This window comes from Paenibacillus sp. FSL L8-0435, assembly GCF_037965655.1.
Taxonomy (GTDB): Bacteria; Bacillota; Bacilli; order Paenibacillales; family Paenibacillaceae; genus Paenibacillus.
The window spans coordinates 6,112,675-6,228,017 of record NZ_CP150185.1; the positions used below are offsets into that span (position 1 = coordinate 6,112,675).

General features: G+C 48.7%; 86 protein-coding genes, 13 tRNA genes, 4 rRNA genes and 1 other annotated feature (2 of these 104 only partly in view). Of the genes, 4 read left to right on the forward strand and 99 right to left on the reverse strand.

Features of this window, described 5'->3' with window-relative positions:
- The 13 genes from NST33_RS27215 to ppc all read right to left on the reverse strand — a co-directional run.
- Positions 1-15,732, reverse strand: partial view of a non-ribosomal peptide synthase/polyketide synthase gene (locus tag NST33_RS27215; protein ID WP_339305756.1) — the 5' portion only. 3,243 nt of this gene lie to the left of the window's left edge; the window shows 15,732 of its 18,975 coding nt (coding positions 1-15,732); it begins with the start codon at positions 15,730-15,732; its stop codon lies off the left edge, out of view.
- A gap of 85 nt (positions 15,733-15,817) precedes the next feature.
- A complete protein-coding gene (locus NST33_RS27220; protein ID WP_221820585.1) occupies positions 15,818-17,551 on the reverse strand; it encodes an ABC transporter ATP-binding protein in 1,734 nt (577 codons plus the stop codon).
- Entirely contained in the window at positions 17,548-19,374 is a 1,827-nt protein-coding gene (locus NST33_RS27225; RefSeq protein ID WP_221820583.1) for an ABC transporter ATP-binding protein, read from the reverse strand. The genes NST33_RS27220 and NST33_RS27225 overlap by 4 nt, the downstream gene beginning before the upstream one ends.
- Positions 19,364-22,672, reverse strand: a complete 3,309-nt coding sequence (locus NST33_RS27230) for an amino acid adenylation domain-containing protein (protein WP_339305758.1) — start codon at positions 22,670-22,672, stop codon at positions 19,364-19,366. The genes NST33_RS27225 and NST33_RS27230 overlap by 11 nt, the downstream gene beginning before the upstream one ends.
- A 166-nt stretch (positions 22,673-22,838) precedes the next feature.
- On the reverse strand, positions 22,839-37,892 hold the full coding sequence (locus NST33_RS27235) for an amino acid adenylation domain-containing protein (RefSeq protein WP_339305760.1): 15,054 nt from the start codon (positions 37,890-37,892) through the stop codon (positions 22,839-22,841).
- 676 nt (positions 37,893-38,568) lie between these two features.
- A complete protein-coding gene (gene ectB / locus NST33_RS27240) occupies positions 38,569-39,852 on the reverse strand; it encodes a diaminobutyrate--2-oxoglutarate transaminase (RefSeq protein WP_339305762.1) in 1,284 nt (427 codons plus the stop codon).
- A gap of 1,208 nt (positions 39,853-41,060) precedes the next feature.
- Positions 41,061-42,893 carry a glutamine--fructose-6-phosphate transaminase (isomerizing) gene (gene glmS, locus NST33_RS27245; protein WP_036668148.1) on the reverse strand — a complete coding sequence of 611 codons (1,833 nt, stop codon included), beginning with the start codon at positions 42,891-42,893 and terminating at the stop codon, positions 41,061-41,063.
- 930 nt (positions 42,894-43,823) lie between these two features.
- Positions 43,824-45,164 (reverse strand): phosphoglucosamine mutase, encoded by a 1,341-nt coding sequence (gene glmM / locus NST33_RS27250; protein ID WP_339305764.1) that lies wholly within the window; start codon positions 45,162-45,164, stop codon positions 43,824-43,826.
- A 72-nt stretch (positions 45,165-45,236) separates the two neighbouring features.
- Complete coding sequence (locus NST33_RS27255) at positions 45,237-46,730, reverse strand: CdaR family protein (RefSeq protein ID WP_339305766.1); 1,494 nt, start codon at positions 46,728-46,730, stop codon at positions 45,237-45,239.
- Positions 46,723-47,559 carry a diadenylate cyclase CdaA gene (gene cdaA / locus NST33_RS27260; RefSeq protein ID WP_047841664.1) on the reverse strand — a complete coding sequence of 279 codons (837 nt, stop codon included), beginning with the start codon at positions 47,557-47,559 and terminating at the stop codon, positions 46,723-46,725. Before cdaA ends, NST33_RS27255 begins: the two co-directional genes overlap by 8 nt.
- Positions 47,560-47,872: 313 nt before the next feature.
- Complete coding sequence (locus tag NST33_RS27265) at positions 47,873-48,487, reverse strand: zf-HC2 domain-containing protein (RefSeq protein ID WP_036614042.1); 615 nt, start codon at positions 48,485-48,487, stop codon at positions 47,873-47,875.
- A 136-nt stretch (positions 48,488-48,623) separates the two neighbouring features.
- The gene (gene sigW / locus NST33_RS27270; protein WP_017692117.1) at positions 48,624-49,190 is read right to left on the reverse strand and encodes an RNA polymerase sigma factor SigW; all 567 of its coding nucleotides are present in this window, start codon (positions 49,188-49,190) and stop codon (positions 48,624-48,626) included.
- A 260-nt stretch (positions 49,191-49,450) separates the two neighbouring features.
- Complete coding sequence (ppc, locus tag NST33_RS27275) at positions 49,451-52,243, reverse strand: phosphoenolpyruvate carboxylase (RefSeq protein WP_076217238.1); 2,793 nt, start codon at positions 52,241-52,243, stop codon at positions 49,451-49,453.
- Positions 52,244-52,821: 578 nt separating this feature from the next.
- On the opposite strand from ppc, the gene NST33_RS27280 reads away from it, so the two are divergent.
- Entirely contained in the window at positions 52,822-53,175 is a 354-nt protein-coding gene (locus NST33_RS27280; protein ID WP_260632706.1) for a WGxxGxxG family protein, read from the forward strand.
- Between the two features lie 221 nt (positions 53,176-53,396).
- On the opposite strand, the gene NST33_RS27285 is transcribed toward NST33_RS27280, so the two are convergent.
- The 19 genes from NST33_RS27285 to NST33_RS27375 form a co-directional block, all read right to left on the reverse strand.
- Positions 53,397-53,467, reverse strand: a tRNA-Gly gene (locus NST33_RS27285).
- Positions 53,468-53,478: 11 nt separating this feature from the next.
- Positions 53,479-53,552, reverse strand: a tRNA-Pro gene (locus NST33_RS27290).
- Between the two features lie 15 nt (positions 53,553-53,567).
- Positions 53,568-53,644, reverse strand: a tRNA-Arg gene (locus tag NST33_RS27295).
- Positions 53,645-53,651: 7 nt separating this feature from the next.
- Positions 53,652-53,726, reverse strand: a tRNA-Gly gene (locus NST33_RS27300).
- A gap of 10 nt (positions 53,727-53,736) precedes the next feature.
- Positions 53,737-53,817: transfer RNA gene (locus NST33_RS27305), tRNA-Leu, on the reverse strand.
- 6 nt (positions 53,818-53,823) lie between these two features.
- A tRNA-Lys gene (locus NST33_RS27310) sits at positions 53,824-53,899 on the reverse strand.
- Positions 53,900-53,908: 9 nt separating this feature from the next.
- Positions 53,909-53,983, reverse strand: a tRNA-Gln gene (locus NST33_RS27315).
- A 10-nt stretch (positions 53,984-53,993) separates the two neighbouring features.
- Positions 53,994-54,069 (reverse strand) — tRNA-Val (locus NST33_RS27320).
- Between the two features lie 7 nt (positions 54,070-54,076).
- A tRNA-Glu gene (locus NST33_RS27325) sits at positions 54,077-54,148 on the reverse strand.
- Between the two features lie 10 nt (positions 54,149-54,158).
- Positions 54,159-54,231: transfer RNA gene (locus NST33_RS27330), tRNA-Thr, on the reverse strand.
- Positions 54,232-54,234: 3 nt separating this feature from the next.
- Positions 54,235-54,310 (reverse strand) — tRNA-Asn (locus tag NST33_RS27335).
- A gap of 84 nt (positions 54,311-54,394) precedes the next feature.
- Positions 54,395-54,511 (reverse strand): 5S ribosomal RNA (rrf, locus tag NST33_RS27340).
- Between the two features lie 143 nt (positions 54,512-54,654).
- Positions 54,655-57,581, reverse strand: a 23S ribosomal RNA gene (locus NST33_RS27345).
- A gap of 206 nt (positions 57,582-57,787) precedes the next feature.
- Positions 57,788-57,863 (reverse strand) — tRNA-Ala (locus NST33_RS27350).
- A 22-nt stretch (positions 57,864-57,885) separates the two neighbouring features.
- A tRNA-Ile gene (locus tag NST33_RS27355) sits at positions 57,886-57,962 on the reverse strand.
- 36 nt (positions 57,963-57,998) lie between these two features.
- A 5S ribosomal RNA gene (rrf, locus tag NST33_RS27360) occupies positions 57,999-58,115 on the reverse strand.
- A gap of 156 nt (positions 58,116-58,271) precedes the next feature.
- A 16S ribosomal RNA gene (locus tag NST33_RS27365) occupies positions 58,272-59,827 on the reverse strand.
- The 16S, 23S and 5S rRNA genes sit together here with 13 tRNA genes alongside, the layout of an rRNA operon.
- Before the next feature lie 481 nt (positions 59,828-60,308).
- Complete coding sequence (locus NST33_RS27370; protein ID WP_056697767.1) at positions 60,309-60,539, reverse strand: hypothetical protein; 231 nt, start codon at positions 60,537-60,539, stop codon at positions 60,309-60,311.
- A 153-nt stretch (positions 60,540-60,692) separates the two neighbouring features.
- Entirely contained in the window at positions 60,693-61,310 is a 618-nt protein-coding gene (locus tag NST33_RS27375) for a stage II sporulation protein M (RefSeq protein ID WP_221825229.1), read from the reverse strand.
- A gap of 123 nt (positions 61,311-61,433) precedes the next feature.
- On the opposite strand from NST33_RS27375, the gene pdaB reads away from it, so the two are divergent.
- Positions 61,434-62,210 carry a polysaccharide deacetylase family sporulation protein PdaB gene (pdaB, locus tag NST33_RS27380; RefSeq protein WP_076216866.1) on the forward strand — a complete coding sequence of 259 codons (777 nt, stop codon included), beginning with the start codon at positions 61,434-61,436 and terminating at the stop codon, positions 62,208-62,210.
- A 99-nt stretch (positions 62,211-62,309) separates the two neighbouring features.
- Here the strand turns inward: pdaB and NST33_RS27385 are convergent, their stop codons facing one another.
- Positions 62,310-62,942 carry a KinB-signaling pathway activation protein gene (locus NST33_RS27385; RefSeq protein WP_047841115.1) on the reverse strand — a complete coding sequence of 211 codons (633 nt, stop codon included), beginning with the start codon at positions 62,940-62,942 and terminating at the stop codon, positions 62,310-62,312.
- Between the two features lie 125 nt (positions 62,943-63,067).
- On the opposite strand from NST33_RS27385, the gene gerD reads away from it, so the two are divergent.
- Positions 63,068-63,823, forward strand: coding sequence for a spore germination lipoprotein GerD (gene gerD / locus NST33_RS27390; RefSeq protein ID WP_221825239.1), 756 nt, complete (start codon positions 63,068-63,070; stop codon positions 63,821-63,823).
- Positions 63,824-63,909: 86 nt separating this feature from the next.
- Here gerD and NST33_RS27395 read toward each other — a convergent pair whose 3' ends face one another.
- From NST33_RS27395 to NST33_RS27705, 63 genes are all read right to left on the reverse strand, one after another.
- Positions 63,910-65,010, reverse strand: a complete 1,101-nt coding sequence (locus NST33_RS27395) for an Mrp/NBP35 family ATP-binding protein (protein WP_339305770.1) — start codon at positions 65,008-65,010, stop codon at positions 63,910-63,912.
- A gap of 79 nt (positions 65,011-65,089) precedes the next feature.
- A complete protein-coding gene (gene cwlD / locus NST33_RS27400) occupies positions 65,090-65,845 on the reverse strand; it encodes an N-acetylmuramoyl-L-alanine amidase CwlD (RefSeq protein WP_339179697.1) in 756 nt (251 codons plus the stop codon).
- A gap of 68 nt (positions 65,846-65,913) precedes the next feature.
- Positions 65,914-67,083: a sulfate adenylyltransferase gene (gene sat, locus NST33_RS27405; protein WP_339305772.1), complete on the reverse strand. Its 1,170-nt coding sequence runs from the start codon at positions 67,081-67,083 to the stop codon at positions 65,914-65,916.
- A gap of 23 nt (positions 67,084-67,106) precedes the next feature.
- Positions 67,107-67,799 (reverse strand): phosphoadenylyl-sulfate reductase, encoded by a 693-nt coding sequence (locus NST33_RS27410; RefSeq protein WP_339179703.1) that lies wholly within the window; start codon positions 67,797-67,799, stop codon positions 67,107-67,109.
- Positions 67,800-68,602: 803 nt separating this feature from the next.
- Positions 68,603-68,995 carry a 30S ribosomal protein S9 gene (gene rpsI, locus NST33_RS27415; protein ID WP_017692105.1) on the reverse strand — a complete coding sequence of 131 codons (393 nt, stop codon included), beginning with the start codon at positions 68,993-68,995 and terminating at the stop codon, positions 68,603-68,605.
- A 19-nt stretch (positions 68,996-69,014) separates the two neighbouring features.
- Positions 69,015-69,452: a 50S ribosomal protein L13 gene (gene rplM, locus NST33_RS27420; protein ID WP_024633564.1), complete on the reverse strand. Its 438-nt coding sequence runs from the start codon at positions 69,450-69,452 to the stop codon at positions 69,015-69,017.
- 205 nt (positions 69,453-69,657) lie between these two features.
- The gene (gene truA, locus NST33_RS27425) at positions 69,658-70,431 is read right to left on the reverse strand and encodes a tRNA pseudouridine(38-40) synthase TruA (protein ID WP_339179705.1); all 774 of its coding nucleotides are present in this window, start codon (positions 70,429-70,431) and stop codon (positions 69,658-69,660) included.
- Between the two features lie 159 nt (positions 70,432-70,590).
- Positions 70,591-70,956 (reverse strand): 50S ribosomal protein L17, encoded by a 366-nt coding sequence (rplQ, locus tag NST33_RS27430; RefSeq protein ID WP_017692102.1) that lies wholly within the window; start codon positions 70,954-70,956, stop codon positions 70,591-70,593.
- A gap of 34 nt (positions 70,957-70,990) precedes the next feature.
- The gene (locus NST33_RS27435; RefSeq protein ID WP_017692101.1) at positions 70,991-71,935 is read right to left on the reverse strand and encodes a DNA-directed RNA polymerase subunit alpha; all 945 of its coding nucleotides are present in this window, start codon (positions 71,933-71,935) and stop codon (positions 70,991-70,993) included.
- Positions 71,936-72,071: 136 nt separating this feature from the next.
- Positions 72,072-72,467, reverse strand: a complete 396-nt coding sequence (gene rpsK, locus NST33_RS27440; RefSeq protein WP_017692100.1) for a 30S ribosomal protein S11 — start codon at positions 72,465-72,467, stop codon at positions 72,072-72,074.
- A 19-nt stretch (positions 72,468-72,486) separates the two neighbouring features.
- Positions 72,487-72,855 carry a 30S ribosomal protein S13 gene (gene rpsM, locus NST33_RS27445; protein WP_062329455.1) on the reverse strand — a complete coding sequence of 123 codons (369 nt, stop codon included), beginning with the start codon at positions 72,853-72,855 and terminating at the stop codon, positions 72,487-72,489.
- A 20-nt stretch (positions 72,856-72,875) separates the two neighbouring features.
- Entirely contained in the window at positions 72,876-72,989 is a 114-nt protein-coding gene (gene rpmJ / locus NST33_RS27450) for a 50S ribosomal protein L36 (protein WP_003333770.1), read from the reverse strand.
- Positions 72,990-73,141: 152 nt separating this feature from the next.
- Positions 73,142-73,357 carry a translation initiation factor IF-1 gene (gene infA / locus NST33_RS27455; protein ID WP_017692098.1) on the reverse strand — a complete coding sequence of 72 codons (216 nt, stop codon included), beginning with the start codon at positions 73,355-73,357 and terminating at the stop codon, positions 73,142-73,144.
- A 3-nt stretch (positions 73,358-73,360) separates the two neighbouring features.
- Positions 73,361-73,669: a KOW domain-containing RNA-binding protein gene (locus NST33_RS27460; protein WP_036607194.1), complete on the reverse strand. Its 309-nt coding sequence runs from the start codon at positions 73,667-73,669 to the stop codon at positions 73,361-73,363.
- Positions 73,670-73,679: 10 nt separating this feature from the next.
- Positions 73,680-74,432, reverse strand: coding sequence for a type I methionyl aminopeptidase (map, locus tag NST33_RS27465; protein ID WP_036607191.1), 753 nt, complete (start codon positions 74,430-74,432; stop codon positions 73,680-73,682).
- 3 nt (positions 74,433-74,435) lie between these two features.
- Entirely contained in the window at positions 74,436-75,080 is a 645-nt protein-coding gene (locus tag NST33_RS27470; protein ID WP_036607188.1) for an adenylate kinase, read from the reverse strand.
- Between the two features lie 90 nt (positions 75,081-75,170).
- Positions 75,171-76,469 (reverse strand): preprotein translocase subunit SecY, encoded by a 1,299-nt coding sequence (gene secY / locus NST33_RS27475; protein WP_076216860.1) that lies wholly within the window; start codon positions 76,467-76,469, stop codon positions 75,171-75,173.
- Positions 76,469-76,909 (reverse strand): 50S ribosomal protein L15, encoded by a 441-nt coding sequence (rplO, locus tag NST33_RS27480; protein WP_339305775.1) that lies wholly within the window; start codon positions 76,907-76,909, stop codon positions 76,469-76,471. Before rplO ends, secY begins: the two co-directional genes overlap by 1 nt.
- 43 nt (positions 76,910-76,952) lie before the next feature.
- Positions 76,953-77,138, reverse strand: a complete 186-nt coding sequence (gene rpmD, locus NST33_RS27485; protein ID WP_017692092.1) for a 50S ribosomal protein L30 — start codon at positions 77,136-77,138, stop codon at positions 76,953-76,955.
- Between the two features lie 13 nt (positions 77,139-77,151).
- Positions 77,152-77,649: a 30S ribosomal protein S5 gene (gene rpsE / locus NST33_RS27490; RefSeq protein ID WP_017692091.1), complete on the reverse strand. Its 498-nt coding sequence runs from the start codon at positions 77,647-77,649 to the stop codon at positions 77,152-77,154.
- A 27-nt stretch (positions 77,650-77,676) separates the two neighbouring features.
- The gene (rplR, locus tag NST33_RS27495) at positions 77,677-78,045 is read right to left on the reverse strand and encodes a 50S ribosomal protein L18 (protein WP_017692090.1); all 369 of its coding nucleotides are present in this window, start codon (positions 78,043-78,045) and stop codon (positions 77,677-77,679) included.
- 117 nt (positions 78,046-78,162) lie between these two features.
- A complete protein-coding gene (gene rplF, locus NST33_RS27500) occupies positions 78,163-78,705 on the reverse strand; it encodes a 50S ribosomal protein L6 (protein ID WP_017692089.1) in 543 nt (180 codons plus the stop codon).
- 30 nt (positions 78,706-78,735) lie between these two features.
- Complete coding sequence (gene rpsH / locus NST33_RS27505) at positions 78,736-79,134, reverse strand: 30S ribosomal protein S8 (protein WP_017692088.1); 399 nt, start codon at positions 79,132-79,134, stop codon at positions 78,736-78,738.
- Between the two features lie 32 nt (positions 79,135-79,166).
- Positions 79,167-79,352, reverse strand: coding sequence for a type Z 30S ribosomal protein S14 (locus NST33_RS27510; RefSeq protein ID WP_013312154.1), 186 nt, complete (start codon positions 79,350-79,352; stop codon positions 79,167-79,169).
- Between the two features lie 73 nt (positions 79,353-79,425).
- Positions 79,426-79,968, reverse strand: a complete 543-nt coding sequence (gene rplE / locus NST33_RS27515) for a 50S ribosomal protein L5 (RefSeq protein ID WP_221825249.1) — start codon at positions 79,966-79,968, stop codon at positions 79,426-79,428.
- Between the two features lie 32 nt (positions 79,969-80,000).
- The gene (gene rplX, locus NST33_RS27520; RefSeq protein WP_017692086.1) at positions 80,001-80,354 is read right to left on the reverse strand and encodes a 50S ribosomal protein L24; all 354 of its coding nucleotides are present in this window, start codon (positions 80,352-80,354) and stop codon (positions 80,001-80,003) included.
- Between the two features lie 39 nt (positions 80,355-80,393).
- Positions 80,394-80,762 carry a 50S ribosomal protein L14 gene (gene rplN / locus NST33_RS27525; protein WP_017692085.1) on the reverse strand — a complete coding sequence of 123 codons (369 nt, stop codon included), beginning with the start codon at positions 80,760-80,762 and terminating at the stop codon, positions 80,394-80,396.
- 34 nt (positions 80,763-80,796) lie between these two features.
- Positions 80,797-81,063 carry a 30S ribosomal protein S17 gene (rpsQ, locus tag NST33_RS27530; protein WP_017692084.1) on the reverse strand — a complete coding sequence of 89 codons (267 nt, stop codon included), beginning with the start codon at positions 81,061-81,063 and terminating at the stop codon, positions 80,797-80,799.
- 48 nt (positions 81,064-81,111) lie between these two features.
- Positions 81,112-81,309 (reverse strand): 50S ribosomal protein L29, encoded by a 198-nt coding sequence (rpmC, locus tag NST33_RS27535; RefSeq protein WP_017692083.1) that lies wholly within the window; start codon positions 81,307-81,309, stop codon positions 81,112-81,114.
- Positions 81,299-81,733, reverse strand: coding sequence for a 50S ribosomal protein L16 (gene rplP, locus NST33_RS27540; RefSeq protein WP_017692082.1), 435 nt, complete (start codon positions 81,731-81,733; stop codon positions 81,299-81,301). Before rplP ends, rpmC begins: the two co-directional genes overlap by 11 nt.
- 2 nt (positions 81,734-81,735) lie before the next feature.
- On the reverse strand, positions 81,736-82,401 hold the full coding sequence (rpsC, locus tag NST33_RS27545) for a 30S ribosomal protein S3 (RefSeq protein ID WP_076216858.1): 666 nt from the start codon (positions 82,399-82,401) through the stop codon (positions 81,736-81,738).
- 15 nt (positions 82,402-82,416) lie between these two features.
- Positions 82,417-82,749: a 50S ribosomal protein L22 gene (gene rplV, locus NST33_RS27550; protein ID WP_024633583.1), complete on the reverse strand. Its 333-nt coding sequence runs from the start codon at positions 82,747-82,749 to the stop codon at positions 82,417-82,419.
- Positions 82,750-82,784: 35 nt separating this feature from the next.
- Entirely contained in the window at positions 82,785-83,063 is a 279-nt protein-coding gene (gene rpsS, locus NST33_RS27555) for a 30S ribosomal protein S19 (protein ID WP_062836183.1), read from the reverse strand.
- A gap of 71 nt (positions 83,064-83,134) precedes the next feature.
- Positions 83,135-83,965, reverse strand: coding sequence for a 50S ribosomal protein L2 (gene rplB, locus NST33_RS27560; protein ID WP_017692078.1), 831 nt, complete (start codon positions 83,963-83,965; stop codon positions 83,135-83,137).
- Between the two features lie 30 nt (positions 83,966-83,995).
- The gene (rplW, locus tag NST33_RS27565; protein ID WP_017692077.1) at positions 83,996-84,286 is read right to left on the reverse strand and encodes a 50S ribosomal protein L23; all 291 of its coding nucleotides are present in this window, start codon (positions 84,284-84,286) and stop codon (positions 83,996-83,998) included.
- Positions 84,286-84,909 (reverse strand): 50S ribosomal protein L4, encoded by a 624-nt coding sequence (gene rplD / locus NST33_RS27570; RefSeq protein WP_017692076.1) that lies wholly within the window; start codon positions 84,907-84,909, stop codon positions 84,286-84,288. The genes rplW and rplD overlap by 1 nt, the downstream gene beginning before the upstream one ends.
- Before the next feature lie 25 nt (positions 84,910-84,934).
- The gene (gene rplC / locus NST33_RS27575) at positions 84,935-85,558 is read right to left on the reverse strand and encodes a 50S ribosomal protein L3 (protein ID WP_017692075.1); all 624 of its coding nucleotides are present in this window, start codon (positions 85,556-85,558) and stop codon (positions 84,935-84,937) included.
- A gap of 46 nt (positions 85,559-85,604) precedes the next feature.
- Positions 85,605-85,913 carry a 30S ribosomal protein S10 gene (gene rpsJ, locus NST33_RS27580; protein WP_017692074.1) on the reverse strand — a complete coding sequence of 103 codons (309 nt, stop codon included), beginning with the start codon at positions 85,911-85,913 and terminating at the stop codon, positions 85,605-85,607.
- 436 nt (positions 85,914-86,349) lie between these two features.
- Positions 86,350-87,540, reverse strand: a complete 1,191-nt coding sequence (gene tuf / locus NST33_RS27585) for an elongation factor Tu (protein WP_017692073.1) — start codon at positions 87,538-87,540, stop codon at positions 86,350-86,352.
- A gap of 95 nt (positions 87,541-87,635) precedes the next feature.
- The gene (gene fusA / locus NST33_RS27590) at positions 87,636-89,714 is read right to left on the reverse strand and encodes an elongation factor G (protein ID WP_076216857.1); all 2,079 of its coding nucleotides are present in this window, start codon (positions 89,712-89,714) and stop codon (positions 87,636-87,638) included.
- A gap of 50 nt (positions 89,715-89,764) precedes the next feature.
- Positions 89,765-90,235 (reverse strand): 30S ribosomal protein S7, encoded by a 471-nt coding sequence (rpsG, locus tag NST33_RS27595; RefSeq protein WP_017692071.1) that lies wholly within the window; start codon positions 90,233-90,235, stop codon positions 89,765-89,767.
- An 87-nt stretch (positions 90,236-90,322) separates the two neighbouring features.
- Positions 90,323-90,745, reverse strand: a complete 423-nt coding sequence (gene rpsL, locus NST33_RS27600) for a 30S ribosomal protein S12 (protein ID WP_017692070.1) — start codon at positions 90,743-90,745, stop codon at positions 90,323-90,325.
- 153 nt (positions 90,746-90,898) lie between these two features.
- Complete coding sequence (locus tag NST33_RS27605) at positions 90,899-91,147, reverse strand: ribosomal L7Ae/L30e/S12e/Gadd45 family protein (RefSeq protein WP_221825251.1); 249 nt, start codon at positions 91,145-91,147, stop codon at positions 90,899-90,901.
- Positions 91,148-91,353: 206 nt separating this feature from the next.
- Positions 91,354-94,968, reverse strand: coding sequence for a DNA-directed RNA polymerase subunit beta' (rpoC, locus tag NST33_RS27610; RefSeq protein WP_221825252.1), 3,615 nt, complete (start codon positions 94,966-94,968; stop codon positions 91,354-91,356).
- Between the two features lie 113 nt (positions 94,969-95,081).
- Entirely contained in the window at positions 95,082-98,627 is a 3,546-nt protein-coding gene (gene rpoB / locus NST33_RS27615) for a DNA-directed RNA polymerase subunit beta (RefSeq protein ID WP_091020534.1), read from the reverse strand.
- 412 nt (positions 98,628-99,039) lie between these two features.
- Positions 99,040-99,642, reverse strand: coding sequence for a class I SAM-dependent methyltransferase (locus tag NST33_RS27620; RefSeq protein ID WP_339305779.1), 603 nt, complete (start codon positions 99,640-99,642; stop codon positions 99,040-99,042).
- Between the two features lie 96 nt (positions 99,643-99,738).
- Positions 99,739-100,098 (reverse strand): 50S ribosomal protein L7/L12, encoded by a 360-nt coding sequence (gene rplL / locus NST33_RS27625; protein ID WP_017692065.1) that lies wholly within the window; start codon positions 100,096-100,098, stop codon positions 99,739-99,741.
- Positions 100,099-100,170: 72 nt separating this feature from the next.
- Positions 100,171-100,674 carry a 50S ribosomal protein L10 gene (rplJ, locus tag NST33_RS27630; RefSeq protein WP_017692064.1) on the reverse strand — a complete coding sequence of 168 codons (504 nt, stop codon included), beginning with the start codon at positions 100,672-100,674 and terminating at the stop codon, positions 100,171-100,173.
- Between the two features lie 23 nt (positions 100,675-100,697).
- Positions 100,698-100,845, reverse strand: a sequence feature (ribosomal protein L10 leader region).
- A gap of 68 nt (positions 100,846-100,913) precedes the next feature.
- Positions 100,914-101,606 carry a 50S ribosomal protein L1 gene (gene rplA, locus NST33_RS27635; RefSeq protein WP_017692063.1) on the reverse strand — a complete coding sequence of 231 codons (693 nt, stop codon included), beginning with the start codon at positions 101,604-101,606 and terminating at the stop codon, positions 100,914-100,916.
- Between the two features lie 94 nt (positions 101,607-101,700).
- Positions 101,701-102,126, reverse strand: a complete 426-nt coding sequence (rplK, locus tag NST33_RS27640) for a 50S ribosomal protein L11 (protein ID WP_017692062.1) — start codon at positions 102,124-102,126, stop codon at positions 101,701-101,703.
- 68 nt (positions 102,127-102,194) lie between these two features.
- Positions 102,195-102,728 carry a transcription termination/antitermination protein NusG gene (gene nusG, locus NST33_RS27645; protein ID WP_145336484.1) on the reverse strand — a complete coding sequence of 178 codons (534 nt, stop codon included), beginning with the start codon at positions 102,726-102,728 and terminating at the stop codon, positions 102,195-102,197.
- 21 nt (positions 102,729-102,749) lie between these two features.
- Positions 102,750-102,941, reverse strand: a complete 192-nt coding sequence (gene secE / locus NST33_RS27650) for a preprotein translocase subunit SecE (protein WP_017692060.1) — start codon at positions 102,939-102,941, stop codon at positions 102,750-102,752.
- Positions 102,942-102,958: 17 nt separating this feature from the next.
- The gene (rpmG, locus tag NST33_RS27655; protein ID WP_072735843.1) at positions 102,959-103,108 is read right to left on the reverse strand and encodes a 50S ribosomal protein L33; all 150 of its coding nucleotides are present in this window, start codon (positions 103,106-103,108) and stop codon (positions 102,959-102,961) included.
- Between the two features lie 305 nt (positions 103,109-103,413).
- Positions 103,414-104,058 (reverse strand): RNA polymerase sporulation sigma factor SigH, encoded by a 645-nt coding sequence (sigH, locus tag NST33_RS27660; protein ID WP_017692059.1) that lies wholly within the window; start codon positions 104,056-104,058, stop codon positions 103,414-103,416.
- A gap of 171 nt (positions 104,059-104,229) precedes the next feature.
- On the reverse strand, positions 104,230-104,751 hold the full coding sequence (locus tag NST33_RS27665; RefSeq protein WP_036607162.1) for an NYN domain-containing protein: 522 nt from the start codon (positions 104,749-104,751) through the stop codon (positions 104,230-104,232).
- 5 nt (positions 104,752-104,756) lie between these two features.
- Complete coding sequence (gene rlmB / locus NST33_RS27670) at positions 104,757-105,503, reverse strand: 23S rRNA (guanosine(2251)-2'-O)-methyltransferase RlmB (RefSeq protein WP_017692057.1); 747 nt, start codon at positions 105,501-105,503, stop codon at positions 104,757-104,759.
- A 43-nt stretch (positions 105,504-105,546) separates the two neighbouring features.
- Positions 105,547-106,026: a ribonuclease III domain-containing protein gene (locus NST33_RS27675; protein ID WP_076334124.1), complete on the reverse strand. Its 480-nt coding sequence runs from the start codon at positions 106,024-106,026 to the stop codon at positions 105,547-105,549.
- Positions 106,023-107,423: a cysteine--tRNA ligase gene (gene cysS, locus NST33_RS27680; protein WP_091020524.1), complete on the reverse strand. Its 1,401-nt coding sequence runs from the start codon at positions 107,421-107,423 to the stop codon at positions 106,023-106,025. Before cysS ends, NST33_RS27675 begins: the two co-directional genes overlap by 4 nt.
- A 42-nt stretch (positions 107,424-107,465) precedes the next feature.
- Positions 107,466-108,125, reverse strand: a complete 660-nt coding sequence (gene cysE / locus NST33_RS27685; RefSeq protein WP_221825254.1) for a serine O-acetyltransferase — start codon at positions 108,123-108,125, stop codon at positions 107,466-107,468.
- Between the two features lie 538 nt (positions 108,126-108,663).
- Positions 108,664-110,121 carry a glutamate--tRNA ligase gene (gltX, locus tag NST33_RS27690; RefSeq protein WP_076334125.1) on the reverse strand — a complete coding sequence of 486 codons (1,458 nt, stop codon included), beginning with the start codon at positions 110,119-110,121 and terminating at the stop codon, positions 108,664-108,666.
- A gap of 33 nt (positions 110,122-110,154) precedes the next feature.
- Positions 110,155-110,631: a 2-C-methyl-D-erythritol 2,4-cyclodiphosphate synthase gene (ispF, locus tag NST33_RS27695; RefSeq protein ID WP_017692052.1), complete on the reverse strand. Its 477-nt coding sequence runs from the start codon at positions 110,629-110,631 to the stop codon at positions 110,155-110,157.
- Positions 110,628-111,323, reverse strand: a complete 696-nt coding sequence (gene ispD, locus NST33_RS27700; RefSeq protein ID WP_339305784.1) for a 2-C-methyl-D-erythritol 4-phosphate cytidylyltransferase — start codon at positions 111,321-111,323, stop codon at positions 110,628-110,630. The genes ispF and ispD overlap by 4 nt, the downstream gene beginning before the upstream one ends.
- An 82-nt stretch (positions 111,324-111,405) precedes the next feature.
- Positions 111,406-112,491: a PIN/TRAM domain-containing protein gene (locus NST33_RS27705; RefSeq protein WP_047841132.1), complete on the reverse strand. Its 1,086-nt coding sequence runs from the start codon at positions 112,489-112,491 to the stop codon at positions 111,406-111,408.
- A 172-nt stretch (positions 112,492-112,663) separates the two neighbouring features.
- Between NST33_RS27705 and NST33_RS27710 the strand changes: the two genes are divergently transcribed.
- The gene (locus tag NST33_RS27710) at positions 112,664-113,059 is read left to right on the forward strand and encodes a hypothetical protein (RefSeq protein WP_017692049.1); all 396 of its coding nucleotides are present in this window, start codon (positions 112,664-112,666) and stop codon (positions 113,057-113,059) included.
- 126 nt (positions 113,060-113,185) lie between these two features.
- On the opposite strand, the gene pssA is transcribed toward NST33_RS27710, so the two are convergent.
- The 3 genes in view from pssA to radA are tightly spaced (at most 45 nt apart) and all read right to left on the reverse strand, a layout consistent with a single transcriptional unit that may run on beyond the window.
- Positions 113,186-113,917, reverse strand: coding sequence for a CDP-diacylglycerol--serine O-phosphatidyltransferase (pssA, locus tag NST33_RS27715; RefSeq protein WP_017692048.1), 732 nt, complete (start codon positions 113,915-113,917; stop codon positions 113,186-113,188).
- 45 nt (positions 113,918-113,962) lie between these two features.
- On the reverse strand, positions 113,963-115,039 hold the full coding sequence (disA, locus tag NST33_RS27720) for a DNA integrity scanning diadenylate cyclase DisA (RefSeq protein WP_047841130.1): 1,077 nt from the start codon (positions 115,037-115,039) through the stop codon (positions 113,963-113,965).
- 13 nt (positions 115,040-115,052) lie between these two features.
- Positions 115,053-115,343 carry the 3' portion of a DNA repair protein RadA gene (gene radA / locus NST33_RS27725; RefSeq protein WP_036671578.1) on the reverse strand. 1,077 nt of this gene lie beyond the right edge of the window, so the window shows 291 of its 1,368 coding nt (coding positions 1,078-1,368); its start codon lies off the right edge, out of view — the gene reads right to left on this strand; its stop codon occupies positions 115,053-115,055.

Here is a 115,343-nt window from a genome sequence, read left to right on the forward strand (position 1 = left end):
CAGTCGATGGAACGCTGCCACAGGAGCCACTTCCGGCTGCGCCGGGTTAAACGCGCGTACAAGTTCTTCTTTTTCCGTCGCCGTCAAAATATCCAACTCGGAAATCGTCGCTGACGGGTTGCAGAGAATGGATTCAAGCAACTGCAAGTAGTGGGCAGCCAACTTCTCCACCGTTTCGGTTTTATATAGAGCCGTGGCGTATTCAAACAGATATTCCAAGCCGTCCTCAATCTCCGTAACGTCCAAGCTGAGATCGAATTTGGACACAATTTCTTCGCTGGCATACGTCGACAAATGCAGTCCCGGAAGCTGGATTTCCACATTTTCTGTATTCTGCAAAGCAAACATCGTATCAAACAGCGGATTACGGCTTAAATCACGAGTCACGTTTACCTTATCCACCAGTTCCTCAAACGGATAATTCTGATGTTCAAAAGCACCCAGCGTTGTCTCCTTGATTTCCTTCAAGTAGTCAAGGAACGTCTTACCAGCAGCCGGGTAACTGCGGATGGCCAATGTATTAACGAACATCCCGATCAGCGGTTGAACGTCGCTGTGATTTCTGCCCGCAATCGGCGTACCAACCACCACATCTTCCTGACCTGAATATTTATGCAGAAGCACGTTATACGCCGCAAGCAGAACCATGTAAAGCGTTGCGCCGTTTTCAGCTGCAAGCCGTTTCAGACCTTCGCTTTTCTCAATATTCATAAACAATTGCAGCGTACGGCCCTCGTAGCTCTGCATAGCCGGGCGCGGATAGTCCGTTGGCATTTCCAGAACTGGCAGTTCTCCGCTGAACATGTCAATCCAGTAGGCTTCCTGCTTGGCAAGCTGCGTTTTCTGCTCGTCCGATTGCTGCCATACTGCATAATCTTTGTACTGAATGCGGAGTGGCTTGAGCGGCTCCCCGCTGTACAAGTGCACGAACTCTTCGATCAGTACGTCCATTGAAACGCCGTCCGATACGATATGATGTGTATCGAACATCAGAATGCGCCGGTCTGGCGCCAGTTCGGCAATGCCCACCCGCAGAAGTGGCGGCTTCGCCAGATCAAACGCACGAACGAATTGGCGCACCGTTTCTTCCGCCTGTTCCCCGCTGATCTGCACATATTCCACCTGGAAGGTGACTTCTTCGTAAATCCGCTGAACCGCTTCGCCTTCAACCATCTCAAAGCCGGTACGCAGCGTTTCATGACGAGCTACTAGCCCGCGGAACGCTTCTTCAAACCGCTGCCGGTTGAGCTGCCCTTCGAGCAGCATAGCTCCCGGTATATTGTAGCTCAGCTCGCCTCCTTCCAGCTGGTTCAAGATATAGAGACGTTTCTGCGCAGAAGAGAGCGGATAGTACTCGCTAGGTTCCGCAGCCGGAATAGCCATAAACGAGCCGATCTCCAAATGCTCCATAGCCACAGCCATTTCCTCAACTGTCGAGTAGCGGAATACGTCGCGAAGCGGGAATTGGGCGCCCAGCTCCTTATGCATTTTGCTGACAAGTGTTGTCGCCCGCAGGGAGTGTCCTCCGAGGTCGAAGAAGTTGTCCATTACGCCTACCGCCTTATCCCGAACAAGTACCTCCTGCCAAATGGCGGCCAGCTTCGCCTCCATTTCGGTGCGCGGCGCCACGTATTCGCGGCCTCCCCCTTCCGGCGCTGGCAGCGCCTTCCGGTCAATTTTCCCATTCGGAGTTAGAGGCAATTGCTTCAATTCGACGAAATACGACGGAATCATGTATCCTGGTAGCTCACTGGAGATCGCCCGTTTCAAATCTGCCGCCGTCAAGCCTTCTTCCACTGTATAATAAGCGCACAACGCTTTCTGCCCCTCTTGATCTTCCCTGACAACAACGACCGCTTCCTTCACGCCACCTACACTCAGCAGCTCTGCTTCGACTTCGCCCGTCTCGATCCGGTACCCCCGGATTTTAGCCTGATTGTCGATCCGGCCGATGAAGTCCACGTTGCCGTCCTCCGTCCACCGCGCCAAATCTCCCGTGCGATACAACCGCTCACCAGCGGTGAAAGGACTGTCTACGAACTTCTCTTCCGTCAGCTCTGGACGGTTCAAGTAACCGCGCGCCACACCGACTCCGCCGATAACCAGCTCGCCCAGCACCCCGACTGGTACGGGATTCAGATGTGCATCCACGATGTAAAATTTCGCATTAAGCCAAGCTTTGCCAATCGGCACATGACCTGTCTGCGGCAGTTTCTCCAACTCCTCGTCATAGAAACTGGAGTCAATTGCCGCTTCCGTCACACCGTAGGCGTTAATGATGCGGAACGACGGGCCGAACCGTTCCTGTAAGGTTCGGTAATCTGCCACGCTGCAGCTGTCCGAGCTTGTGATCAACAGCTCCATACCACTTAACTCCAACCCCTGCTCATGCACGTACTCCATAAACGGCACGATCAGCGCGGGCGTCGATTCAAAAGTCGTCACTTGCTCCCGCTCTATCCAGTAGTGCAGACGAGACGGATCAATCCGATCGTCCTTCGGTACAATGACCATGGTCCCTCCGTTGTACAGCGTTCGCGCAATGTCGCCCACGAACACGTCAAACGAGAAGCTTGCGAGTTGCAGCAGTCGCACCGGGAACTGATCCAACCGGTATTCCCGTCGGTAGCCTGCTGCCGTGTTCACCAGGCTGCGGTGCTCGATCATCACACCCTTGGGCTTGCCCGTCGTTCCGGACGTGTAGATGACATACGCTAAATCCTCCGGACGAGCTTCATGGAAGCTGTCCATGCCCACAACATTTGGATGACTCTCGTCACCACCGTTCACAGCCCCCGTTAGCTTGCCGGGGTCTATACCGGAAACCGTACCAGTGCCCATCGGGGCATTTGCCCGAACTTCGCTGTATGACGTTTCGTCGTCGAGGTACAGCACCTTCGCCAGTACCAGCTCCTCTTCGCCAAGCCAGGCTTCGGCACGCTCTCGCAGCGGCGTTTGCGTCAGCAGCACCTTCGCTCCGCTGTCTTCCAGCATGAACCGCACACGGTCCGCCGGATAATCCGGGTCAAGCGGTACATAAGCCCCTCCCGCTTTCCAGATGGCCAGCACAGCCACCAGCAGGTCCACCGAACGCTCGGCGAGAATGCCAACGATTGTCTCCCGACCGATGCCGCTTGCACGCAGCGTTGCTGACAGGCGGTTCGCCCGCTCATTCAACTCCGCATACGTCAGCCGATCGTTCTCGTAGACAACGGCTTCCTCTTCCGGTGTGCGTTCCGCCTGTTGCTCGAACAGGCGATGGAAGGCGGCTACAGGAGCCACTTCCTGCTGCACCGGATTAAACACGCCGACAATTTCTTCTTTTTCCGCCGCCGTCAGAAGCTCTAACTCATTTACACGAACATTCGGGTTAGCCGCAACCTGCTCCAATGCACGGGCAAAATGACCGTGGATCTGCCTGATGTCTTGCTCTCTGAACGTCAGTGCATTGTACGTAAACCGCAGCAAAATATGCTCTTCCGGAATGACGGTAATGTCCAGATCATAGTTCGTTTGTTCCGGCGATTGGATATTAGCGATTTTCAGCGCATCTTGGCCTCCGCCGACAACTTGCTCAATCTGTTCTTCCATCGGATAATTTTCAAAGACCATAATATGGTTGATCAAGTCACGCTTTTGCTCGCTCAGCGACTGAATTTCGAACAGCGGGAACGTTTCGTAAGCTCCCGATGCCAGCGCTTGATCCTGGGTTTTTCTCAAAATATCGGCTACCGTCTCCTCGGCTTTACCTTGAATACGGACCGGAATCGTATTAATAAACAGGCCAATCATGCTTTCGATGCCCGGAATCTCCGCCGGACGCCCGGATACAACGGAGCCGAACACAACATCCTCGCTGTTGTTGTATATCTGTAAGACCAGTCCCCATACAGTCTGCATAAACGTGTTGAGTGTCACCTGTTGCTGGCGCGCCACACGCTCAATTTGCTCAGTCAGTCCCTTTTTGAGTTCCACATCGATTTCAGCCATTTCAAAAGCATGCTGTTTCAGCTGCGTTCTCTCCTGCGGCAGCCTGGTCTGCTGATCGTAACCCGCCAAATACTCCGACCAGTAACCCGAAGCTTTTGCTACATCTTGAGCTTCCAGCCATTCGATATACCGGGAGTATGAGGTAACCGGAGGAAGCTCTAGCGCTCGCTTCTCCTGAAAGGCAAAGTAAGTGTCGAACACTTCCTTGATCATGAAGGACATACACCAGCCATCCATCAAAATGTGATGATGACTCCAGATCACATGGTAGGCCTCGTCGCCTGTGCGCAAAACGGTCACACGCATAAGAGAGTCTTGAGCCAAATCGAACTTGTTCGCTTTATCCGCGCTGACAAAATCGGCTATCGTTTTCTCCGGGTGTTCATCTCTTGCCGAGCGAATATCTTCAAAGTACACTTCACATTTCCGCTCGCGGAATACCACTTGAATCGGCTCGTCTCTCCAGCCGGTAATAAAGTTGGTCCGCAGCGCCTCATTCCGCTGCACCAGCGTATCCAATCCTCGGGTGAAGGCTTCCACATTCAGGCTTCCGTACATATCGAAGGTCACCTGTTCAAAGTAAGCTTCCGAATCGGCATCCAGCAAGCTGTGGAACAACATCCCTTTTTGCAGCGGAGTCAGGGTGTATACATTCTCCAGTTCGCCGAGTGCCGCCGTATGTTCGGACAGCTGCTCCAGTTCCTCCACCGTCACATCTTGAAGCAGTACGTCACTAGGCGTAAGCTCTGTCCGCTCTTTCGATACGCAATGGCTGATGACCTCACGCAAACTCGATTGAAGCAGGGAGCCCAAGCGCTCAACCGTCTCCCGTTGATACTGGGTTTCTCCATAACGGATCGTGAGTTCCAACACGCCTTCCGACACCATACCGTTGATATCGAGGACATAATCCATCACAGCATTCGGGCTTGAATCGGAGCCCGGACTGAACCGAGACGGCTGCGAGCCACTGCTTTCGTAATCCTGGTCGAACTGGCCCAGATAGTTAAAACTGATCTCCGGCTCCAAAACAAAGCTCTCTCCGGCACGCGGCGCCGACAAATAACGCAGGATGCCATAGCCGATCCCTTTGTTCGGAATGCGACGCAAGTTTTCTTTCACCTGTTTCACCTGATGACCGAGTGCCTGAACGTTACCTGGCTCCAGAACAACAGGGAATTGGCTTGTAAACCAGCCTATCGTGCGCGTAATGTCCACATCTGGCAAAAGTTCTTCCCGGCCGTGGCCTTCGAGATTCACCAGCACGCGTTCCTGACCGCTCCAAGCTTGTACTGAGAGGCCCAGCGCGGCAAGCAGCAAATCGTTCATTTCCGTATGGTAAGCACGGTGAGCCTGCTTAAGCAATTGTTCGGTTTCGTCCACTGTCCATCGAACGGTTACGAGCCCGCTGTCCTTCAGCTTGGATCTACCTTGTCCATAATCTTTTGGAAGCGGCTCATAGGCCAATTGCTCGATACACTGCCAATACGCTCTCTCGCTTTCCATCGCGGACCCGTTCGCATAATCAGCGAGCTGTTTCGCCCACGTTTGGAATGAATCCGTTTTGAGCGGCAGACGGATCAGCTGCCCTTGCAGCGCCTGCTCATAGGCGGCAGCAAAATCCTCAAGCAGAATCCGCCAGGATACGCCGTCTACAACCAAGTGATGGATCGCGATGAGCAGATGGTCGCCATCATCACAGCGGAACAAACCAAGCTTCACCAGCGGACCGTTTTCCAGATCGATGCTTGCTTGAATGTCATTTGCCTTAACCTCTACCGCTTCTTTCACGTCACGGACTGCCTTGAAATCGACAACTTCCAGATCGAACAGCACTTCATTCTCCCCAGCGCCTCGATTCCAAGCGTTATAACCATTCTCGGTTTGACGATAAACCGTACGAAGAGCATCGTGATGCACGATAAGCTGACGCACTGCTTGACGTAAAGCTTTTTCATCAAAGCCTTGCTTGGAGAACTGCATGAACGCCTGATTACTGTGATGTACATCAGCCGAATTTTGTTCAAAGAACCAGAGCTGAATCGGGGTCAGGATAACCTCTCCCGTCACTTCGGCCTGGCTTGCCGTTCTCTCCGCTGTTTGCAACCGCAAACTAAGGGCGGAAATCGTCGGGTAATGGAACAAATCTTTCATGACCAGCTTGTACCCCGTTTGCAAAAGACGAGAAGATACCTGTAAAGCTTTAATTGAATCTCCACCAAGCGCAAAGAAATTATCCATGGTGCCAACCTGATCCACGCCTAACACTGACTGCCAGACCAACGCGAGTGCTTTCTCGGCAGGAGTACGCGGCGCCGTGTATGCAGCCTCGGCACGAATGCTTCCTTCCGGCACAGGCAACGCTTTACGGTCGATCTTGCCGTTCGGTGTAAGCGGTAGTTGATCCAGACGCATGATTCGTGAAGGCACCATATGAGAAGGCAGTACGGCGTCCAGATGGGCCACAAGCCCTTCCAGATCGAAGCTGGAATCCACTACGACATACCCGCACAAATATTTCTGCCCCCGCTCGTCCGTCCGGTCGATGACAAGCGCTTGACGCACCTCGGCAACATTTTTCATGGCCGCTTCAATTTCACCAAGCTCGATCCGATAACCGCGAATTTTTACCTGATTGTCGATTCGGCCGATGAAATCTACGTTGCCGTCAGGCATCCAGCGTGCCAGATCACCGGTCCGGTACAACCGCTCCCCAGCGATGAACGGGCTATCTACGAATTTCTCCACCGTTAAATCCGGGCGGTTCAAGTAACCGCGGGCCACACCCGCTCCGCCGATAACCAGCTCGCCTTGCACTCCGATCGGCACCGGCTTCAGATTTGCATCCACGATGTAGAATCTGGCGTTAAGCCACGCTTTCCCGATTGGCACGCTGCCAGTCTTCGGCAGCTTCTCCAGAGGCTCATCATAGAAGCTGGAGTCAATCGCCGCTTCTGTTACGCCGTAGCTGTTAATAATACGGAACTGTGAGCCAAAGCGCTCCTGCAAGGTGCGGTAATCCGCTACGCTGCAAGCGTCCGAGCTTGTGATTAGCAGCTGCATCGAGCTGAGGTCCAGACCCTCGGCATACACATGCTCCATGAACGGCACGACCAGCGCAGGAGTTGATTCGAACACCGTCACGGCGTAATCACGAATCCAGCCATAGAGGCGGGTTGGATCAATCCGGTCTTCCTTCGGCACGATGACCATAGTTCCACCGTTGTACAGCGTCCGTGCAATGTCACCGACGAACACATCAAACGAGAAACTGGCAAGTTGCAGCAGCCGGATCGGGAACTGATCCAGACGGTAGTCCCGCCGGTAGCCCGCCGCCGTGTTCACCAAGCTGCGGTGTTCCACTGCCACGCCCTTCGGACGGCCCGTTGTACCGGAGGTGTAGATGACGTATGCCAGATCGCTCGGCTTGTTCACATTGGCCGGATTGGATGCGAGATCCGCCGCTTGTGTGCTCTGCTCAGCTTCTGCCGTGGCAGATGTTTCGGCAGAAGCCGTTGCCACTTGCGCCAAAACCTCCGCCTCTGCGTCCGCTTCGCCCAAAGCTTGTACGCCTACAGCCGTTTCCACCGTGCCTAGGCTGTACGCCGAGGCGTCATCAAGTGCAAGCACCGTTTGCAGCGTTAAAGCTACGTCGCTGCGCCAAGCTTCCGCCTGCTCCAACAGGCAGGTCTGCGTAAGCAATACCGATGCCCCGCTGTCCGCGAGCATATATTCGATCCGCTCCGCTGGATAGTCGGGGTCAAGCGGTACATAAGCACCTCCAGCTTTCCATACGGCGAGCACCCCGATCAGCAGCTCGGCCGAACGGCCGGCCAGAATGCCAACCACCTGTTCCGGCTTCACTCCGCGTGCCCGCAGTACATACGCCAGACGATTCGCTTTGGCGTTCAGCTCCGCATACGTCAGCTTGCTGTCTTCATATACAACCGCCAGCGCTCCCGGAGTGCGTTCCGCCTGCTCCTCGAACAGCTCGTGGAACGTTCTCTCTCTCCACGACTCATCTGCTTCCAAACCTGTACCTTCTGCGGCGTATTGCTTCGCAAGAGCCGAAGAAGACACGTCAAACCCGACCAATAAATTATCCTTTTCGCTGTCCGTCAATATATCCAAATCCGAAATCCGCCCACCCGGCTGAGCCAGGATCGACGCCAAAAGCTGCTCGTAATGACCCGCCAGCCGCACCATCGTGTCCTGTCTAAACAACGAGGTAGCGTACTCGATCTTGCAAACCAACTCGTTACCCTCTTCCACGATATCCAAGCTAAGATCAAACTTTGCCGTCTTTTCCTCGATGTCAAACAGTGACCATTGCAAGCCTTCAAGAGTTAAATCCAGGCTTTCGTGCTTTTGCAATGAAAACATGGTGTCAAACAGCGGATTTCGGCTTAAATCCCGGCTCACCTGAAGAGCTTCTACCAGCTCCTCAAACGGATAGTCCTGGTGCTCGTAGGCTCCAAGCGTCCTTTCCTTCACTTCCTGCAAGTAATCCATGAACGTCCGCTCTGCCGTCGGACCCAAGCGAAGGGCCAGCGTATTGACAAACATACCGATAATCGGCTGCACGTCGGCGTGAGAACGAGCGGCAATCGGAGTACCAACTACTATATCTTCCTGTCCCGCGTATTTATGAAGCAATACGGAGTACGCAGCCAGCAGAAGCATGTACAACGTTGCCCCCGAATCGCTGGCAAGCTGTTTGAGAGCTTCGCCTTTCTCCGCATCAAGCGTAAACGTGAGCGTTTGACCGTCAAACTGCTGAACGGCTGGACGGGAGTAGTCAAGAGGCAGCTCAAGAACCGGAAGCTCGGAGCTGAACACCCCGTGCCAGTATTCCTCCTGTCGTTTGATGCGTTGACGCTGTTCCTCGGATTGCTGCCAAACGGCGTAATCCTTGTATTGAATCCGCAGCTCCGGCAATTCTTCACCATTGTACAGGCGCACGAATTCGCGCAGCAGCACATCCATGGAAAGGCCGTCGGAAGCAATGTGATGCATATCCAGCGCGAGCAGGAATTTTTCTTTCTCCAATTCGATCAGCAGGGCGCGCAGTAAAGGCGGCTGGGTCAAGTCAAAAGGCTGGATGAAGCCTTCAAGAATGGCTGCAACCTGATCTTCGCTTGCTTGAATCTTCTCGACCTTGAAAGCGACGAGCGGATGAATACGCTGAACCGGCTCCCCATTCATGATTTCAAAACCGGTGCGCAGCATATCGTGCCGGGCCATCAAAGTAGTCAGCACATCTTCTACTTTGGCCTCGTTCAAAGCCCCTTCCAATTGCAAGGCGCTTGGGAGGTTATAATTCAGCTCCAAGCTATCCAGCTGGTGCAGGACATACAGCCTTTTTTGTGCAGAGGAAACCGGATAGTACGCTTTCTCTTCCGCTTTTGGAATTGAGCTGTGCTCTGATTCATCCAAGCTGGCAATAGCACCGGCCATCGACTCTACCGTCATATAGCGGAACACATCGCGCAGCGGAAGTTCAACGTTCATTTCCTTCCGAATCTTGCTGACAAGGTTTGTCGCCCGCAAGGAATGCCCTCCCAGTTCGAAGAAATTGTCCAAGACTCCAATGCCGGAGTAACCCAGCACTTCCTCCCAGATTTCCACAAGCCGGGACTCCGTAAGGTTACGCGGCGCTACGTATTCGACGCCCGTTTGCAAACCGCCTTGCGGCTCCGGCAATGCTTTGCGGTCCACTTTGCCGTTGGACGTCAGCGGCATGCGTTCCAGCTGCACGAAGTACGACGGGATCATGTATCCCGGCATTCCCTGGGCCAGCGAGGTTCTCATTTCGCTAACCGTCAGCGTCCGGTCCGCCACAAAGTAGGCAACAAGCGCCTTCTCGCCCCCGCTGTCCTGACGGGCGAGCACCACCGCTTCTTCCACACCCTCCACGTTCAGAAGCTGCGTTTCAATTTCGTCCAGCTCGATCCGGTACCCGCGGATTTTGACCTGATGGTCGATCCGGCCGAGGTATTCAATGTTGCCGTCCGGCAGCCAGGCCGCCAAGTCGCCTGAGCGATACAGTTTCTCCCCCTCCGCAAACGGAGAATCAACGAACTTTTCCGCCGTCAAATCCGGTCGATTCAGGTATCCTCTTGCCAGGCCTTCCCCGGCTACGTACATTTCGCCTGCTACGCCCATCGGAACAGGACGACGGTTTTCATCCAGAACATACACGCTCAGCGTTGGGATCGGCCTGCCGATATTACTTTTCGCCGCCTCCATCTCCATCCATGTGATTTCCTTATACGTCACGTGAACCGTCGTTTCGGTAATACCGTACATATTGATCAGCTTTGTCTCCGGGTACTTCGTCTTAAAACCCTTGAGCAACAGCGGGCTGAGCGCTTCGCCGCCGAAGATGATGTTGCGAATCCGCAGATCGTACGGATGGTCCGCTAAAACCTCACGCAGCAGTTGGTAGAAATATGTTGGCGTCTGGTTCAAAATCGTGACCCGTTCGCGGCTCAGCAGTGCCAGGAACTCAGCCGGATTTTTCGCTGTAAGCGGCGGTACGATAACCAGCTTGCCTCCGTACAGCAGCGCTCCGTACATCTCCCAGACGGAGAAGTCGAAGCAGAACGAGTGGAACAACGTCCACGTATCAGACGGCCCAAAGTCGAACAGGTTCTTGTCGTTGAACAAAAGGCGCACGACGTTTTTATGCTCGATCAACGTGCCTTTTGGTTTGCCGGTCGTTCCCGATGTGTAGATGACATAAGCCAAGTTACCCGGCCCGGAAATCGGCTCCAGATTCGAAGCGTCCAGCTCACCAGCTGATTCCGCCCCGTTGTCGCCCCAAACGAAATCGTCCAATTCAAGGCGCGTTCCTACGAAGTCGGTCTTCTCATGCAAGTGCTTTTGAATCAGCAATAACGGTGCGCCCGAATCCTCAATCATGAAGCGGATGCGTTCCTCCGGGTAGTCGGGATCAACAGGCACGTAGGCTCCGCCCGCTTTGAGAATCGCCAGAATGCCGACGACCATATCAAGCGAACGTTCGGCCAGAATCGCTACCAGCTGGTCCGCTTCGACTCCCGTCTCCCGCAGCTTGCGCGCAAGCCGGTTGGACCGCTCGTTCAATTCGTGGTAGGACAACTGCCGCTCATTCATGACAGCGGCCACGTTATCCGGGTATAGCTTCGCCTGCTCTTCGAACAAGCCATGAATCGTCTGCTGCCGCGGGTAGTCTGCCTCCGAATCATTAAAACCGTGCACCAGTTCACGGATTTCCTGCTCCGTTAGCATTTCCAGCGAAGCAATATCCCCTTCCGGCGCTGTTGCGATAGTTTCGAGTAGCTTGTCATAATGTCTGGCGAACCGCTCCGCGGTCTCCTGTTTATACAAAGCCGTAGCGTACTCCAATCGGCATTCGAGCTGACCATCCAGCTCCGAAATGTCCAGAAGCAACTCGAACTTGGACGTTCGGTTTTCCAACGGATAAAACGATTGCTCCAGCCCCTCGATGACAATTTGCTCATTCTCCGTATTTTGCAGGGAGAAGAACGTATCAAAGAGCGGATTCCGGCCGGTCGCGCGTGGAATGTGAAGACTTTCCACCAAATCTTCGAACAAATAGTTTTGGTGTTCAAAAGCCCCGAGTGTGATTTCCTTCATTTCTTCCAGGTATTTAAGGTACGACTTGGAACGCTCCGGATGGCTGCGAATGGCAAGCGTGTTGATAAACATACCTACGATTGGCTGTATTTCTTCCTGCGTTCTTCCGGCAATCGGCGTTCCCACAATCAGATCTTCCTGACCCGAATATTTATGCATAAGGATCGAGTAAGCAGACAACAGCACCATGTACAGGGTTGTGCCCGTCCGTGCGGCCAGTTCTTTCAGCTTCTCCGTCCGTTCTTTCCCAATATCAAACTTCACGGTCCGGCCGTCAAAACTTTGCACCGCAGGCCGCGGAAAGTCCGTCGGCAGTTCCAATACAGGCAGCTCGCCCGACAGCTGTTCCAGCCAGTACTCCTTCTGTGGCTGGATCAACTGCCCGTAGGCTTCGGAATGCTGCCAAACAGCATAATCTTTGTATTGAATACGCAACGGAGCCAGCTCCTCACCCCGATACAGGCGGCTGAACTCGTCGAAAAGCAACGCTGTCGAGATGCCATCCGAGACGATATGGTGCATATCGAACAGCAGAATGTGGCGATCCTCGCCGACTTCGATCAGGCCGATGCGCAGAAGTGGCGGCTTGGTCAGATCAAACGGGTGATAATATGCTTCCACCACTTGGTCCACTTCTCGCTCGCTCACCTGGAAATAATCTACAGAAAACTCCACCTCGTCATAGATGCGCTGCACAAGCTCGCCTTGAACCTGCTCGATCCCGGTACGCAGCGTCTCATGGCGCTGAATAAGTGCCCGGAACGCGTACTCTACGCGCGTGCGGTCCAGCTTGCCTTCGAGAAGAAGCGCCGCCGACATATTGTAGCTACGCTCGGCCGCGTCAAGCTGGCGCAGGACGTACAGACGCTTTTGCTCGGATGAAACCGGATAGTACTCGGCCTCTGCCGCCTTTGTAATCTCATACGTCTCCTGCTGCTTTAAACCGCTAATTCTTTGAGCAAGTTGTTCGATCGTGGTGTAGCGGAAAACGTCCCGCAGCGGAACCTCGACTTGCAGCTCTTTTCGAATCTTGGAAACAAGCGCGGAGGCTCGCAAGGAATGACCACCAAGGTCAAAGAAATCGTCATGGACTCCAACTCGCGCAATACCCAGCACCTGCTGCCAAATAAGTGCAAGTCTTGTTTCCAGCGTTGTACGAGGAGCCACATACTCACGGCCCACTTCTACCTCTTCGGTCGGTTCAGGCAGCGCTTTACGGTCAACTTTTCCATTCGGTGTGAGCGGAAGCTGATCAAGAGACACCAGCCGTGCCGGAACCATATGCGCAGGTAGCTCTTGTTTCAATTGGGACAACAGATCGCTCAGCTGCACGGAAGCATCCCCCGCCACGTAACCGCACAAATACTTTTGCCCCTGCTCATCCGTACGGTCAGTCACCACAGCCTGCTTGACACCCGGGAAACTGAGCAGGGCCGATTCAATTTCGCCGAGTTCGATCCGGAACCCGCGAATTTTCACCTGATAGTCGATTCGGCCGATGAAGTCAACGTTACCGTCTTCCAGCCAGCGGGCCAAATCTCCTGTCCGATACAGACGTTCGCCAGGCACAAACGGGCTGTCTGCAAACTTCTCGGTGGTTAGGTCCGGACGGTTCCAATACCCGCGCGCCACCCCGGCGCCGCCGATGACAAGTTCACCCGGAATCCCTACAGGAACCGGCTTTAACCCGGCATCAACAATGTAAAACCGGGCGTTCAACCAGGCTTTGCCAATCGGCACATGACCCAACGATGGCAGCTTGTCCAGCGGCTCATCGTAAAAGCTGCTGTCAATGGCCGCTTCGGTAACGCCGTAGCTGTTGATGATGCGGAATTGTCCGCCGAATCTTTCCTGCAGCAATCGATAATCGGTGACACTGCAAGCATCCGAGCTGGTAATCAGCAACTGCATGGAGCTGACGTCCAGCCCTTCTTCATAAATATGCTGCATGAACGGCAGGATGAGCGCAGGTGTCGATTCAAATACCGTAATGTTTTGCTCCCGAATCCAGCCGTATAAACGGTTCGGATCAATCCGGTCATCCTTTGGCACAATTACCATTGTTCCTCCGTTATACAGCGTCCGCGCGATGTCTCCAACGAACACGTCAAACGAAAAGCTTGCCAGTTGCAGCAACCGCACCGGGAACTGATCCAACCGGTACTCGCGGCGGTACGCATCTGCCGTATTCATGAGACTACCATGCTCGATCATGACGCCTTTTGGGCGTCCCGTCGTACCCGAGGTGTAAATCACATAAGCCAAGTCTTGCGGGGCAATGTCAGCAGATTCATATTCCACGGCTGAGGTATCCCCGTTATACATCTGTTCATCATCCATGGCATAGACAGCTTGAAGCTTCAGCCGGTCATCGTCCAACCAACCTCCGGCCCCCTCCAACAGATGACGCTGCGTAAGCAGCACCGATGCTTCGCTATCGCTGAGCATGAACTCAATCCGCTCCGCCGGATAATCGGGGTCCAGCGGTACATAAGCTCCGCCGGCTTTCCATACGGCGAGCACACCGACCAGCAGTTCCACCGAGCGCTCCGCCCAGATCCCCGTAATTGTCTCCCTTCCCACGCCCTGTTCACGAAGGAGCGAAGCCAGCCGCTCGGCGCGTTCGTTCAATTCGCCGTAGGTCAACTTTTTGTCCATGTAAACAACTGCCGGGTGATCCGGAATGTCTCGGGCAAACTTTTCAACATACCGATGAAACGCTATTCCCTCGCTCAGTGCTGCCACCGGCGGGTTAAACACGTCCAGAATACGGTGTCTCTCCTCATCGCTCAGTAGAGAAATCTCGCGTACCCGCAGTTCGGGAGTCTCAAGAAACTGGTCCAAAACAGTTACATACTGTTCCATAATGCGATCAATTTCGGCCGTCTCGAACAGGCCCGTACGATAGGAAGCATGGAGAATGACATGGCCTTCATTCAGCATATGGTCAAAGCGAAGCAGTAGATCGTCCATCTCGTGCCTGGCAAAGTGAGCCTCCAGACGTACCTTGATTTCTTCGTACTCCACGATTTTCAAAGGCAGATATTCCAGAGACGTGCGGAACAACTCCGAAAGATCGTTGCGACCGTGTTGTTCACGTAAATCCTGGATCAATTGGTTATAAGGATATTTCTGATGCCGCAGATCCGCCGTATTTTCCTTGGAAACCGTTTGGATCAAGGAGAGCACGGACCCATCTGGATTCAGACTAATCCGCGTAGCCACGGTGCTGACGAACATACCGATCGTTTCTTTTTCCTTCTTGCTGGTGCGATTGGCAAATACCGTGCCGACCGGCACATCGGTGCTGTCGGTCAGCTTATACAATAAGGCGTACATGGCGGACAAAAATAACGTATATAAACTGACCTGATATTGTTCGCTAAAAGCCAAAATGCGGTCATACCGGGAACCATCCAACGTGATGGAACGTTTATTCGATTCGCTGCCAATCGAGAATGGCGGAGCCGATTTAATGCCGCTCGTTTCAGGCAAAGTATTGTACTTGGTCAGCCAATATTCCTTGCCTTTTTGATAACGCTGCGATTGCTCATATTCGTGCTCAGTTGAAATATAATCCAGATAGGAAGGAGCTTGGTAACTGCTGAGGATGCCTTTGCGCAGTTCCAGGTATTTTTCCATCACCGCATGCAGCAAAGCAGTGACGGACAAGCCATCGGCAATGATATGATTTACAGTCAAATTAAGCCATACTTGGCCGTTCGCAAAATGGATCATCGTAAATTGATAGAGGTGTTCGTCGAACACACTGGCCGGTTTTTCGGTTACTTCTTTCACCCAGGCATAGAATTGTTCGGTTGTACCTATTTCAAGGTGGCTTATCTGGGCTTGGACATTCTCCGGCTCTTCGAACCACTGCGTTGGATTTTGCAAATCCCCGCTAATACGGATTTGGAAAGCGTCATAGGTTTTGACAATCTCTGCGGCCGCTTGCTCCAGCAGCTTGGTGTCGATCTCGCCCGTAATTTGGTAGGTCGCGGAAAGCATCGTGATGGATGTGCCCGGATTCATAATTTCCATGAACCATATCCGGCGCTGGGCTTGCGTTAATCCATATTGCTTGTTCGTATTCTCTCTCACATCGACACACTCCCGTATTAGAGATTGTTTGTAGATAGGCTTTGTATTTAGATATCAGCAGGAAGCCGCCCGCCGTAAAACGGGTCTAGCCGTACAGCCGCGCGTAATACCCTCCGAGCGCCAGCAGGTCCTGATGACGGCCCCGTTCCACGACCGTTCCTTGGTTCATGACCGTAATCAAATCCGCATGTTCCACCGTGCTGAGACGATGCGCAATCAGAATGGTGGTGCGCCCCTTCATCAGTACGTTCAGAGCTTGCTGTACCCAATGCTGGGATTCGTTATCCAATGCAGAAGTCGCTTCGTCCAGCAGCAGAATCGGGGCGTTTTTGAGAATCGCCCGGGCGATCGCAATTCGCTGCCTTTGTCCGCCTGACAACGACGCTCCTCTCTCCCCCACCGGCGTTTTATACTGTTCAGGAAGTTCCTGAATGAAATGGTGAGCGTATGCCGCTTTGGCCGCTTCAACCACTTCTTCATCCGTTGCATCCGGATTTCCATAGCGGATGTTTTCCTCAATCGTGCCGGTAAACAAAAACGGCTCCTGCGGAACGTATGCAATCTGCCTGCGGATTTCGTCCAGTGTGTAATGGCCAAACGGTTTGCCTTGGAGCAGGATATCTCCGCTGTCCACAGGATAAAAGCCGAGCAGCAGCTTGATCAACGTACTTTTACCGCTGCCGCTAGCTCCCACGATCGCAGCGACCTGACCAGGAAACACCTGCATCGACATGTCGACAAGTACCTTTTTATCCGCCTGATAGGAAAATTCCACATCGCGAAACTCCACCGCAGCCTCCGATACAAGCTCGCTGTGAGAAGATCCCAGACGCTCCGGTTCCTCTTCCTCACTTAGTACCTCTTGAATCCGGTGAGCGCCCGCGAGCGAATTCTGGGTCATCGACAGAACCATCCCCAAGTTCAACAAGGCGTGCGTCAGATTCACTTGCAAAACAGCCAGAGCGGCGACACTTCCCATTCCCATCAATCCGTAGGCATAAAGAAGACTGCCGATGACGATGATTCCGCAAAACGTGACGTAACTGATAAAATGGTTTACCGCAGCCTGCATACCGTTCTTCTTCGCCGTTTGCCGAAGCGTTTGCGTCATTTGTTCGTTCAACGCCTCGTACTGGCCGTAAATCGTGCGGATGCGGAACAGCTTCACAATTTGAATGCCGCCCATAAAATCTTTGAATTTTTCGGTCATTTTACCGAGCGTTTGCAAGCCTTGTTCGGACAAGCCACGGATATCCCGTGCAAATTTCAGGCTGACCAGAGAGGACAGCAGCAGAATGACGAAAGAAACGCCGGCAAACCGCCAATCGATCACCACCATGGAGACAATGGAGCCGATGCAAAAGACAACTTGAAGCAGCAGAACGAAGTAAACCTGCGAGAATGTAAACTCAACGGTCGTTACGTCGTTGTTCACCCGCGACAGCAAGTCCCCATGGTGCGTCTGCTCCAGGAATTTCGGCCGCACCCGGCACAGCTTGTCATAAAGACGTTTGCGGATATTCAGCACAGTCAGCTCGACACTGCGCTGGTATAAGTAAATGAACCAGGGAGAGATTATATTTTCCAGGAACAGGGCCGCGCCCAAAATAATAAAGGCTTCCACCATCAGGGACGTATCTCGGGACACGGCGAAATCAACCAAGTTATGTACGACCAAGCTGAAGGCGATCAGAAACAATGTCTGGGTGAGCGCCGTTACAGCAAGGCCAATCGCGTACTGGGTTTTGCGCTTGCGGTTCATAAACGTCAGCAAGTAGCCGAGTTCTTTCACTTGCGAGAGCCTTCCGCCCTTTTTCATGTGTACGACACCTCCCTGCGTTCGGCAGACTCGGTAAATTCCTGGTAGTACGACTGGGCGTACAGTCCCTTCCTCTCGAGCAATTGTTCATGAGTGCCTTTTTCGACAATATTTCCTTCTTCCATAACCCAGATTTCATCGGCGTTTTGCACCGTAGAAAGCCGGTGGGCAATAACCATGGTCGTTCTCTGCTTCATTAATACGTCCAGCGCTTCCTGAACCGCGCTTTCCGACTCCGGATCAAGAGCCGATGTGGGCTCATCCAGCAACAGAACGGGAGCATCTTTCAGAAAAGCCCGGGCCATTGCAATGCGCTGGCGTTGCCCACCGGACAAAAAGCCGCCGCGCTCTCCGATATACGTCTGGTAGCCGCCCTCAAGCTCCATAATGAAAGAATGAGCCTGAGCGGCTTTGGCGGCTTCGATAATGTCGTCCATCGACGCTTCTTCCCGCCCATAGCCGATATTTTCGGCGATCGTACCGCTAAACAAATATGAATCTTGGGTTACCACGGAAAAATGAGACCGAAGCTGCTCTGGATCAGCGCCGCGGATCAGGCTTCCGAACACACGGATCTCGCCCTGATCCTCCGGAAGCGGATAAAAGCCGCATACCAGCTTAAACACCGTACTCTTCCCTCCGCCGCTCGCTCCAACAAGTGCAATCGTCTTGCCTTCCGGCACCGAGAAGTTAATATTCCGCAGAATCAGGGAATTCTCTTCATACCCGAAGGTTACGTTCTGAAACTGGATGGGGGCGGCGCTCGCTTTTGGAAGCAAACGGCCATTTTCCGTTTCAGTCGGTTGCTCGACGATTTCGGAGACCCTTCTCAGAGCACCGCTCATTTCGAACGTGCGCGTGATGAGCTCAGGAATATGCTCCAGCGGCTCCAGACACAGATTAAGCAAGTACAGGAAGGCGATCAGTTCTCCCGCGCCTAGCTGCCCGTTGTAGATCAAATAACTTCCGTAACTGACGGCGAAAATGATCGGGCTGATCATCAACGTAGAAAGCAGCGGATTGACCCAGGCTTCCCGCTTTTTCACGGCCAGCTTTTTTTGAGCGGTCAATTGCAGCAGCACTTGGTAGGATCGAGATAACATACCAGATAGCAGATAGCTTTTCACAATAGGTATCCCTCCAAGCGTATCCTGGAGGTTGACGTTCATACGGCCCATGTTCGCCTGGGCTTCCTCCGTCAACTGTTCCAACTGCTTGCCGATCCATTGGGAAACCAGCAGTGCTACGGGAAATAACAGCAGGCTGTACAGCATCAGCTCCCATTGGAGATACATCAAATAAGCGAAACAGCCGATAAATAATAGCGGATGATAAAACCACTGGGCGAGGTCCCGAATCATAAATTGCTGGATGAGCTGCAGATCGTTGTTGATCCGCGACAACACGTCGCCGGAGTGCTGTTTTTCCAAATAGGGGACCGGGAGTTTGCCGATATGACGCATGACATGGTTGCGGATATCCTGCACCGCAGAGGCACTGCTTCGCTCCACACCAAAGCTCATGAAAAACTTCGCCGGCACACCGATCAAGATGACCGCAAAGACCGTGTACACGATCTGCAGAACGACGGGCCCCGCCCCATTCTCGGCCTGTGTGGTCAGCTGCTCGACCAAACGTCCCGTCCATATCTCAATAACCGCGGCGGCTATTGCAGATAAGATACCGACGATCATCCAGCCTTTGTGAGGGCTCACATAGGACATCAGCCAGCGGAACGCTTTCCAGGTATCATAAGCGGTTCGGCGCTTGGAAGGCTCCGCTATGCGTTGTTCTTGAACAGACGTCTGCCGATCAGCTCCCATGCAGAACCCCGACCTCTGTTTCGATCTGCCGCTGGATCTGCACTAAGATGTCACAGATGACAACGGCCGTTTCGTCCACGCGCGCGAGTTCCAGTAATTCCTCGTGTGCACCCTCCAGCCGGTAATCGGCGTAAGCTTGCATCGTTGCCCTCTGCCAGGACGGCAACTGGTGCTTCAGGCGGAATGCTTCGCTGTCCTTCGCAATCAGTTCGTAAATCCGGGCAGTTATCGTGCCTGAATTAATAAGCTGCGCTTCGTACGTCAAGGTGGCTTTGATCTTCCGATGAACACGCTCCCGCACGAGCGGATTGCTCATTAATTCCTTCTCTTCTTCGTCGAAATCCGCAAGCATTTCTTCAAGCTCTTTCTCAGACGTTTCATAAGGCGTGAGTGTGTCCTTAATCCACGAGTCCACCATGAGCACGTCCGTTACGACATACCCTCTTCTTTCCATCGTTTTGGCTACCTCGAACGTCAGGTTGCCTCCGAAGCAGTAACCGAGCAGCACGTAAGGTCCTTCCGGCTGGATGCGAATAATCTCATCCACATAATGGTTCAGCATGGCCTCGTAATCGATAACATCGTCGATAAAATCAATGCCGTAAAGCAAGAACCGGCCATCTAGCCTGCTTGCAAGCTCTCGGTAACCGATGCCGAAGCCGCTGCCTGGAGGGAAGCAGAACACGTTCAGATCCCCTGTTTTATTCAGCTTAATGAAGGAGTCTCCCCCTTTATCCAGACCCAGATCCTCCTCTCCAAAAGCCATGGCTTCAACGGTTACACTATGGAATTGGCGATTCAGCGGTATCTCGATGCCCGTTTCATCGTAAACGGCTTGAACGAGCCTCATCAGACTTAACGAATTGCCGCCCAGCTCAAAAAAGTTATCCTTTACGCCGACCTGAGGAATGCCAAGTGTATCCTGCCAGACACGGGCGATCTTCAACTCGAGCAGCGTTCTCGGCGCAACATATTCCGCTCCTCTGGCCGCAGCTTCCTCCGGCACTGGCAGCGCTTTGCGGTCGATTTTTCCGTTCGCGGTCAGCGGCATCTGCGAAAGCTGCACAAGATTCGCAGGAATCATATACCCCGGAAGTTGCTTGGCGAGCTGCTCCTTGAGTTCATTCGCCGCCAGCTTTGTTTCCGCGACGTAATAAGCAACAAGTTGCTTATTGCCGTTCGCGTCGTCCTGGGCGAGTACCACCGCTTCTTCCACGCCCCGGACGTTCAGAAGCTGCGTCTCAATTTCGTCCAGCTCGATCCGGTACCCGCGGACTTTGACCTGGTGGTCGATTCGGCCGAGGTATTCAATGTTGCCGTCCGGTAGCCAGGTCGCCAAGTCACCCGAACGGTACAGTTTCTCCCCCTCCGCAAACGGGGAATCAACGAACTTCTCCGCCGTCAGATCCGGACGGTTCAGGTATCCTCTCGCGAGCCCTTCCCCGGCCACATACATTTCCCCCGCAACGCCGATCGGCACTGGGCGGCGGTTTTCATCCAGGACATACACCCTCAGTGTTGGGATTGGCTTGCCAATATTGCTCTTCGCCGCCTCCATTTCGACCCACGTAATTTCCTTATACGTCACGTGAACCGTCGTTTCGGTAATGCCGTACATATTGATTAACTTTGTCTCCGGGTACTTCGTCTTGAAGCCCTTGAGCAAAAGCGGACTGAGCGCTTCGCCGCCGAAAATGACGTTGCGAATCCGCAAATCGTACGGATGATCCGCCAAGAGCTTACGCAGCAGCTGATAGAAGTACGTTGGCGTCTGGTTCAAAATCGTGACCTGTTCGCGGCCCAGCAGCGCCAGGAAATCGGCCGGATTTTTCGCCGTGAGCGGCGGTACGATGACCAGCTTACCTCCATACAGCAGCGCTCCATACATTTCCCAGACGGAGAAATCGAAGCAGAACGAGTGGAACAGCGTCCACGTGTCGAACCGCCCGAAATCGAACAAGTTCTTGTCGTTGAACAGGAGGCGCACAACGTTTTTATGCTCAATCAACGTGCCTTTGGGTCTGCCGGTCGTTCCCGACGTGTAGATGACATATGCCAGGTTCCCCGGACCGGAAATTGGCTCCAGATTCGAAGCATCCAGCGCACCCTCCAAGTCCGCCCCGCTGTCGCTCCAAACGAAATCATCTATTTCAAGGCGTATTCCTGCGAAGTCGGTCTTCTCATGCAGATGCTTTTGAATCAGCAATAACGGTGCACCCGAATCCTCGATCATGAAGCGGATGCGCTCCTCTGGATAGTCGGGATCGACAGGCACGTAGGCTCCACCCGCTTTGAGAATCGCCAGTATGCCGACAACCATATCGAGCGAGCGTTCGGCCAGAATCGCTATTAGATGGTCCGCTTCAACTCCCGTCTCCCTCAGCTTGCGCGCAAGCCGGTTGGATCGCTCGTTCAGCTCGCGGTAGGTCAGCTGCCGTTCGTTCATGACAACGGCCACGTTGTCCGGGTATAGCTCCGCCTGTTCTTCAAACAAACCGTGAATCGTTTTCCCCCGCTCGAACCCGGTTTCGGTGTCATTAAATCGTTTCAGCAATGTCTCCCTCTCGTCCGGGGAAAGCACATCGGCTTGTCCAAGCTCCAGATCCGGCTGAAATACAAGCACAGACAGGAGCCCAACAAGATGGTCGGCCGCCTGTTCCACAAATGCGCGTTCGTATCGATTCCGGTCAAAGCTTATTTCCAGCTGAATAGAGTCGTTTTGGTGGTCGAATCGAAAAACCGTATCTGCCGCCACTCGGTTACCCAGCGGTTCAGGATGAATCGGGACGAAGGATGCAACGGTGTTGACGACCGGAAGACCCTCCCCTGTATAGTCCAGATGGAGCGGCTCCACCATTTTCCGAAAAGGCAGATGCTGATGCTCCAGCGCCTCGCCGATGGAGGTTTTGATGCCCCCGAGCAGCGTTTTCAGTGTAGTCTGGCTGCTTACGGACGTTTTGATCACCAGGATGTCATGCGGCGGCTGAGTCACGTCTGGGTCCCCGCTATAAGAAGGCATGCCGACCAGTACTTGATCCTGCCCGGTATATTTGAACAGCAAACTTTTTACTCCTGCCAAAACAATCATGTACAAAGCCAGATCCGAACCATTAGCGAGGCGAATAATTCTCTCCGAGAGCTCACTCGGCAGGGTACGGTGAAGCAAAACCGGCTCTGCCGCAGCTTCGCCGCCCGCAGATAATTTGGAGGATTGACTGTAGGGAAGGAAGCTCAGACTGTCATCGTCGTCAAACTTGCTGCTCCAGTACCGTTCTTCCTTTTCAAATAATGATTTCATTCGTACCTCCCCTAAAAATGAAGTGACCGCATGCCCCGGCGCAGATCCGAAAAAATCTGCTTTCGGCCTGCGCGTTTACGGGCTTGATTTACGGAGTTGCAAGTTGTTCGCCGTCTTCCTTGGGATGCGCACCACTTTTGCTTGACGGCGGAGCACGCTTGTAATATTAGAACGCGAATTCGATCGTATCCACGGCACTCTTTGCGCCTGCCGCCGGTTTATGACATTCAATCCGACATAGCTCAAGTTGTGGATTTTCCGCAATTTGAGAAAGTACCCGCAGGTAATCCTCGGTTAAGGTGTGGATCATCGTTTCTTTGAACAGTTTGGTGGCGTAGAAAAAGCCCCCGCTCAGTGCCCCTTCGTTTTCATACATAAACAGCGTCAGATCAAACTTCGCTTCTTCCAAATGGTCAAGCTCGTAATTCTTCAGGCTGACCCCTTCCAGTTCGGCGTCTCGTTCTTCGATATTTTGCAAGTCGAAAACGGCATCAAACAGTGGGAAGCGGCCAGGCTCGCGCTTCACATTCAAACGCTCCACGAGCTCCTCGAATGGATAATCCTGATTCTCAAAAGCTCCCAAAGCCGTTTCCTTCACTTCATCAAGGTAGGACAGGAACGTTTTTTCGCCTGACGGACGATTGCGGAGCGCCAGTGTATTAACAAACATGCCGATGACCGACTCCAAATCGGCGTTAGTTCTTCCCGCCACCGGGGTGCCTACGATTACGTCTTCCTGCCCGCTGTACTTGGACAGCAGCACGGTATATGCGGCAAGCAGTACCATGTACAGCGTGCTTTCACGCTCGGCCGCCAATTCACGCAGCCGCGCAGAGAGAGAAGCATCGACATCGAACTCCAGATGCGCACCTTCGTAGTTGCGAACTGTAGAACGTTCGTAGTCCATCGGCAGATCCCCCGTCGGCAGATCGCCTTCAAAGGTTTGCAGCCAGTACGCTTCCTGTCGCCCGATCCGCTCTCGGTGAACCTCTGACTGCTGCCAAACGGCATAATCCTTATATTGAATGCGTAGTGGCAGCAGTTCTTCCCCGGCGTACAAACTCGAGAACTCATCCATCACAATCGCCATCGATACGCCATCCGACACAATATGGTGCATATCGAAAAGGAGAATATACCGGTTCGGCTCCAGTTCGACGACTCCGGCGCGCAGCAGCGGAGGCTTGCCGAGATCAAACGGACGTACGAAGTTGCGAACGATCTGCTCAACTTGAGCCGCATCCTCTGTATCCGCTTGATGATGCTCGATAGCAAAATAGACCTGCGGGTAAATCCGCTGAACCGCTTCGCCCTTCACCATTTCAAAACCGGTGCGCAGCGACTCATGCCGTGTTATCAGTTTCCGCAATGCGGCTTCCAACCGATCTAAATCAAACTTGCCTTCCACCTGCACCAGTTCCGGCATGTTGTAAAGCTGATCCGCTCCATCCAGCGTGTGCTGAATAAACAGCCGTTTCTGCGCGGAGGACAGAGGGTAGTACTCTCTCTCTTCCGCTTGAGGAATGGCCTCATGCTCCCGCCGTTCCATCCGGGCAATCGCATCGGCCATCGCCGCAATGGTCGAGTGACGGAATACATCGCGCAGCGGCAGGTTGACGCTTAATTCCTTAAATACCTTGCCTGCCAGTGTCGTCGCTCGCAGAGAGTGCCCGCCGATGTCGAAGAAGTTGTCGTAAACACCAATCTCCTTCGTAAGCCCCAGCACCTCCTGCCAAATTACCGCCAGCTTTGTTTCCAGCTCATTGCGTGGTGCGACGTACTCCGTTCCACTTCCAGCTTCCCCTTCCGGCGCCGGCAGCGCCTTCCGGTCTATCTTTCCGTTCGGCGTCAGAGGCAGGCGCTCCAGCTCCACGAAGTACGACGGGATCATGTAACCTGGCAGCTCCTGTGCCAACGCACTGCGCAGATCGTTCACTAACAGCTTCGCACCAGTATCCGGCGTGTAATACGCACACAGCGCCTTCTGCCCGTTCTCATCACTTCGAACCAGCACCACCGCTTCGCGCACACCTTCCACCCGCAACAGCTGTGACTCGATCTCACCCGTCTCGATCCGGTACCCCCGGATTTTCGCCTGATTGTCGATCCGGCCGATGAAATCCACGTTGCCGTCCTCCATCCACCGCGCCAAATCTCCCGTGCGATATAACCGCTCACCAGCTGTGAAAGAGCTGTCTACGAACTTCTCTTCCGTCAGCTCTGGACGGTTCAAGTACCCTCGTGCCACGCCGACTCCGCCGATAACCAGCTCGCCCAGCACCCCGACTGGTACGGGATTCAGATGTGCATCCACGATGTAAAACTTCGCATTTAACCACGCTTTCCCAATCGGCACATGACCTGTCTGCGGCAGTTTCTCCAACTCCTCGTCATAGAAACTGGAGTCAATTGCTGCTTCCGTTACACCGTAGGCGTTAATGATGCGGAACGACAGGCCGAACCGTTCCTGCAAGGTCCGGTAATCTGCCACACTGCAGCTGTCCGAGCTTGTGATCAACAGCTCCATCTCGCTCAACTCCAGCCCTTGCTCGTGCACGTACTCCATAAACGGCACGATCAGCGCCGGCGTTGATTCAAAGATCGTCACTTGCTCCCGCTCTATCCAGTAATGCAGACGAGACGGATCAATCCGGTCGTCCTTTGGTACAATGACCATGGTGCCTCCGTTATACAACGTCCGCGCGATATCACCCACGAACACGTCAAACGAGAAGCTTGCGAGCTGCAACAGCCTTACCGGGAACTGATCCAACCGGTATTCCCGTCGGTAACCAGCCGCCGTGTTCACCAAGCTTCGGTGCTCGATCATTACACCCTTGGGCTTGCCCGTCGTTCCGGACGTGTAGATGACGTACGCCAAGTCCTCCGGACGGGCTTCATGGAAGCTGCCTATACCGACAACATCAACATCATTTGGATGACTCTCATTACGGTCGTTCACAGCACCCGTCAGCTCGCCGGAGACCAGACCTGAAACCATGCTGGAGCCATGGCCGAAGTCCATTGGAGCATTCGCTCGGTCTTCGCTGTATGACGTTTCGTCATCGAGATATAGCACCGTCGCCAGTGCCAGCTCCTCTTCGCTGAGCCAGGCTTCGGCACGCTCTCGCAGCGGCGTTTGCGTCAGCAGTACCTTCGCTCCGCTGTCTTCCAGCATGAACCGCACACGGTCCGCCGGATAATCCGGGTCAAGCGGTACATATGCCCCTCCCGCTTTCCAGACGGCCATCACAGCCACCAGAAGGTCCACCGAACGCTCGGCGAGAATGCCAACGATGGTCTCCCGACCGATGCCGCTTGCACGCAGCGTTGCCGACAGGCGGTTCGCTCGTTCGTTCAGCTCCACATACGTTAGTCGGTTATTTTCATACACGACGGCTTCCGCTTTCGGCGTGCGTTCCGCCTGTTCCTCGAACAGTCGGTGGAACGCCGCCACAGGAGCCTCTTCCGGCTGTGCCGGGTTAAACGCGCAGACAATTTCTTCTTTTTCCGCTGCCGTCAGCAAATTCAGCTCGGCAATCTTCGCATCTGGACGGTTCACAATTGTCACGAGCAACTGCTCGTAATGTTTTGCCAGCCGTTCAATCGTCTCCCTTTTATAAAGAGCCGTCGCATATTCGAAGCTGTAATCCAATCCGCCGTTCTCCTCGCCCACATCCAAGCTGATATCAAACTTCGCAGTATCCAGTACGCTCGGATAAGGAATCAGGCGAAGCCCTTCCAGTTCAAATTGCTCGTTCTCCGTATTTTGCATCGTAAACATCGTGTCGAAGAGTGGATTACGGCTTAAATCACGGGTGACTTGCACCTTGTCCACCAATTGTTCAAACGGATAGTTTTGATGCTCAAAGGCGTGTAAAGTTGTTTCTTTGACTTCATTTAGATAGGACAGGAATGTTTTCTCCGAAACCGGATAACTGCGAATCGCCAGCGTGTTTAGGAAAATCCCAATCAACGGCTGCACATCTCCATGATTTCTTCCGGCAATCGGCGTACCAACGATCACGTCTTCCTGACCTGAATATTTGTGCAAAAGCACGTTATATGCCGCAAGCAGCACCATAAACAGTGTCGTGCCCGTTTCCGAAGCCAGCTGTTTCAAACCGTCGGTTTTTGAAGCGTCGAAGAAAAACTCCAGCGTTTGACCCTCATAGCTCTGTACAGCCGGACGTGGATAGTCAGTCGGCATTTCCAGCACCGGAAGCTCGCCCTGGAACATATCCAGCCAATACGTCCCCTGATGCCGAAGCCTTTCCTGCTGCTCCTGCGAATGCTGCCAAACGGTGTAGTCTTTGTACTGAATGCGCAGTGGCTCCAATTGCTCTCCACCATACAAGCGCACGAATTCTTCAACAAAGATTTCCATCGAAACGCCGTCAGAAATAATATGATGCATGTCGTACATCAGAATATGGCGTTCCGGAGCCAGCTCAACAAGGCCTACCCTCAACAGCGGTGGCTTAGCCAAGTCAAACGGACGGACGAAACCGTGAACCACCGTTTCGACCTCTTGCTCATCCGCTTGATAGAACTCCACCGCAAAATTCACATCCTGGTAAATCCGCTGTGATGCTTCGCCGTCCACCATTTCGAACCCGGTGCGCAGCATTTCATGCCGCGTCACGAGCTTACGGCATGTTTCTTCGAACCTTGTCCGGTCCAAAGCACCTTCCAGCAGCATCGCTTCCGGCATGTTGTAGCTAAGCTCCGCACCTTCCAGCTGATTCAGGATAAAGAGACGTTTTTGAGCAAAAGATTGAGGGTACACCTCTCGGTCATCCGCCACCGGAATGGCAACAAATGTCTGCTCATCCAGCCGGTAAATGACGGCAGCCATGCTCTCGATCGTGGAATGGCGGAACACGTCGCGCAGTGGCAGATCCACGTTCAAGTCTTTATGAATCTTGCTGACCAACGTTGTCGCGCGCAGGGAGTGGCCACCGATGTCGAAGAAGTTGTCGTGAATACCAATCTCCTTCGTAAGCCCCAGCACTTCCTGCCAAATAACTACCAGCTTCATTTCCAGCTCATTGCGTGGTGCGACGTACTGTGTTCCGCTTCCCGCTTCTCCTTCCGGCGCTGGTAGCGCCTTTCGGTCAAGCTTCCCGTTCGGTGTCAGAGGCAGATGCTCCAGCTCCACGAAGTACGACGGGATCATGTAACCTGGCAACTCCTGTGCCAACGCACTGCGCAGATCGTTCACTAACAGCTTCGCACCAGTATCCGGTGTGTAATACGCACACAGCATCTTCTGCCCGTTCGCATCATCACTTCGAACCAGCACCACCGCTTCGCGCACACCTTTCACCCGCAACAGCTGCGACTCGATCTCACCCGTCTCGATCCGGTAACCCCGGATTTTCGCCTGATTGTCGATTCGGCCGATGAAGTCCACGTTCCCGTCTTCCATCCACCGCGCCAAGTCTCCCGTGCAGTACAACCGCTCGCCCGTGATGAAGGGGCTGCCTACAAACTTCTCTTCCGTCAGCTCTGGACGGTTCAAGTACCCTCGTGCCACGCCGACTCCGCCGATAACCAGCTCGCCCAGCACCCCGACTGGTACGGGATTCAGATGTGCATCCACGATGTAAAATTTCGCATTCAACCACGCTTTGCCAATCGGCACATGGCCTGTCTGCGGCAGTTTCTCCAACTGCTCGTCATAGAAACTGGAGTCAATTGCCGCTTCCGTCACACCGTAGGCGTTAATAATGCGGAATGACGGGCCGAACCGTTCCTGCAAGGTACGGTAATCTGCCACGCTGCAGCTGTCCGAGCTTGTGATAAGCAGCTCCATCCCGCTTAACTCCAACCCCTGCTCATGCACGTATTCCATAAACGGTACGATCAGCGCCGGCGTTGATTCAAAGATCGTCACTTGCTCCCGCTCTATCCAGTAGTGCAGACGAGACGGATCGATCCGGTCGTCCTTCGGTACAATGACCATGCTGCCTCCGTTATACAACGTCCGCGCGATATCACCCACGAACACGTCAAACGAGAAGCTTGCGAGCTGCAACAGCCTTACCGGGAACTGATCCAACCGGTATTCCCGTCGGTAACCCGCTGCCGTGTTCACCAGGCTGCGGTGCTCGATCATTACACCCTTCGGCTTACCCGTTGTACCCGACGTATAGATTACATAGGCCAAATCCTCTGGACGAGCTTCATGGAAGCTGTCCATACCAACAACATCATTTGGATGACTCTCGCCACCACCGTTCACAGCACCCGTCAGCATGCTGGAGACTTTACCGGAAACCATGCTGGAGCCAAACGGTGCATTCTCCCTTTCTTCGCTGTATGACGTTTCGTCGTCGAGATACAGCACTGTCACTAGTGCCAGTTCCTCTTCGCTGAGCCAGGCTTCAGCACGCTCTCGCAGCGGCGTTTGTGTCAGCAGCACCTTCGCTCCGCTGTCTTCAAGCATGAACCGCACGCGGTCTGCCGGATAATCCGGGTCGAGCGGTACATACGCCCCGCCCGCTTTCCAGACGGCCAGCACGGCCACCAGCAGGTCCACCGAACGCTCGGCGAGAATACCAACAATCTCCTCCCGGCCGATTCCACTTGCGCGCAGCGTTGCCGCCAAGCGGTTCGCCCGCTCATTCAGCTCCGCATACGTCAGCCGATCGTTTTCGTACACGACTGCCTCCGCTTCCGGAGTGCTCTCCGCCTGTTCCTCGAACAGTCGGTGGAACGCCGCCACAGGAGCCACTTCCGACTGCGCCGGGTGGAACGCGCCGATAATTTGCTCTTTTTCCTCTGCCGTCAGCAAGTCCAGTTCGGCAATCTTCGCATCTGGACGGCTCACGATCGCCGCAAGCAAATGTCCAAAATGAATCGATAGCCGCCGGATCGTGCTTTCTTTATAAAGAGCCGTTGCGAATTCAAAGTTGCACTCCAGTCCGCCATTTTCTTCCGTAACATCCACACTCAGGTCGAACTTGGCCATACCATATTCGCTAGGGTACGGGGACAATTTCAGCCCTTCCAGCTCAAACTCTGACTCCTCCAGGTTTTGCAGGGAGAACATCGTGTCAAACAGCGGGTTGCGGCTCAAATCCCGGCTAACCTGCACTTTATCGACGAGTTCTTCGAACGGATAATTCTGATGCTCGTAAGCGCCTAAAGTCGTTTCTTTCACTTCTTCCAAATACGACAGGAAGGTCTTCTCCGAAGCCGGATAATTGCGGATCGCCAGCGTGTTGACAAACATTCCGATCAAGGGCTGCATATCGCCGTGCGTTCTACCCGCAATCGACGTGCCAACGATCAAATCATCCTGACCTGTGTATTTATGCAAAAGCACGGTATACGCGGCAAGCAACACCATATATAGCGTCGTTCCTCTTTGAGCGGCTAGCTGCTTCAAGCCTTCGTTCGTTGCCTCGTCCACAAAAGACGTCAGCGTATGTCCCTCATAGCTCTGTACAGCAGGACGCGGGTAGTCCGTTGGCATTTCCAGAACCGGCAGCTCGCCCCGGTAACGGTCCAGCCAGTAAGCTTCCTCGCGTTTCAATTGCACTTTTTGCTCGTCCGATTGCTGCCATACCGCATAGTCCTTGTACTGAATATGCAAAGGCTCTAATGACTCACCGCCATACAAACGAACGAGTTCCTCAACGAACACGTCCATCGAAACCCCGTCGGAGATGATATGGTGCATGTCAAACATCAGTAAATAACGATCGGCTGCCAGCTCTACGAGCTCGGCACGCAGCAACGGTGGCTTCGCCAAGTCGAAAGGTCGGATAAAAGCCTGCACGACTGCAGCCGCTTCTTCCTCGTTCGCATGTCGACACACAACGGCAAAATCAACGCTCTCGTAAATACGCTGTACCGCTTCGCCTTGCACGATCTCAAATCCGGTTCGCAACGTTTCATGACGTTCGATCAGTCCGCGGAAAGCTTTCTCCAGCAGGCTGTGGTCAATCGATCCTTCGAGCAACAGCACACCCGGCATGTTATAGCTCTGATCGGCTCCTTCCAGCTGATTCAGGATAAACAGCCGCTTCTGAGCTGAGGAAAGTGGATAACACGCTCTTTCATCTGCCAGCGGAATCGACGAGAACAACTGCTCTTCAATCCGGGAGAGGGCGAGAGCCATCTCTTCGATCGTTGAGTAGCGGAATACGTCGCGCAGAGGCAGCTCGACGTTCAACTCCTGATGCACCTTGCTCACCAGTGTCGTTGCCCGCAGGGAATGGCCGCCCAAGTCAAAGAAGTTGTCATGAACCCCGATGTGTTCCAATCCGAGCACGCTTTTCCATATTTCAGCCAAGCTGGCTTCCAACGGAGTCCGAGGCGGAGTATGTCCTTCGCCCGGCTGCAAGCTCTCCTCAGGTGCCGGGAGGGAGCGGCGGTCGACCTTGCCGTTCGTCGTCAGCGGAAGCCGTTCCAACTGGATCAGGTACGCCGGGATCATATAGGCAGGAAGTTTCTGGGAAAGAACGCTCTTCAGCTCGGCCGCCGGAAGCTCACGGTCCGCTTCATAATAGGCGCAAAGTTGCTTCTCGCCGGAGGCGTTTTCCCGCGCAAATACCGTCGTTTTCCGAATTCCCTCCACTTTCTGAAGCTGAGCTTCGATCTCGCCCAGCTCAATACGGAAGCCGCGGACTTTCACTTGATCATCCGTCCGCCCCACGTATTCAATCGTGCCGTCCGGTAGCCATTTTGCCAAATCTCCTGTACGGTACATGCGCTCTCCCGGCACAAACGGATGGTCCACAAATTTCTCCGCCGTTAGCTCCGGCCGGTTATTGTAGCCCTGTACCAAGCCTTCTCCGCCGACGCAAAGTTCCCCGGCCACGCCGATCGGCAGAAGTTTATTCTGGCTGTCGACGATATACACCGTCGTATTGCTGATCGGCCGTCCGATGGGTACGGTAAGCGCGGACTCATCGACAAAGTCGACTGGAAGATACGTGGTATAAACCGTGCTTTCTGATGGACCGTACAGGTGGTTGAGCCTGCCCGGTCCGATATGGGCGAGCGCTTTACGCACATGGCCGACCGACACGCGCTCTCCTCCGAACAAAATCGCCCGGACATCCCGCAGGCAGTCGACGTTCACATCTACAAGGACGTTGAAGAAAGCCGTCGTAATTAGCATGACCGAGATTCGCTCGCGCTGGATAAGATCCGCCAGCTGGCCGATTTCCAGCAAAGTCTCGTGGGGAACCAGCACCAGCCGTGCCCCGTTGGTCAAAGCACCGAAAATATCAAAAATCGCTCCGTCAAACGAATAGCTCGAAAGCTGGAGGACATGATCCCGCTCAGTGATGTCGATATAATTCGTATTTCGCACGATCCGCACGATATTGCGGTGCGAAACAAGGTTTCCTTTTGGCTTGCCCGTCGTGCCTGACGTATAGATGATGCAAGCCAGGTCTGTCGCTTCGTTGCCCGAATTAAGATTTGTGCGGTCCTCGTGATAGAAGGACTCGTCATCCAGTAAAATCACGGAGTCCGAACCCGCCAGGCGCTCGCGTAATCGGCTTTGCGTCAGCATGACCTGCGCACCCGAATCCTCGATCAAGAAACGGATACGCTCCTCGGGATATTCCGGGTCAATCGGTACGTAAGCCGAACCGGCTTTGTGTGCCGCCAGCATACCCACCACCATTTCGATGGAACGCTCAGCCATAATGGCGACCAGGCGGCCTTTGGATATCCCGTGGCTACGCAAGGTACGAGCAAGGCAATTAACGCGTTCGTTCAGCTCGCGGTAGGTCAGCTCTTGCCCATTCAAGGAGATGGCAGCTGCATCCGGGATGCGCTCCGCCTGCTCTTCGAACAATTGAATGAGCGTTTTCCCGCACGGAAATTCCGTTGTGGTGTCGTTAAAACGTCCGAGAAGGTCAGCCTTTTCCGCCTCTGTCACAAGTTCCAGCTCGCCCACGGTAATCTCCGGGTTATCCGCCACCTGCTCCAGCAAATGAACGAGATGCCCCTTGAGCCGCTCAATGCTAGCTTTATCAAACACTTCGGCGTTAAAGTCGAACCGAATTTCAATCTCGTCTCCCGGCACCACGGTGACGTTGAAGTTATAGTTTGTCTGCTCCTCCATCTGAACATCAGCAATCGTCAGATCGCCATGTTGCTGGTCCCCCGCCTGCTCCATCTGCTCGTCCACCGGATAGTTCTCAAAAGCGATGATATGGTTGATCAGGTTCTGCTTTTGCACGCTACGGGCCTGAATTTCATACAGCGGATAGTAATCATAACGCCCGGACTCAAGCGCCCGCTCTTGAAGCTTCGCCATCAGGTCGGCGAACACGGTGTCCGCTTCACTCGTCACCCGGACCGGCACCGTATTGATGAACAGCCCGATCATGGACTCAATGCCCGGAATTTCCGCCGGTCTTCCGGCTACGACGCTACCGAATACGGCATCGTTTGTTCCGTTATATTTTTGCAGCATCACGCCCCAAATAGCTTGCAGCAGTGTATTGACCGTAACCAGGCGCTGTTTCGCCACCCGGTCCATCCGCTCACTCAAGTCCTTGCCCAGCTCGGCGGTGACGTGATCAGCCGTAAATCTGCCGTTGGGCGCCAGTTCCTTTTGTCCAGGGAGTACGGTTTGCCCTTCATAACCTGCCAGGAATGCCATCCAATAGGCTGATGCCGCCTGATCGTCCTGTTTCTCCAACCACTCGATATAGGCCCCATAATCCGATCCCTTACCTCCCGCTAATTGCTCGCCGGATGCCAAGGCCGAGTATGCCTCAAACAGCTCCTGCGTCAGCTGAGCCAGGCACCAGCCGTCCATCAAAATATGTTGGAAACTCCACAGTACATGATAGCTTTGCTCTTCGGTGCGCAGGATCGTGAACCGAACGAGCGCGTCATGTTCCATGTCGAAGCCGCGAAGCTTGTCCTCCTCAGCCTTTTTATCCAAGTAAGCTTGTTTCTCGTCCATCTGCAAATGAAGCAGCTCTTCATATTCAAAACCGACCGGTTTGTCGCGGTATATGATTTGCAGCGGCTCGCCCGCGGGTCCTTTCACAAAATTCGCCCGCAGCACCAGATGACGTTTCGCAAGTTCCATCCAACTCCTCTCAAAAAGCTGGACGTCGAGCGCTCCCCGCATCGTAAACCGCGTCTGCTCAAAATAAGCCGCCGTTTGCCGGTCAAGCGCGCTGTGGAACCACATACCTTTCTGCATCGGCGTAAGTGAGTAAATATTTTCGATTTCCCCGAGATGGCACGAGCGCTGGGCGATTTGCTCCAATTCTGCAATGGTCAAGCCTTTAAATTGCACGTCACTCGGCGTCAATTCTGTGTTTTCTTTGCCTGCACAGTGGATAATGAGGTCTCGGAGACTTTGCTCAAGCCGCTGAGCGAGGGCTTCCATCGTTTCCTTGCGATACTGCTTCCGGCTGTAGCTGAGATCGAGCGATAAAGCGCCGTCCAGCACCATACCGTTGATATCCAGCACAAAGCTGCGGGCCTGCCGGTCGCTAGCCGGGTTGCCGCTGGAATAAGAAGATATGCCGATCTCGTCCTGGTCGACATCATCGTCGAACTGGCCGAGGTAGTTAAAATTAATTTCCGGCTCTGCGCCCCAAACCAAGCCATCCTCCGATTTAGAGAGATAGCGGCATATGCCGTACCCTAGCCCCTTGTTCGGAATACGGCGCAAGTTTTCCTTGACCTGTTTAATCTGATATGCCAAATCTCGGTCGGTTTCCGGTTCCAGGACGACCGGAAACTTGGTCGTAAACCAGCCAACTGTACGCGTGATGTCGATATCCGTTCCGATCGATTCACGTCCGTGTCCTTCGAGATTGATCCGCACCCGTTCATGCCCCGTCCATTTGCGTAAGGCTATGCCGAGCGCCGTTACCAAAATATCATTCATTTCAGTGTTGTAGGCACGGTGAACCCGCTTCAGTAGCAGCTCCGTTTCTTCGGGAGTCAAACGGACAAACAGCGATTCGCTGTCATGCTGCGTCGTAACGTCCGCCTCCATATCCTTCGGCACGGCCAGAACCTCCATTTGTTCCACGGCCTGCCAATAGGCCCGTTCCTTTGCCATCTCCGGACTTTGCGCGTAAGCAGTCAGCTGCTCGGACCAAGTGCGGTACGCATCTGTTTTCGCCGGGAAACGAATTCCCTCACTTTTTCCAATCTGCTCGTAACCTAGAGCGAAATCCTCCATCAAAATGCGCCAAGACACGCCGTCTACCACGGCATGATGAACCGCGAGCAGCAAATGATCTCCGTCCTCGCACTGGAGCAGTGCCGCCTTCATGAGGGGCCCGTTCTCCAAATCAATGCCTGCTTGAATGTCCGTTGCCTTCGCTTCCACAGCCTGCGTGGGATTCTCCGCATCCTTAAAGTCGAACACGTCCAGCGTGAACAGCCCACCATCCTGAATCGCTCGTGTTAACGCACCAAACCCTTGTTCCGTCTTGCAGAACACCATGCGTAAGGCGTCATGATGCTCTGCCAGCTTTTGCAGCACCTGATACACGATCTCTTCGTTGAAGCGTTCCTTCCGGTACAGCATCACCGACTGGTTGAAATGATGTGGGTCCGCAAAGGAACTCTCGAAAAACCAATGCTGAATCGGCGTCAACGCCGTTTCACCCGTTATTTCGCCTTGATCGATGGTACTTCTGATCGGTTTCACATGCAGGCTGAGCTGTGAAATCGTCGGATATTTGAATAAATCCCGGATTTCCAGCTTGTACCCGGCTTGATGAAGCCGCGAAGATACTTGAATGGACTTGATCGAGTCTCCGCCCAGCTCAAAGAAATGATCCGTTACCCCAACACGATCGGCGTTCAATACCGCCTGCCACACATCAGCAAGCGTTCGCTCAGTTTCATTGCGGGGAGCTACGTACGCGCCACCGGTCAGTGCGTTGCCTTCCGGGGCAGGCAAAGCCTTACGATCGATTTTGTCGTTCGGCGTGAGCGGCATCCGTGGAAGCTGAACAAAATACGCCGGAATCATATAATTCGGCAATTTTTGCGCCAGCGCGCTTCTCAGCTCGCCGAGCGTAAGAGGGAGGCTCGCGACCAGGTAAGCGCACAATTCTTGCCCACTTTTGCCTTCCCGCGCGATTACAATCGTCTCCTGCACCGAGTCGATCTTCAAAAGCTGCTCTTCAATCTCACCGACCTCGATTCGGAATCCACGGATTTTCACCTGATGGTCGATTCGGCCCAAGTACTCCATATTACCGTCAGGCAGCCAGCGGGCGAGATCTCCTGTCCGGTAAAGGCGTTCTCCCGGCGCAAACGGATGTTCCACGAACTTCTCTGCCGTCAGCTCCGGTTGGTTCAGGTAACCTCTCGCAAGCCCCACGCCTGCCACGCACAGCTCGCCGTCCACTCCCGGAGGCACAAGTTGCAGGTGGGCATCCAAAATAAAAATCTGATGATTAGCCAGCGGGCGCCCAATCGGAATGACTCTGCGCTCCGGCTGCTGCTCATCCGCATCCCAAAGCGTCGTAACAATCGAAGCTTCGGTAGGGCCGTAAGCATTGAAATAGTGAACCTTCGCTTTCCACTGCTGCACGAATTCGGCCGATACCGCCGAACCTCCCGTTACAAGCTTTGTTAAGCTGGGAAGACGATCCGGGTTCAAATGAGCGCTGTACGTCGGAGGCAAAATCGCCGCTGTAATCGCATGCTCGTTCATATAACTCTCGAACAGACGAGTGTCGAGAATTGTTTCGGCTGTCGGGATGTACAAAGCCGCGCCAAAATAGAGTGCTTTGAATACTTCCCAGCAGGATGCGTCGAAGGACAAGCTCGCAAATTGTACGATCCGGTCATGCTCCGTGATGCCCAGCCTGTCTGCGAACATCAGCTTCAAGCTGACCAAACCACGATGCTCCAGCATGACCCCTTTGGGTTTGCCCGTTGTACCTGACGTATAAATGACATAAGCAAGATCGTTTGGACCGCTGACTGCCTCCAGGTTCGAGCAATCGTCGCTATAGGCTTGCTCGTCATCAAGCGCCAATACGGTCCCTTGAAACGGGACTTGCTGTAACAGCTCTCTTTGAGTCAGCAGCAGCTGCGCGTTCGAGTTCTCCAGAATGTAGCGGATACGTTCTTCCGGGTACTCCGGGTCGATCGGCACGTAAGCACCGCCAGCTTTCAGAACCGCCAGAATGCCAATGACCGTCTCCAGTGATCTCCTGACCATCAAGCCTACTAACTGATTGGGCAGCACACCGACCGATCGTAGCGTATGCGCCAGCTGGTTTGCCCGTTCGTTCAACTCTGCGTATGAAAGCCGCTGCCCCTCAAAGACAACCGCAGTCGCCTCGGGCACACGCTTCGCTTGCTCCTCCACAAGCTGATGAATCGTCCGATCAAGAGGATAGTCCTTCTCTGTATCGTTGAAGCTTTGCAGTAATTGAAATTTTTCGTCCTCCGACAGCATGTCCGCTCGCACGATGTCCAGCTCCAGCTCATAAAGCCCCACGGACAGCAGGCGATTCAGGTGGCCGACGACCCGACTCATGAACTCGGAGTCATATAAGTGCTCGTTATATGACAGCGCTAGCTGTATCGTCCCGCCGGTTAAACTGAATTCAAAGGAACAGTCCGTGACCACGTTTTGCCCAATTTCGTCCAGATGCAACTCCTTAAGGGATACTAGCGTATGGACGAAGGGTATCCCTTCAGCATATTGCAGATCCAGCTTCTCCGTCATTTTCAAGAACGGAATATGTTGATGCTGAATGGCTTCCGGCAAGGAAGTCCTCAGTTCGCTCAGAAGCGTCTTAAAAGTTGCCCCCACCGAAAGCGAGTTTTTCAAAATGACCGTATGATTAACGGATCGACGAGTCTCCGCCTTTTTCCGCACAACCGGCATGCCGACCAGAATGTCTGAAGCACCTGTATATTTATGCAAGAGTGCCTGAACACCGGCGAGCAATATCATAAAAGCGGCCAGCGGAGCACCCTTGCTCATTTGAAGAACGCGTTGCGCCGCTTCCTCCGAAAGCGAACCGCCGACGGTTTTCACATTGGGCACCAGGGAGCTTGGAGCTTTGCTGTAAGGCAGCCGCGTCAAAGTATAATCGTCACTACCGAATTTTTCGTTCCAAAACAACGTTTCTTGTTCAAAAGCCATCTGGATCGTTCCCCTCTCTTCATCGGTAAAAGCAATCCGGCGGAGCATATGCCGAAGCAACGCTCCAACCTCGCTCCTCTCCTTTTCAAACATCTGACAACAACATCAATGGCTTGCGCAATGTCACCGCTTCATTTGCCCGGTTGATCGCATGCGGCAATCCTCTGCCTGGCAGCTGTCCCGCTCGGCTCCCATGCGTAAAGGACAACAACAAGCATCGTTCTACGCAAGAGATGCGGTTACTTCGGACTCCTCTGCTTCAATAAGATTGCTGCCGACGAGTCACCCGAAGACGGGATTTGGTTTAACATGGGATTCAGAATTGGATTTGGGGATAGACGACAAGATATGTTCCTCCTGTCGATGTAAGGCTTGCCGCAGGGTTCCAGCCGTCCAGCAGGAAGTCGACCGTACCTCCTGATTTGGCACCCGAGCTGCCTTTGACGAAGCCTATGTTTAAGGGGTATTGATACACTCTATGTACGATTTGCTTATTCCCCCACAGCCCTGGTTGTGGATAAGTAAAGATTCGGCTGCGGGGTAGTGAGCTTTTCCTGACGATTAAATTTAACGAGGGTATTGCATGAGACTCAAGGAATGCTCCGTATGGCACGAACGGTACTGCCCTTGGATTGCCGGAGAATTCCATGCTGATTGACGTTACCGCAGGTAGCATGAGGAGAAAGCGCTACCTTAACATCAAGTCCGCACGCCCTCCGGAAGGCACTTTCATGCCTCTTGCCGGGGGCGGCCATCGGCTTGGCCAAGCTTAGGTCGTTACTAACAAATCCTTGGTCTCCTGAGAGATCACCTGCTGCATACTGGACTTGATAATGGCGCAGCCGGCGGTCAGATGCTCCATCGAGACGGTAAGCGGAGGCATGATCTTCAGCACACAATCTCCTCTGCCGGCTCTTTCAATGATGAGCCCGTTCTCGAAGCTGATATCCGTCACCCGCTTCGCCCCGGCTTCATCCATGAACCCCGAGACGTCAATGCCCCAGATCAGGCCGAGTCCGCGGATGGCGATGGACGGATGCAGAGGCTTGATTTCTTGATCAAGGAACGAGCGCACATACTCTTCCTTCTGCTTCACCTGAGCTTCCAGTTCGGTTCTGTCCCGGAACTCGAGAGCAGCCTTCGCGGCCACAAAAGCCAGCTGGTTGCCGCGGAAGGTGCCGTTGTGCTCGCCCGGCGTCCAGATATCCAGTTCGGGCTTCAGCAGCAGGAGGGACATTGGCAGGCCGTACCCGCTGATCGACTTCGACAGGGTAATGAGATCCGGCTCGATCCCTGCACGTTCGAAGGAGAAGAATTCGCCTGTCCGACCGCATCCTACTTGAATCTCGTCTGTAATGAGCAAAATATCGTGCCTGCGGCAAAGCTGCTGCAGCTCGCGTAGCCACTGCGCGTCGACAACGTGAATTCCTCCTTCGGCTTGTACCGTTTCAAGCAGGATCGCGGCCGGCTTATCGATTCCGGAGTGCGAATCAGTCAGGATACTCTCGATATAGCCGAGCGTATCCATTTCTGCGAAAGCCCCGCTCGGGTGCGGCATGAACGTAACTCCGTCCAGAGGGAGCCCCGCCCCTTCTCTCATGGACTTGGAGCTTGTCGCCGACAGACTGCCGAGCGACATACCGTGGAAGCCACCCATGAATGCGAATATTCCACTTCTCTTCTTCGCCTTGCGTGCGAGCTTCAGGGCCGCTTCCACCGCATTCGTCCCTGTTGGACCGCAGAATTGAAGCTTGTAATTCAGCTTCTTCGGCTCCAGGATCCGCTCTGAGAAGCTCTGGATGAATTCACGTTTGGCCATTGTATACATATCCAGACCGTGCATAATCCGGTCGGAGGTCAAGTAATCAAGAACCCGGTCTTTAATATAATCGTTGTTATGACCGTAATTGAGTGCCCCGGCACCTGCAAAGAAATCAATATATGCTCTTCCGTCCTCAGAATATAAAAGGTCTCCCTTGGCCCGGTCGAATACCACCGGAAAACTTCTGCAGTAAGATCTTACGTTGGATTCCAGCTTTTCAAAAATGCTCACTCACTTCATCCTCCATCGGAATTGGGATAAGGTTGGCTCCATCTTTCTGAACCTTCCTTTCTGAACCTTCTGACGTCATGGAGCAACATATTCTAGGCTGTCATTTTCCACAATTGTTGGTCCCCGCATGCCGGCTTGTTGGTTAGCCAGTAGACTGGTCTCTCGCACACAGCTTGGATGGGTATAAAAAACCCCACAATTCCATTTATTAGAATAATAGGGAATAAGACCTAGGTTGAATTATATCAAAATTTACAAGAATGTATAGTGAAATTTTTGTTAAATATAGTCATTATAATGTTAAATTTGGTTCACGAAACATAATGTGTTAACATTTTTCATTAAAAAGAGTGAATAGCAAGGAAACGTTGGGAATGGTTTTACATCAATCGAGGAATTCGACGCGTGTTGACATTCAGCCATGAAACAGGATAATTTGGTATATATTACCTTTTAATATTCTTTGCCAGTGTTCCGCATCCTTGCACTTTGCATTAACTTAACATGATTACCTGACCAATTTCTGAAAGTCTGGCTGAAGCTGCCCGCAGCATTCAAACGGATGGCAGCCGACATCGTTTTGTATCTTGCCTTCTTCTCTACACCTCCGTTAGAATAAAGGGTAAATATATTCTACTCCTCCTCATCAAACCATACGTGAGATTTTCCCTCATACGCTTTTCTATGTCCTTCACTCATTTACATATAGATTACAATGGCGTTCTGAATCCAAGTTGAACAGACAATGATTTCACTTCGCGTAATAAGCTTCTTCATCCAGCAAATTGTTGCTTCTTGGCATACCATTTTGTGAGTCACTGAAAGATGTTCCAGTCCCATTTGGCCATCTTCCTTTATTGTTCAAACGATCCCGTATGCCCTATCCACATCCTTCTTGGGGATATATTTGCACTTACGAGTTGCGAATGTTAATGACTCTCTTTAAGAAGTTGATGACATAAATTTACAATGCACAAACATAAAAAAGGTGGTTCTAATATTCAGAACCACCCTCCTGAAACATCAAAAAAGTCCTGATGACTTAGAGTCATCAGGACCATATTTTGTTTATACTTTATTAATTTACTGAATCTATTGATCAACCCATTATCCATGTCATTGGACAACAGTTCGTGTAGTTCCATACTTTTGTAAATGGTTCTACACTTATTTATCATTGGAAAATAAAGTAATTTGTACAGAATACCTTACTCAACCGTTACACTTTTCGCCAGGTTACGTGGTTTATCCACATCATGACCCAGTGCCAGGGAAGCATAGTATGCCAGCAATTGCAGCGCAACTACAGACAAAGCAGGGCTAAGCAGTGGCAACGTCTTAGGAATTGCAAACGCTTGGTCTACGGATTTCAGCAATGGTGCTACGTGCTCTTCATACGTAATTGCCAATACATCTGCGCCACGTGCTTTTACTTCCTTAATGTTGCTCACTGTTTTCTCAAGTACGTTCTCTTGCGTTGCCAAGGCAATAACAGGGATGCCGTCTTCGATCAATGCGAGCGTACCGTGTTTCAGCTCACCCGCAGCATACGCTTCGGAGTGAATGTAAGAGATCTCTTTCAGCTTCAAAGATCCTTCTTGAGCTACTGCGTAGTCAAGACCACGACCAATGAAGAAGAGATGTTCATGTTTAGAGATTTGCTCTGCATATCCTTTGATTGCCTCCGCTTGCTCCAACATGGATTCCACTTGCTCAGGCAATGCTTGCATTGCTGCCAGCGTGTGTTCAATCTCTTCTGCAGATTGAGTACCACGAACTTGTGCAAGGTACAGACCAAGCAAGTTGAACGCGATCAACTGCGAAGTATACGCTTTGGTAGAAGCTACTGCAATCTCCGGACCTGCCAATGTTGCGATAACATCATCTGCATCACGTGCAATGGAGCTGCCCACTACGTTTGTGATTGCCAGTACATGCGCACCATTGGATTGTGCTTCACGCAATGCAGCAAGCGTATCGGCAGTTTCACCAGATTGGCTCACTACGATTACAAGTGTATCTTTGTGCACGATTGGGGAACGGTAACGGTACTCGGAAGCCACATCTGTTTCAACCGGAATACGTACCAATTGCTCAATCACTGTACGTCCAACCAGACCTGCATGGTACGCTGTACCACATGCAATGATTTGAACGTTACGAATATTTTTAATTTGTTCTTCAGTCATTTTCAACTCAGGAAGTTGAACTTTTTTGCCTTCATTATCGATGCGACCCAGCATAGTATCACGATATGCTTTTGGTTGCTCATGAATTTCTTTCAGCATGAAGTGCTCGAATCCGCCTTTTTCTGCGGTTACAGCATCCCAATCGACACGAATCATTTCCCGAGAAATAAAGTTGCCTTCAATCGTCATCAATTCGACAGCATCATGTGTCAATACAGCCATTTCACCATCATTCAGAATGTACACGTTACGTGTATGTTCCAGAATTGCCGGGATGTCGGAACCAATGAAGTTCTCGCCTTCACCAATACCAATAATCAATGGGCTTGCTTGACGCACAGCTACGAGTTTCTCAGGCTCATGCTCTGTCAATACACCCAGTGCAAATGCGCCACGCAACAACGTGATCACTTTTTGTACTGTTTTGACGATATCACCATTGTATTCACGTGCGATCAGGTGAGAGATAACCTCAGTATCTGTCTCGGAAGTGAACGTGTGACCTTGAGCCATCAATTCATCCTTCAGATCCAGGTAGTTCTCAATAATACCGTTATGCACAACAGAGAACTTCTGGCTTCCATCCGTGTGTGGATGAGAGTTCTCATCCGATGGTTTACCATGAGTTGCCCAACGTGTGTGTCCGATTCCGGCATTACCTACCAGTGGTGCACCATCCAGCTTGGCTTCAAGGTTCGCAAGACGACCAAGAGCTTTCGTGATTTGCAGACCTTCCGGTGTAAATACCGCGATACCTGCAGAATCATAACCACGATACTCGAGTTTCTTTAATCCTTCGACCAATACCGATTGAGTGTTCTTATTACCAATATATCCAACAATACCGCACATAATTTATTTCCTCCGTTTGTATATGAATACTGTGTCACGAAGAGAAACAGGCAGAGGCGGCACATCGGAAAAATGAGTGATTGCCTAGCGTTTCATGAATACTTGGTACTTATTCAATTATCAATGATCAGAGCGACCTCGTGTCGCCCCGCTGTCATCATAAGCTGTTATGAATGCAATCATGAATGTACATCATTTTCCCGTCCGCGTACTGTTTACGCTCTTCACGCACATTCATTTGAATTTTAGTTTAACTCCTGCACCTGCACCGGCGCGTTGTGTGGACAGTCACCTATCCATTTTCCGCAATCCGGTTTACGGCTCTGGTGCTTCACCGGGAGGTCCCCGCCGAACAATCCGAACACCTCCACCTCGTCAGCTTGATTGCCGTTGATCTTAATCAGCCGTTCTTCAACCTAGAAGAAATCCTGATCAACATCATCCCGCGCAACTCCAAGCTCTGGCGCTTGTGTAACTGTAACCTTACGTTCCTCACTTTCTGTGTCTGAATGACGACTCCACTCATTATATGCACGTCAGGTCCATTTTGCAATGGAGCAAAGTACCTGTGACAATTTTAGCATATTTACCTACAATCCCGACCGGATAAACGGACCTATGGTCTCATCAGGCCGGGACGCAGGAATATCCATCATTAGAGGTAATTCAAAAATTCCGCTTTTGATTACGAATCATGCCTAACGGCATCATCAGCATCGAATATGAAATTCAGCCGAAATGTCCGTTGCTCACGTAGTTTCCCTATGCTCCGCTACTCCATTTCTATCTTCATTCCATCTTCTTGGTACTGAAAACCAGACTTTTTGAACACGCACTATAAGTCCTAAATCATGTTATATTATGCCTAGTTCTGCCAACAATTCCCTTAAGAAAACCGTATGCCGAAGGTATCTCTTACATCTTCCAGTACTATACCAGTTCTTTTTGCACTACATCTGCGATTTGAGACACAAATTGTTCAAGTTCGTCTTTATCTGGTCCTTCCGCCATAACACGGATCAGAGACTCAGTACCTGAAGCACGAACGAGTACACGTCCATTATCGCCGAGTTGTTGTTCTACTGTAGCAATAGCCTGCTCGATTGCAGCATTGCCCTCGTATTTGCTCTTATCTTCAACACGCACATTCACCAATACTTGTGGGTACTGGATCATTAGCGCTTTTAGTTCACTCAGTCTTTTACCGGAAGCCTTGAGTGTATCCACGAGTTGAATCGCAGTCAGCATACCGTCTCCGGTTGTATTGTAATCCAGGAAAATAACATGACCAGACTGCTCTCCGCCCAAGTTGTAACCGCCGCGACGCATTTCCTCCATCACATAACGGTCACCTACTGCCGTTTTAGCTGTTTTCAGTGCAAGTTTCTCCGTTGCTTTGTAGAATCCGATGTTACTCATAACGGTCGATACAACAGTACTGTCCTTCAACTTGCCTGCACGATTCATCGCATCACCGCAGATACACAGAATGAAGTCTCCATCCACCTCAGCGCCTGTCTCATCAATAGCAATCAGACGATCCGCATCCCCGTCAAAAGCAAGACCCAGATCCGCTTTATGTTTAAGCACTTCTTGTTTCAGGTTCTCTGGATGAGTTGATCCACATTGCTCATTAATATTCAGGCCGTTAGGCTCAGCGCCAATGGCAATGACTTCTGCACCAAGTTCACTGAACAATTTCGGTGCCAGCTCATAAGCTGCTCCGTTTGCACAGTCCAGAACAATTTTAAGTCCAGAGAACGATTCATTTACAGTCGTTTTCAGGAAATCAAGGTAACGATAACGGGATTCTTCATCTGTCGTTACAGTACCCAGACCGCCACCAACTGGCCGTGGCAATTGATCTGTCTCCGCATCCATCAGTTCTTCAATCCGGTTCTCTGTTTCATCAGACAGCTTGAAGCCATCTCCGCCAAAGAACTTGATTCCGTTATCCTCAACCGGATTGTGGGAAGCTGAGATCATCACGCCCGCGTCAGCTTTCAACAAACGTGCAATATACGCCACTCCCGGAGTGGATACAACGCCCAGACGGATCACATCAGCGCCAATGGACAACAGACCTGCAACCAGTGCGGATTCCAACATCAATCCCGAGATTCGAGTATCCATGCCGATAACCACTTTTGGTCTTTCCACACCACCTGCAAGCACGTAACCACCACAACGTCCAATGCTGTAAGCCAGCTCTGCCGTTAACTCTTTATTGGCAACCCCTCTTACACCGTCTGTACCAAAATATTTCCCCATGATTTAACTCCTTCTATTCGCATCATATACGAGCACTATTATTATTTTTTGAGAATTTTAAAATTAGAACGTTTACGGATTTGAGCCACTTTTACTGCTACTACCACTGTTATTATTATTTAAATTACCTCGATTGGTTGTGCTCCCCTGTTGACTCTGATCCTGAGTATCCGTATTCGATTCCGTTTCTTCTTCATCAGGAACAGGCTCCGTTTCCCCGTTTTCGACCTCGGCTGGTGAAGGGTCAGGTGCTACCGTTCCCTCGTCAGTCGGATCTTCGCTAGGCGTAGTTGTGGTGTCCTCAGCCTTTTCGCTAATTTTGACCGTTGCACTCAGAGCATTAGATGATTCATCCAGTTTGGCATAACGGGGCAGGTCGGCTTCAAGCTTAATCTCATGCGTTCCGACCGCAAGTTCAGCAAGATCCCCCGTCAACGTGAGATCATCACTACTCAGACCCTCAAGCATACTTGCCGAGCCTGTAAGCGTAAGGTTCAGACCGCCACTTTTAGGCGTAACGAGTGTACCTTCAAGCCCATTCCCCGCACCGGTAAGTGTGATGGGGACGTTCGGAAAGACTTTGGTTGTCTCCTCCGCCTCGTCAAATGGGGATATGGTTACCTTGATCTGAATCGAACTAGGCTCGATTTTCTCAAAACCGGAAGGCGGCGTCAAGTCCACGTTAACTGTCGACGTACCTGACTGCTCAAACTGCGTTAGATCAAGGGTTACTTGGTCGTAGGCCTGTATACCCGCAAGCGCATTCTCTGATCCATAAACCGAGACTTCTTTCACGCTTGGCTCTACTGTGGAGAGTACCAGGCCTTCCGGAAGCTGTCCCGAATATTTGATTCTTAAGGGTACAGATGTATAGGGCTGATTGACCGGAACACGGACTTCAACCGTTTGAGGCGTTATAATCGCATTTTCAAGGACTTTGCCTTCAGCATCGTATGCTTGAAGTTTCACTTTTTTCTGTATGACATCTTCCTTCGCATCTTTCACGCTCACACTGCCCTGGATCTTCGCTACAGCCTCGAGTTGCCCTTCGGGCAGAGTTACCTTAACTGGCGTCGAAGGTTCAATTACGGGCGTTCCAGCGCTGTATCCGGCGGATGGTTCCCCTTCGGGTACAATATTCACATTGAAGGATTTGGTGCCCAATTTTTCTACATTCACCGTAACCATGGAAGGTTCCATGCTGACCACTTCTACACCGGAAGGCAGATCAGGTACGAGTGGCAGTGTATTGGACCCATCTTTCACCTGACTCAGATCGACCAGTACCTTGTAATCATCATTCGTAAAAATCGATGTCAACATCGAGCGCTGTCCTTTGATCTCCAGCCGGACCTCATCCGTACTTAATGAAGTAAGCACATAGCTGTTGCTGTCTAATCCATAAGGTTGAACAGGCACCGTACGTTCCACAACCTTGTTGGTTGTCCCTGTTGTAATCGTAGGGGTGGTTGGTACCTCATCCAGATGAATCATGAACCAGAGCAGCAGGCTCACCGCAAGTGCAAGTATTTTGGCAAAGTTATTATTGTTAAACCACTTATCCATTGTTACGTCCTCCCTTCCGTTTCCAGAAGGTTGTCCAGCCATTCTTTTTCAGATTGGATGTAGGGCGCAACTCCTCATACAGTTTGGCAATCAGCGATTCTTCCTTAATATCACGAACGACCTGTCCATTCATTGCAAGTGACACTTGTCCTGTCTCCTCGGAGACAACCAAACAGATCGCATCTGCAACTTCGGTAATCCCGATTGCTGCACGATGACGTGTTCCCAATTCCTTACTGATAAAAGGATTCTCTGATAATGGCAAATAACAAGCTGCCGCCGAAATCTGTTTTCCCTGTATAATAACGGCTCCATCATGGAGCGGTGTATTTGGAATAAAGATGTTAATCATCAGCTCTGAGCTGACCAGAGATTGCATCTTAATGCCCGATTCCGTGTAATCGTTCAGACCCGTTTCACGTTCAAACACGACCAAAGCGCCAATTTTACGTCGTGACAAATAATTAACAGACTTAATAATCTCACCAATTAACACGGTTAATTCTTCATCACTCGCTGCCGCTGAACGTCCAAACAGCTTACCGCGTCCCAATTGCTCCAGACCACGACGCAGTTCCGGCTGAAAGATAATGAACACCGCAACGACACCAAACGTAAACATCTGGTTCATTAACCACTTGAGCGTATACAGGTTTAGCCACGTACTTAATGCCCAGATCAGCACAAGGAACAGAATCCCTTTCAGGAGCTGAACCGCACGTGTCCCCCGCACAAGCAAAATCAGTTTGTACATAATATAGGTAACGATCAATATATCGATAACGTCCTTAATGGACTCTGTCCACGTTAAGTCAGCAAAATAATTCATAAGCCAGCCCCCGCTATCCCCATTGATGAGTAAACCCTGATCTCATATTAACCCATTAGGATTTTATATAATCCTTTGTCTCCGCGTTTTGCATCATTCGATTTGTGCAAAATGCGTATCTATATGTAGTAGTATGTTCTCTTTAGTATCTAGGTTATAACGTTAACGTTCAGGTTGCAAGTTACGGCAGTCTCAAACTGCACATAAACATCACATTTCCCATGAATTACAAAGTTTGCGTATAAAAAAAGAGTACCCCATGCAATCTGGAGGTACCCTGCTTGGTATATACCATTGAAGATTTTACCCTGTTCTAGCGATAAGCCACTTCATTTACCATATTGGTTATTTTGTACCAGAACCAGTCCAGCGCCTGATCAATACTTTTCACCTGACCTGAAATATGCGCGGTTGAAGCCTGAAACAGTTGTCCATCGATAACCGTCAGATTGCCGTTCACATCACCATATACTTGTGCGGTTCCATTTTCTATCGTAAGATCGCCAGCAATTGACTTACCTTCAGGAACAATAACCGTGTTACCCTGAATCACGATCTGGTCCAGATTATTTCCCTTAACAACCATCTCGTTATTCTGATTCCAGAAATTCAAGGCGCTAAAGAGCATCACGACCAAAAAGAAGGCTGCCGCCGTCAGCGCGGGATGTCCTTTGACCCATTTGAGCCATGCTTGCTGTCTCTTGGGCTGGGGCAGAGCATTCATAATTCGATTGGTCAGCTCATCAGAGGCAGACGGTGAATAGTGTTTCATGGCAAAGAGTAGCATTTCCGTCTGTTCCAACTCTTTAAAGCGCATGCGACAATCCGGACAGATCACAAGGTGACTTTTCAGTTCAACCTTCTGGGCCGGGGACAACGACTCATCCAAACATTCATGCATTAAAGAGACGGCCGAGTTGCAATCCATATGAGAGCCAATCCTTTCTTAAATCACTTAGTCCATGTGCCATTAAAAAGCACGCATAAGACTTGCATACATTACATACGCATCCGTTTCGGATATGTTTCAAATAATTTCGCCCATATTTAAAAGCGTTTAACATTTATAACTTGTACTCCAATTTTTTACGTAGAAAATCACGGCCCCGATGAACGCGTGTCTTAATCGTTGTTACGGGCATACCTGTCACGTCACTGATTTCCTGTAGCGACAAGTCCTGTAAATATCTCAAAATCATAACGGACTTATACTTGGCTGGCAAACTGTCAATAGCCTCACGAATGAGTGTCTGCGTTTCTGACAGGAGCGCTTCACTCTCCGGTGTACGATCATCACTCGGGAGCATCGCATAACCATCAGATCCTTCCTGGTCATTCAGTTCAGCATCCAAAGAGTATGAAGGTTTCTTTCTGCGCAGTCGGTCAATACACAGATTCGTTGCGATCCGGTATATCCAGGTTGAGAACTTCTGGTTCGGATCGTACTTCTCCATATTACGAAACACACGCAAAAACGTCTCCTGCACAACGTCTTCAGCTTCATGACGATTGTTCAGCATCCGGTATGCCAAATGAAATAGCTTGTCCTTATATAGTTCAACGATTTCTGCGAAGGCTCTCTGGTCTCCCTTGAGCACCAATTTCACAAGCCTGTTCTCCAAATTGTCCACCCTTATTCCCCCAGACATGCTGATGGGTCTTCCGTCTTCTGATACCCGTCCACACTTGTAATTCACCAATCAAATCGTAAATCAACTTTGGTCAAAAATCAAGACTGTATGACAAATATCCGCCAAAAACAGTAAAAACGGGAACTCCCGCAGGAGTCCCGTTTCATCTCTCACTCCGTAGAGCAGAGAATGGAGCTTTTATTCAACAAAGTAATGGGTTCTTTGTTACATATGATTATTCAAATGAAGCAGTTCAATCATCAACCTGTGTTACGCAGTCCTGCAGCGATGCCGTTAATTGTCAGCAACACTTCTCTGAGCAGTTCCGTATCATCCTCACCACGTTCACGCATATCTCTGAGCTCGCTCAGAAGTTGAACTTGCATGTAGGACAACGGATCTACATAAGGGTTACGAAGACGAATGGATTCTTGAATAACCGGTACATCATCCAGAATTTCAGCTTCTCCGGTAATTTTCAGGATCAACTCTTTTGTGAGTTTGAATTCGGCTTCAATCTGACCGTATATGCGATCACGGGCTTCCTTGTTCGAAGTCATTGCTGAATATTCTTTGGCAATCACCAGATCTGCCTTGGCTACGGCCATCTGTACCGTATCAATTAATGTACGGAAGAATGGGAAGCTTGCATACATTTCTTTCAGGACAACCAGATTTTCCTCTTTACCCTGATAGTAACTTTGCAATCCTGTTCCTGCCGCATACCATGCCGGAAGCAGATAACGACTTTGAGTCCATGCGAATACCCAAGGGATCGCTCTCAGATCTTCAAACTTATCACTATTTTTACGCTTGGATGGACGGGAGCCAATGTTCAGCTCACCAACCTCCGGAAGCGGCGTTGATTCTTTGAAGAATGTGAAGAAGTCTGGATCACGGAAAATCAGATCCTGATATTTCGTCAGAGATACTTCCGAAATCTCTTTGATGATGCTGTCCCAATGACGCTCGGATGCTGACTCTTGCGGCTCAAGCCCATTAAGTGCTGCTGTGATTAGAGCCGAAGTTGCCTGCTCCAGACTGCGGTATGCAATCCCCTGAAGGGAATAACGGGAAGAAATAACCTCTCCCTGCTCCGTAATCTTGATGCCCCCACCAATCGTATGTGGTGGTTGAGCAAGAATACTGCGGTTGAGTGGCATGCCGCCACGTCCCAGAGCCCCGCCACGTCCATGGAAGAACTTCAGCTTAACGCCATGTTCATTACCTACAGCCGTGATGGCATTCATTGCTACACGCAGTTCCCAGTTGGCTGTAACCACTCCGCCATCCTTGTTACTGTCAGAATAACCAAGCATGATTTCATGCAGTTCATTCCGTCCTTTTACGCTTGCGCGGTATACAGGAAGGTTGAACAGCTTCTGCATAATGTCCGAAGCCGCATGTAGATCATCAATCGTTTCAAACAGTGGTACCGCTTGAAGAGTAGATACAACCTCACCATTGTGTCCTTTGGTGAATAAGCCCACTTCCTTGGCAAATACCATAACCTCCAGCAAATCACTTGCGCCCTGCGTCATACTGATCAGGTAACTTGTGATACAGCCGTTCCCAAATTCGTTTTGGGCACGCTTAATGGTACGGAAGACATCCAGACATTCTTTGGTTCCCTCCGTGTATTGGTGATAAGGAGAAGTAAGCGGACGTGGATCATCCAGCAAACGAGCAAGCAGATCGATTTTACCGTCTTCAGTCAGACGCGCATAATCCTCTACAATGTTCATTTTCGCCAAAATCTCCGACATCGCATTTTCATGTTCCTTACTGTGCTGACGCACATCCAATGCTGCGGTATGGAAACCAAACAACTCGACTTGACGAATCATTTTGCGAATGGTTGTATCTGCTACGTAATCGGCAAAATGATGGCGCAGACTTCGATCAATAATCATCAGTTCATCAATCAAATCCTGTGCGCTATGATAACGGTCAGGCTGACCTAATTTGTTCTCGTCCAGTACATTGTTCAGCTTGGCAATCATATAAGCCAATTTGATGCGGTATGGCTCTTTTTCATTCCGCCAGATATCCACTTTTTTCAATGTAACAGAATTACGGTCCTGCTCAATCGACTGCACCAGCTCATCCGATACGTGAATGATGTTCGTGCTGAAGCTGAGATGGCCCATAAGTTCAATCATAATCCGTTGGTATTCACGCAAAGCGAGCTTGCGTTGCATCAACAGTGTCTGCCATGTTACATCTGAAGTTACCGAAGGATTTCCATCCCGGTCTCCACCGATCCAGGAACCGAACCGCAAATACGTCGGCACATGCCAGTCATGGTCAGGATAAAATTTGTTCAGGCAGCGTTCCAGCTCCTGATATACATCCGGAAGTACGTGGAACAACGTTTCATGAAAGTAATACATCCCGTTCCGCACTTCATCAAGCACAGTCGGTTTACGGTCACGAAGCTCATCAGTCTGCCATAGTGTAATGACTTCGTTCAGCAACTTCTCCCGCAACTGTTCACGTTCACGCAACGTCAGCGTAGGATTATCAAGTGACATGACATCTTCGGATATCCGCTTGTGGATGTCCAGAATAACCCGGCGCATGGCTTCGGTTGGGTGAGCTGTCATAACGAGTTCCAGTGACAAATCATCAAGAATCTCTTCCACCTCTGTATGAGACAGTCCACGTTCCTTAAGATCCTGTACTGCTTTCTCAATCGATCCTGGCTGCACAGCGTCCCCAGCAGAACGTTCATAATCCCGTTTACGCCGGATCCGATGGTTTTGTTCAGCAATATTAACTAATTGAAAATAAATAGCGAAAGCCCGAATAACCTGGTGACGATTGTCCGAGTCTAATTCCTGGATCATCGTTTTGAACTCTGCATAGAGTTCTGGCAGAAATTCTGCACGCAACGATTTGCTCGTTTCCCGAATCTTCTCAACGATATCTAGAAGCTCCGTGCCGCCTTGATGGACAAGAACTTCTCCGAGTATATTGCCCAGGAACCGCACGTCTCGCCGAAGCAGGTTGTTGGATTGGCTTTTGCTGGCGGTTACCATAGTTTCAGTCATGCTTATCCTCCCATCTGATCGTTCCATTCGTACACGTAAATTTGACACCTTCATAACATCATACAATAAAATGGTACGAAAATCTTCATTTTTCTACTAGAAAAAATGGGGATTATCCCCGATTTACAGCACAAAAACACGCTTTTTTATTCATTTTCTTGTTCTGCTTCAATTAATGGTCATATGCTGTCGCATGATACCTTTTTCACGTACTTTAGATAAATCAAATGTCTCATACCTATGCTTAAAAATTTATAAATATACAGTTACTTTAGATATGATCCATCGTACCTGATCGTAAGGTTAAACCGTATAATTTCATTATTTGAGAACAGATGATATACAAAGAAACATGACCGGCAAAGCAAGCTTTTGTATACTTTACCACAGTGATGTAATAAATTAAAGATAAAATTAAAAATTCCTTCCCACTACAAGTCTGCTTACCAGGGGACTTTCTTATGTATGTTCCTAACCTACTGTAATTGTAGGGATATCTTAACAGACCATTTCTACATAATGTTCTTAGCTTTTTGGGCAGATTAATCTATAGCTCTTACTAAAAAGGAGGAACTTAAATGATGAAGAAGGGTACAACAATTATTGCTTCCGTGCTTCTGGTGGCCGCGATGGCAGGCCCTGCTGCTGCTGATGGTCAAATGTCCAAAGGTGTGGATACCAACACCAACGGTTCACGTGTTCGCTCTTATCAGGACACCAACTACATGGACCGCACAAACACTAATTCCAACATGAATATGAATATGGATGGAAACTACCGCAACAATGGTGACTATCGTACCAACAATGTTCGGGCGAACGCCACTACGAACGACCGTGATAATGGTATGGATTGGGGCTGGCTTGGTTTGTTGGGACTACTGGGGCTAGCTGGCATGCGTAAAAGAGTGACGGATCGTAACGAACGTTAAATTGTGCGCTCTTCACTATACAATAGCTGCTACGTTTTAGAGGCAGCTCATCCACAGAGATAAACAGAAGAGCCAAGACCCCCTATTTGGATAGTAAAGGGTCTTGGCTCTTTTTTTAATAAACCTGTACTTGTACCTTACATAAAATAACTGCTAATTCTTACGTTAACAAAAGTAAAAAAGCCTTTGCATCTGCAAAGGCTCTTTCGTTATATCCTGTAAGCGGGTGATGGGAATCGAACCCACGCTATTAGCTTGGAAGGCTAAAGTTCTACCATTGAACTACACCCGCATAAACAAAAATCGGGATGACACGATTTGAACATGCGACCCCCTGGTCCCAAACCAGGTGCTCTACCAAGCTGAGCTACATCCCGATACTAAAAAAATAATGGCGCGCCCTGAGAGATTCGAACTCCCGGCCTTTTGATTCGTAGTCAAACGCTCTATCCAGCTGAGCTAAGGGCGCAAAATATTGGAGCGGAAGACGGGAATCGAACCCGCGACCCTCGCCTTGGCAAGGCGATGCTCTACCGCTGAGCCACTTCCGCAAATAAAGGATGCGCGTGGAGGGACTTGAACCCCCACGTCAAAGACGCTAGATCCTAAGTCTAGTGCGTCTGCCAATTCCGCCACACGCGCATATGATGGTGAGTCATGAAGGGCTCGAACCTTCGACACCCTGATTAAAAGTCAGGTGCTCTACCAACTGAGCTAATGACTCATACTAAAATGGCTGGGGATATAGGATTTGAACCTATGCATGACGGAGTCAAAGTCCGTTGCCTTACCGCTTGGCTAATCCCCAATAAAAAATATGGTGGAGGCTGAGGGGATCGAACCCCCGACCCTCTGCTTGTAAGGCAGATGCTCTCCCAGCTGAGCTAAGCCTCCAACTATATGACCCGTAGGGGATTCGAACCCCTGTTACCTCCGTGAAAGGGAGGTGTCTTAACCCCTTGACCAACGGGCCCCATTTCCAAAGCTCTCAACCGGGATCGAACCGGTGACCTCATCCTTACCATGGATGCACTCTACCTACTGAGCTATGAGAGCAAATGGCTCCCCGAACAGGGCTCGAACCTGTGACAACTCGATTAACAGTCGAGTGCTCTACCAACTGAGCTATCAGGGAATAATATGCATTTGCAAGGCAAATGCAATTCATCGTACAACGTCCACATGCAGAGCCTGTTTTCTATGTATGATGAAAGAGTTCGCTTGGCGGCATCCTACTCTCCCAGGACCCTGCGGTCCAAGTACCATCGGCGCTAGAGGGCTTAACGGTCGTGTTCGGGATGGGTACGTGTGGAACCCCTCCGCCATCGCCACCAAACGCGATTTGTCGAAGCATAGCTTCTTAAAATCAGATATGGAAATGAAAATCATACACACATTCTGTGATGTACCAATTTTCATTTCAGAGATTGTTCTCTGAAAACTAGATTCGAAACGAAACACGCGAATGACAACTTGCTATTGGATAAGCCCTCGACCGATTAGTACTGGTCAGCTCCATGCATTGCTGCACTTCCACCCCCAGCCTATCTACCTCGTCGTCTTCAAGGGGTCTTACATACTGGGAAATCTCATCTTGAGGGGGCTTCACGCTTAGATGCTTTCAGCGTTTATCCCGTCCGTACATAGCTACCCAGCGGTGCTCCTGGCGGAACAACTGGTACACCAGCGGTACGTCCATCCCGGTCCTCTCGTACTAAGGACAGCTCCTCTCAAATTTCCTACGCCCACGACAGATAGGGACCGAACTGTCTCACGACGTTCTGAACCCAGCTCGCGTACCGCTTTAATGGGCGAACAGCCCAACCCTTGGGACCTACTTCAGCCCCAGGATGCGATGAGCCGACATCGAGGTGCCAAACCTCCCCGTCGATGTGGACTCTTGGGGGAGATAAGCCTGTTATCCCCAGGGTAGCTTTTATCCGTTGAGCGATGGCCCTTCCATGCGGTACCACCGGATCACTAAGCCCGACTTTCGTCCCTGCTCGACTTGTAGGTCTCGCAGTCAAGCTCCCTTATGCCTTTGCACTCTTCGAATGATTTCCAACCATTCTGAGGGAACCTTTGGGCGCCTCCGTTACTCTTTAGGAGGCGACCGCCCCAGTCAAACTGCCCACCTGACACTGTCCCCGCACCGGATTACGGTACCAGGTTAGAACCTAGATACGATCAGGGTGGTATCCCAACGTTGCCTCCACACAAGCTGGCGCTCATGCTTCAAAGGCTCCCACCTATCCTGTACAGATCGTACCCAAATTCAATATCAAGCTGCAGTAAAGCTCCATGGGGTCTTTCCGTCTTGTCGCGGGTAACCTGCATCTTCACAGGTATTAAAATTTCACCGGATCTCTCGTTGAGACAGCGCCCAAGTCGTTACGCCATTCGTGCGGGTCAGAATTTACCTGACAAGGAATTTCGCTACCTTAGGACCGTTATAGTTACGGCCGCCGTTTACTGGGGCTTCGGTTCACAGCTTCGGGATTACTCCCTAACCACTCCCCTTAACCTTCCAGCACCGGGCAGGCGTCAGCCCGTATACTTCGCCTTACGGCTTCGCACAGACCTGTGTTTTTGCTAAACAGTCGCTTGGGCCTTTTCACTGCGGCCCCCTCGTGCTATTCACACTACCGGGGCACCCCTTCTCCCGAAGTTACGGGGTCATTTTGCCGAGTTCCTTAACGAGAGTTCTTCCGCGCGCCTTAGAATACTCTTCTCGCCTACCTGTGTCGGTTTGCGGTACGGGCACCATCACCTGGCTAGAGGCTTTTCTTGGCAGTGTGAGATCATGACCTTCGCTACTGTAATTTTCGCTCCCCATCACAGCTCAGCCTTACAATGTGCGGATTTGCCTACACATCAGCCTCACTGCTTAGACGGACATCCATCAGTCCGCGTCACTACCCTACTGCGTCCCCCCATTGCTCATAACGGCTTACGGTGGTACAGGAATTTCGACCTGTTGTCCTTCGACTACGCCTTTCGGCCTCGCCTTAGGTCCCGACTTACCCTGAGCGGACGAGCCTTCCTCAGGAACCCTTAGGCTTTCGGCGGATCAGATTCTCACTGATCTTTTCGTTACTCATACCGGCATTCTCACTTGTATAATGTCCAGCGCTCCTTACGGTACACCTTCAACCCTTATACAACGCTCCCCTACCCCTGATGCAAAGCATCAAGCCATAGCTTCGGTGGTGTGTTTAGCCCCGTTACATTTTCGGCGCAGAGTCACTCGACCAGTGAGCTATTACGCACTCTTTCAATGGTGGCTGCTTCTAAGCCAACATCCTGGTTGTCTGTGCAACTCCACATCCTTTCCCACTTAACACACACTTGGGGACCTTAGCTGATGGTCTGGGCTGTTTCCCTTTTGACAATGGATCTTAGCACTCACTGTCTGACTCCCGGAAGTAAGTCTATGGCATTCGGAGTTTGACTGAGCTTGGTAACCCTTGCGGGCCCCGCACCCAATCAGTGCTCTACCTCCACGACTCTGTTTTCCGAGGCTAGCCCTAAAGCTATTTCGGGGAGAACCAGCTATCTCCGAGTTCGATTGGAATTTCTCCGCTACCCCCACCTCATCCCCGCATTTTTCAACATGCGTGGGTTCGGGCCTCCAGTGCGTGTTACCGCACCTTCACCCTGGACAGGGGTAGATCACCCGGTTTCGGGTCTACGTCCACGTACTCAATCGCCCTATTCAGACTCGCTTTCGCTGCGGCTCCGGCTCTTCACCTTAACCTTGCACGGGAACGTAACTCGCCGGTTCATTCTACAAAAGGCACGCCATCACCCCTAAAACGGGCTCTGACTTTTTGTAAGCACACGGTTTCAGGTTCTATTTCACTCCCCTTCCGGGGTGCTTTTCACCTTTCCCTCACGGTACTGCTTCACTATCGGTCGCTAGGAAGTATTTAGCCTTGGCAGATGGTCCTGCCGGATTCATACGGGGTTTCACGTGCCCCGCACTACTCGGGATCCGTCTCGGAGGGAACCAACTTTCAACTACAGGGCTTTTACCTTCTTTGGCAGGCCTTTCCAGACCTCTTCGCTTAACCGGTTCCTTTGTAACTCCATGTGAGACGTCCCACAACCCCAAAGAGCAAGCTCTCTGGTTTGGGCTTCTCCGCGTTCGCTCGCCGCTACTGACGGAATCACTATTGTTTTCTCTTCCTCAGGGTACTTAGATGTTTCAGTTCCCCTGGTATGCCTCTACACAACCTATGTATTCAGTTGTGAGTAACTGGAAATTACCCCAGCTGGGTTTCCCCATTCGGACACCCCCGGATCAAAGCTTGCTTACAGCTCCCCGAGGCAGTTTCGTTGTTCGCCACGTCCTTCATCGGCTCCTAGCGCCTAGGCATCCTCCGTGTGCTCTTAGTAGCTTAACCATTTTGTTCCGGTTTCGGTCGTTCGCTTCCCTTGTTTTGCTTGCGCAAAGCCAAAAGTCGCTCTCACCCGATACCATCACAAAAGCAATTCAACTACCTTTATACACTTGACTTGTTTGCACAAGTTCAGCTTAAAGGAATGTTCTAATTCGCGTTTGTTTCGTTTCGATATCTAGTTTTCAAAGAACAAACTTGTAAAACATTTTTGGTGGAGCCAAGCGGGATCGAACCGCTGACCTCCTGCTTGCAAGGCAGGCGCTCTCCCAGCTGAGCTATGGCCCCATATAAAGTTTAAAGGTATAGATGGTGGGCCCTGGTGGACTCGAACCACCGGCCTCACCCTTATCAGAGGTGCGCTCTAACCAACTGAGCTAAGGGCCCACATTACATATACTATTTGAACCCAAAATGGGTTACGCTTGGCGGCGTTCTACTCTCCCAGGACCCTGCGGTCCAAGTACCATTGACGCTGAAGGGCTTAACGGTCGTGTTCGGGATGGGAACGTGTGGAACCCCTTCGCTATCGCCACCAAACGTTTGAGAGTTTAAGCTCTCAAAACTGAGCAACGAGTGAGTTGCTTTGCTCTTCATTTCATCCACACCGAAGTGATAGACCAAAATGAATCGCTGTTGTAGGTTCTAAGAACCTACTTATTTGAATGTTTCCACTCGGGAAACGATTCTCCATAGAAAGGAGGTGATCCAGCCGCACCTTCCGATACGGCTACCTTGTTACGACTTCACCCCAATCATCTATCCCACCTTCGGCGGCTGGCTCCTTGCGGTTACCCCACCGACTTCGGGTGTTATAAACTCTCGTGGTGTGACGGGCGGTGTGTACAAGACCCGGGAACGTATTCACCGCGGCATGCTGATCCGCGATTACTAGCAATTCCGACTTCATGCAGGCGAGTTGCAGCCTGCAATCCGAACTGAGACCGGCTTTGTTGGGATTGGCTCCATCTCGCGATTTCGCAGCCCGTTGTACCGGCCATTGTAGTACGTGTGTAGCCCAGGTCATAAGGGGCATGACGATGATTTGACGTCATCCCCACCTTCCTCCGGTTTGTCACCGGCAGTCTATCTAGAGTGCCCACCCGAAGTGCTGGCAACTAAATATAAGGGTTGCGCTCGTTGCGGGACTTAACCCAACATCTCACGACACGAGCTGACGACAACCATGCACCACCTGTCTCCTCTGTCCCGAAGGAAAGGTACATCTCTGTACCGGTCAGAGGGATGTCAAGACCTGGTAAGGTTCTTCGCGTTGCTTCGAATTAAACCACATACTCCACTGCTTGTGCGGGTCCCCGTCAATTCCTTTGAGTTTCAGTCTTGCGACCGTACTCCCCAGGCGGAGTGCTTAATGTGTTAACTTCGGCACCAAGGGTATCGAAACCCCTAACACCTAGCACTCATCGTTTACGGCGTGGACTACCAGGGTATCTAATCCTGTTTGCTCCCCACGCTTTCGCGCCTCAGCGTCAGTTACAGCCCAGAGAGTCGCCTTCGCCACTGGTGTTCCTCCACATATCTACGCATTTCACCGCTACACGTGGAATTCCACTCTCCTCTTCTGCACTCAAGTCACCCAGTTTCCAGTGCGATCCGGGGTTGAGCCCCGGGATTAAACACCAGACTTAAATGACCGCCTGCGCGCGCTTTACGCCCAATAATTCCGGACAACGCTTGCCCCCTACGTATTACCGCGGCTGCTGGCACGTAGTTAGCCGGGGCTTTCTTCTCAGGTACCGTCACCTTGAGAGCAGTTACTCTCCCAAGCGTTCTTCCCTGGCAACAGAGCTTTACGATCCGAAAACCTTCATCACTCACGCGGCATTGCTCCGTCAGGCTTTCGCCCATTGCGGAAGATTCCCTACTGCTGCCTCCCGTAGGAGTCTGGGCCGTGTCTCAGTCCCAGTGTGGCCGATCACCCTCTCAGGTCGGCTACGCATCGTCGCCTTGGTGAGCCGTTACCCCACCAACTAGCTAATGCGCCGCAGGCCCATCCCCAAGTGACAGATTGCTCCGTCTTTCCAGTTTCCTTCAGGCGAAGAAAACAACTATTCGGTATTAGCTACCGTTTCCGGTAGTTGTCCCAAACTTGAGGGCAGGTTGCCTACGTGTTACTCACCCGTCCGCCGCTAAGTATCAAGGAAGCAAGCTCCCTATCAACTCCGCTCGACTTGCATGTATTAGGCATGCCGCCAGCGTTCGTCCTGAGCCAGGATCAAACTCTCCAATAAAGTATTGAAAAGAGCGATAAGCTCATTTTGAATCTGACGAGATTAAAAATCTCAATTGTGCTCCAGTCGATTCAAGCCAAGGCTTGTCTTCAACTTTCGCGTCATTCTGCAAGCAGAATGTTTACTCACTCGTTGTTCAGTTTTCAAAGATCAAACATTCAATTTAGTTCTGTTTTTCATGTTGTCGTCGTTTCAGCGGCGACTTTTATAATATATCATGTTGAAGTTCTCTTTGCAAGCATTATTTTTTCAATTCTTTTCAATCGCTTTATTTTCATGCTTTTTTCGGTGAACCGCTCCTAAAAAAGGAACGAAAATTAATTTACCATATGAAATTAGAAAGGTCAACCCTTTTTCGACAAAAAGTATGCCCCCCCCCCCAACAATTTCGCATTTTCATGGTTCAGAGGTACAGCACCCGCTATTGAGAGCCGCACCTCACTTCCACTACTGTAAATCTAATATATGACCAGCTTCAGCATTACGGCTTCGACTTTTTCAGTTTTCCACCTCTTGCATACTTGGACAACTCTTTTGGTGGGGCAAAGCGTGCATACATGCGGAACACAGTCTTATATCGGCTCGCGATAGCATATTTGATCTCTTGGTCAAGACGATTATCACTCAGATCGAACAGCATTTCATCTAATTCTTTACGTAGCACATAGTCTAATTCCTTGCATTCCTTATCGTTAAACAACATACCCAGCATTAGAGTTCTCCTTTTTGTGCATAGCCTCTTTATCACACTTACAGAAGTTTCATGCAACACCCGTGCATTCGCTTTTTGTGGGTGCTGCTGGAACCCGTTTTATTGTTATGGTCAACTTTCTGAAAATTTATGAATGCCAACCATCACAAAATTTTATCCTCTCACCAGAGTATAAGTAAGTGTGCTTTCGATGATTGCTGCAACAAGAAGCAAGATGACAACCCAGAAGGATGCCGTTAACGTCCTATTCATGAATGCTCTCCACCGGTTTCCCATCATATTTCGCTTGTCACTTCCAAGTTGTGCAAGGCTTTGGATAACCAGACCACCAAACTTCAGTCCGAAGGCGCAAGCAATAATAATGACCGGAATCTCAATAATGCCATGCGGAAGTAAACCTTTAACCACAATATCATAGAAGCTTGCTCCATAATTCATCGTGGTGTGCACCACAAATCCAAGGACCATCCCATTGATCAGCAGGAAGATGACAGGCAGAATTCCGAAGAATATACCGGCATAGATGACAAGTACACTTTTGATGGCATTATTGAAAAAGATAAACAGGAAGAAGTTCCATTGCACATTGCCCCCCTGCTCCAGCCGTTCACTGACTTCACGTAAACCTCCGATTTGGTTCAACAACAGTTCTTCTAGAGGCCCTGTACTCACCCATCCTGCCCCTATTCCAACAGCAAACAAAACTACGGACCAGATTAATGCACTGCGGATGGAACCAAGATCTCTAAGAAATGTACTGAATTTTAACATAATAACCTCCTGTAGAATCTAAAATGATGGACAAACAAGGTTCGTGTTACGAATAACTGGGGAGTACGAGCATACATTGGAGAGTAAACAAGCATTTCTTATGGGAGAGGGGCGCTTATTGAAATGAACTCGTTCTATGTATTTAGCGGCAAAAAGATTAAACGGTACCTGATTGTCTTCGTTGCTGCCATCTTTGCGATCGGTATTATTTATCTGGAGCGTGGCAATGTCTCCGTATTCTCGGAGGAAGCACCATCAGCCGTCTACAGCGTTCCAACCGAGAAGAAGGTAATTGCACTTACCTTTGACATCAGCTGGGGAGATAAACGGACAGAGCCGATTCTGAAAGTTCTTCAGGAGAATAAAGTGCAGAAGGCAACCTTTTTCCTTTCGTCCCCCTGGAGCAAGACACACCCCGAAATTGTTACTGCCATCAAAGAGGCAGGATATGAAATTGGCAGCCATGGTCACAGACATGAGAACTACAGCAGCCTGACCGAGGAAGAAATTCGCAAAGAAATTTCGACAGCTCATAGCATTTTAACCGATTTAACGGGAAAAGAACCGAAATTAATACGTCTGCCCAACGGGGACTTTGACAAGCGAGTGCTTCAGGTAGCCAATAGTTTGAATTATCAGGTTGTACAGTGGGATACCGACTCCTTGGATTGGAAAAACCCTGGTGTACAGACCATTGTTGATCGTGTAGTAAGCAAAGCACATCCAGGGGACATCGTACTGCTGCATGCAAGTGATTCCTCTAAACAAACTCATGAGGCACTCCCTGTCATTATCGACAAATTAAAAAACCAGGGCTATGAATTCGTAACCGTGTCTGAGTTGCTTAACCATTCCAGTGTGGAAGGTAAGGAAGTTCGTGATCAAGCCAGCGGTCAATAATTGGTATATTGCTTGGGCTACAGCTCAAATAAGAGTGTAAAAGTTGAAAAGAGCTAACCAGGTTAGCTCTTTTTGGTATGTTTTTATGCAAAACGAATTTTATGCTCGGCTTTCTTTCAACTGTTCTGCCTTTCCACTTACACTCCGGTTCGTAGATACATCCACCAGCCTGTGCAATATCAGCATTTGGTATGCATTACATAAGAGCAAAGGAACCACAATAAATATGGTTGCAGCATTGACATCAATACGTAATACGCCGATCGTCTCCACTATGGTGACGGCAATCATGAAAAAGAGTGTTGGTACAAGCGCGGAGATATGAGTGAGCTTTACTTTAACGTAAGCGGTAACAATTGCGGCTGCCAAAATAATGATACCTAACACAATATCCGATATGCGCTCCCGGTCTCCCCCAACAAACAGGCGTAAAAACATCACGTCAAGCAGGGCCAACACCGTTAGTACAATCTGCACGATCTGCCAACCGCGCTTTGGAAATACACCTTTACCCATATAATTCAATATCAGATATGCAAAGAAACCCATTTGTGAATAAACGCTGATCATAACCCCTGATCCAAATAGGATCAAAAGATACAGAAGAAAATCATTCAATCCATTTGTTTTCTCCCCGTTCACCAGCATCATAATCAATCCTGTACCCAATGCTCCCGCGGCCCCAATAAGCAAGGCTGTCCAAAACAGGAAAAACCATCTACGTAAATTCAAAAGTTTTCCACCCCCGAGTGTTTATTTTACCAACCTTCTCAGCAAAAAACCATCATTGCTCAACATATTTCCCCCTTTCCCATCACATACTACATCCAGTATCTAATCAAGGAGGGATTGTACACATGAAACGGCCTTTGTGGCAGCTATGCTGTGTCGTACTGGGGCTATCCGTCATGCTTGCCGGCTGCGGTTCAGATCAGAGTTCTTCGCCTCCTCAGGGCAGTTATAAAGAGATGAAAACAATGGTTGTAGATATTTTGAAAAGTGACGAAGGCAAGAAAGCGGTGGAGGAAGCTCTTACAGGTCAAAGCTCATCCAGTGGTGAAGGCGGCGGGTCAGAAGAAGGTGGCGGCGGGTCGGGTGGTGGCTCGGGAACCATTGGTATGAAAATGTTAATGCCTGTGCAATCTTCGGAACAAATACGTATTGCAGTAAAAGACACCATCACAGCTCCCGAATACCAGAAGGAATTCGAGAAGATCATGACAGATCCACAGTTTGCCGGGGAATTCGCCAAAGTGATTAACGCCCAAAGCAAACAACTTCATATGCAGTTGATTAAAGATCCCACATATCAAAAATCTGTTGGAGACATCATGAAGTCACCAGAAGTATCCAAGATGTTCATGGATATGACCAAGACTCCGGATTATCGTAAACAGACGATGACTGTCATGCAGGAAGTGATGCAAAACCCGTTGTTCCGCATGGAAGTACTCACTTTACTCAAGAAGGTAGTGCAGGACGAATTGCAACCCAAAGTGGAAAGTGGCGGAAAACAGGGGCAAGAGCAAGGAGGACAAGAAGGGCAAGGGCAAGAGGGTAGTGATGGCGGAGATGGTGGAAGTGGAGATTCTGGCAGCGGTGGAGGTTCATAAACAGTAGATGTTGGTATATTACAGAAACTGAAAAGCCTGCATCCGAATGGACGCAGGCTTTATTTGTATTTATAACACTCATACCATTAGAATTTGGATTCAATGGACTTGGCCACTTCATCGTAGATAGCCCCTATACGGGAATCTGCTTTGTACACAGAAGGTGAGAAATCAGGCTCGGATGGATGATTATCCGGTGTGCCTAATGGAATCTGGGCAAGCAAGCTTGTATGCAGACTTTCTGCAAGTCTTCCCCCACCTCCACGTCCAAAGACATAATCCTTCTCTCCGCAACTGCTGCACTCATAATAAGCCATATTCTCCACCACACCAAGTAACTCATGATCGGTCTGAATGGCCATCGCACCCGCACGTGCTGCGACAAAAGCTGCTGTTGCATGCGGCGTGGTAACGATGATTTCCTTGCTCTGTGGCAACATCTGATGCACATCCAAAGCAACATCTCCCGTACCTGGTGGCAAATCCAGTAATATATAATCCAATTTGCCCCACTGGACATCCGTAAAGAATTGACGCAGCATCCGACCTAGCATGGGTCCACGCCAGATTACCGGATTGTTCTCCCGAATAAAGAAGCCCATCGACATGACTTTGACGCCAAAACGTTCAACCGGTTGAATAACGCCATCTTCAACGACCGGATATTCTTCAATCCCCATCATGTCGGGTACACTGAAGCCATAGATATCCGCATCAATTAAGCCCACTTTTTTGCCTTGACGTGCCAAAGCTGCAGCAAGATTAACGGTTACCGTTGATTTACCGACGCCACCTTTACCACTGGCCACAGCAATAAAACGAACACCTGATTCAGGACTTAACAGTTCATGTCCATCCAGACCCGCTGCGTGACCTTTTACGAGCACTTCGTCCCGATCTGGCTCATCATCGGGTTGTCCCATATTCAGGCTCTCACGATCATGCTCAGAAGCTGCACGCACACGAATATGCACATCCTTCAGTCCGTGCTGGGACAACAGATTACGCGCTGCATCACTCAAGGCTGTTGTATCCTCAGGTCGATTTTCCAGTGTCACTAAGGTCAGAGCCACATGATTTTCTTTCACCATAATATCTCGAACCCATTCCAGTTCGGTCAGACTTACTCCCAATTGTGGTTCTTGTAATGGCTGTAATAGTTCAAGTATCTGTTCTTTTGATAACATCAGACAGCACCTCAGCTTTATCTATTGGCATGTAATTAGGTATGCTGATCCAATTATATCATTACCTTTCTTGTTCTGACTAACTTTTAGGCCGTTCTCCTGAGGAATATCTGAGAATTCCATTATAGATCGAGGCAGCCACCTTACGTTGATAAGCTTCGTCGGCAAGCATACGTGCCTCTTCCGGATGAGAAAGGAAACCCACTTCTACCAGCGCGGAAGGGATCTTCAGCGCCTGTAACAGATAAACTGTATTCACCGTTTTGGCGATTCGATCTGTATTCTCCAGATTACGAACCATCTCTTGTTGAAGCAGATTAGCCAAACCTTCGTTATCCGGATGGTTAGTTGTATAGAAAACCTGCGCTCCACTCCAGCGGTTGGATGGGACACTGTTCATGTGAATGCTAATAAAGAGATCTGCTTGCTTATCCTCTATCCGCCGTACTCTTTGTTTCAGATCTTCCGTCTTACGCTTAGAGTACCCCTTGGTGTCCGAGTCCGCCAAATCCGTGTCTATTTCTCTTGTCATCACCACTAAGGCCCCTGCCTGTTGCAAATAATCTCTCACATACAAGGCGATAGACAGGTTAATATCTTTTTCAATAACTCCCTGTTTACTTACCGCTCCTCCATCGGGACCTCCGTGTCCTGCATCAATGGCAATAACTTTACCCGCCATCGGCAAACTCCAATAACCTGAAGTCTTTGCGGAAGGCAGTTCATAGGACATTACCGCCACTAACATGGCCAGCAGACAGAGACTCAGCATGACCCTTTTGATTGTTTTTAACCTAATCCAGACTACAAAGTGTTTCCCCATATTTTTACGCATAAAAAAACCACCTCGTCCCTATAAATGACTCTAATCATCTATATGGGACAAGATGGACAAATATACCGCTAGGACCGGACTTGCTCCGCCATTCCTTCAATCAGTACCTCAGCTACCTCAGGACGTGTAAATTCAGGTGGAGGGCACTGACCGTCACGGAGCAGCCCGCGTACTTTGGTGCCGGAAAGCGCCATATGGTGTTCTTTATCATGTGGGCAAGTTTTGCTGGATGCCATGTTTCCACATTTGGTACAGAAGAAACTATGTTCGAAGAATAACGGAGTGATCCCCAGTTCCTCTGCTGTAAAGTTCGTAAAGATCTCCTGTGCTTCATATGTTCCATAATAATCACCCACACCCGCATGGTCACGACCAACAATAAAGTGGGTACACCCGTAATTTTTGCGAACCATCGCATGGAAAATAGCTTCACGTGGTCCGGCATACCGCATCGCTGCGGGGAACACACCAAGGAACGCACGATCAGCCGGGTAATAGTTCTCCAGTAATACCAGATAACTCTTCATCCGAACATCTGCGGGAACATCGTCCGACTTCGTCTCTCCAACAAGCGGATTCAGGAAGAGTGCGTCGACAATCTCCATAGCGCTCTTCTGGATGTACTCATGAGCCCGATGGACCGGATTACGTGTCTGAAAACCAACTACCGTCTTCCAACCCTTCTCCTGAAAAATCTTCCGGGTATCTGCAGGATCATAATAGAATTCTTCGAATTTCGAAGGTTTTGGACGGTTCAACACTTGGATTGGACCTCCTACGTATGTTGCAGGACGCTCCAACAGTTTTTTAACACCCGGGTGCTCAGGATCATCTGTTTTGAATACACGCCGGGCTTCTTCACCCTGATCCACCTGGTATATACTTTGGACTTCGAGCAGTCCATAAGTTACTCCATCTTGATCACCAACAAGTTTCACACGTTCACCAATTCGGAGGGATGAGGCTTGTTTATCATCAACAGCAAGTGTAATCGGTATACTCCAGACTGTTCCATCGGCAAGACGCATGCGAGACACCACCGAAAGATAATCTTCCTCATTCAAGAAACCTTCTAGTGGTGAGAACGCACCCACACCAATCAGATCCAAATCTGATATCGTCCAGGTATTAATAAGCAAAGAGGATAAGTTTTTACTGTCTTGCAACAACTGCTCCCGTTCTTCTCCTTGTACGATACGCTGAACCAGCGTACCTCCATGAGGCAGAATCGATGTCATCTTGTCAGCTCCTTGTATATCTATTATTTATGAAGGCCACATTCCGTCTTATCATTGCCAGACCAGCGTCCAGCACGAGGGTCCTCACCAGGCATAACCTGACGTGTGCAATGCTCACAACCAATACTTGGGTAGTTCTGGTCATGAAGAGGGTTATATACAACGTTATTGTCACGAATATATTGCCATACATCCTCAGTCGTCCAGTGCGCAATCGGGTTAAACTTCATCAGGCCAAATTTGGAATCATATTCAACCTTCTTCGAGTTTGCACGAGTTGGTGCTTGATCTCTACGAATACCTGTAATCCACGCATCATACTGAGAAAGAATACGTGTTAACGGTTCGACTTTGCGAATGTTACAGCACCCATTGGGATCAGACTTCCACATCTCTTCACCGTGTTGAGCTGCCTGCTCTTCCGGAGTAATCTTAGGTGACACGCGTACAAATTCAAGGTTGTAGTTCTCCTGCATCTTATCACGTGTTTCGTATGTTTCTTTAAAGTGGAAATCTGTATCTAGATAAAAAATGTCTGTGGATGGGCTGATCTTCTGCAACATATCTACAAGAACAACATCTTCTGCACCAAAGCTACATGCAAAAGTGATATTTGGGAATGTTTCAATAGCATACCGAATAATATCCTCTGGACTGGCATGTTCCAGTTCCTCTGCCTTTGCCCGTGCCAATTCTTCTTTCTCCAACAAGTTCATCTGTGAATTTCCCCCATTCTGCATTTCAATACACTTAAAGCCGACTAATCTAATATGAATTATGTTTAGTATAAATCTTTCATTGGGGATGTCAATGCCTGCCATATGGTAAAATAAATCAGTTTTTGACCATTTTTGATCGTTGCTCTCACACAATATTTTGGTTCAATTTATTCATTTCTCTGTTAACGAGATAAAAACAAAGCTGTTGGCTCAGATCATTAGGCAGGTATAAAAACATCTCATGGCCTGTGAAACCTTTGCTGCTGCTGGGTTTAGATAGTTCATGTCGCAAAGAGCAACATAAAAAATTCACTGGGCGATTGAAGATGAAGGACGAAAAGCAGAAGTTTTAAGGGGATCAGCTTTGTGACATTTAACGGTTGATATGTAAGGGACTTTTATCGTTTCCATAAGAAATACTGATAAGGTTGCAATAAAAATTTAAGCACAAAAAACAGTAAACCCAGTGCATTCAAGAAATCCGGCGTGAGCTCTAATTGATGATTTTATAAAGATCTGTTGTAGAATGTGTGGTGAGCGATGGGTAAAAGCGTAAGAGCAAATCCAAGGATCTAAAACGATTAGAGAGGTTCAGTAAGCTGTAGATGTATTAACGTACATATTATAGGACTGTATTGAGGGACATTAAGAGAACATTGAAAAGGCAATGATGGAAAAATGCACAAGCATGGGGGAAGACATCAGAGGTATGAGAGCTATCGCACAAACTAATATACTATATGGCGGAATAGTCATGAATATATAAAAAAGCCTTTGACCGAGGCCAAAGGCTTTTAATATTAACGTTTGGAGAACTGAGGTGCGCGACGAGCCGCTTTAAGACCGTATTTTTTACGCTCTTTCATACGTGGGTCACGAGTCAGGAATCCTGCTTTTTTCAGGGAAGCACGGTATTCCGGATCTGCTTTGAGCAGAGCGCGGGAGATACCATGACGGATTGCGCCGGCTTGACCGGAGATTCCGCCACCATGAGCAATAACAAGAACGTCATAGTTGTTGAGTGTTTCTGTCAAGTTCAGTGGTTGTTTTACGATCAGTTTGAGTGTTTCCAAACCGAAGTATTCATTAATATCACGTTTATTGATGACAATGCGTCCTTCACCCGGTACAAGGCGAACACGTGCTACCGAATGTTTACGACGACCTGTCCCATAGTATTGTACTTGTGCCATGAAACTGTCCTCCTTTTAATTAACCGCGAAGTTCGTAAACTTCTGGTTTTTGTGCTGCATGTGGATGCTCAGTGCCTCTGTACGCTTTAAGTCTCAACTTCATTTTCTCGCCCATGCGAGTTTTAGGAAGCATACCGCGAACAGCCAGTTCCAACATACGCTCAGGTTTGTTTTTAACCATCTCTTCTGCTGTAGTTACTTTCAAACCACCTGGGTGCATTGAGTGACGGTAGTATTTTTTACCTTGCATTTTCTTACCAGTCAATACGATTTTCTCAGCATTGATGATAACAACGAAATCGCCAGTGTCCACATGTGGAGTGAATTGTGGCTTGTGTTTGCCGCGAATCAAAGCTGCTGCTTCGCTCGCCAAACGTCCGAGGGTTTTGCCTTCAGCATCAATGATGTGCCATTGGCGCTCAACTTCGTTAGGCTTCGCCATGTACGTAGTACGCATGAAAAGTTCCTCCTTAAAATGTTCAAAATCATCATTTTCATTTATCTTCGTTCGTTAAGTTATAACTTTAGGTGTTGATGGATTGTAAATTTGATGTGAACCTCTTAATTGGGGCTGTGGGAAAGCCATTAAGAAAACACAACTTTTATATTACATGATAGGCAATTAAATCGCAAGTGTTAATTAAGCTTTTCACTCACCAAATTTAATCTTTTTTGTATTCAAGATCCCAGAGCATTAAACCGCAGCTAACTGCAGTAGGTCCTGCAGCAGATCGATTACATGCAGCAATCATATTCGGTACATCAGAGGCTTTCCGTTTGCCCTCTCCGATCTCCAGCAGTGTCCCTACAATGATACGAACCATATGCTGCAAAAAGCCGTTACCACTCACATAAATGTGAATGACACCCTGATCGCGCGGATGGTCTCTGCACATTGTTCGGTCCACTTCAATCCATGCTTCGTATACCGAACGGACATGATTCTCTTTCTGAGACTTGCGTGAAGCAAAAGAGGTAAAATCATACGTCCCTATGAAATGTCGTAGGCCCTCCTGCATTGCCATAATATCAAGCTTCGCATGATGATGATACTGCAGTCTTCTGTTGAATACATCCGGAAATTGATTCGCATTGACTGTATAACGATACGTTTTCTTTTTCGCTGCATAGCGAGAATGAAAATCAGCCGAAACTTCAATCGCATCAATGACGACAATATCGGAGGGTAATCTGGAGTTGAGTGCAATACACCAGCGTTCAATCGGGATCTGGGACTCCGTAGGAAAATTAAAGATTTGTCTGCGGGCGTGAACACCTGCATCTGTTCGGCCTGAACCTGTAATTTTAACTTTCTCACCGGTTAAAGCACGAATCGCATCTTCAAGATGATCCTGAATGGTATTCCCACCCGGCTGTACTTGGAAGCCGTAATAGGCAGTGCCATCATAAGTTAACGTCATACATAAGTTCCGCATTATTACCACACCTTTGTTCCATACTATACATATCCCTATCCCGAACAGCAAAAGAAGCCCCTTACGGAGCTTCTATTACAGCACGAATTCCGAAATGAAGAGAAAAAAAGGGTTAATCCAGAATCGTTGATTCTGTCCCCTTTCCTCATCTCATCTGTTTTACGCGCGGTCTACCAGTTCCAAGTAAACCATTGGCGCTGCGTCACCACGACGAGGTCCCAGTTTCAAGATACGAGTGTATCCACCTGGACGCTCAGCGTAACGACCGGACAATTCGCTAAACAGTTTTTGGATTGCATCTTGCTCACCATCGATAGTTTCGCGGCGAACATAAGCTGCCACTTGGCGACGGGCATGAAGATCTCCCTTTTTCGCTTTAGTGATCAGTTTTTCAGCAATAGAGCGAACCTCTTTTGCTTTCGCTTCAGTTGTCTGAATGCGTTCGTATAAGAACAGGTCGGTTACCAGGTCACGGAACAAAGCTTTACGTGCGCTGGAATTACGGCCCAACTTTTGGTATGCCATTGTTTTCCCTCCTTCACTTCAAGCACTCGGCTGTCTATTCTTCTGTACGTAGTCCCAAACCAAGTTCCTCAAGCTTCTCTTGAACTTCTTCCAAAGACTTGCGTCCGAGGTTACGGACTTTCATCATGTCTTCTTCCGTTTTCGTAGTCAGCTCTTGCACGGTATTAATACCGGCACGTTTGAGGCAGTTGTAGGAACGAACAGAGAGATCCAGCTCTTCGATCGTCATTTCGAGTACTTTTTCTTTTTTGTCTTCTTCTTTTTCGACCATGATCTCTGCATCTTTCGCTTCGTCTGTAAGACCCACGAAGAGCATCAAATGCTCAGTCAAAATTTTAGCGCCGAGGCTTACAGCCTCTTCAGGACGAATACTTCCATCAGTCCAAACTTCCAACGTGAGCTTGTCATAGTTGGTCACTTGACCGACACGCGTATTTTCCACAGCGTAGTTAACGCGACTGATCGGGGTGAAGATGGAATCGACTGGGATGACGCCGATCGGCTGGTCATCGCGTTTATTCCGATCTGCCTGGACGTAGCCGCGACCGCGATTGGCAAAAATACGCATGTGAAGTCTCGAACCTGGTCCGAGCGTAGCAATGTGCAAATCCGGGTTAAGGATTTCCACATCGGAGTCAGCACGGATATCTCCAGCCGTAATTGCTCCTTCGCCTTCAGCATCAATCTCGAGCACTTTCTCCTCGTCCGAATGAATCTTAAGCGACAAAGCTTTCAGGTTAAGAATAACCTCCGTTACATCTTCCATTACGCCAGGAACTGTAGCAAATTCATGCAGAACGCCATCGATTTGAACCGAAGACACTGCCGCACCCGGCAGTGACGAGAGCAAGATTCGGCGAAGCGAGTTTCCAAGCGTCGTACCGTATCCGCGCTCAAGCGGTTCTACTACGAATTTCCCATAGGTGCCATCATCGTTGACGTCTACCGTCTCAATTTTCGGCTTTTCGATTTCAATCACTGCAATACCCCTCCTTCAAAACGTCGGTCCTCTATGAAACATTTACCTTCTCTTGCGAAAACATGTAGTAGTATGCCTAAACAACCATTATTAGCAGATTGTGCCGGAAATATACCACACGCAGGGGCAAATCTCATTAGACACGACGACGTTTTGGAGGACGGCATCCGTTATGCGGGACTGGAGTTACGTCTTTGATCAGGTTAACTTCAAGACCAGCAGCTTGCAAAGAGCGAATCGCTGCTTCACGGCCTGCGCCTGGTCCTTTAACCATAACCTCAACGGCTTTCATCCCATGTTCCATTGCAGCTTTGGCAGCAGTCTCAGCAGCCATTTGTGCAGCAAACGGAGTCGATTTACGGGAACCTCTGAATCCGAGGCCGCCGGAGCTTGCCCACGAAATTGCGTTTCCGTGAGGATCCGTAATAGTAACGATAGTGTTATTGAAAGTGGAACGGATATGCGCCACGCCAGATTCAATATTCTTACGGTCACGACGTTTGGTACGTACGACTTTTTTCGGTTTAGCCATTTTCTCTTATCCCCCCTTATTATTTCTTCTTGTTCGCTACTGTACGACGAGGACCTTTACGAGTACGAGCATTCGTTTTCGTACGTTGTCCACGAACAGGCAGACCACGACGATGACGAACTCCACGGTAACAACCGATCTCCGTCAAACGTTTAATATTCAAAGAGATTTCTCGACGCAGGTCACCTTCTACTTTGACCTCTTTATCGATACTTTCACGCAATTTGCTGACTTCATCTTCCGTCAAATCACGAACACGAGTGTCCGGATTGATGCCTGTTGTGCTCAGAATTTTCTGGGAAGTCGTTTTACCGATTCCGAAAATATAAGTCAAGGCGATCTCAACGCGCTTATCACGTGGCAAATCCACACCAGCTATACGTGCCATTTTACGCTACACCCCCTTCTTTAACCTTGTTTTTGTTTGTGTTTCGGATTTTCACAGATAACCATAACATTCCCTTTGCGGCGAATGACTTTGCATTTTTCGCAAATCGGCTTGACCGAAGGTCTTACCTTCATGTGAATTACCTCCTCAAAGTTTTGCTAAGCAAAACCCTCTTCGTAAGCATTGACCTTGTTCTACTATTGTAAAACCGGCTTCGAAGCTTTCGCAAGTTTTGCCGGGCAAAACCCGCTACATAAGCTTCACAGTTCATTGCAACTGTCTACTACTATTTACGGTAAGTTATGCGACCTTTTGTTAAATCATAAGGCGACAACTGAACAACTACTTTGTCTCCAGTCAGGATACGGATAAAGTGCATCCGCAGTTTTCCGGAAACGTGAGCGAGAATTTGATGACCGTTCTCAAGCTCAACCTTGAATGTTGCATTCGGTAGCGGTTCGAGAACCGTACCTTCCACTTCAATGACATCTTCCTTAGCCATTAGTCAGTCTCCTTTCTCTTCAGCTTGAATGTTGGTGGATTCCAGAAATGAATGAACCGCGTAACGGAGCTTTCCATTTGTCACCCGACCACTCTCGTTTAAACTGTTCACAACCTCGCTGCTAATCATGGGCTGGAGTTCAAGATGAAGAAGATTCTTCTTCTTTGGTTGATCAAACTTACGTTTGTCTCCATCCGCAATATATACGAACTTACCGTCCGCTATAGCAACAATTACTGCGGCTTGGTCCGCATTGCGGCCTTTACGGATCTTCACAAGTTGACCGAGCTGCGGATTAGACTGACTGTTCATGCCTCATCACCTACGCATTCAGTTTCGTGAAAATTTCCATACCATCTGGTGTAACTGCTACAGTGTGTTCAAAGTGGGCACATAACTTGCCATCAACCGTGACGACAGTCCAGTTATCTTCCAACGTTTTCACATACCGTCTACCTACGTTAACCATCGGCTCTATGGCCAGCACCATGCCCGCTTTAAGCCGTGGTCCCCGATCGGGAAGACCATAGTTCGGAATCTGTGGTTCTTCGTGCAGATCTGCGCCTATGCCGTGACCGACATATTCACGAACTACGGAGAACCCTTCATCTTCAATATATTTCTGAATTGCATGAGATATTGTAAACAAGCGAACGTCCGGTTTTACCAGCGCCAGACCTGCGTATAACGAAGCCTCGGTAACGTCCAGAAGACGACGGGCTTCTTCGGAAATACGGCCGACCGGATAAGTCCAGGCGGAATCTCCATGATACCCCTGGTACTGCGCGCCAATGTCAAACGTAACGATATCGCCCTCGTTCAACTTGCGTTTGCCGGGAAATCCATGTACCAACTCTTCATTTACTGAAGCGCACACACTGGCAGGGAAACCGTTATAACCTTTGAAAGACGGCACAGCTCCTTGACTGCGGATATATTGATCAGCCATATGGTCAAGTTCTCCAGTCGTAATACCGGGAGCGATATGCTCTGCCAAGAGACGATGCGTTTCCGCAACAATTCTCCCTGCTTCCCTCATCAAGCCCAGTTCCGTTTCGGACTTACCAATGATCATCAATTAACCTCTCAGTAAGGACACGATTTCTTGAGAAACTTGATCGATATCCTGTTCTCCGTTCATTTGACGAAGAAGACCTTTAGTCTCATAGAACGTGAGGAGTGGTGCTGTTTTGTTGATATACTCGTCCAGTCGTGTACCTACACTCTCTTCATTATCATCAGAGCGTTGATACAACTCACCAGCGCATTTATCACAAATACCTTCCTGCTTAGGCGGATTGAATACCACATGATAAGTGGAACCACAGTTTTTACAAATTCGACGACCCGTCAAACGAGCCAGCAATTTGTTGCGATCCACTTTCAGGTTGATTACATGATCGAGACCTGAGTTCAATCTATCCAGAATGCCATCGAGCGCTTCTGCTTGTGAAAGGGTTCTTGGAAATCCGTCCAAGAGGAAACCTTCTCTGCAGTCAGGCTGCTGCAAACGTTCTTCAACGATGCCAATGGTTACATCATCTGGTACAAGCAATCCTTGATCCATATATTCCTTGGCTTTCATGCCAATGGGAGTTCCCTGTTTGATCGCGAGACGAAATGCATCGCCTGTTGAAATATGGGGAATACCGAACTCTTTCACGATGACGTCTGCTTGCGTTCCTTTTCCTGCCCCCGGAGGGCCCATGAATAGGATGTTCACGTTATGTCACTCCCTCCAAGACTACCCTACATCAACAAACAGCACAATAGGTGCCGGCAAGTAAATCTTCACTCGACCGGTACCTATTGCCTATTTATTGATAAAACCTTTGTAGTGGCGTTTGATCAATTGGCTTTCGATTTGCTTCATCGTATCCAGCGCAACACCGATAACGATCAGGAGGGATGTTCCTCCAATTTGCGCAGATTGAGGCAAACCAGAAAGTGCCCCTAAGAATACAGGCAGAACGGAAATGACTGCCAAGAAGATGGCTCCGGCCATTGTCAAACGAGTCATGACACGGGTCAGATATTTCTCGGTTGCTTTACCCGGGCGAATGCCTGGGATATAACCGCCGTTCTTTTTCATATTATCAGCCATCTGCTGTGGATTCATCTGTACGAAAGTATAGAAGAATGTGAAACCGAAGATCATCACGACATACAGCAACATACCCAGAGGTTTGTGTGTAGTCAGGTTCTGTCCGATCCACTGTGCCCAAAGGCGATCTGCCCAGAAGTTGGCAATGATCGTTGGGAACATCAACAGCGATGAAGCAAAGATGACAGGGATAACACCTGCTGCATTAATTTTCAGCGGGATATGTGTATTCTGTCCACCGTACATTTTGTTACCTACGACACGTTTAGCGTACTGTACCGGAATCTTCCGAATCGCCTGCTGAATATAAATGACCCCTATGATGATCAACACAATAACAATTGCGATGATAACACCTTTAAGAATATTCATAAACAGTTGGTCAGGTTGAATGAAGTCAGATTCGACCGTTTGTTTGATAATGTTAGGCACCGTAGATAGGATACCCGCAAAGATCAAGATCGAAATCCCGTTTCCTATGCCCTTCTCGGTGATCTGCTCACCAAGCCACATCAGGAATGAAGTACCGGCCGTAAGTACAATCGCGATCAAGATATAATCTGCAAATGTAGCGTTAGGCACCATCTCTGTATTGTACAAGCGGTTGAATCCGATCGACGTACCAAACGCTTGAATCAATGCCAGCCCGATGGTTAAATAACGGGTCAACTGTGCAGATTTCTTCTTACCTTGTTCACCTTGCTTTGCCCACTCCGCTAATTTAGGAATAACGTCCATGGAAAGCAACTGTACTATGATAGACGCAGTGATGTAAGGCACGATCCCGAGCGCAAATATCGAGAACTGGAAGAGCGCTCCACCCGAGAACGTATTGAGAAGTCCAAAAACTTCTTTACCCGCAGAATTTGTCGCTTCGAACACATCTTTGTTAACTCCCGGCACGGGGACAAAGGAGCCGATGCGGTAAATGATCAGTACAAAAAGGGTAAATAATACCCTTTTGCGCAGATCTTCAACCCGCCAGATATTCTTTAGGGTCTTGAACATTAAATCACCTCAGTTGTACCGCCAGCAGCTTCAATTTTCTCAATAGCAGATTGAGAAAACTTGTTAGCTTTAACAGTCAGCTTCACAGTGACATCACCGTTACCCAGGATTTTGATTCCGAATTTAGCGTTTTTAACTACGCCGTTCGTCATCAAGAATTCTGGAGTTACTTCAGTACCCGCAGCAAAACTGTTCAGGTCTTCAGTATTCACAACTGCATATTCTTTGCGAGTTGGGTTTACGAAACCACGTTTTGGCAAGCGACGATACAATGGATTTTGTCCACCTTCGAAGCCTGGACGAACTCCACCGCCAGAACGAGAATTTTGTCCTTTGTGACCGCGACCTGATGTTTTACCTGTACCACTACTTGGACCGCGACCAAGACGTTTACGTTCTTTGCGGGATCCAGGAGATGGTGAAAGCTCATGTAACTTCATCGTTCGTTGCACCTCCTTAAAGATTTGTGGGATTAACCCGTTATTAAGCTTCTACTTCTTTAACAGCAACCAAGTGGCTTACTTTGTTAATCATACCACGGATGGCAGGATTATCGTTTTGTACCACTTTGCTATTGATTTTGCGCAAACCCAATGTTTTCACAGTTGTTCTTTGCGTCTCCGGACGTCCGATCAAGCTGCGGACGAGGGTAATTTCTAATTTAGCCATGAGAATTCCCTCCTTAACCCAGAAGCTCTTCGACGGATTTTCCGCGCAGTTTAGCCACGTCTTCAGCACGCTTCAAACGGGACAAACCTTCCAAAGTCGCATTGACCATGTTCATGGAATTCGAAGAACCCAGAGATTTTGTCAAAATGTCACCTACACCAGCAAGTTCGAGAACCGCACGTACAGGACCACCAGCGATAACACCAGTACCTTCAGATGCTGGTTTCAACAGCACGCGTCCTGCGCCGAACTTACCTGTTACCAAGTGAGGAATCGATGTTCCTACGAGTGGAACGTGTACAAGGTTTTTCTTAGCGTCTTCAATACCTTTGCGAATTGCATCAGGTACTTCGCCCGCTTTACCGATACCAGCTCCAACCCAGCCGTTGCCGTCGCCGACTACAACCAGTGCGCTAAAGCTGAAACGGCGTCCGCCTTTTACTACTTTAGCTACGCGATTAATATTTACAACTCTTTCAGTCAGTTCCAAAGTATTCGGATCTACACGCAAGTCGTTAACCTCCTTTTGAAAAATATCTTAAAACTCAAGTCCTGCTTCACGAGCCGCTTCAGCCAATGCTGCGATACGACCATGGTACAGATATCCGCTACGGTCAAATACGATGTTGGAAACACCTTTGTCTTTAGCACGTTTAGCAACGAGTTCGCCAACTTTACGAGCTGATTCAACAGATGCACCATTTTTGATGTCAGTGCTCAATTCTTTGTCTACGGTAGACGCGGAAGCGATTGTTACACCAGCAACATCATCGATGATTTGAGCATACATATGTTTACCAGAACGGAATACGTTCAAACGAGGACGTGCTGCCGTTCCTTGGATTTTCTTACGAACACGAAGGTGTCTTTTCAGACGAGCCTTATTTTTATCTGGTTTCGTAATCATCTCAAAGATTCACTCCTTTCAGGTTACCTCGCTGGCTTCAAAGCAGAAGCCACGGGGTATATTAGAAACACACGAAGCAAGCAAGCCGAAAGCCGCGCAAAGGCGGTAAGAGAAATCTTATTTCTTCTTACCGGCTTTACCTTCCTTACGGATGATACGCTCGCCTTCATATTTAATACCTTTACCTTTGTATGGCTCAGGTTCACGTACGGAACGGATTTTAGCAGCGTAAGCACCTACACGCTCTTTGTCAATTCCGCGAACGATGATTTTTGTATTCGAAGGTACTTCGAATTCAATTCCCGCTTCCGGTGTAATTTCAACCGGGTGAGAGTAACCAACGTTCAGAACGATTTTATCTCCGGATTTGCTTGCACGATATCCGACCCCAACCAATTCCAGAGATTTCGCGAATCCTTCAGTAACGCCGCTCACCATATTGTTTACAACGCTACGCGTTGTGCCGTGCAAAGAACGGTGAGTTTTGTTATCGGAAGGACGCACAACTGTGATTTCGTTATTTTCAACCGTAACCTTCATGTCTTTATGAAGCTCACGAGTCAAAGTTCCTTTAGGTCCTTTTACCGTAATAACGGTGTTGTCCAGGGTGATGTCTACACCACTTGGTACTGTGATTGGTTTGCGACCAATACGAGACATATGTTGCACCTCCTATCTTGTGACGTTATATTACCAAACGTAGCAAACGACTTCTCCGCCGGATTTCGATTGACGAGCTTCTTTGTCCGTCATGATACCTTTAGATGTCGAGATGATCGCGATTCCCAGGCCACCAAGTACACGAGGTACTTCGTTGCTTTTCGTGTAAACACGAAGACCAGGTTTACTGATTCTTTTCAGACCAGTGATAACGCGCTCGTTATTTTGACCGTATTTCAGGAAAACACGGATAATCCCTTGTTTGTTATCATCGATAACTTCAGCGTCACGGATGAAACCTTCACGCTTCAGGATATCGGCGATTTGTTTTTTCATTGTCGAAGCAGGCATTTCTACCGTTTCGTGACGAACAGTGTTCGCGTTACGAATACGAGTAAGCATATCTGCAATTGGATCAGACATAGTCATTGTGAGTTAACCTCCTTCCCGTTCAGGACTTTTTACCAGCTTGCTTTTTTCACGCCAGGGATCTGGCCTTTATAAGCTAATTCACGGAAACAAATTCTGCAAATTTTGAACTTTTGCAGGACCGAATGTGGACGTCCGCAACGCTCACAGCGTGTATATGCACGTACTTTAAACTTAGGTGTACGTTGTTGTTTAACTTTCATCGAAGTTTTTGCCACTTAGCCTGACACCTCCTAAATAATTTCGGAGAAAAGGGAGTCTTTCCAGACACCCGGAAACGTTATGCCAACATTACTTAACGAAAGGCATTCCCATTTGCGTGAGCAATTCGCGGGACTCTTCGTCTGTTTTCGCCGTTGTTACGATGACAATATCCATACCGCGGACTTTATCAACTTTATCATACTCGATCTCTGGGAAGATCAGTTGCTCTTTCAGACCCAGTGTGTAGTTACCACGTCCATCGAAAGCTTTACTCGATACACCGCGGAAGTCGCGGACACGAGGAAGCGTTACGTTGAGCAATTTATCTAGGAAGAAGTACATACGCTCACCGCGTAATGTTACTTTCACACCGATAGGCATATTCTCACGCAGTTTGAATCCTGCGATAGATTTTTTAGCACGAGTGATTACAGGTTTTTGACCTGCGATCAGTTGCAAATCGCTTACTGCGGAATCCAACACTTTAGAGTTTTGGACAGCGTCGCCCACACCCATGTTGATAACGATTTTCTCGATTTTCGGCACTTGCATTACCGTTGTATAGTTAAACTTCTGCATCAAAGCAGGAGCGATTTCTTGCAGGTAACGTTCTTTCATTCTTGATGCCATGAATCATAGCCCTCCTTTCTCATTCGGTTCAATTAGTCGATAATTTCTCCGGAACGTTTAGCAACGCGCACTTTCTTACCGTTATCCAAAACTTTGTAACCTACACGGGTTACTTTTCCGCTCTTCGGATCGATGTGCATTACGTTGGAAACGTGAATCGGAGCTTCCTTCTCGATAATGCCGCCTTGCGGATTTTGCTGGTTAGGCTTCTGGTGTTTTTTCACCATGTTAACACCTTCCACAAGGACGCGGTTCTCACGAGGATAAGCAGCGATGACACGGCCTTTTTTACCTTTGTCTTTACCGCTGATCACCATAACCGTATCTTCCTTTTTAACGTGAAGTTTGTTGTTATGGGATTCCAGAACTTTTTTCACTCTTGGCATTTCGTACACCTCCTGTTTCTAACATCACGAGATTAAGCTTTAGATAACTTCTGGAGCCAAGGAAACGATTTTCATGAAGTCTTTATCGCGAAGTTCGCGAGCAACTGGTCCGAAAATACGTGTTCCACGTGGGCTTCTGTCGTCTTTTACAACAACCGCTGCATTTTCATCAAAACCGATGTAGGAACCGTCTTTACGACGTACAGAACGTTTCGTACGAACGACAACCGCTCTAACTACATCACCTTTTTTGACAACGCCGCCTGGTGTTGCTTGTTTAACAGAACAAACGATCAGATCACCGATTTGAGCTGTACGACGTCCCGTACCGCCGAGTACGCGGATACACATCAGTTCCTTCGCACCGGAGTTGTCAGCCACAGTCAAACGTGTAAATGGTTGAATCATTTAGTATTCCTCCTTTCAGCAGTGCTGCTGAGCATTAGATGATAACCGCTTTTTCTACGATTTCAGTAAGTCTCCAGCGTTTATCTTTCGAAAGCGGACGAGTCTCCATGATTTTCACCGTGTCACCGATTTTCGCAGTGTTTTCTTCGTCATGTGCTTTGAATTTTTTAGTAACCTTAATGCGTTTATGGTACAAGTTGTGTTTTTTGTAAGTTTCTACAGCAACAACAATTGTTTTGTCCATTTTATCGCTGACCACTTTACCAGTTTGCACTTTACGTGCGTTACGTTCTTCGCTCATTGTTGGCCTCCTTCCTGATTACGGACGGATTGTCCATCCTATCCCTAATTAACCGATTCCCAATTCTCTCTCACGGATAATGGTTTTAGCACGAGCTATTTCTTTCCGCACATCACGGATGCGAGTCGGGTTATCCAGCTGACCGGTAGCTAATTGAAAGCGGAGGTTAAAGAGTTCTTCTTTAAATCCGGCAATCTTTTGCTCGATTTCAGCAGAGGTTAGGTTGCGAAATTCACTAGCTTTCATTTGCTTCACCACCCAATTCTTCACGTTTCACGAACTTCGTTTTGATTGGCAGTTTGTGAGCGGCAAGACGCATTGCTTCGCGTGCAATTTCCTCCGGTACACCAGCAAGTTCAAACATGATCTTACCTGGTTTCACTACTGCAACCCATTTTTCTACGTTACCTTTACCGCTACCCATCCGAACCTCGAGAGGCTTTTGAGTGATTGGTTTGTCTGGGAAAATTTTGATCCAAACTTTACCACCACGTTTGATGTAACGAGTCATCGCAATACGAGCCGCTTCGATCTGACGGTTCGTAATCCAAGCCGGTTCCGTAGCTTGCAGACCGTATTCGCCAAAGTTCAGAGTCGTTCCGCCTTTAGCTTGGCCTTTCATATGTCCACGTTGTTGCTTACGGTGTTTTACACGTTTTGGTACCAACATGATTAGTTGCCTCCTTCCTTAGCAGCTTGTTTCTTAGCCGTAGGAAGAACCTCTCCACGATAGATCCATACTTTTACGCCGATACGTCCGTAAGTAGTATGAGCCTCTGCAGTACCATAGTCAATGTCAGCACGCAGTGTGTGCAGTGGAACAGTTCCTTCGCTGTAGCCTTCAGAACGTGCGATCTCAGCACCGCCAAGACGTCCGCCTACTTGAGTTTTGATACCTTTAGCACCGGAGCGCATAGTTCTTTGAATTGCTTGTTTCAGAGCACGACGGAAAGAAACACGACGTTCCAATTGTTGTGCAATGCTTTCAGCTACAAGAACAGCGTCCAAGTCTTGGTTCTTAATTTCAGAAATGTTGATGTGTACTTTTTTACCGCCAGCAATTTTCGTAATTTGGTTACGAAGATTTTCAACTTCCGAACCACCCTTACCAATAACCATACCTGGTTTAGCAGTGTGAATCGTTACGTTTACGCGGTTAGCCGCTCTCTCAATTTCTACACGAGATAAAGCGGAGTCTTTCAATTTATTTTTCAGGAATTCACGAATTCTCACGTCTTCCATCAAAAGATCACCGAAGTCTTTGCCTGCATACCACTTAGATTCCCAGTCACGGATAATTCCGACACGGAGTCCGACTGGATTTACCTTTTGGCCCACACATTTCCCCTCCTTCTACTTCTCAGATACCACCAAAGTAATGTGGCTAGTACGTTTGTTAATACGACTTGCACGTCCCATTGCACGAGGGCGGAAACGTTTCATTGTCGGTCCTTGGTTCACGTAAGCTTGCGAGATAACCAAGTTGTTAACATCCAAAGAATAGTTATGTTCCGCATTCGCAATAGCGGAGTTAAGCAACTTCTCAACGATTGGAGAAGCGGATTTCGGAGTGTGACGGAGAATGGCAACCGCCTCACCTACTTGCTTGCCGCGAATCAAGTCAACAACGAGTTGAACTTTACGAGGAGCAATCCGGATAAACTTAGCATGTGCTTTTGCTTCCATTGTGTAACCTCCTCTCAAACATTAAAGATGTTCATTTATCTTCTTGTTTTCTTATCATCATCAGTATGGCCTTTGTACGTACGGGTTGGAGCGAACTCACCCAGTTTGTGTCCGACCATGTCCTCAGTTACATACACTGGCACGTGTTTACGACCATCGTAAACGCCAAATGTGTGACCGATGAATTGTGGGAAAATTGTAGAACGACGGGACCAGGTTTTGATTACGTTCTTCTTACCTGAAGCTTCCATCTCTTCTACCTTTTTGAGCATGTAGCCATCAATGAATGGCCCTTTTTTCAAACTGCGACCCATGTGGAGATCCTCCCTTCAAACGTAGCTATTATGCATCCGCAGATGCCTCACGAAGTTATGCACAGTGTGTATTACTTCGTGCGGCGGCGAATGATGTATTTATCAGAAGCTTTATTTTTCTTACGCGTTTTGTAACCAAGAGTAGGTTTACCCCATGGTGACATTGGCGATTTACGTCCGATTGGAGCACGACCTTCACCACCACCGTGTGGGTGATCGTTAGGGTTCATTACTACACCACGAACCTCAGGACGTTTACCCAACCAACGGCTACGACCGGCTTTACCGATTTTGATGAGCTCGTGGTCTTGGTTACCAACAGATCCGATTGTCGCGCGGCAAACTTTCAAAATACGACGAACTTCTCCGGAAGAGAGACGAACGGAAACGTATTTTTCTTCTTTACCAAGCAATTGAGCTTCTGTACCAGCAGCACGAACCAATTGTCCGCCTTTACCTGGTTTCAACTCAATGTTGTGGATAACGGTACCTACTGGAATGTTTTCGAGTGGCAGTGCGTTACCGATTTTGATGTCTGATTCAGGTCCGGAGAATACTTGATCTCCAACTTTCAAACCTTTAGGAGCGATGATGTAACGTTTCTCACCATCAGCATAGTGAATCAAAGCGATGTTGGATGTACGGTTCGGGTCATACTCAATCGTAGCAACGCGGCCCGGTATTCCATCTTTAGTACGTTTGAAGTCAATGATACGGTATTTACGTTTGTGTCCACCACCATGGTGACGAACTGTAATTTTACCTTGGTTGTTGCGGCCTGCTTGTTTGCTCAACGGGGCCAACAACGATTTCTCCGGCTGATTTGTGGTGATTTCCTCAAATGTAGAAACGGACATGTTCCGTCTTGCCGGGGATGTTGGTTTATACTTTTTGATTGGCACTAGGTTTCCCTCCTTACTTCAAAAATTCAATTATACAGTTTCAAAGAACTCAAGCGTTTTGCTGTCTTTTGTCAATGTTACAAACGCTTTTTTCCATTCGCTAGTATATCCGGAATAACGTCCGTACCGTTTCGGCTTAGCTGGAACACGAAGCGTGTTCACGTTTTTCACTTTTACATTGAAAATAGCTTCTACTGCCTTTTTGATCTCGGTTTTGTTTGCACGGATATCGACTTCAAATACATATTTCAAGTCGTTCATCATGTCAGCAGTACGTTCCGTAATAATCGGACGTTTTACAATATCACGAGGATCCTTCATTACGCGAGCACCTCCTCTACCTTCTGAACTGCTTCTTTCGTAATGATCAATTTGTCGTGCGAAAGCACGTCAAGAACATTAATGCCGTCAGCAGCTACGAATTTCACGCCTGGAATATTCCGTGCGGAAAGAGCTACATTATCATCATAGCTAGGAGCTACGATCAAAGCTTTACGTCCCACTTTGAGGTTACTCAAGATGGCTGCGAATTCTTTAGTTTTAGGCGTGCTCAACGTGAGAGCGTCCAAAACGATAATGTCATTGTCAAGCACTTTAGATGAAAGGGCTGATTTGATCGCCAAGCGGCGAACTTTCTTAGGCAGTTTATACGCATAGCTCCGTGGTGTTGGACCAAATACGATACCGCCGCCTTTCCATTGTGGTGAACGAATTGAACCTTGACGAGCGCGACCTGTACCTTTTTGTTTCCAAGGCTTACGTCCACCGCCACGTACTTCAGAACGTCCTTTTACTTTGTGGGTACCTTGACGAAGGGAAGCGCGTTGCATAAGAACTGCATCGTACAGAACGTGTTGATTCGGCTCAATTCCGAAAACCGCATCGTTCAATTCAACTTCACCTACTTGGCTACCATCTACATTGTAAACTGATACTTTTGGCATTTTGTGTTCCTCCTTTCTTCAGTGGTTATTTTTTCACCGTTTCTTTAACTCTGATGAGACTGTTTTTCGGTCCAGGAATGGAACCTTTCACGAGCAACACGTTACGTTCAGCGTCTACTTTAACTACTTCAAGACGTTGGATTGTAATAGTATCATGTCCCATGTGTCCTGGCAGGCGTTTGCCTTTAGGAACGCGGTTAGCTTGGATCGAACCCATTGAACCAGGGCCACGGTGGTAACGCGAACCGTGTGACATAGGTCCAGTGCTTTGTCCCCAACGTTTGATAACGCCGGCAAAACCTTTACCTTTAGAAATGCCCGTTACGTCAACGAATTCGCCTTCAGCGAAAATGTCAGCTTTCAGTTCTTGGCCAACTTCATATTCTGCGATGTTGATACCGCGAACTTCACGAACGTAGCGCTTAGGGGCAGTGTTCGCTTTTTTAGCGTGACCTGCTTCTGGCTTGTTAGCATTTTTCTCTTTCTTATCGGAGTAACCGATTTGAATTGCTTCGTAGCCATCGTTCTCAATGTCTTTCTTTTGCAAAACAACACAAGGGCCTGCTTCGATAACCGTTACTGGAACGACGTTACCTTCAGGAGTAAATACTTGAGTCATTCCGAGTTTTTTTCCTAAGATTGCTTTCATGTTGACACCTCTTTTCCTTTATACATGGTCTTTGTTGTAGCTTATATTACAATTTAATTTCGATATCTACACCGGACGGCAGATCCAAGCGCATCAAGGCATCCACAGTTTGTGGAGTCGGGTTAACGATGTCGATCAAACGTTTATGTGTACGTTGTTCGAATTGTTCCCGAGAATCCTTGTACTTGTGCACCGCACGAAGAATAGTAATGATTTGTTTTTCAGTAGGAAGCGGAATCGGACCGGATACACCAGCACCCGAACGTTTTGCTGTTTCAACAATTTTCTCCGCGGATTGATCAAGAATTCTGTGGTCGTAAGCTTTCAAACGAATACGAATTTTTTGCTTTGCCATTTTAGTCCCTCCTTCTATCGCCCAATTTTTTATCGGACATACTCCGTGAAAATTTTCTAGCCACTCTCCCATGGCAAAGGGGCCGGGTGTGCCAGTAACCTCTCACATCATCGCAACGTCACAGAACAACATTCATTATTATATAGAAAAGATAGGCGTATTGCAAGCATATTTAAGAAAAACATTTAAACTTATCTTTTCTGATGAAATGACTTCGTTTATTGCAGTGTTAATCTTCAATATCCAGGCTGCCTTGCCAATCCTTCTAAACTCGTAAATGATGTTCATTTCGTATGACGCAGGTTCCGAACTTTAAACATAATAAAAGAGTTCTCTATCCGATGTCGGATAAAGAACTCTTCCGAAGCTTCGTTACAATACAATGTTACTCGTTCCAGTACACTGTTACATATGCTTTATTCAGCGTTAAGCCAAATTATTTTTGGATAGATGCTACGGAACCGGCACCTACTGTACGTCCGCCTTCACGAATGGAGAATTTAGTTCCTTCTTCAATCGCGATTGGGGAGATCAGGGAAACAGTAACAGTGATGTTATCACCAGGCATTACCATTTCAGTACCTTCAGGCAAGTTGATGATGCCTGTTACGTCAGTTGTACGGAAGTAGAACTGTGGACGGTAACCAGTGAAGAATGGTTTGTGACGTCCGCCCTCTTCTTTAGTCAGAACGTAGATTTGAGCTGTGAATTCTGTGTGTGGCTTAACAGAACCTGGTTTTGCAAGTACTTGACCACGCTCGATTTGAGTACGGTCAACACCACGCAACAATGCGCCGATGTTGTCTCCCGCTTGAGCGGAATCCAACAATTTACGGAACATCTCAACGCCTGTTACAACGGATTTTTTAGTTTCTTCAGTGATACCAACGATTTCGATCTCTTCGCCGACTTTAACAGTACCACGCTCTACACGGCCAGTAGCAACAGTACCACGACCAGTGATGGAGAATACGTCCTCGACAGGCATCAAGAAAGGCTTGTCAGTTTGACGCTCAGGCAGTGGGATGTAAGTGTCGATCTCTTTGAACATCTCAACGATTTTTTGAGCCCATTCGCCATCTGGGTTTGCCAGAGCTTCACGAGCGGATCCACGAGTGATTGGAGTATCGTCACCTGGGAACTCATATTCGTTAAGAAGGTCGCGAACTTCCATCTCAACCAATTCCAACAACTCTTCGTCTTCAACCATGTCACATTTGTTCAAGAATACAACAATGTAAGGTACGCCTACTTGACGGGAGAGCAAGATGTGCTCACGAGTTTGTGGCATTGGGCCGTCTGCTGCGGATACTACCAAGATAGCTCCATCCATTTGAGCCGCGCCAGTGATCATGTTTTTAACATAGTCGGCGTGACCTGGGCAGTCAACGTGAGCGTAGTGACGAGTGTCAGTTTCGTACTCAACGTGTGATGTGGAGATTGTGATACCGCGTTCGCGCTCTTCTGGAGCTTTGTCGATTTGGTCGAATGCAATTGCAGCACCACCGTAAGTTTTGGACAATACAGTTGTGATTGCAGCAGTCAGAGTTGTTTTACCGTGATCGACGTGACCAATAGTACCGATGTTAACGTGGGGTTTATTACGTTCGTATTTAGCCTTTGCCATTTGAACGTGGCCTCCTTAAAATTATAATTTTATGTTTTCACTGAATGAAGTGCTCCGAATTAAATTCTTATGCACTTGCATCCAGTGTGAGAAAACTACTCGGTGCCTTTTGTTTTGGCAACGATTTCTTCAGCGATGCTCTTAGGAACTTCTTCATAGTGAGAGAGTTCCATGGAGAATACGCCGCGTCCTTGAGTACCGGAACGAAGAGTTGTAGAGTAACCAAACATTTCAGACAGAGGCACCTTAGCACGAATGATTTGAGCTCCGCTACGGGAATCCATACCTTCAATGCGGCCACGACGGGAGTTCAACATACCCATTACGTCACCCATGTACTCTTCTGGAACAGTTACTTCTACTTTCATGATAGGCTCAAGCAGAACTGGTTTACACTTGTCTTTAGCCGCTTTAAGCGCCATAGATCCGGCAATTTTAAATGCCATCTCATTGGAATCGACATCATGGTAAGATCCGTCTACGATTGTAGCCTTAACGTCAACAAGCGGGAAGCCTGCAATAACGCCGTTTTTCATTTGCTCTTCAATCCCTGACAGTGCAGGTTGAATGTATTCTCTTGGCACGGAACCACCGACAACCTTACTTTCGAACTGGCTGCCTGTACCCGGCTCGAGAGGTTCGAATTCAACCCATACGTGACCGTATTGACCACGACCACCGGATTGACGTACGAATTTACCTTCAACGCGCGCTGGAGCACGGAATGTTTCACGGTAAGCTACTTGTGGTTTACCCACAGTAGTTTCAACCTTGAACTCACGACGCATACGGTCGATGATGATATCAAGGTGAAGCTCACCCATACCTGCCAAGATTGTTTGGCCTGTTTCTTCGTCAGTATGAGCACGAAGAGTTGGATCCTCTTCAGTCAACTTACCGAGAGCAACACCCATTTTATCTTGGTCAGCTTTGGTTTTAGGTTCAACGGCGATTTCGATAACCGGATCAGGGAAGTTCATTGACTCCAGGATAACCGGATTTTTCTCATCACATAGTGTATCACCTGTACCCGTATCTTTCAAACCTACGGCAGCTGCAATATCACCGGAGTAAACTACAGTGATTTCTTGACGGCTGTTCGCATGCATTTGAAGGATACGACCGATACGCTCACGTTTGTTTTTAGTGGCATTCAATACATATGATCCGGATTGAAGAACACCAGAGTATACGCGGAAGAATGTCAATTTACCAACGTAAGGGTCCGTCATGATTTTGAATGCCAATGCGGAGAAAGGCTCTTCATCGGATGACTGACGGACTGCTTCAGTTCCATCTTCAAGATGTCCAGTGATCGATGGAACATCTGTTGGAGCTGGCAAGTAATCGATAACAGCATCCAACATCAGTTGAACACCTTTGTTACGATACGAGGATCCACAGATAACCGGGAAGATCTTAACATCTACAACACCTTTACGGAGTACGGCTTTGATCTCATCAATTGTAATCTCTTCGCCTTCCAGGTATTTCATTGTCAAATCTTCATCCAGTTCAGCAACGCGCTCAATCAACTCGTTGCGAAGTTCTTCAACTTGATCTGCAAATTCTGCAGGAATGTCGGTTTCTTCGATATCTTGACCAAGATCATCTTTGTACATATGAGCTCTTTGTGCAACGATATCGATGATACCAGTGAAATCATTTTCAGCGCCGATTGGAAGTTGAATCGCAACAGCGTTCGCTTGAAGGCGATCACGCATGTCAGATACAACGTTCAGGAAGTCAGCACCGATGATATCCATTTTATTTACATATGCGATACGAGGTACGCCGTACTTGTCAGCCTGTCTCCATACGGTTTCCGACTGAGGCTCAACGCCTTCTTTCGCACTGAATACACCAACTGCTCCGTCCAATACACGAAGGGAACGTTCAACTTCAACAGTGAAGTCAACGTGTCCCGGGGTATCAATAATATTAACGCGGTGGCCTTTCCAAGCAGCGGTAGTTGCAGCGGAAGTAATCGTAATTCCGCGCTCCTGTTCCTGTTCCATCCAGTCCATTGTCGCAGCGCCTTCGTGTACTTCACCGATTTTGTGCGTACGTCCTGTGTAAAACAGGATCCGCTCAGTTGTCGTGGTTTTACCCGCATCAATATGAGCCATGATCCCGATATTACGTGTATTTTTTAAGGAGAACTCTCTAGCCATGAAATGGGTCTCCCTTCAAAATTGAAGTTTTTTTTATTGTGAACTGAATCCTACCAACGGTAGTGAGCAAACGCTTTGTTCGCTTCAGCCATTTTGTGCGTATCTTCACGTTTTTTAACGGAAGCGCCTGTGTTGTTGGAAGCGTCGATGATCTCAGCCGCCAAACGCTCTTCCATTGTTTTCTCACCGCGGTTGCGGGAGTAGTTCACGAGCCAACGTAATCCCAGAGCAGTACGTCTCTCTGGTTTCACCTCGATTGGTACTTGGTAGTTGGCACCGCCGACACGGCGAGCTTTAACTTCCAGGACTGGCATGATGTTCTTGATTGCTGCTTCAAATACTTCCATAGGGTCATTACCCGTACGTTCTTGAATCAACTTGAACGCATTATACAGAATGCTTTGAGCAACACCGCGTTTTCCGCCGATCATGATGCGGTTGATTAAACGAGTAACCAACTTGCTGTTGTATAACGGATCAGGCAACACGTCTCTTTTCGTAACTGGACCTTTGCGTGGCATGGATATCCCCCTTTCTTTCTTGTTCAGCAGACCCTGTACCTTCCAGACCTAAGCCAGAAGGCTTTCAGGTTTTCTGCTTATAATGGTTTAGGCTTTTTTAGCTTTTGGACGTTTTGCACCGTATTTCGAACGAGCTTGCATACGGTTGTTTACGCCTGCAGTATCGAGAGCTCCACGAACGATGTGATAACGAACTCCCGCAAGGTCTTTAACTTTACCTCCGCGGATCAATACCACACTGTGCTCTTGAAGGTTATGTCCGATTCCCGGGATATAAGCAGTAACCTCGAGACGGTTCGTCAAACGAACACGGGCATACTTACGAAGTGCAGAGTTTGGTTTACGTGGAGTCATTGTACCTACACGAGTGCAGACACCACGTTTTTGTGGGGCACTGATGTTAGTAGATTCACGTTTCAAAGCGTTGAATCCTTTTTGCAAAGCTGGAGATTTTGACTTCTCAACTTTTGCTTGACGTCCTTTACGAACCAGTTGATTAATAGTTGGCATGTGATTGCCACCCCCTTCCTCAAATATTCATGTTTCTTTATAAACCTCTTTTCGCTAAGTCCACAGACCCAGGCGGTTCATAAAAAGACAAATGAAAAGTTTTTGCCTTAGAGAATCCCTAAAAGTTCTCGGACAAAAACGTTCCTTACACTATCATTTTACGACAGCAGCCATAGCTGCTCCCACTCCAATCCCGCAAGCTTTGCCGAGATTTTTCATTGTATCCACTTTCGTGTACTTCACATCGTGTTGTTCACACAAAGCAATGATTTTGGAAGTGAGCTGCGGATCACTATCTTCTGCGACATAGACTTCAGAAGCCATACCTGTCTGCACCATCCGCATGGTCTGTTTGGTACCTATTTTGACATGAGCATCTTGCAAGGCTTTTTCATTAGACATTGTGTATTCCTCCGAATAGAACCATGTACAATCAGCTGCCCACGCACCTTTGATATATTAGCATCTAGCGCAAGCATTGTCAATGCTAATCCTAAAACATTTTTTTAAAAGTTTACGTACATCAGGATTCGTCCGCCTGCATTATACAAGCGTCCGCCTCCTGACGCACAAAACTTTCATTCCCCTCTAAATGAGGAGGAATCTATTTAATCAACCGAAACTGGCTCAAGTTCTTCTACTGAAGATTGGCCATCTTCTGGCTCAGCAAATTTGATGCTGCGGTAACGGTGCATACCTGTACCAGCAGGGATCAATTTACCGATGATTACATTTTCCTTCAGACCGAGCAACTGATCGACTTTACCTTTGATCGCTGCATCTGTCAGTACACGTGTAGTTTCTTGGAACGAAGCCGCCGAGAGGAAGGAGTCTGTTTCCAGGGATGCTTTCGTAATACCGAGCAGGATTGGTTTAGCAACCGCTGGCTCTTTATCACTAAGAATCGCAATTTTGTTAGCTCTTTCGTACTCATGCATATCCACGAACGATCCCGGCAACAACGTAGTATCTCCTGCATCTACGATGCGGATTTTACGCAGCATTTGACGGATCATGACTTCAACGTGCTTATCGTTAATTTCTACGCCTTGGTTACGATATACGCGCTGTACTTCCTGCAGAATGTAGTTTTGTACACCACGTATGCCTTTAATCCGTAACATCTCTTTTGGATCAATGGAACCGTCTGTCAACTCGTCACCTGCTTCAACTTCCGCGCCTTCGCTTACGCGCACACGGGAACCGTAGGTAACGGAGTAAACTTTGGATTCCGCCTCACCTTGAATTTCGATTTCACGACGATCTTTCGCTTCGCGAATCTCTTTAACTACACCATCAATCTCACTGATCGTTGCTTGACCCTTAGGATTACGAGCTTCAAACAACTCCTGGATACGCGGCAAACCTTGCGTAATATCGTCTCCGGCTACACCACCGGTGTGGAATGTACGCATTGTAAGCTGTGTTCCCGGCTCACCAATGGACTGTGCTGCAATAATACCAACTGCTTCACCAATCTCCACGTGTTTACCAGTCGCGAGGTTGCGACCATAACACTTCTTGCAGACACCATGACTTGCACGGCAGCTGAGGACGGAGCGGATTTGCAATTTAGTAATACCTGCCTTGATGATCGCTTCTGCTTTATCGGAGTCAATCAATTCATTGCGACCTACAATGATTTCTTTCGTTTCCGGATGACGAACTGTCTCGAAGCAGTATCTGCCTTCAATACGGTCATAGAGATCTTCGATAACCTCTTTACCATCCTGGATACGACTTACCGTAAAGCCTTTATCTGTACCACAATCATCATCACGCACGATTACATCTTGGGCTACGTCTACGAGACGACGAGTCAGGTAACCTGAATCGGCTGTACGCAGGGCTGTATCCGCCAAACCTTTACGCGCTCCGTGAGTGGAGATAAAGTACTCGAGTACCGTCAAACCTTCACGGAAGTTCGATTTGATTGGGAGTTCGATGATTCGACCGGATGGGTTGGCCATCAGACCACGCATACCGCCCAATTGGGTGATTTGCGATTTGTTACCCCGTGCTTTGGAGTCAACCATCATCATGATCGAGTTGTAACGATCCATGGACTTCATCAGAATCTCAGTGATGTCATCTTTGGATTTTGACCAGATATCAATGATACGGTCATAGCGCTCTTCATTCGTAATCAGACCACGACGGTACTGATTCGTAACGATTTGTGCTTTTTCCTCAGATTGTCTAAGAATTTCAAACTTCTCAGGCGGAACGATAACATCAGATACCGCAACCGTAATACCGGCACGTGTAGAGTATGTGAATCCAAGTTGTTTGATTTTATCCAAAATAACGGCTGTTTCCGTTGTGTGATAAATTTCAAAACAACGTGCAATGATGGAGCCGAGGTATTCTTTACCGACACCGCCAGCCAGAGGAGCATTCATAATAGCTTCTCTGAGATCAGCACCTTTTTCATATACAAATGAGTGATCTGCAGTACCTTGGTACAGGTTAGCACGAGTCGCATCATTGATATACGGGAAGCTTGCCGGGAAAATTTCATTGAAGATAATTTTACCGATAGTTGTCAGCAACATTCCTTCTTGCTGTTCTTCCGTGAAGCTTGTTTTACCAAGCGCCTTAACCGGAATAGCTACACGTGCATGCAGACCAGCAGTACCACGTTGGTATGCCGATACAGCTTCGTTAACTGTACGCAAGATCATACCTGTGCCCTTTTCTTCCTTGTTGTCCATAGTGAGGTAGTAAGAACCAAGCACCATATCCTGGGAAGGAGTAACAACCGGTTTACCGTCTTTCGGGTTCAAAATGTTACCAGATGCAAGCATCAGGATACGTGCTTCCGCTTGAGCTTCAGCGGACAACGGAACGTGCACGGCCATTTGGTCACCGTCAAAGTCGGCATTGTATGCCGTACATACGAGCGGGTGAAGACGAATTGCTTTACCTTCAACGAGAATCGGTTCAAACGCTTGAATACCGAGTCTGTGAAGCGTAGGGGCACGGTTCAACAGAACCGGATGCTCCTTGATTACTTCTTCAAGAACATCCCATACCTCAGGACTTACACGCTCAACTTTACGTTTTGCGCTCTTGATATTGTGGGCAAGCCCCTTATTTACAAGCTCTTTCATAACGAAAGGCTTGAACAATTCAAGTGCCATATCTTTTGGCAGACCACACTGATACATTTTCAGGTAAGGTCCGACAACGATAACGGAACGACCAGAATAGTCAACCCGTTTACCGAGCAAGTTCTGACGGAAACGTCCTTGTTTACCTTTCAGCATGTGGCTGAGAGATTTCAATGGACGGTTACCAGGACCCGTTACAGGGCGTCCGCGACGACCATTATCGATCAATGCGTCAACAGCTTCCTGCAACATCCGTTTTTCATTTTGCACGATAATATCTGGCGCGCCCAGATCAAGCAGACGTTTCAGACGGTTGTTCCGGTTGATTACACGGCGATACAAGTCATTCAGGTCAGACGTTGCAAAACGTCCACCATCCAACTGTACCATTGGACGAAGTTCTGGCGGGATAACAGGAAGTACATCCATGATCATCCACTCTGGCTTGTTGCCGGAGTTGCGGAATGCTTCGATAACTTCCAGACGTTTGATTGCACGATTACGACGTTGTCCTTGCGCAGTCCGGAGCTCTTCTTTCAGGAACTCGAGCTCTTTGTCTATGTCAAGGTCTTGAAGCAATTTTTTAACCGCTTCTGCGCCCATGCCAGCCTGGAAACCATAGCCGTATTTTTCACGGTAGCTGCGGTATTCTTTCTCGGACAACAGCTGTTTTTTCTCCAGTGGAGTTTCTCCTGGATCAGTTACAACATATGATGCAAAATAAATAATCTCTTCAAGAGATCTTGGAGACATATCCAGGGCAAGACCCATACGGCTCGGAATACCTTTGAAGTACCAGATATGCGATACCGGAGCAGCGAGCTCAATATGGCCCATCCGTTCGCGGCGTACTTTCGCACGTGTTACTTCAACGCCACAACGATCACAGACAACGCCTTTATAACGGACGCGTTTGTATTTACCGCAATGACATTCCCAGTCTTTTGTAGGGCCAAAAATCTTTTCGCAGAATAGCCCTTCTTTTTCCGGTTTCAACGTACGATAGTTGATCGTTTCCGGTTTTTTCACTTCTCCGCGGGACCAAGAACGAATTTTCTCTGGGGAAGCAAGCCCGATCTTCATGTATTCGAAATTGTTGACGTCCAACAAGGAGCAACCCTCCTTAACCAATTCCTGTATTCTAGGTTACGCCCACTCCGGCCGAAGCCGGAGAAAGACGCGAGCCTGATGAAAAACGCCGGTCATCATGCGCTCGAAGCGGTTTATTCCGCTCCGACCTCTGTACCCTCAAGGTTGAGGCTGAGCTTATCGCTCGCAGCGTCATCTTCATCGTCCATTTCTCTCATTTCAATCTCTTGCTCATCTTCGCTCAAAATCTTAACGTCCATACCCAAGCTTTGCAGCTCTTTAATCAATACTTTGAATGATTCAGGAACGCCTGGTTCCGGAACATTCTCACCTTTGACAATGGATTCATACGTTTTAACCCGACCAACAACGTCATCGGATTTAACAGTCAAGATTTCTTGCAGTGTATAAGCTGCACCGTATGCCTCAAGCGCCCATACTTCCATCTCCCCGAAACGCTGTCCACCAAATTGGGCTTTACCACCCAATGGCTGTTGCGTAACAAGTGAGTAAGGACCTGTGGAACGGGCATGGATTTTATCATCAACCATGTGTGCCAATTTGATCATGTGCATGACACCTACGGTAACTTCACGTTCAAATTCTTCTCCTGTACGACCATCATACAGGACAGTTTTACCATTACGTTGCATACCTGCTTCTTCCATCGTATCGAAGACGTCATACTCCTTCGCTCCGTCGAATACAGGAGTTGCTACGTGAATACCCAGTTGCATCGCGGCCATACCCAAGTGAACTTCGAGTACTTGACCGATATTCATCCGGGAAGGTACGCCCAGTGGGTTAAGAACGATCTGAACCGGTGTACCGTCTGGCAGGAAAGGCATATCTTCTTCCGGCAAGATGCGGGCCACGACCCCTTTGTTACCGTGACGTCCGGCCATTTTATCACCCTCGGAAATTTTCCGTTTTTGAGCGATATATACACGAACGAGTTGGTTAACACCTGGAGGCAGCTCATCACCGTTTTCACGGGTAAATACTTTCACGTCTACTACGATACCGTCAGTACCATGTGGTACACGCAAGGAAGTATCACGTACTTCACGTGCTTTCTCACCAAAGATCGCATGCAAGAGACGTTCTTCTGCTGTCAGCTCTGTTACACCCTTAGGTGTTACTTTACCAACCAGAATGTCGCCAGCACTGATCTCAGCACCGATGCGGATAATACCGCGCTCATCCAAGTTACGCAACGCTTCTTCCCCAACGTTAGGGATGTCACGTGTGATCTCTTCAGGTCCGAGCTTGGTATCACGTGCTTCTGACTCATACTCCTCGATATGGATGGATGTGTATACATCTTCCTTAACGAGTTTTTCACTGAGCAAGATCGCATCCTCGTAGTTGTAACCTTCCCAAGTCATGAAGGCAACAACAACGTTACGTCCCAGAGCCAATTCACCCATTTCCGTTGAAGGACCATCAGCGAGGATATCGCCAGCTTTGACAGCAGCACCTCTTTTGACAATCGGACGCTGGTTAATGCATGTTCCTTGGTTCGAACGCATAAATTTGTGTAATTTATATTTAACGATATCGCCTTTAACTTCCTGACCGTCCACTTCTTCAACACGACGGACCCAAATCTCGTTCGCAGAAGAACGTTCAATAATTCCGTCATAATCGGAGACAATACATACACCAGAATCTTTTGCAGCTTTGTGCTCCATGCCTGTTCCTACAAGTGGTGCTTTAGGAATCAAGAGTGGAACCGCCTGCCGCTGCATGTTAGATCCCATGAGTGCACGGTTGGAGTCATCGTTCTCAAGGAACGGGATCAGCGCTGTAGCGACGGATACAACCTGTTTAGGCGATACGTCCATGTAGTCAACTCGCTCACTCGGCATCGTAAGGATGTTATCCGACTGTTTGTTGTAACGTACAATGATCGCTTCTTCTTCAAATGTACCGTCTTCGTTCAACTTCGCATTCGCTTGCGCGATAACATAGTTGTCCTCTTCATCCGCTGTCAGGTAATCAATTTGCTCGGTTACAATACCTGTCTTCGGATCAACCCAACGATATGGAGCTTCAATGAAGCCATATTCATTCACACGAGCGAACGTAGACAAGGAGTTGATCAAACCGATGTTTGGTCCCTCTGGCGTCTCGATTGGACACATACGGCCATAGTGGGATGGATGGACGTCACGCACTTCCATACCTGCGCGCTCACGCGTCAAACCACCGGGTCCGAGTGCGGACAAACGACGTTTATGTGTCAACTCACCCAGCGGGTTCGTTTGATCCATAAACTGTGACAACTGAGAGCTACCAAAGAACTCTTTAATGGATGCAATAACAGGACGTATGTTAATCAAAGCCTGTGGTGTAATTACGTTAGCATCCTGAATGGACATTCTCTCACGAACCACACGCTCCATACGGGACAAACCGATACGGAACTGGTTCTGCAGGAGTTCACCCACCGAACGCAAACGACGGTTACCCAGATGATCGATATCATCCGTGCTACCAATTCCCTGTAGAAGGTTAAGGAAATAACTGATGGACGAAATAATATCCGCCGGTGTCACGTTTTTAACGGACTTGTCAATGTTTGCATTGGCAATCAGTTTGACCACTTTACCATCTTCAGTTGGTGAGAACACATCAATCGTTTGCATAGGGATATCATTGGCATCCAAAACGCCGTTACCCACGTGATACGTGCGGAATCCAACGCTCTTCTCCAGATACGGCATGATTTCATCCAACAAACGACGATCAACCATTTGACCTGCTTCAGCAATGATCTCACCTGTCTCAGCGTCAACAAGTGACTCAGCCAAGCGCTGGTTAAACAAACGGTTTTTGATGTGAAGTTTTTTATTCATTTTGTAACGACCTACATTAGCCAGGTCATAACGTTTTGGATCAAAGAAACGTGCTACGAGCAAGCTTTTCGCATTATCCAGCGTTGGAGGCTCGCCCGGACGAAGACGCTCATAGATCTCAATGAGTGCTTTCTCCGTGGAATCCGTGTTGTCTTTGTCCAGTGTGTTGCGGATATATTCGTCATTACCGAGCAGATCCAGAATCTCAGCATCTGTGCCAAAACCAAGTGAACGCAGGAGAACCGTAACCGGTATTTTACGTGTACGGTCGATCCGGACGTAAACAACATCCTTCGCGTCCATCTCCAGTTCCAACCAAGCGCCGCGGTTAGGAATAACTGTAGCGGTATACGTTTTTTTGGCGTTTTTATCTACTTTGGTACTGAAGTAAACGCTAGGAGAGCGAACCAACTGGCTGACAATAACCCGTTCCGCACCATTAATAATAAATGTGCCCGTGTTGGTCATCAGCGGGAAATCTCCCATGAATACTTCCTGCTCTTTGACTTCGCCGGTTTCCTTATTAATGAGCCGGACTTTGACCCGAAGCGGTGCTGCATACGTAACGTCACGCTCTTTCGCGTCGTCTACTGTATACTTCGGTTCACCGAGACTGTAATCGATAAATTCCAAAATCAAGTTACCTGTAAAATCTTGGATCGGCGAGATATCCTGGAACATTTCGCGCAACCCTTCCTCCAAAAACCAATCATAGGATTTTTGTTGGATTTCAATCAGGTTCGGAACTTCGAGTATCTCGTTAATTCGTGCATAACTGCGCCGAGTGCGTCGACCATATTGAACAAGATGTCCTGCCAACTTAAACTCACCCCTCAATGTCTACTCACTTTAAAAATTTCGTTGCGAACCTCTGTTTGTAACCTTATAATGGTACACATACAGAGCAAAGCAATGCATCCACAAATAAAGAAAAGCCCTTACTCGAAATGTCGTTCGAAAAAAGAGCAACTTTGATCGGCGGATGTCTTTCCAAATCATTCTTATCCCCAGTTTGCCCAAAATGTACATATTATACGCCAAACGTAGGCATAATAAGCCCGTTCGGCGTAAAAAAAGGTTGACATTTTTAGTTAGCTAAAGCCAAGTAGGGCATCTTAATACTGACATTTTACAACTATACCACGACCTGAATTTCAAGTCAATAGTCCTATTGCAAAAAAAATGATCCCCTGCTTACTTTACAAACTCGGATTCAGCTTTTAGTAGATACCTATTCCGATTTCACCGCTTTGAAAATCCGATAGCCTTTATCCTTCGTCACTTCTTCCACTCTGCCAAACAAAGATTCCAATTTCGCTTTCGCTGACGGGGCTCCTTGTTTCTTTTGAATGACAATCCACAACGAACCGCCTACCTTCAGATGGCGATGTGCCTGTTCGAAAATAGTATGAACCGTATCTTTCCCAGCCCGTATAGGCGGGTTGGTTAGGATAACGTCAAAATCTTGCTTTTTCACTTCAGCCAGTAGATTACTTTGCAATACCGTAACATTGTTAATTCCGTTCGCTTTTGCATTTTCCTTGGAAAGTTCAACGGCTCTCTCGTTGATATCGATCATGGTGACATGCCCATCCGGTACAAGTTTGGCTGCTGTAAGACCCATTGGCCCGTATCCACAGCCCACATCGAGAACATGAGCCCCTGATGGCAACTCTATCGCATCAATCAATACTCTGCTGCCATAATCGATTCCGTTTTTGGAAAACACACCGGCATCCGTCACGAATCGCAGACTGAATCCGCGAAGAACCGCTTCAGTTACTCTGCGATCATGCGCCACTTGCGGTTTGTCCGAATAATAATGATTGGACATGCCCTCACTCACTTTCCATTTACAATTACAGCAACAAACCCCTTGATATAAGTCAAGGGGTTTGTTGTTTTGTTCATTTAGCTTGTAATAGCTAAATTATTTAACTTCAACTGAAGCGCCTGCTTCTTCAAGCTTAGCTTTAACCGCTTCTGCTTCTTCTTTAGCAACTTTTTCTTTCAATGCTTTTGGAGCGTTGTCAACCAATTCTTTTGCTTCTTTCAGGCCAAGACCTGTGATTTCGCGAACTGCTTTGATAACGTTGATTTTGGAAGCACCAGCGCTAGTCAAGATTACGTCGAACTCGGATTGCTCAGCTTCAGCAGAAGCTACCGCACCTGCAGCAGCTACTGGAGCTGCAGCAGTTACGCCGAATTCTTCTTCGATTGCTTTAACAAGATCGTTCAATTCCAGTACAGTCATGCCTTTGATTGCTTCCAAGATTTGCTCTTTACTCATGAGTGAACCTCCATATATAATATTATTTTTTTTAATTCATTTGCCGCCTAAGCAGCATTCAGATCAAGTTGCTTACGCGCCTTGCTCTTCTTTTTCTGCAACTGCTTTAACCGCAAGCGCGAAGTTGCGCACTGGCGCTTGAAGCACGCTGAGGAGCATGGAGAGGAGTCCATCGCGGGATGGCAGTTCTGCCAATGCCTTAACTTCTTCTACTCCGATTACGCGACCTTCTACGACCGCACCTTTCAATTCCAGTGCATCGTTCTTTTTCGCGAAGTCGTTCAGAATTTTAGCTGGAGCCACAACGTCATCTACGCTGAATGCAATTGCAGTAGGACCTGTAAGAACACTATCGAGTTCTGTCAGTTCTGCTGCTGCAGCTGCACGGCGAAGCAACGAGTTTTTCAGCACTTGGAATTCGATCCCTGCTTCACGAAGTTGCTTACGCAACTCAGTTACTTGGGCAACGTTCAATCCGCGATAGTCAACAACAACAGTTGTAACGCTCTCGCGCAATTTTGCTGTTACTGCATCAACGGATTCTTGTTTTGCTTGAATCACTTTTGCGTTTGCCAATCTGTACACCTCCTGATCAAATTTATCCCATTAAGAAAAGCCTCCGTAGAATCACGAAGGCTTGATATATACTCATCATCGATTTGCATCGTTCTAAGTTCTATAATCACACCTCGGCAGGAAATTAAGCCAAATGGCACCTACTGTCTACGGCAAGCATATTCAAATGTCAACGGTCAGTCACTCGGACTCACAACTTTTATATCTTATCAAAAACAGGACAAGCCTGTCAAGAGATATTATCTAAAAGCTGCTGCGTTCACGCGTGCGCCAGGGCCCATCGTGGAAGAAAGACTAACATTCTTCAGATAAACACCTTTTGCTGCCGCTGGTTTAGCACGATTCAGAGCTTCCATGAGAGCTTTGAAGTTCTCATTAAGTTGCTCAGAAGAGAAAGAAGCTTTACCAATCGGTGCATGAATTTGACCTGCACGATCCAGACGATATTCGATTTTACCGGCTTTAATTTCTTGAACAGCCTTAGTTACATCGAAAGTTACCGTTCCGGCTTTAGGGTTAGGCATCAGACCTTTACCGCCGAGCAGTCGGCCCAATTTACCTACTTCACTCATCATATCTGGTGTCGCTACGCAGACGTCGAATTCGAACCAGCCTTGTTGGATTTTGTTGATCATGTCTGCATCACCTACATAATCCGCGCCAGCCGCTTCCGCTTCTTTCGCTTTGTCACCTTTTGCAAATACCAATACGCGTTGTGTTTTACCTGTGCCGTGTGGCAAGACAACAACACCACGTACAGCCTGGTCTTGCTTACGAGGGTCTACACCCAAACGAACTGCTGCTTCGATTGTTTCATCGAATTTTGCAGTAGCTGCCTTTTTCACAAGCTCTACAGCTTCTGAAGGCTCGTAAGTTGCTTCGCTGTCAATCAGCTTAGCAGCTTCCAGGTATTTTTTACCGTGTTTAGCCATGTTTTATTCCTCCTTTGTGGTGTTAGCGGATATACCTCCCACATCAACCGGTCGCGAATCGACCGGTTTTACGAAGCCATGTTTCTTATGAAAATTAGTCTTCGATGGTGATACCCATGCTGCGGGCAGTACCTTCGACCATACGCATAGCGGACTCAACGTCTGCTGCATTCAGGTCAGGCATTTTTGTTTCTGCGATTTGACGTACCGCATCACGTTTAACAGTAGCAACTTTTTTCTTGTTCGGTTCGCCGGATCCTTTTTCAACTTTAGCTGCCACTTTCAACAGAACTGCTGCTGGTGGAGTTTTAGTGATGAAAGTAAAGGAACGGTCCTCGAATACAGAAATTTCAACTGGAATAATCAATCCCGCTTGATCAGCTGTACGAGCGTTGAATTCTTTACAGAATGCCATGATGTTGACACCTGCTTGACCCAAAGCCGGACCTACTGGTGGTGCTGGGTTTGCTTTACCTGCTGGAATCTGCAGTTTTACCATTTTAATAACTTTTTTCGCCATGATTGACACCTCCTTGCAAAATAGTGGTTAACGGGTTTTTCAACCCTCCCACAAGAAACTTGAAGAGACTATATCTTCTCCACTTGCGTATATTCCAACTCAAGCGGTGTTTCCCGTCCAAACATGTTCACGTGCACTTTCAACTTGCTTTTATCTACCAAAATTTCTTCCACGGAGCCTACGAAATTCGCAAAAGGACCGACTTTAATACGTACGGATTCCTTAATTTCGAACTCAATTTTCGGCTTAGGCTCAACCATACCCATGTGCTTCAGAATTTGTTCCACTTCTTCAGGCAACAATGCAGTTGGTTTGGACCCAGAACCTGTCGAACCGACAAATCCTGTAACACCTGGTGTGTTGCGAACAACATACCAAGAATCATCCGTCTGTACCATTTCCACCAAGACATAACCGGGATAAACTTTACGCATAACGGTCTTTTTCTTACCGTCCTTGTTTACCACTTCTTCTTCCATAGGAACAAGAACGCGGAATATCTTGTCTTCCATGCCCATAGACTCTACGCGTTTTTCCAAATTGGCTTTGACCTTGTTCTCATACCCTGAATAGGTATGAACGACGTACCATCTTTTTTCCATATCAAGCCACCGGAACCCTTCTTAAATAATCGCTTCGATCACAAAGGAGATGCCAATGTCAATGACCCAAAAAAACAGCGTCATAACCACAACAGTACCAAGTACGATCAATGTGTAGTTGGTCAGCTCTTTACGATTAGGCCAGCGAACTTTTTTAAGTTCAGCCCAGCTTTCTGAGAAAAAGGAAATCAGAGATTTGAAACTTCGTTTCACGCCGACACCTCCAAAAACTATCTGGTTTCGCGATGAGAAGTCTGCTCGTTACAAAACTTGCAAAATTTCTTCATCTCCATGCGGTCGGGGTGATTACGCTTGTTTTTTGTCGTAGTGTAATTTCTTTGTTTGCAGTTAGTACAAGCCAAAGTAATAATTACCCGCATGATGTACACCTCCCGAAGACTTCCACATTCAAGCAGAGTCTCTAAATTGATCCTGAAAAAAAAGCCATAAATTTAGGCCTACCTAAAACACTTTATCACAAGGGTATAACCATGTCAATGAAAGAATAGCCTTTCATTCATTGGGTATTACTTCCGTACAACGTACATTCGTTTCTCATCTCTGTTTTTCTCTTCTCCTGCATGGACCGAGCGATTACTAGTATAAACATTCTTAGATTTTATAAACTTGAGACACTAAAAAAAGACTCAAACACCGAGCCTTTTCCGTCAACGACAACATGTGTTTAATTATCTCGAACTTCCAGGTACTTTTCAAGTTTGCGCTTGACGCGCTGAAGTGCATTATCAATGGACTTCACATGTCTGTCCAAATCTACTGCAATCTCTTGATAAGATCTCCCGTCCAGATACAACATCAATACTTTACGTTCCAGATCACTCAGAATCTCGGACATTTTATCTTCCAGGCCCACAAACTCTTCCTGATTGATGATAAGTTCTTCCGGATCACTGACCTGAGTTCCACAAATCACATCGAGTAACGTACGATCAGACTCTTCGTCATAAATAGGCTTGTCCAGAGATACATAAGAATTAAGTGGAATATGTTTCTGACGTGTTGCTGTCTTAATCGCCGTGATGATCTGTCTTGTAATACACAGTTCGGCAAAAGCCTTGAACGAAGCCAGCTTGTCCCCTTTGAAATCTCGAATGGATTTGTAGAGGCCAATCATTCCTTCTTGAATAATATCTTCCCGGTCTGCCCCAATCAGAAAATAAGATCTTGCCTTGGCGCGTACAAAGTTACGATATTTGTTAATCAAAAACTCTAACGCTTCGCTTTCGCCTTCACGGAAAGCTTCGACAATGTCTTCGTCACTTTGGTAATCATACTTGGATAACATGATATCTTTGAGGTCGACACTCACAGACAATCCCTCCGGCTGCAACGCAAGGTACCCCGTTACTCTACTCTATGAAATATAGGATCAGTATATATGATGGTACCTCACACCGTCAACCACGCTCTGCCTAAAAAAGAACATCAATAACATAAATGTCAAGACTTTCAATATTCTAAAATTTGTAAAAACGTGCTGTTATTCCCGGCGCCATCGCTCAAACTCTTTTAATACATCGGGACTCAACTTGCCCCCGAGTGTGTTACGCGTGGTCTTCGCCTGATCTTCTTCCAGTCGTTTTTTTAATTCTTTTTCGTTCTGCTCAACTTCAATTAGCAACTCCCTCGCAGATACACGTAACGCTCCCTGTCCAAATATGACATGTTGCTCTACCATATCGCTCGTAGCCACATAGATTTGGCGTCTTCGCATGCTTAGTTCCCGAACGAGTCTCTCAATGCATTCGTCTGCCGTCTCTTTTTCCTTTGTAAAATAGATCTGCACTTTGCTCTGAGTAAAGGATTTACCGAGTCCAGGCACGAGGTAGGCGTCAAACACAACAATGACTCGACGGCCGGAGAAAGCCTGGTAATCTGCAAGACGAAAGAGAAGCCTGTTTCGCGCTTCTTCCAGCCCACTTTCCGCCAGTTTGGTTAATTCCGGCCAGTCGCCAATCATGTTGTACCCGTCTACAAGAAGCACATCACGGGAATCAGCCATACCTTCTATTCCTGCGCTTGACGCGAACGGAGCACTTCATACATGACAACCCCGGCTGCCACGGAAGCATTCAGGGAATTAATCTGACCTTGCATTGGTAGTTTGATCAGCACATCGCATTTCTCACGAATAAGTCGTCCCATTCCCTTGTTCTCATTACCGATTACCAATGCCACAGGGCCAGTAAAGACTCCATTACCAAAGACACCTTCATGAGCCGTGACATCTGTCCCTACAACCCATACACCTTCCTCTTTGAGGCGATCAATGGTCTGTCCAAGATTACTTACCCGAGCCACTGGTACGTACTCCACAGCGCCTGCTGATGTTTTGGATACTGTCACGGTTACCGCAGCCGAGCGACGTTTGGGTACAATGACGCCATGCGCACCCGTGCAGTCCGCTGTCCGCAAAATGGACCCCAGGTTATGCGGATCTTCAATCTCATCCAGCAGAATCAGGAAAGGATGCTCATTCTTCGCTTTTGCTGCGGCAAGAATGTCTTCTACCTCCACATAAGCGTAAGGTGCTGCTTGAGCAACTACCCCCTGATGCTGAATGCCTGGTACCGTTTGATCCAGCTTACGCTTGTCCACGTGTTGAATGACAATACCTAGTTTTTTAGCTTCCGAGATAATAGGTTGAGTCAGATGTTTCTGTGCTGTATCGGCAATCCATATTTTATTAATGGTCCGGCCTGAACGCAGCGCCTCCGTCACGGAGTGTTTACCGGCGATCCATTCTTCTTCCATCGTTGTTCGATCCTCTCTGTAATGCGTTGTTTTGTTGAAATTTCTATTTTTTTGTCGGCGATGGCGATTGTTGTTCCGCGTGCTCAATGCCATGCCCGATCAGTTCAATCATGCGATCATGATGACCACTGCTATAGAGGTAACCAATGAGACATTCAAAAGCCGTGGCATGTCTGTACTCCAACACATCTGCATTTTTGGGTACACTACCCGACTTGGCATTCCGCCCTTGCCGGACGATATCCCGTTCTTCCTCTGTCAGTTCAGCCTCAATCGTTGTAAGTATACGGCTCTGTGCCTTCGCTGATACCAACCCGGTTGCACTACGGTGCAAATGATTGGGACGCATGTTGGCCTTCGACAACAGATATTGACGAACAGCTACCTCGTATACCGCATCACCAATATAGGCCAGTGCAATAGGTGGAATCAACCTCGCAGGTCTGGAAGGAGGATACGGGAACCATCCTCCCTCTGTGACCTGCTCCTGTTGTTTTGGTGTATTTGGATGTCCTTCGCTCATTTGCGCCGCCATCTCATGCCCTGCGCCGTATCTTCAAGCAGAATGCCACGGGCAGACAATTCATCGCGAATTTCATCCGCTCTTGCCCAGTTTTTGGACTTGCGCGCTTCTACACGCTCTTCAATCAGACGTTCTACTTCCTCGTCCAGAAGTTCTGGCTCTGCGTCAGTATAAATGCGCAGTACAGCATTCAATTCACTGAACAACTCGAGGAGTGCGCGAATGTCTGCCGCATTAACTACCTCTTGCTGCAACAGTTGGTTGGCTTCCCCTGCCCACTCAAACATAGCAGTAATTGCATCAGGCGTATTGAAATCATCCTGCATCTTCTCGTGATACTGCTGACGAATTTGGTCGAGTCTTGCCGCAAACTCTGCTGTGATATCCTGATCAACAGTTACTGCATTCAGACGATGGTTCAGGTTACCTACCGCATTCGCAATCCGGTCCACACTGTTCTGTGCCTGCTCCATCGTATCATCCGTGAAGTTCAATGGGTTGCGATAGTGGGTAGACAACATGAAATAACGAATCGCTTCGCGTTTATATTGATTCCGCAAGTCTTTAACCAGAACACCATTACCGAGTGATTTTGACATCTTCTCGTTATCAATCCGGATGAATCCATTATGCATCCAGTAGTTCGCAAGTGGTTTACCTGTTAATACCTCGGATTGGGCGCATTCGCACTCATGGTGCGGGAACTGCAAATCCTGTCCACCCCCGTGAATGTCCAGTGTATCCCCAAGGTACTCCCTAGCCATGGCGGAGCACTCAATATGCCAGCCTGGTCGACCATCCCCCCAAGGACTGGACCAATAGATCTCACCTGGTTTGGCAGCCTTCCAGAGCACAAAATCTTCGGGATGCTCTTTGCGCTCATCCACACCCACACGGATTCCAAATTGCAGTTCCTGCAGGTTCTGTTTCGAAAGTTTGCCATATTCGCTGAATTTGCCTGTCCGATAATAGACGTCACCGCCATTTTCATACGCAAATCCTTTTTCAACCAGCTCACGGATAAAATCAATGATCAGCGGCATGTTTTCCGTTACTCTCGGATTGCTGCTCGCCTTGGGAATACCCAATCCCTCAAGGTCTTCATAATAGGCAGCAATAAATTTCTCAGCTACATGAGGAACGTCTGTTCCAAGTTGTTCTGCTTTGCGAATCAGCTTATCGTCCACATCCGTGAAGTTCACCACATAGTTCACATCATGTCCTGTCTGTTCCAGGTATCCGCGAACTGTATCGAAAAAGATAACCGGGCGTGCATTCCCAATATGAATGTAGTCATACACCGTTGGTCCGCAGACATACATTTTTACTTTCCCTGGCTCTTGGGGAACAAATTCCTCTTTGGTACGACTCATCGTATTATAAATCTGAAGCGTCATGGTCACTTATCCTTTCATCCTATACTGCCTTTATTTATTGTATCACGTATCACGCACAGTCTCATTTTCACGGGCATTCTGCAGTGTACGTACTTCTTTCTGCAATCGTTCGAGTTCTTTTTGCATACTGCGCAGGGAGTCAACGACCGGATCGGGCAATTGCTGACTGAGGCGATCTACCCGTCGGCCATCCTGTTTGACAATTCTGCCTGGTATACCTACCACGGTACTATTGGAAGGGACTTCCTTAAGCACAACGGAGTTCGCACCAATGTTACATTGATCCCCCACGCTAAATGAACCCAGCACCTTGGCTCCGGATGAGATAACCACATTATTACCAATGGTCGGATGTCTCTTCCCTTTTTCTTTCCCTGTTCCGCCCAAGGTAACCCCCTGATAGATAACGACATCATCGCCAATCTCACATGTTTCTCCAATAACGACGCCCATTCCATGGTCAATAAACAACCGATTTCCGATCGTAGCTCCAGGATGTATCTCGATTCCTGTCATAAACCGGCTAACCTGCGAAATGAACCTGGCAACCGAGAACCATCTTCTCTTGTATAAAAAATGAGCCATCCGGTGTGCCCATATCGCATGCAGCCCTGAGTAGGTGAATACCACCTCAAACCAACCTCGGGCCGCCGGATCGTTTTCAAACACCGCCTGGATATCTGATCTGATCTTCTTGAACATGCTCGTTCCCCTCTTGTTCAGGTTCCCGTCCTCCGGCTTACCGGACGGCGCGTTCCTTGGTAGTGTACTGCACACTCGCCTAAACAAAAAAACGCCCCTGCAGCATTTAGCTGCAGAGGCGTTTATCGCGGTCCCACTCTGCTCGGTTCATTCTTAAATAGAATAAGCCCTCAAGCGGTTTGGTAACGGAAACCAATCGTCACAACCTATCCTAACGTTTTCCCTTGTCATGATCAACAAGGGCGGGGCTGGATTCGGCTGTGCAGCTCACGGGCGCATTTCGACTGATGGACAGTGGATGGCTCACAGCCACCGCAACCAAAGAAATCCTTCTTTGCTGCGGGACCATCCTCTCTGAATCTGTCCGGGTCAGTCTACTCCTCCCGATCTTTGCTGTTCTATTAGATAAATCATATCAATTATTCGTTGTGTTGTTATTATAGCGAAAAGGCCTCAGACTGACAACAGCCTGCTAGGTAATCCATCCATAATAAGACTGTATTCAGATTCCAAATAAACGGAATGTCCTCGAATACGCTTATTTTACCTGTGCAAGCAAACGTTCGATCACCGTATCCCGACCCAAAAGTACGATCGTTTGGTTCAAATCCCGTCCATGCGTCTGTCCAGTCAAGGCTACACGAATTGGCATAAAGAGCTGTTTGCCCTTAAAGCCGGTTTCTTTCTGTACTTCCTTGATTAATGCAGCCATTTTGCTTGGAGTAAACTCTTCGCTCGCCTGTACTTTATCCGCAAATGCCTTCAGTACGGTTGGCACCTGCTCCTCAGCAAGCACTGCTTCCCCTTCACTTTCAAGCTCCAGATTGGAACGGAAGAATACTTCCGACAATTCGACAATATCGGAGGCAGAATTCATCTGCTCCTGGTACAGGTGTACCAGAGTATAAGCCCATTCTTTTTGTTCAGCAGACAGCTCGGAAGAAATACGTCCAGCCTTTTGCAGATGCGGAATGGCCATCTCGGCAATACGTTCCGGGTCAGCATGTTTGATATAGTGGTTGTTCAAGTGAGCCAGCTTGTGGGTATCAAATACCGCCGGGCTCTTGGACAGACGTTTCGTATCAAAAATGGAGATCAGCTGCTCCTGGGAGAAGATTTCTTCCTCCCCTTCCGGCGACCAGCCGAGCAGGGAAATGAAGTTAAACATCGCTTCAGGCAAATAACCGAGCTGATCATATTGCTCAATAAACTGAATAACGGATTCATCCCGTTTACTCAGCTTCTTGTGATTTTCATTCACGATCAGCGTCATATGACCGAATTGCGGCGGCTCCCAGCCGAGCGCTTCATAGATCATCAGTTGACGCGGCGTGTTCGAGATGTGATCTTCCCCACGCAGGACGTGGGAGATCTTCATCAAGTGATCATCCACAGCAACAGCATAGTTGTACGTGGGAATGCCGTCTTTTTTCACAATGACGAAGTCACCGGATTCCTTGCTGTTGAACGAGATTGTGCCTTTAACCATATCATCAAACGTATATGTGCGCTCTTCCGGCACCCGGAAACGAATACTCGCTACGCGGCCTTCCGCTTCAAACGCACTAATTTGCTCTGGAGTCAGGTCACGGTGTTTGCCAGAATAACGCGGTGTTTCTCCACGTGCTGACTGTTCCTCGCGCTCTTGCTCCAATTCTTCCTCCGTGCAGAAGCAACGGTAAGCCAGACCTTTATCCAGCAATTCCTGCGTATATTTACGATAGAGGTCCAGACGTTCCGTTTGACGGTATGGTCCGTATTCTCCGCCCACGTCAATACTTTCGTCCCACTCAATTCCGAGCCATTTCAGGTATTTCAGTTGGCTTTCTTCACCACCGGCAATATTCCGTTTCACGTCCGTATCTTCAATACGAATAATGAATTTACCGTTATTATGTTTGGCATATAGATAGTTAAACAACGCCGTACGGGCATTCCCGATATGCAGGTGTCCCGTTGGGCTCGGCGCGTAACGCACACGAATTTCCGTGCTCATATGATCCCCTCCGTCGCTAATTGATTGATGATATCACACACGTACAAGGCAAACAACGGATTGAGCGGCAATGCCCTCTCCCCGTCCTGGGAATCCCAGTTGCTCTGTCGTTGTTGCTTTCACGTTCACCTGCGTTACATCCGCTTCCAGTGCCTTGGCAATAACCTCAGCCATCTGTGGGATGTAAGGAGCCATCTTTGGCTTCTGGGCAATAATCGTTGAATCAATATTCCCTAGCTTATACCCGCGATCTTTCACAAGCTGCCATACATGCTCCAGCAATTTCAGGCTGTCGGCATCTTTGAATTCCGGATCGGTATCCGGGAAGTGTTTGCCTATATCCCCAAGTGCCAGCGCACCCAAAATGGCATCACTAATCGCGTGCAACAGCACGTCTGCGTCCGAGTGACCCAGCAGTCCTTTTTCATAAGGAATCGTTACTCCGCCAATAATGCACGGGCGTCCCTCTACCAGCTGATGTACATCAAATCCCTGTCCTACACGTATCATCGCTTCTTCTCTCCCCCCAGCAAAAACGCAGCATATTGCAAATCTTCCGGCGTTGTTAATTTGATATTGGTATAATTGCCTTCCACAACCTTGACCGACATTCCCTGACGTTCAGCCAGCATGGCATCATCTGTTCCCAGAAATCCGTCCTGCTCGGCTGATGCGTAGGCGGAGAGCAGGGAAGAAAGACGAAAAGCCTGCGGGGTTTGAATGCTCCACAGACTGCTGCGGTCTGGCGTCGCCGTAACGACTCCTTCCGCATTCACTTGTTTGATCGTATCCTTCACGGGAACCGCCAGTACAGCTGCTCCACCACCGGCTATGGCGGCCGCCATGCATCCCTTGATCTGCTCATGGTTCACAAAAGGACGTACCCCGTCGTGAACGAGAACCCAATCCGTCCCAAGTGCCTCAAGGCCTTTATGGACAGAATGTTGTCTCTCTTTCCCTCCGGGGATAACACGGATACGTGAATCCAGTTGGTATTCTTTTACCCAATCCTGGCAGCGTTCAACATCTGCGGCTCCTGTGACCAACACCATCTCGCGGATCTCGTCCAGCGCAGCAAATACCTCAAGCGTATGTATGAAAACGGGCTTGTCCTGCAGCAACAGAAACTGTTTGCTCTCGGTCGTCCCCATCCGGGTTCCGCGACCTGCTGCCACAATGACAACGCCCCACCCTTTATCCATGCCGCAATCCCTGCCTTGTCTGTCAGTTTATCGTCCGAAGATATACAATATCATTCAACGATACACTACCCATCATACCGCTTTATTGGGCTTTTTCCAACAGTTTCGGCTTGGCAAAAATCATTCGTCCCGCTGAAGTCTGCAACACACTGGTCACCAGCACTTCCATCATCATGCCGATATACTCGCGTCCGCCCTCCACAACGATCATAGTGCCATCATCCAGATAGGCTACACCTTGACCATGCTCCTTGCCATCCTTGATGATCTGCACCATGATCTCCTCACCTGGCAGAACAACTGGCTTAACCGCATTGGCGAGATCATTAATGTTCAACACAGATACACCTTGGAGTTCGCACACTTTGTTCAGGTTAAAGTCATTGGTGACCACTTTGCCCTGAAGCACTTTAGCCAGTTTAACCAGTTTGCTGTCCACCTCGGAGATTTCCTCGAAATCCCCCTCGTAGATCAGGACTTTTACATCAAGTTCCTTCTGGATTTTATTCAAAATGTCCAGTCCACGCCGTCCTCTGTTCCGCTTGAGCAGATCCGATGAATCGGCAATATGCTGTAACTCCTCCAGAACGAATTCCGGAATTACGATCGTGCCTTCAATGAATCCGGTTTTGCATATATCAGCGATACGCCCATCGATAATAACACTGGTATCCAGAATCTTATGTTCTTCCATCCGTCTATCCTCGTCCACCTCGGGATGACCCCATCGCCCAGACATCCAGAAGGCCCCCAGATCGTCTTTCTTCGCCATGGCAAGGGTATAACCGGAATAAGCACTAATCACCGTCAGCGCCACTTGCAGCACTTCTCCTGCCGTCCCCATCCATCCCACAACAGGGTAGAGCAACAAGGCCACCAGCAACCCAGCCACCGTACCTGCGGCACCTGCAGCCAGTTCGTTCATAGGTACTTTTGCCAATGAATCGATTCCACTATGCAGCCTGTCTGCCATCAATGTTCCACCGATATTACATACAGCCATAAACATTACAGCTCCCAGCAGTGTCGATATACCAGCTCCCAGTAATCCTGCTGACTGAATCCACTCAGCCATCCATGGGACCGATTTTCCTGCCAGATGATATGCCGTGTAGCCGAACCATGCACCGCACAATCCTGTAAAAGTTAAAATGCCTTTTTTCCACATTAGTCCCTGCACCTCCTTCAATGTATCTTGACTTTATATCCAGTATGATCCAATTCCTGAATTGCTAATCCCATCTGGAAGAACTTTTTGGAAATGTTGCAATCGTCAGTTGAAAGTAGGTAAATTATTGGCATATAATGAATTCAATTCATATCCCGAGGTGAGTGGCAAAATGAGTACGCTAAGTTTACAGGCTTTCCAGGATCAAGTTTCTGAACTGTTGCTGCGTCATCGCAGCCTGATTGATGTACTTTCCAAAACGGGACAAGCCGGAGCGTCTGTTAACCGTGCCGTGTCCAAAGCCATTACCGAATGCGGCTGCATCGAGCTGCACGCCACCAAGCAGAAATATGCCCCGGAGAGCGATATCGCTCAAACCAAGGGCCTGCTGGAAACGCATGTGGAAGGTGAGTTGTGTGAGAACTGCAGAGAGGTCATCAGCTCTGAACTAGGGCGGAACCTGTTCTACATGTCGGCTCTCTGCAATCTGCTGGACATTAACATGGAAGAGGTCGTAAATCACGAATCACAGAAGTGTTCAACGTTAGGAATGTTTAATCTGTCGTAAGAAGATATGTATGTCGTCCGCAAGGGTTTCTTTTACCGTAAATAGATCTGAATAAACAAAAAGCACGCATTCTCCAGTTCAGGAGAGTACGTGCTTTCTTTGTATAGTGTCTGTCCCCAAGGCGACTTAACGATCGGAAGGACGGGAAGATTTCTCATCCTTGCGCTTTTTCGCCCGACTACGTGAGGCCGCCGTTCGCACATTATGCTTCATTCCATACAGGGCGTATAATACCAGCGGAATAAAGATCAATTTGGATAACTGCTCCGGGAAAATAACGGCTACGGCTATGGCAAATAACACAACCCATGGTGCAATCCAGATTGCCTTGCGTGGCAAACCGACCTTTTTGAAATTGGGATATTTAAGCGAACTCACCATCAGATACGATAACAGCAATGTAGCAATCATCATGCTAACCGGACCAATATCCTTATTGAACAAGGACAGTGTAGCCAGCACCCCACCGGCTGCGGGAATCGGCAGACCTGTGAAATACCCGGGAATTCCCGGACGAACATTAAACCGAGCAAGACGAATGGCTCCACAGATCGGAAAAGCCGCTGTTGCGATCCAGGCGAGGATCGGCATCGAATCTTGAAACGACACCATAAATATGATCAGGGCTGGTGCTGCACCAAAGGAAACCATGTCAGACAAGGAATCCAGTTCCTTGCCGAATTCACTTTGAGCATTGAGTGCACGTGCCACTCGGCCATCCAGACCATCCAGTAGCATCGCTACAATGACCATAATGGCAGCCAAACTGTAATTTCCATCAATCGCAAGCAAAATTGCCATCATTCCAAGAAACAGATTACCCAGGGTAAAGAGATTCGGAATGAATCTGGTTAGCATTGTTGTTTCACCTCATCCATTTCAAGCCTTTATATAGGCAAACCCTTACATCTGTCTGTCGATAAACATTTGCTCCTGCAAACGTTTGAGGCCTTCCTTAATGGTCCGGGCACGAACTTCACCAATACCGTCCACTTCGTCCAGTTCTTCAATTGTAGCCATAATAACATGAGGCAATTGTTCGAATTGATCCACCAAATTATGGATAATGACATTGGGCAGGCGGGGGATCTTATTTAATACCCGGAATCCACGAGGTGCAACCGAATCCTCAGAAGTAGCCGCTGATGATGGATAGCCGAGCAGACGGACAATATGATGTGCATCCAGCAACTCATCGTCCGACAATCTTTTCAGTCCCACGATAATTTCACGGATTTTGTCATCACTGTCGTCACGGGCATAGTCTTTATACAATAACCAGGCTTCTTCTTCCGTTGTACCCACGAGCTCTTCCATTTGCATGGAAATGAGTCGTCCCTCATTCCCAAGTTCATGAATGTATCGTTTGATTTCCGTTTTGATCCGCATCACCATTTCGGTACGCTGAATCACATTAACCACTTCAGGAATCGTTACTAATTCCTCAAATTCCGAAGCACTCAGATTCGTAAGGGACTGTGTTAATACCGCTTTGTATTTCTCCAGGGTTTGAATCGCTTGATTCGCTTTGGTCAAAATAACCCCGATTTCCTTGAGGGAATAACGAAGTGTTCCCTGATACAAGGTAATGATATTCCGGCGCTGTGATATGGATACGACCAATTTACCCGTTTGCTTTGCTACACGCTCTGCCGTCCGGTGACGAATCCCCGTCTCTGATGAAGAGATGGATGAATCCGGGATTAACTGGGTATTGGCGTAAAGAATACGCTTCAAATCCTCGCTAAGAATAATGGCTCCATCCATCTTGGCGAGTTCATACAGATAGTTCGGGGAGAAATCACAGTTAATCGAGAATCCCCCATCCACCACTTCCATTACTTCAGGGCTGTATCCTACAACAAGCAGTGCGCCCGTCTTGGCGCGCAGCACATTTTCCAGACCTTCGCGGAAAGGTGTACCTGGTGCGATCAGCCTTAACAACTCATTCATATTATCCAGTTGGCTCATATCTTTCATCTTGTTATGCCCCCTAATCTAAAGCAACCGCTAGTGCATCTGCCACGGTATTCACACCGATCAGTTGTATCCCGCGAGGATGTTTCCAGCCCTTTAAGCTTTTTTCTGGTAAAATAACTCGTTTGAAGCCCAGCTTTGCGGCTTCCTTCACTCGTTGTTCGGCCCGTGATACGGCTCGAACTTCACCTGTCAGACCAATCTCGCCAAAGATGACGTCGTCCGGCTTGGTCGGTACATCTCTCAAACTGGATGCAATACTGACAGCAACCGCTAAATCTACAGCAGGCTCATCCAACCGTACTCC

Coding starts and splice junctions, on each gene's coding strand:
- nusG (WP_145336484.1), bottom strand. CDS start 102,728: ATGGAAAAAAGATGGTACGTCGTTCATACCTATTCAGGGTATGAGAAC.
- sat (WP_339305772.1), bottom strand. CDS start 67,083: ATGACATCGATTCTGCCTCATGGAGGTACGCTGGTTCAGCGTATCGTA.
- NST33_RS27620 (WP_339305779.1), bottom strand. CDS start 99,642: ATGTCCAATCATTATTATTCGGACAAACCGCAAGTGGCGCATGATCGC.
- ispF (WP_017692052.1), bottom strand. CDS start 110,631: ATGATACGTGTAGGACAGGGATTTGATGTACATCAGCTGGTAGAGGGA.
- rpsM (WP_062329455.1), bottom strand. CDS start 72,855: ATGGCACGTATAGCTGGTGTGGATTTGCCACGTGATAAGCGCGTTGAG.
- rplE (WP_221825249.1), bottom strand. CDS start 79,968: ATGGCATCAAGAATGAAAGAACGTTACCTGCAAGAAATCGCTCCTGCT.
- rplQ (WP_017692102.1), bottom strand. CDS start 70,956: ATGGCATACCAAAAGTTGGGCCGTAATTCCAGCGCACGTAAAGCTTTG.
- truA (WP_339179705.1), bottom strand. CDS start 70,431: ATGCGGAACTTATGTATGACGTTAACTTATGATGGCACTGCCTATTAC.
- NST33_RS27410 (WP_339179703.1), bottom strand. CDS start 67,799: ATGAACTTGTTGGAGAAAGAAGAATTGGCACGGGCAAAGGCAGAGGAA.
- gerD (WP_221825239.1), top strand. CDS start 63,068: ATGAAACGGCCTTTGTGGCAGCTATGCTGTGTCGTACTGGGGCTATCC.
- pssA (WP_017692048.1), bottom strand. CDS start 113,917: ATGCTAACCAGATTCATTCCGAATCTCTTTACCCTGGGTAATCTGTTT.
- rpsL (WP_017692070.1), bottom strand. CDS start 90,745: ATGCCAACTATTAATCAACTGGTTCGTAAAGGACGTCAAGCAAAAGTT.
- rplR (WP_017692090.1), bottom strand. CDS start 78,045: ATGATTACGAAACCAGATAAAAATAAGGCTCGTCTGAAAAGACACCTT.
- rpmC (WP_017692083.1), bottom strand. CDS start 81,309: ATGAAAGCTAGTGAATTTCGCAACCTAACCTCTGCTGAAATCGAGCAA.
- secY (WP_076216860.1), bottom strand. CDS start 76,469: ATGTTCAAGACCCTAAAGAATATCTGGCGGGTTGAAGATCTGCGCAAA.
- cwlD (WP_339179697.1), bottom strand. CDS start 65,845: ATGCGTAAAAATATGGGGAAACACTTTGTAGTCTGGATTAGGTTAAAA.
- rplN (WP_017692085.1), bottom strand. CDS start 80,762: ATGATTCAACCATTTACACGTTTGACTGTGGCTGACAACTCCGGTGCG.
- disA (WP_047841130.1), bottom strand. CDS start 115,039: ATGAAAGATATGAGCCAACTGGATAATATGAATGAGTTGTTAAGGCTG.
- NST33_RS27220 (WP_221820585.1), bottom strand. CDS start 17,551: ATGAAAAAGGGCGGAAGGCTCTCGCAAGTGAAAGAACTCGGCTACTTG.
- NST33_RS27710 (WP_017692049.1), top strand. CDS start 112,664: ATGAGTACGCTAAGTTTACAGGCTTTCCAGGATCAAGTTTCTGAACTG.
- rpsG (WP_017692071.1), bottom strand. CDS start 90,235: ATGCCACGCAAAGGTCCAGTTACGAAAAGAGACGTGTTGCCTGATCCG.
- pdaB (WP_076216866.1), top strand. CDS start 61,434: ATGAACTCGTTCTATGTATTTAGCGGCAAAAAGATTAAACGGTACCTG.
- rplA (WP_017692063.1), bottom strand. CDS start 101,606: ATGGCTAAACACGGTAAAAAATACCTGGAAGCTGCTAAGCTGATTGAC.
- NST33_RS27230 (WP_339305758.1), bottom strand. CDS start 22,672: ATGAAATCATTATTTGAAAAGGAAGAACGGTACTGGAGCAGCAAGTTT.
- rplX (WP_017692086.1), bottom strand. CDS start 80,354: ATGCCAAGAGTGAAAAAAGTTCTGGAATCCCATAACAACAAACTTCAC.
- NST33_RS27280 (WP_260632706.1), top strand. CDS start 52,822: ATGATGAAGAAGGGTACAACAATTATTGCTTCCGTGCTTCTGGTGGCC.
- infA (WP_017692098.1), bottom strand. CDS start 73,357: ATGGCTAAGGAAGATGTCATTGAAGTGGAAGGTACGGTTCTCGAACCG.
- rpsI (WP_017692105.1), bottom strand. CDS start 68,995: ATGGCACAAGTACAATACTATGGGACAGGTCGTCGTAAACATTCGGTA.
- rplF (WP_017692089.1), bottom strand. CDS start 78,705: ATGTCTCGTATTGGTCGCAAACCAATCACAGTACCAAGTGGTGTAGAC.
- NST33_RS27375 (WP_221825229.1), bottom strand. CDS start 61,310: ATGTTAAAATTCAGTACATTTCTTAGAGATCTTGGTTCCATCCGCAGT.
- NST33_RS27395 (WP_339305770.1), bottom strand. CDS start 65,010: ATGTTATCAAAAGAACAGATACTTGAACTATTACAGCCATTACAAGAA.
- glmS (WP_036668148.1), bottom strand. CDS start 42,893: ATGTGCGGTATTGTTGGATATATTGGTAATAAGAACACTCAATCGGTA.
- NST33_RS27460 (WP_036607194.1), bottom strand. CDS start 73,669: ATGAACAGTCAGTCTAATCCGCAGCTCGGTCAACTTGTGAAGATCCGT.
- NST33_RS27675 (WP_076334124.1), bottom strand. CDS start 106,026: ATGAGCGAAGGACATCCAAATACACCAAAACAACAGGAGCAGGTCACA.
- rpmJ (WP_003333770.1), bottom strand. CDS start 72,989: ATGAAGGTAAGACCTTCGGTCAAGCCGATTTGCGAAAAATGCAAAGTC.
- NST33_RS27255 (WP_339305766.1), bottom strand. CDS start 46,730: ATGGATAAGTGGTTTAACAATAATAACTTTGCCAAAATACTTGCACTT.
- rpsK (WP_017692100.1), bottom strand. CDS start 72,467: ATGGCTAAACCGAAAAAAGTCGTACGTACCAAACGTCGTGACCGTAAG.
- rpsQ (WP_017692084.1), bottom strand. CDS start 81,063: ATGAGCGAAGAACGTAACGCACGTAAAGTGCAAACTGGTAAAGTGGTC.
- fusA (WP_076216857.1), bottom strand. CDS start 89,714: ATGGCTAGAGAGTTCTCCTTAAAAAATACACGTAATATCGGGATCATG.
- NST33_RS27235 (WP_339305760.1), bottom strand. CDS start 37,892: ATGTTTGAAAAGGAGAGGAGCGAGGTTGGAGCGTTGCTTCGGCATATG.
- NST33_RS27705 (WP_047841132.1), bottom strand. CDS start 112,491: ATGTGGAAAAAAGGCATTTTAACTTTTACAGGATTGTGCGGTGCATGG.
- glmM (WP_339305764.1), bottom strand. CDS start 45,164: ATGGGGAAATATTTTGGTACAGACGGTGTAAGAGGGGTTGCCAATAAA.
- cysS (WP_091020524.1), bottom strand. CDS start 107,423: ATGACGCTTCAGATTTATAATACGATGAGTCGTACCAAAGAGGAATTT.
- rplC (WP_017692075.1), bottom strand. CDS start 85,558: ATGAAAGCAATCTTAGGAAAAAAACTCGGAATGACTCAAGTATTTACT.
- ppc (WP_076217238.1), bottom strand. CDS start 52,243: ATGACTGAAACTATGGTAACCGCCAGCAAAAGCCAATCCAACAACCTG.
- rplO (WP_339305775.1), bottom strand. CDS start 76,909: ATGAAGTTACATGAGCTTTCACCATCTCCTGGATCCCGCAAAGAACGT.
- gltX (WP_076334125.1), bottom strand. CDS start 110,121: ATGAGCACGGAAATTCGTGTGCGTTACGCGCCGAGCCCAACGGGACAC.
- ispD (WP_339305784.1), bottom strand. CDS start 111,323: ATGGATAAAGGGTGGGGCGTTGTCATTGTGGCAGCAGGTCGCGGAACC.
- cysE (WP_221825254.1), bottom strand. CDS start 108,125: ATGTTCAAGAAGATCAGATCAGATATCCAGGCGGTGTTTGAAAACGAT.
- tuf (WP_017692073.1), bottom strand. CDS start 87,540: ATGGCAAAGGCTAAATACGAACGTAATAAACCCCACGTTAACATCGGT.
- NST33_RS27370 (WP_056697767.1), bottom strand. CDS start 60,539: ATGCTGGGTATGTTGTTTAACGATAAGGAATGCAAGGAATTAGACTAT.
- rpsS (WP_062836183.1), bottom strand. CDS start 83,063: ATGGGTCGCAGTTTGAAAAAAGGGCCATTCATTGATGGCTACATGCTC.
- rplM (WP_024633564.1), bottom strand. CDS start 69,452: ATGCGTACTACGTACATGGCGAAGCCTAACGAAGTTGAGCGCCAATGG.
- rplP (WP_017692082.1), bottom strand. CDS start 81,733: ATGTTGGTACCAAAACGTGTAAAACACCGTAAGCAACAACGTGGACAT.
- NST33_RS27265 (WP_036614042.1), bottom strand. CDS start 48,487: ATGGATTGCAACTCGGCCGTCTCTTTAATGCATGAATGTTTGGATGAG.
- map (WP_036607191.1), bottom strand. CDS start 74,432: ATGATCATTGGTAAGTCCGAAACGGAACTGGGCTTGATGAGGGAAGCA.
- cdaA (WP_047841664.1), bottom strand. CDS start 47,559: ATGAATTATTTTGCTGACTTAACGTGGACAGAGTCCATTAAGGACGTT.
- rpsJ (WP_017692074.1), bottom strand. CDS start 85,913: ATGGCAAAGCAAAAAATTCGTATTCGTTTGAAAGCTTACGACCACAGA.
- rpmG (WP_072735843.1), bottom strand. CDS start 103,108: ATGCGGGTAATTATTACTTTGGCTTGTACTAACTGCAAACAAAGAAAT.
- NST33_RS27665 (WP_036607162.1), bottom strand. CDS start 104,751: ATGGCTGATTCCCGTGATGTGCTTCTTGTAGACGGGTACAACATGATT.
- rlmB (WP_017692057.1), bottom strand. CDS start 105,503: ATGGAAGAAGAATGGATCGCCGGTAAACACTCCGTGACGGAGGCGCTG.
- rplL (WP_017692065.1), bottom strand. CDS start 100,098: ATGAGTAAAGAGCAAATCTTGGAAGCAATCAAAGGCATGACTGTACTG.
- NST33_RS27225 (WP_221820583.1), bottom strand. CDS start 19,374: ATGGGAGCTGATCGGCAGACGTCTGTTCAAGAACAACGCATAGCGGAG.
- NST33_RS27605 (WP_221825251.1), bottom strand. CDS start 91,147: ATGTCTAATGAAAAAGCCTTGCAAGATGCTCATGTCAAAATAGGTACC.
- rpsH (WP_017692088.1), bottom strand. CDS start 79,134: ATGACTATGTCTGATCCAATTGCAGATATGCTTACTCGTATTCGTAAC.
- rplD (WP_017692076.1), bottom strand. CDS start 84,909: ATGCCAAAAGTATCAGTTTACAATGTAGATGGTAGCCAAGTAGGTGAA.
- rpmD (WP_017692092.1), bottom strand. CDS start 77,138: ATGGCTAAATTAGAAATTACCCTCGTCCGCAGCTTGATCGGACGTCCG.
- rplV (WP_024633583.1), bottom strand. CDS start 82,749: ATGGAAGCAAAAGCACATGCTAAGTTTATCCGGATTGCTCCTCGTAAA.
- rplW (WP_017692077.1), bottom strand. CDS start 84,286: ATGAAGGATCCTCGTGATATTGTAAAACGTCCGATTATTACGGAACGT.
- rplK (WP_017692062.1), bottom strand. CDS start 102,126: ATGGCGAAAAAAGTTATTAAAATGGTAAAACTGCAGATTCCAGCAGGT.